Annotated in this window: 107 protein-coding genes, 3 tRNA genes, 1 rRNA gene and 1 other RNA gene (1 of these 112 cut by a window edge); 42 read left to right on the top strand and 70 right to left on the bottom strand. The window is 69.4% G+C overall.

Going from position 1 to position 113,083, the window contains the following annotated elements; genetic code table 11:
• From J4Z35_RS02605 to J4Z35_RS02720, 24 genes are all read right to left on the bottom strand, one after another.
• Positions 1–74 (bottom strand): 16S ribosomal RNA (locus J4Z35_RS02605); the annotation flags it as partial.
• A 487-nt stretch (positions 75–561) separates the two neighbouring features.
• On the bottom strand, positions 562–1,824 hold the full coding sequence (tyrS, locus tag J4Z35_RS02610; protein WP_074040696.1) for a tyrosine--tRNA ligase: 1,263 nt from the start codon (positions 1,822–1,824) through the stop codon (positions 562–564).
• Between the two features lie 117 nt (positions 1,825–1,941).
• Positions 1,942–2,580 carry a DNA-3-methyladenine glycosylase gene (locus J4Z35_RS02615; RefSeq protein ID WP_074040697.1) on the bottom strand — a complete coding sequence of 213 codons (639 nt, stop codon included), beginning with the start codon at positions 2,578–2,580 and terminating at the stop codon, positions 1,942–1,944.
• A gap of 140 nt (positions 2,581–2,720) precedes the next feature.
• On the bottom strand, positions 2,721–4,154 hold the full coding sequence (argH, locus tag J4Z35_RS02620) for an argininosuccinate lyase (protein WP_074040698.1): 1,434 nt from the start codon (positions 4,152–4,154) through the stop codon (positions 2,721–2,723).
• 80 nt (positions 4,155–4,234) lie between these two features.
• Positions 4,235–4,816 (bottom strand): arginine repressor, encoded by a 582-nt coding sequence (locus tag J4Z35_RS02625; RefSeq protein WP_006944242.1) that lies wholly within the window; start codon positions 4,814–4,816, stop codon positions 4,235–4,237.
• Positions 4,813–5,745, bottom strand: a complete 933-nt coding sequence (gene argF / locus J4Z35_RS02630; RefSeq protein ID WP_074040699.1) for an ornithine carbamoyltransferase — start codon at positions 5,743–5,745, stop codon at positions 4,813–4,815. The genes J4Z35_RS02625 and argF overlap by 4 nt, the downstream gene beginning before the upstream one ends.
• Positions 5,742–6,983 carry an acetylornithine transaminase gene (locus J4Z35_RS02635; RefSeq protein WP_074040700.1) on the bottom strand — a complete coding sequence of 414 codons (1,242 nt, stop codon included), beginning with the start codon at positions 6,981–6,983 and terminating at the stop codon, positions 5,742–5,744. The genes argF and J4Z35_RS02635 overlap by 4 nt, the downstream gene beginning before the upstream one ends.
• Positions 6,980–7,894 (bottom strand): acetylglutamate kinase, encoded by a 915-nt coding sequence (gene argB / locus J4Z35_RS02640; RefSeq protein ID WP_305887967.1) that lies wholly within the window; start codon positions 7,892–7,894, stop codon positions 6,980–6,982. Before argB ends, J4Z35_RS02635 begins: the two co-directional genes overlap by 4 nt.
• A 14-nt stretch (positions 7,895–7,908) precedes the next feature.
• Positions 7,909–9,060 carry a bifunctional glutamate N-acetyltransferase/amino-acid acetyltransferase ArgJ gene (gene argJ / locus J4Z35_RS02645; protein WP_074040702.1) on the bottom strand — a complete coding sequence of 384 codons (1,152 nt, stop codon included), beginning with the start codon at positions 9,058–9,060 and terminating at the stop codon, positions 7,909–7,911.
• The gene (locus J4Z35_RS02650) at positions 9,057–9,467 is read right to left on the bottom strand and encodes an ACT domain-containing protein (protein ID WP_006944305.1); all 411 of its coding nucleotides are present in this window, start codon (positions 9,465–9,467) and stop codon (positions 9,057–9,059) included. Before J4Z35_RS02650 ends, argJ begins: the two co-directional genes overlap by 4 nt.
• Positions 9,467–10,513: an N-acetyl-gamma-glutamyl-phosphate reductase gene (gene argC, locus J4Z35_RS02655; RefSeq protein ID WP_006944230.1), complete on the bottom strand. Its 1,047-nt coding sequence runs from the start codon at positions 10,511–10,513 to the stop codon at positions 9,467–9,469. Before argC ends, J4Z35_RS02650 begins: the two co-directional genes overlap by 1 nt.
• 107 nt (positions 10,514–10,620) lie before the next feature.
• Positions 10,621–13,152 carry a phenylalanine--tRNA ligase subunit beta gene (pheT, locus tag J4Z35_RS02660; protein ID WP_074040703.1) on the bottom strand — a complete coding sequence of 844 codons (2,532 nt, stop codon included), beginning with the start codon at positions 13,150–13,152 and terminating at the stop codon, positions 10,621–10,623.
• Positions 13,153–13,156: 4 nt separating this feature from the next.
• A complete protein-coding gene (pheS, locus tag J4Z35_RS02665; RefSeq protein WP_074040704.1) occupies positions 13,157–14,254 on the bottom strand; it encodes a phenylalanine--tRNA ligase subunit alpha in 1,098 nt (365 codons plus the stop codon).
• Between the two features lie 62 nt (positions 14,255–14,316).
• Positions 14,317–15,129, bottom strand: a complete 813-nt coding sequence (locus tag J4Z35_RS02670; protein WP_074040705.1) for an RNA methyltransferase — start codon at positions 15,127–15,129, stop codon at positions 14,317–14,319.
• A 55-nt stretch (positions 15,130–15,184) separates the two neighbouring features.
• Entirely contained in the window at positions 15,185–15,559 is a 375-nt protein-coding gene (rplT, locus tag J4Z35_RS02675) for a 50S ribosomal protein L20 (RefSeq protein WP_038568564.1), read from the bottom strand.
• Between the two features lie 69 nt (positions 15,560–15,628).
• Positions 15,629–15,823: a 50S ribosomal protein L35 gene (rpmI, locus tag J4Z35_RS02680; RefSeq protein ID WP_006944255.1), complete on the bottom strand. Its 195-nt coding sequence runs from the start codon at positions 15,821–15,823 to the stop codon at positions 15,629–15,631.
• A gap of 106 nt (positions 15,824–15,929) precedes the next feature.
• Positions 15,930–16,613, bottom strand: a complete 684-nt coding sequence (infC, locus tag J4Z35_RS02685; protein WP_338032950.1) for a translation initiation factor IF-3 — start codon at positions 16,611–16,613, stop codon at positions 15,930–15,932.
• A 281-nt stretch (positions 16,614–16,894) separates the two neighbouring features.
• On the bottom strand, positions 16,895–18,139 hold the full coding sequence (locus J4Z35_RS02690) for an MFS transporter (RefSeq protein ID WP_006944290.1): 1,245 nt from the start codon (positions 18,137–18,139) through the stop codon (positions 16,895–16,897).
• Between the two features lie 72 nt (positions 18,140–18,211).
• On the bottom strand, positions 18,212–19,624 hold the full coding sequence (locus tag J4Z35_RS02695; RefSeq protein ID WP_006944277.1) for an FGGY family carbohydrate kinase: 1,413 nt from the start codon (positions 19,622–19,624) through the stop codon (positions 18,212–18,214).
• A gap of 66 nt (positions 19,625–19,690) precedes the next feature.
• Positions 19,691–20,731 (bottom strand): NAD(P)-dependent alcohol dehydrogenase, encoded by a 1,041-nt coding sequence (locus tag J4Z35_RS02700; RefSeq protein ID WP_074040706.1) that lies wholly within the window; start codon positions 20,729–20,731, stop codon positions 19,691–19,693.
• 126 nt (positions 20,732–20,857) lie between these two features.
• Positions 20,858–22,354 carry a mannitol dehydrogenase family protein gene (locus J4Z35_RS02705; RefSeq protein WP_074040707.1) on the bottom strand — a complete coding sequence of 499 codons (1,497 nt, stop codon included), beginning with the start codon at positions 22,352–22,354 and terminating at the stop codon, positions 20,858–20,860.
• The gene (locus J4Z35_RS02710; RefSeq protein WP_006944162.1) at positions 22,354–23,241 is read right to left on the bottom strand and encodes a carbohydrate ABC transporter permease; all 888 of its coding nucleotides are present in this window, start codon (positions 23,239–23,241) and stop codon (positions 22,354–22,356) included. The genes J4Z35_RS02705 and J4Z35_RS02710 overlap by 1 nt, the downstream gene beginning before the upstream one ends.
• On the bottom strand, positions 23,241–24,119 hold the full coding sequence (locus tag J4Z35_RS02715; RefSeq protein WP_243754814.1) for a sugar ABC transporter permease: 879 nt from the start codon (positions 24,117–24,119) through the stop codon (positions 23,241–23,243). Before J4Z35_RS02715 ends, J4Z35_RS02710 begins: the two co-directional genes overlap by 1 nt.
• Positions 24,120–24,223: 104 nt before the next feature.
• Entirely contained in the window at positions 24,224–25,597 is a 1,374-nt protein-coding gene (locus tag J4Z35_RS02720; RefSeq protein WP_074040709.1) for a sugar ABC transporter substrate-binding protein, read from the bottom strand.
• Positions 25,598–25,729: 132 nt separating this feature from the next.
• Here J4Z35_RS02720 and J4Z35_RS02725 point away from each other — a divergent pair, with 132 nt between their 5' ends.
• From J4Z35_RS02725 to J4Z35_RS02745, 5 genes are all read left to right on the top strand, one after another.
• Positions 25,730–26,695, top strand: a complete 966-nt coding sequence (locus tag J4Z35_RS02725) for a sugar-binding domain-containing protein (protein ID WP_083603940.1) — start codon at positions 25,730–25,732, stop codon at positions 26,693–26,695.
• A 115-nt stretch (positions 26,696–26,810) separates the two neighbouring features.
• Positions 26,811–28,211: a dihydrolipoyl dehydrogenase gene (gene lpdA / locus J4Z35_RS02730; protein WP_074040710.1), complete on the top strand. Its 1,401-nt coding sequence runs from the start codon at positions 26,811–26,813 to the stop codon at positions 28,209–28,211.
• A 298-nt stretch (positions 28,212–28,509) separates the two neighbouring features.
• Positions 28,510–29,778, top strand: a complete 1,269-nt coding sequence (locus J4Z35_RS02735; RefSeq protein ID WP_074040711.1) for an inorganic phosphate transporter — start codon at positions 28,510–28,512, stop codon at positions 29,776–29,778.
• Positions 29,775–30,068, top strand: a complete 294-nt coding sequence (locus J4Z35_RS02740) for a hypothetical protein (RefSeq protein WP_006944293.1) — start codon at positions 29,775–29,777, stop codon at positions 30,066–30,068. The genes J4Z35_RS02735 and J4Z35_RS02740 overlap by 4 nt, the downstream gene beginning before the upstream one ends.
• A 4-nt stretch (positions 30,069–30,072) precedes the next feature.
• Positions 30,073–30,366 carry a DUF3349 domain-containing protein gene (locus tag J4Z35_RS02745; RefSeq protein ID WP_038568583.1) on the top strand — a complete coding sequence of 98 codons (294 nt, stop codon included), beginning with the start codon at positions 30,073–30,075 and terminating at the stop codon, positions 30,364–30,366.
• Positions 30,367–30,500: 134 nt separating this feature from the next.
• Here J4Z35_RS02745 and J4Z35_RS02750 read toward each other — a convergent pair whose 3' ends face one another.
• The 10 genes from J4Z35_RS02750 to J4Z35_RS02795 all read right to left on the bottom strand — a co-directional run bounded on the left by J4Z35_RS02750 (position 30,501) and on the right by J4Z35_RS02795 (position 43,211).
• Complete coding sequence (locus J4Z35_RS02750; protein ID WP_074040712.1) at positions 30,501–31,226, bottom strand: SseB family protein; 726 nt, start codon at positions 31,224–31,226, stop codon at positions 30,501–30,503.
• The gene (priA, locus tag J4Z35_RS02755; protein WP_006944303.1) at positions 31,223–31,963 is read right to left on the bottom strand and encodes a bifunctional 1-(5-phosphoribosyl)-5-((5-phosphoribosylamino)methylideneamino)imidazole-4-carboxamide isomerase/phosphoribosylanthranilate isomerase PriA; all 741 of its coding nucleotides are present in this window, start codon (positions 31,961–31,963) and stop codon (positions 31,223–31,225) included. The genes J4Z35_RS02750 and priA overlap by 4 nt, the downstream gene beginning before the upstream one ends.
• Before the next feature lie 43 nt (positions 31,964–32,006).
• Positions 32,007–32,627 carry an imidazole glycerol phosphate synthase subunit HisH gene (hisH, locus tag J4Z35_RS02760; protein ID WP_006944195.1) on the bottom strand — a complete coding sequence of 207 codons (621 nt, stop codon included), beginning with the start codon at positions 32,625–32,627 and terminating at the stop codon, positions 32,007–32,009.
• Entirely contained in the window at positions 32,624–33,277 is a 654-nt protein-coding gene (locus tag J4Z35_RS02765) for a hypothetical protein (protein WP_006944237.1), read from the bottom strand. Before J4Z35_RS02765 ends, hisH begins: the two co-directional genes overlap by 4 nt.
• Positions 33,278–33,280: 3 nt before the next feature.
• Positions 33,281–33,922 carry an imidazoleglycerol-phosphate dehydratase HisB gene (hisB, locus tag J4Z35_RS02770; RefSeq protein WP_074040713.1) on the bottom strand — a complete coding sequence of 214 codons (642 nt, stop codon included), beginning with the start codon at positions 33,920–33,922 and terminating at the stop codon, positions 33,281–33,283.
• Complete coding sequence (locus tag J4Z35_RS02775) at positions 33,919–35,049, bottom strand: histidinol-phosphate transaminase (RefSeq protein ID WP_074040714.1); 1,131 nt, start codon at positions 35,047–35,049, stop codon at positions 33,919–33,921. The genes hisB and J4Z35_RS02775 overlap by 4 nt, the downstream gene beginning before the upstream one ends.
• Positions 35,046–36,425 (bottom strand): histidinol dehydrogenase, encoded by a 1,380-nt coding sequence (gene hisD, locus J4Z35_RS02780; RefSeq protein WP_074040715.1) that lies wholly within the window; start codon positions 36,423–36,425, stop codon positions 35,046–35,048. Before hisD ends, J4Z35_RS02775 begins: the two co-directional genes overlap by 4 nt.
• 43 nt (positions 36,426–36,468) lie before the next feature.
• Positions 36,469–39,459, bottom strand: a complete 2,991-nt coding sequence (locus J4Z35_RS02785; RefSeq protein ID WP_074040716.1) for a bifunctional [glutamine synthetase] adenylyltransferase/[glutamine synthetase]-adenylyl-L-tyrosine phosphorylase — start codon at positions 39,457–39,459, stop codon at positions 36,469–36,471.
• Positions 39,456–40,790, bottom strand: coding sequence for a type I glutamate--ammonia ligase (glnA, locus tag J4Z35_RS02790; protein ID WP_074040717.1), 1,335 nt, complete (start codon positions 40,788–40,790; stop codon positions 39,456–39,458). Before glnA ends, J4Z35_RS02785 begins: the two co-directional genes overlap by 4 nt.
• A 99-nt stretch (positions 40,791–40,889) precedes the next feature.
• Positions 40,890–43,211 (bottom strand): immune inhibitor A domain-containing protein, encoded by a 2,322-nt coding sequence (locus tag J4Z35_RS02795; protein ID WP_083603941.1) that lies wholly within the window; start codon positions 43,209–43,211, stop codon positions 40,890–40,892.
• Positions 43,212–43,390: 179 nt separating this feature from the next.
• On the opposite strand from J4Z35_RS02795, the gene panB reads away from it, so the two are divergent.
• The gene (gene panB, locus J4Z35_RS02800) at positions 43,391–44,227 is read left to right on the top strand and encodes a 3-methyl-2-oxobutanoate hydroxymethyltransferase (protein ID WP_050786456.1); all 837 of its coding nucleotides are present in this window, start codon (positions 43,391–43,393) and stop codon (positions 44,225–44,227) included.
• 45 nt (positions 44,228–44,272) lie between these two features.
• On the opposite strand, the gene J4Z35_RS02805 is transcribed toward panB, so the two are convergent.
• Together J4Z35_RS02805 and J4Z35_RS02810 are read right to left on the bottom strand one after the other, a co-directional pair.
• The gene (locus J4Z35_RS02805; RefSeq protein WP_237723735.1) at positions 44,273–45,502 is read right to left on the bottom strand and encodes an MFS transporter; all 1,230 of its coding nucleotides are present in this window, start codon (positions 45,500–45,502) and stop codon (positions 44,273–44,275) included.
• A 224-nt stretch (positions 45,503–45,726) separates the two neighbouring features.
• Entirely contained in the window at positions 45,727–45,906 is a 180-nt protein-coding gene (locus tag J4Z35_RS02810) for a hypothetical protein (RefSeq protein ID WP_006944217.1), read from the bottom strand.
• An 81-nt stretch (positions 45,907–45,987) separates the two neighbouring features.
• On the opposite strand from J4Z35_RS02810, the gene map reads away from it, so the two are divergent.
• The 8 genes from map (at position 45,988) to J4Z35_RS02850 (ending at position 51,835) form a co-directional block, all read left to right on the top strand.
• Entirely contained in the window at positions 45,988–46,875 is an 888-nt protein-coding gene (map, locus tag J4Z35_RS02815; protein WP_038568602.1) for a type I methionyl aminopeptidase, read from the top strand.
• A 143-nt stretch (positions 46,876–47,018) separates the two neighbouring features.
• Positions 47,019–47,783, top strand: a complete 765-nt coding sequence (gene ppgK, locus J4Z35_RS02820; RefSeq protein WP_006944296.1) for a polyphosphate--glucose phosphotransferase — start codon at positions 47,019–47,021, stop codon at positions 47,781–47,783.
• A 467-nt stretch (positions 47,784–48,250) separates the two neighbouring features.
• Positions 48,251–48,862 carry an Lrp/AsnC family transcriptional regulator gene (locus J4Z35_RS02825; RefSeq protein WP_006944270.1) on the top strand — a complete coding sequence of 204 codons (612 nt, stop codon included), beginning with the start codon at positions 48,251–48,253 and terminating at the stop codon, positions 48,860–48,862.
• Positions 48,863–49,072: 210 nt separating this feature from the next.
• Positions 49,073–49,801 (top strand): 4a-hydroxytetrahydrobiopterin dehydratase, encoded by a 729-nt coding sequence (locus J4Z35_RS02830; protein ID WP_006944193.1) that lies wholly within the window; start codon positions 49,073–49,075, stop codon positions 49,799–49,801.
• 115 nt (positions 49,802–49,916) lie between these two features.
• A complete protein-coding gene (locus J4Z35_RS02835; protein WP_083603942.1) occupies positions 49,917–50,402 on the top strand; it encodes a class I SAM-dependent methyltransferase in 486 nt (161 codons plus the stop codon).
• Positions 50,399–50,590: a hypothetical protein gene (locus tag J4Z35_RS02840; protein WP_006944248.1), complete on the top strand. Its 192-nt coding sequence runs from the start codon at positions 50,399–50,401 to the stop codon at positions 50,588–50,590. Before J4Z35_RS02835 ends, J4Z35_RS02840 begins: the two co-directional genes overlap by 4 nt.
• Positions 50,591–50,868: 278 nt before the next feature.
• The gene (locus tag J4Z35_RS02845) at positions 50,869–51,348 is read left to right on the top strand and encodes a hypothetical protein (RefSeq protein ID WP_074040719.1); all 480 of its coding nucleotides are present in this window, start codon (positions 50,869–50,871) and stop codon (positions 51,346–51,348) included.
• 7 nt (positions 51,349–51,355) lie between these two features.
• A complete protein-coding gene (locus J4Z35_RS02850; RefSeq protein WP_038568605.1) occupies positions 51,356–51,835 on the top strand; it encodes a hypothetical protein in 480 nt (159 codons plus the stop codon).
• A 509-nt stretch (positions 51,836–52,344) separates the two neighbouring features.
• On the opposite strand, the gene J4Z35_RS02855 is transcribed toward J4Z35_RS02850, so the two are convergent.
• Positions 52,345–53,538: a peptidoglycan bridge formation glycyltransferase FemA/FemB family protein gene (locus tag J4Z35_RS02855; protein ID WP_040014395.1), complete on the bottom strand. Its 1,194-nt coding sequence runs from the start codon at positions 53,536–53,538 to the stop codon at positions 52,345–52,347.
• Positions 53,539–53,822: 284 nt separating this feature from the next.
• Entirely contained in the window at positions 53,823–54,479 is a 657-nt protein-coding gene (locus J4Z35_RS02860) for an MBL fold metallo-hydrolase (RefSeq protein ID WP_006944258.1), read from the bottom strand.
• A 187-nt stretch (positions 54,480–54,666) separates the two neighbouring features.
• Between J4Z35_RS02860 and J4Z35_RS02865 the strand changes: the two genes are divergently transcribed.
• The gene (locus J4Z35_RS02865) at positions 54,667–56,127 is read left to right on the top strand and encodes a GuaB1 family IMP dehydrogenase-related protein (protein WP_006944164.1); all 1,461 of its coding nucleotides are present in this window, start codon (positions 54,667–54,669) and stop codon (positions 56,125–56,127) included.
• A gap of 54 nt (positions 56,128–56,181) precedes the next feature.
• Here J4Z35_RS02865 and J4Z35_RS02870 read toward each other — a convergent pair whose 3' ends face one another.
• On the bottom strand, positions 56,182–57,426 hold the full coding sequence (locus J4Z35_RS02870) for an MFS transporter (RefSeq protein ID WP_006944282.1): 1,245 nt from the start codon (positions 57,424–57,426) through the stop codon (positions 56,182–56,184).
• Between the two features lie 96 nt (positions 57,427–57,522).
• On the opposite strand from J4Z35_RS02870, the gene J4Z35_RS02875 reads away from it, so the two are divergent.
• The gene (locus J4Z35_RS02875) at positions 57,523–57,660 is read left to right on the top strand and encodes a hypothetical protein (protein ID WP_006944181.1); all 138 of its coding nucleotides are present in this window, start codon (positions 57,523–57,525) and stop codon (positions 57,658–57,660) included.
• Positions 57,661–57,752: 92 nt separating this feature from the next.
• Here J4Z35_RS02875 and rnpB read toward each other — a convergent pair.
• An RNA gene (gene rnpB, locus J4Z35_RS02880) (RNase P RNA component class A) lies at positions 57,753–58,123 on the bottom strand.
• Between the two features lie 148 nt (positions 58,124–58,271).
• Complete coding sequence (locus tag J4Z35_RS02885) at positions 58,272–59,753, bottom strand: RNB domain-containing ribonuclease (RefSeq protein WP_006944174.1); 1,482 nt, start codon at positions 59,751–59,753, stop codon at positions 58,272–58,274.
• Positions 59,754–59,890: 137 nt separating this feature from the next.
• Between J4Z35_RS02885 and J4Z35_RS02890 the strand changes: the two genes are divergently transcribed.
• On the top strand, positions 59,891–60,637 hold the full coding sequence (locus J4Z35_RS02890) for a peroxide stress protein YaaA (protein WP_040014418.1): 747 nt from the start codon (positions 59,891–59,893) through the stop codon (positions 60,635–60,637).
• A gap of 36 nt (positions 60,638–60,673) precedes the next feature.
• A complete protein-coding gene (locus tag J4Z35_RS02895; protein WP_006944251.1) occupies positions 60,674–61,792 on the top strand; it encodes an SLC13 family permease in 1,119 nt (372 codons plus the stop codon).
• A 67-nt stretch (positions 61,793–61,859) separates the two neighbouring features.
• Here the strand turns inward: J4Z35_RS02895 and J4Z35_RS02900 are convergent, their stop codons facing one another.
• The 7 genes from J4Z35_RS02900 to J4Z35_RS02930 form a co-directional block, all read right to left on the bottom strand.
• Positions 61,860–63,059, bottom strand: coding sequence for an O-succinylhomoserine sulfhydrylase (locus J4Z35_RS02900; RefSeq protein WP_006944272.1), 1,200 nt, complete (start codon positions 63,057–63,059; stop codon positions 61,860–61,862).
• Between the two features lie 127 nt (positions 63,060–63,186).
• A complete protein-coding gene (locus J4Z35_RS02905) occupies positions 63,187–64,431 on the bottom strand; it encodes a bifunctional RNase H/acid phosphatase (protein ID WP_006944214.1) in 1,245 nt (414 codons plus the stop codon).
• 96 nt (positions 64,432–64,527) lie between these two features.
• A complete protein-coding gene (locus J4Z35_RS02910) occupies positions 64,528–65,265 on the bottom strand; it encodes a C4-type zinc ribbon domain-containing protein (protein ID WP_006944179.1) in 738 nt (245 codons plus the stop codon).
• Positions 65,262–66,113 carry a Nif3-like dinuclear metal center hexameric protein gene (locus J4Z35_RS02915; protein WP_006944158.1) on the bottom strand — a complete coding sequence of 284 codons (852 nt, stop codon included), beginning with the start codon at positions 66,111–66,113 and terminating at the stop codon, positions 65,262–65,264. The genes J4Z35_RS02910 and J4Z35_RS02915 overlap by 4 nt, the downstream gene beginning before the upstream one ends.
• 1 nt (position 66,114) lies before the next feature.
• Positions 66,115–66,187 (bottom strand) — tRNA-Val (locus J4Z35_RS02920).
• A gap of 103 nt (positions 66,188–66,290) precedes the next feature.
• Complete coding sequence (locus J4Z35_RS02925; protein ID WP_006944268.1) at positions 66,291–66,752, bottom strand: peroxiredoxin; 462 nt, start codon at positions 66,750–66,752, stop codon at positions 66,291–66,293.
• Between the two features lie 34 nt (positions 66,753–66,786).
• Positions 66,787–67,206, bottom strand: a complete 420-nt coding sequence (locus J4Z35_RS02930) for a DUF3052 domain-containing protein (protein ID WP_006944308.1) — start codon at positions 67,204–67,206, stop codon at positions 66,787–66,789.
• A 299-nt stretch (positions 67,207–67,505) separates the two neighbouring features.
• On the opposite strand from J4Z35_RS02930, the gene aceE reads away from it, so the two are divergent.
• The 7 genes from aceE to J4Z35_RS02965 all read left to right on the top strand — a co-directional run bounded on the left by aceE (position 67,506) and on the right by J4Z35_RS02965 (position 77,240).
• Positions 67,506–70,268: a pyruvate dehydrogenase (acetyl-transferring), homodimeric type gene (gene aceE, locus J4Z35_RS02935; protein WP_006944294.1), complete on the top strand. Its 2,763-nt coding sequence runs from the start codon at positions 67,506–67,508 to the stop codon at positions 70,266–70,268.
• Between the two features lie 307 nt (positions 70,269–70,575).
• Entirely contained in the window at positions 70,576–71,874 is a 1,299-nt protein-coding gene (locus J4Z35_RS02940; RefSeq protein WP_074040720.1) for a helix-turn-helix domain-containing protein, read from the top strand.
• A 96-nt stretch (positions 71,875–71,970) separates the two neighbouring features.
• Positions 71,971–73,137, top strand: coding sequence for an acyltransferase domain-containing protein (locus tag J4Z35_RS02945; protein WP_290439486.1), 1,167 nt, complete (start codon positions 71,971–71,973; stop codon positions 73,135–73,137).
• Complete coding sequence (locus tag J4Z35_RS02950; RefSeq protein ID WP_006944239.1) at positions 73,134–74,117, top strand: beta-ketoacyl-ACP synthase III; 984 nt, start codon at positions 73,134–73,136, stop codon at positions 74,115–74,117. Before J4Z35_RS02945 ends, J4Z35_RS02950 begins: the two co-directional genes overlap by 4 nt.
• Before the next feature lie 116 nt (positions 74,118–74,233).
• Positions 74,234–74,482, top strand: a complete 249-nt coding sequence (locus tag J4Z35_RS02955; protein WP_006944284.1) for an acyl carrier protein — start codon at positions 74,234–74,236, stop codon at positions 74,480–74,482.
• 89 nt (positions 74,483–74,571) lie between these two features.
• Complete coding sequence (gene fabF, locus J4Z35_RS02960; RefSeq protein WP_006944307.1) at positions 74,572–75,825, top strand: beta-ketoacyl-ACP synthase II; 1,254 nt, start codon at positions 74,572–74,574, stop codon at positions 75,823–75,825.
• A complete protein-coding gene (locus J4Z35_RS02965; RefSeq protein ID WP_074040721.1) occupies positions 75,822–77,240 on the top strand; it encodes a carboxyl transferase domain-containing protein in 1,419 nt (472 codons plus the stop codon). Before fabF ends, J4Z35_RS02965 begins: the two co-directional genes overlap by 4 nt.
• A gap of 74 nt (positions 77,241–77,314) precedes the next feature.
• Here J4Z35_RS02965 and J4Z35_RS02970 read toward each other — a convergent pair whose 3' ends face one another.
• From J4Z35_RS02970 to J4Z35_RS02985, 4 genes are all read right to left on the bottom strand, one after another.
• Complete coding sequence (locus tag J4Z35_RS02970; protein WP_038571106.1) at positions 77,315–77,818, bottom strand: DUF3145 domain-containing protein; 504 nt, start codon at positions 77,816–77,818, stop codon at positions 77,315–77,317.
• Between the two features lie 224 nt (positions 77,819–78,042).
• On the bottom strand, positions 78,043–78,858 hold the full coding sequence (locus tag J4Z35_RS02975) for a potassium channel family protein (protein WP_006944321.1): 816 nt from the start codon (positions 78,856–78,858) through the stop codon (positions 78,043–78,045).
• 119 nt (positions 78,859–78,977) lie between these two features.
• A tRNA-Ile gene (locus J4Z35_RS02980) sits at positions 78,978–79,051 on the bottom strand.
• Between the two features lie 58 nt (positions 79,052–79,109).
• Positions 79,110–80,030 (bottom strand): MerR family transcriptional regulator, encoded by a 921-nt coding sequence (locus J4Z35_RS02985; RefSeq protein WP_006944166.1) that lies wholly within the window; start codon positions 80,028–80,030, stop codon positions 79,110–79,112.
• Between the two features lie 141 nt (positions 80,031–80,171).
• On the opposite strand from J4Z35_RS02985, the gene J4Z35_RS02990 reads away from it, so the two are divergent.
• The 5 genes from J4Z35_RS02990 (at position 80,172) to J4Z35_RS03010 (ending at position 84,331) form a co-directional block, all read left to right on the top strand.
• Positions 80,172–80,825, top strand: coding sequence for a hypothetical protein (locus J4Z35_RS02990; RefSeq protein WP_131941168.1), 654 nt, complete (start codon positions 80,172–80,174; stop codon positions 80,823–80,825).
• A 204-nt stretch (positions 80,826–81,029) separates the two neighbouring features.
• Positions 81,030–81,818, top strand: coding sequence for an amino acid ABC transporter ATP-binding protein (locus J4Z35_RS02995; RefSeq protein WP_006944163.1), 789 nt, complete (start codon positions 81,030–81,032; stop codon positions 81,816–81,818).
• A gap of 34 nt (positions 81,819–81,852) precedes the next feature.
• Positions 81,853–82,674 (top strand): glutamate ABC transporter substrate-binding protein, encoded by an 822-nt coding sequence (locus J4Z35_RS03000; RefSeq protein WP_006944204.1) that lies wholly within the window; start codon positions 81,853–81,855, stop codon positions 82,672–82,674.
• Positions 82,675–82,739: 65 nt separating this feature from the next.
• The gene (locus tag J4Z35_RS03005) at positions 82,740–83,420 is read left to right on the top strand and encodes an amino acid ABC transporter permease (RefSeq protein WP_038568646.1); all 681 of its coding nucleotides are present in this window, start codon (positions 82,740–82,742) and stop codon (positions 83,418–83,420) included.
• Entirely contained in the window at positions 83,417–84,331 is a 915-nt protein-coding gene (locus J4Z35_RS03010; protein WP_208065337.1) for an amino acid ABC transporter permease, read from the top strand. The genes J4Z35_RS03005 and J4Z35_RS03010 overlap by 4 nt, the downstream gene beginning before the upstream one ends.
• Before the next feature lie 149 nt (positions 84,332–84,480).
• On the opposite strand, the gene J4Z35_RS03015 is transcribed toward J4Z35_RS03010, so the two are convergent.
• The 5 genes from J4Z35_RS03015 to J4Z35_RS03030 all read right to left on the bottom strand — a co-directional run bounded on the left by J4Z35_RS03015 (position 84,481) and on the right by J4Z35_RS03030 (position 88,655).
• Positions 84,481–84,553 (bottom strand) — tRNA-Asn (locus J4Z35_RS03015).
• Positions 84,554–84,661: 108 nt separating this feature from the next.
• Positions 84,662–86,647, bottom strand: coding sequence for a DNA primase (gene dnaG / locus J4Z35_RS03020; RefSeq protein WP_038568650.1), 1,986 nt, complete (start codon positions 86,645–86,647; stop codon positions 84,662–84,664).
• A 93-nt stretch (positions 86,648–86,740) separates the two neighbouring features.
• On the bottom strand, positions 86,741–87,967 hold the full coding sequence (locus tag J4Z35_RS03025; RefSeq protein ID WP_038571115.1) for a deoxyguanosinetriphosphate triphosphohydrolase: 1,227 nt from the start codon (positions 87,965–87,967) through the stop codon (positions 86,741–86,743).
• A complete protein-coding gene (locus J4Z35_RS14355) occupies positions 87,964–88,377 on the bottom strand; it encodes a DUF3806 domain-containing protein (RefSeq protein WP_006944331.1) in 414 nt (137 codons plus the stop codon). Before J4Z35_RS14355 ends, J4Z35_RS03025 begins: the two co-directional genes overlap by 4 nt.
• On the bottom strand, positions 88,377–88,655 hold the full coding sequence (locus J4Z35_RS03030) for a DUF2277 domain-containing protein (RefSeq protein WP_040014394.1): 279 nt from the start codon (positions 88,653–88,655) through the stop codon (positions 88,377–88,379). Before J4Z35_RS03030 ends, J4Z35_RS14355 begins: the two co-directional genes overlap by 1 nt.
• 80 nt (positions 88,656–88,735) lie before the next feature.
• Between J4Z35_RS03030 and J4Z35_RS03035 the strand changes: the two genes are divergently transcribed.
• Positions 88,736–89,590 carry a sulfurtransferase gene (locus J4Z35_RS03035; protein ID WP_006944323.1) on the top strand — a complete coding sequence of 285 codons (855 nt, stop codon included), beginning with the start codon at positions 88,736–88,738 and terminating at the stop codon, positions 89,588–89,590.
• A 115-nt stretch (positions 89,591–89,705) separates the two neighbouring features.
• Here J4Z35_RS03035 and mqo read toward each other — a convergent pair whose 3' ends face one another.
• Positions 89,706–91,211, bottom strand: coding sequence for a malate dehydrogenase (quinone) (gene mqo / locus J4Z35_RS03040; protein ID WP_254653964.1), 1,506 nt, complete (start codon positions 91,209–91,211; stop codon positions 89,706–89,708).
• A 145-nt stretch (positions 91,212–91,356) separates the two neighbouring features.
• On the bottom strand, positions 91,357–92,589 hold the full coding sequence (dusB, locus tag J4Z35_RS03045; protein ID WP_006944180.1) for a tRNA dihydrouridine synthase DusB: 1,233 nt from the start codon (positions 92,587–92,589) through the stop codon (positions 91,357–91,359).
• A gap of 84 nt (positions 92,590–92,673) precedes the next feature.
• Here dusB and J4Z35_RS03050 point away from each other — a divergent pair, with 84 nt between their 5' ends.
• The 5 genes from J4Z35_RS03050 (at position 92,674) to J4Z35_RS03070 (ending at position 96,377) form a co-directional block, all read left to right on the top strand.
• Positions 92,674–92,991 (top strand): DUF6703 family protein, encoded by a 318-nt coding sequence (locus tag J4Z35_RS03050; protein ID WP_006944183.1) that lies wholly within the window; start codon positions 92,674–92,676, stop codon positions 92,989–92,991.
• Between the two features lie 46 nt (positions 92,992–93,037).
• The gene (locus tag J4Z35_RS03055) at positions 93,038–93,979 is read left to right on the top strand and encodes a metal ABC transporter substrate-binding protein (RefSeq protein ID WP_243754810.1); all 942 of its coding nucleotides are present in this window, start codon (positions 93,038–93,040) and stop codon (positions 93,977–93,979) included.
• Positions 93,976–94,824, top strand: coding sequence for a metal ABC transporter ATP-binding protein (locus J4Z35_RS03060; RefSeq protein ID WP_115297172.1), 849 nt, complete (start codon positions 93,976–93,978; stop codon positions 94,822–94,824). The genes J4Z35_RS03055 and J4Z35_RS03060 overlap by 4 nt, the downstream gene beginning before the upstream one ends.
• Positions 94,825–94,898: 74 nt before the next feature.
• On the top strand, positions 94,899–95,900 hold the full coding sequence (locus J4Z35_RS03065; protein WP_144694477.1) for a metal ABC transporter permease: 1,002 nt from the start codon (positions 94,899–94,901) through the stop codon (positions 95,898–95,900).
• Between the two features lie 45 nt (positions 95,901–95,945).
• A complete protein-coding gene (locus J4Z35_RS03070; protein ID WP_006944276.1) occupies positions 95,946–96,377 on the top strand; it encodes a transcriptional repressor in 432 nt (143 codons plus the stop codon).
• Between the two features lie 286 nt (positions 96,378–96,663).
• On the opposite strand, the gene J4Z35_RS03075 is transcribed toward J4Z35_RS03070, so the two are convergent.
• Positions 96,664–97,569, bottom strand: a complete 906-nt coding sequence (locus J4Z35_RS03075; RefSeq protein WP_074039902.1) for an isoprenyl transferase — start codon at positions 97,567–97,569, stop codon at positions 96,664–96,666.
• Positions 97,570–97,649: 80 nt separating this feature from the next.
• Positions 97,650–98,459 carry a DNA repair protein RecO gene (gene recO, locus J4Z35_RS03080; RefSeq protein WP_074039899.1) on the bottom strand — a complete coding sequence of 270 codons (810 nt, stop codon included), beginning with the start codon at positions 98,457–98,459 and terminating at the stop codon, positions 97,650–97,652.
• 227 nt (positions 98,460–98,686) lie between these two features.
• Here recO and J4Z35_RS03085 point away from each other — a divergent pair, with 227 nt between their 5' ends.
• Positions 98,687–99,328, top strand: coding sequence for an alpha-ketoglutarate-dependent dioxygenase AlkB (locus J4Z35_RS03085; RefSeq protein ID WP_038568664.1), 642 nt, complete (start codon positions 98,687–98,689; stop codon positions 99,326–99,328).
• 103 nt (positions 99,329–99,431) lie between these two features.
• On the top strand, positions 99,432–99,920 hold the full coding sequence (locus tag J4Z35_RS03090; protein ID WP_144694479.1) for a DUF4186 domain-containing protein: 489 nt from the start codon (positions 99,432–99,434) through the stop codon (positions 99,918–99,920).
• Positions 99,921–100,127: 207 nt separating this feature from the next.
• Here J4Z35_RS03090 and leuA read toward each other — a convergent pair whose 3' ends face one another.
• Positions 100,128–101,879 (bottom strand): 2-isopropylmalate synthase, encoded by a 1,752-nt coding sequence (gene leuA, locus J4Z35_RS03095; RefSeq protein WP_074039893.1) that lies wholly within the window; start codon positions 101,877–101,879, stop codon positions 100,128–100,130.
• A 299-nt stretch (positions 101,880–102,178) separates the two neighbouring features.
• On the opposite strand from leuA, the gene J4Z35_RS14805 reads away from it, so the two are divergent.
• Positions 102,179–103,168 carry an ABC transporter permease gene (locus tag J4Z35_RS14805; protein ID WP_208065338.1) on the top strand — a complete coding sequence of 330 codons (990 nt, stop codon included), beginning with the start codon at positions 102,179–102,181 and terminating at the stop codon, positions 103,166–103,168.
• A 145-nt stretch (positions 103,169–103,313) separates the two neighbouring features.
• Here J4Z35_RS14805 and J4Z35_RS03105 read toward each other — a convergent pair whose 3' ends face one another.
• The 8 genes from J4Z35_RS03105 to hrcA all read right to left on the bottom strand — a co-directional run bounded on the left by J4Z35_RS03105 (position 103,314) and on the right by hrcA (position 110,943).
• Positions 103,314–104,060: a class I SAM-dependent methyltransferase gene (locus J4Z35_RS03105; RefSeq protein ID WP_231729510.1), complete on the bottom strand. Its 747-nt coding sequence runs from the start codon at positions 104,058–104,060 to the stop codon at positions 103,314–103,316.
• Between the two features lie 9 nt (positions 104,061–104,069).
• On the bottom strand, positions 104,070–105,014 hold the full coding sequence (gene era / locus J4Z35_RS03110) for a GTPase Era (RefSeq protein WP_006944283.1): 945 nt from the start codon (positions 105,012–105,014) through the stop codon (positions 104,070–104,072).
• On the bottom strand, positions 105,011–106,336 hold the full coding sequence (locus J4Z35_RS03115) for a hemolysin family protein (RefSeq protein ID WP_062257790.1): 1,326 nt from the start codon (positions 106,334–106,336) through the stop codon (positions 105,011–105,013). Before J4Z35_RS03115 ends, era begins: the two co-directional genes overlap by 4 nt.
• Before the next feature lie 28 nt (positions 106,337–106,364).
• Positions 106,365–106,871, bottom strand: a complete 507-nt coding sequence (gene ybeY, locus J4Z35_RS03120; RefSeq protein ID WP_006944324.1) for an rRNA maturation RNase YbeY — start codon at positions 106,869–106,871, stop codon at positions 106,365–106,367.
• On the bottom strand, positions 106,868–107,950 hold the full coding sequence (locus J4Z35_RS03125) for a PhoH family protein (protein ID WP_208065339.1): 1,083 nt from the start codon (positions 107,948–107,950) through the stop codon (positions 106,868–106,870). The genes ybeY and J4Z35_RS03125 overlap by 4 nt, the downstream gene beginning before the upstream one ends.
• Positions 107,951–107,981: 31 nt before the next feature.
• Positions 107,982–108,740: a 16S rRNA (uracil(1498)-N(3))-methyltransferase gene (locus J4Z35_RS03130; RefSeq protein ID WP_136788031.1), complete on the bottom strand. Its 759-nt coding sequence runs from the start codon at positions 108,738–108,740 to the stop codon at positions 107,982–107,984.
• A 3-nt stretch (positions 108,741–108,743) separates the two neighbouring features.
• On the bottom strand, positions 108,744–109,856 hold the full coding sequence (dnaJ, locus tag J4Z35_RS03135; RefSeq protein ID WP_208065340.1) for a molecular chaperone DnaJ: 1,113 nt from the start codon (positions 109,854–109,856) through the stop codon (positions 108,744–108,746).
• A gap of 64 nt (positions 109,857–109,920) precedes the next feature.
• Positions 109,921–110,943 carry a heat-inducible transcriptional repressor HrcA gene (gene hrcA, locus J4Z35_RS03140; protein WP_208065341.1) on the bottom strand — a complete coding sequence of 341 codons (1,023 nt, stop codon included), beginning with the start codon at positions 110,941–110,943 and terminating at the stop codon, positions 109,921–109,923.
• A gap of 271 nt (positions 110,944–111,214) precedes the next feature.
• Between hrcA and J4Z35_RS03145 the strand changes: the two genes are divergently transcribed.
• The 3 genes from J4Z35_RS03145 to J4Z35_RS03155 form a co-directional block, all read left to right on the top strand.
• Positions 111,215–112,096 (top strand): DUF3097 domain-containing protein, encoded by an 882-nt coding sequence (locus tag J4Z35_RS03145; RefSeq protein WP_040014389.1) that lies wholly within the window; start codon positions 111,215–111,217, stop codon positions 112,094–112,096.
• Between the two features lie 151 nt (positions 112,097–112,247).
• The gene (locus tag J4Z35_RS03150; RefSeq protein ID WP_006944228.1) at positions 112,248–112,718 is read left to right on the top strand and encodes a DUF4870 domain-containing protein; all 471 of its coding nucleotides are present in this window, start codon (positions 112,248–112,250) and stop codon (positions 112,716–112,718) included.
• Between the two features lie 244 nt (positions 112,719–112,962).
• On the top strand, positions 112,963–113,083 hold the 5' portion of the coding sequence (locus J4Z35_RS03155; protein ID WP_131941182.1) for a hypothetical protein. It continues 344 nt past the right edge of the window; only the first 121 of its 465 coding nucleotides appear in the window; the start codon lies at positions 112,963–112,965; its stop codon lies beyond the right edge, outside the window.

Genomic DNA, 113,083 nt, shown 5'->3' on the forward strand with positions numbered 1-113,083 from the left:
CTTCATCGTTCGACTTGCATGTGTTAAGCACGCCGCCAGCGTTCGTCCTGAGCCAGGATCAAACTCTCCGTAGAAAAAATTTGTTACCCTGACCGAGAAAAAAACGGTGACAAACAACAACCCCAAAAGGGTCATCGTCGTTCTGTACAATCATTAATCACTCAGCCAAAACACGCGACACTCCATAAGTGCCACTAAAATGTTTGGCGATGATCACATCGGCACGCTGTTGAGTTCTCAAAACACCATCGCACACCACACGAAGCAGGAACCCTTTTCGTTTCCCGCCCCACTCGGGGCAACTCGTCAACCTTACCACTCTCGCTCCCCGACTTCAACTCGGCGCTTGGAACCACATCGCTGTAATTCGTTGCGTCCCAGTCGAATTGGTGACCAAGAGCCGTCCGAGTGAGTGGCTGTTTCCAGCTCCTCGCTCGCGGCGACTCAGAGAACATTACACAGCGCGGCGGGTGCTGCCAAATCGACCGCCCGGGTGCGGCCACCACCCCGGGATGCGCAACGGGGACCCACCGTCATGGTGAGCCCCCGCTGTCGTCTCGGTCAGTGCGCGAGCCGCGCGGCTGCCTGGTGCTTGCGCCCACGCTTGATGATCGCGGCCACGCCGTGGAGGAAGTCGTCAGCGCTCAGTTCGTGCTCCGGGTCGTCGAACTTCGCGTTGTTCACGGAGATGGCGCCGTCCCCGATGAGACGTCGGGCCGCATTGCGAGACTCTGCGATGCCCACCGCGATGAGCGCGTCCGTCAGGGTGGTACCCGGCGAAACCTCTCCCCCAGGCAACTCCGCGACGGCGTCACGCAGCGTCCCCGCGTCGAGGGCCGTCACGTCACCCTTGCCGAACATCGCCTCACTCGCCGCGATGGCGCCGGCCGTCGCCGCCTCACCGTGCACGAGCGTCGTGACGTCGGCCGCCAGCGTCTTCTGCGCCACTCGCTTGAAGGGTTCCTCGGCCACGGCGCGTTCGAGCTCCGCGACCTCGTCCTTCGTCCGATCGGTCATGAACTTGATGAGCTTGATGACCTCGGAATCCTCGACGTTGAGGAAGTACTGGTAGAAGGCGTACGGGCTCGTCATCTGCGCGTCGAGCCAGATGGCATTGCCCTCCGACTTGCCGTACTTCTGCCCGGACGCGTCCGTGAGCAGCGGCGAGGTGAGCACGTGCACACTCTTGCCCTCCACCGAACGGATGAGATCAGAGCCGGCGATGAGGTTGCCCCACTGATCGGAGCCGCCGAGCTGCAAGGTGCAGCCGTACTCGCGGAACAGGTGCAGGTAGTCGAGGGCCTGCAGGATCTGGTAGCTGAACTCCGTGTAGCTGATGCCCTGCTCGGAATTGAGGCGCGCCGCGACGGCGTCCTTCTTGATCATCCCGTTGACGCGGAAGTGCTTGCCGTAGTCACGCAGGAAGTCGAGGGCCGAGATGCCCTGAGTCCAGTCGAGGTTGTTGACCGCGATGGCGGGGTTGTCGCCGTCGAAGTCGAGGAACGGCTGCACCTGCTCACGGATGCGCGCGACCCATTGCGCCGTCTGGTCCTTCGTCTTGAGCACGCGCTCCGCGCTGGGGCGCGGATCACCAATGAGACCCGTCGAACCTCCGACGAGGACGATGACGCGATGCCCGGCGCGCTGGAGCCGTCGCAGCTGGATCAGCTGGACCAGGTTGCCGAAGTGCAGGGACGGCGCCGTCGGGTCGAAGCCGCAATACACCGTGAGCGGTCCGTTCGCGAGCGCGTCACGCAGCTGCGTCTCGTCGGTGGTCTGCGCCACCGCTCCGCGCCACTGCAGCTCGTCGAGGATGTTGCTCACGTCGTCCCTTTCGTCAGATGCTTCGGTTGCGCGGATCACGCACCCACCCCAGAGTCTCCCACGACTGCCCGATCCGGCGCGCCTGCTGCGTGGAGGGCGCCGCTGCAACAGGCTGCGTCAGCGCTTGCGCACCCGCGTCACCGCGGCGCGGTAGGCGGATACGCTCGGCTCGCCCGGGATCCAGAAGCGCCAGGGGAAGCTCTCGCCCTCACCGCCCGGCCCGCTCACGCCGACACGCGGGCCGGTGAGGTACTCGGGCACGACGTGGCCGTCCGGTCGACGGACGACGACCTGGGCATCCGGCCCGACGACGGGAGTGCCGCCGAGGATCGGCTCGATCGCGAGCGCCTTCGCGAGGTTGCCCGGGCCACGAGCGAGATGGGCGTCCTTGGGAATCGGCGCGCCCTCGCGTGCACTCGCCATGCGCCGCTCCCGCGCGAGGTCGAGGCCGTCGATGATCTCGCCAGAACGGACGAGGCAACCGGCCGACTCTCCGTCAGCCCCGCAGACGAGGTTGAGGGCCCGGTGGATGCCGTAGTTGATGTAGACGTAGCAGGTGCCGGGCGGGCCGAACAGCGCGGAGTTGCGGTCGGTGCGGCGCTTGAAGCCGTGCGAACCCGGGTCGACGGCGCCATGGTAGGCCTCCACCTCGGTGATACGCAGCGTCACCCCCGCGTGCGAGACGGTGAGCCCCAAGAGCTTCGGCGCGACGTCGACGGGCGGATGGGCGAAGAACGATGAGTCGAGATCCGGCACGCCGACATTGTGCCGCCCACGCCCGATTCGGGCCACCTCCCTCGGCGTGAGGCCCCGCACGCGATGTTGCCCAGGTTTCGGGGGCGTCGGCCCCCGAAACCCGGGCAACATCGAGCGTCAGCGTGAGCGGACGTCGAGCGTCAGCGGATGTCGATGGGTCGGCTCGCCCAGGTACGCAGTTCGCTCGACTTCGCGTGCGCGGCCTCGAGCTGTTCGGCGACGCGGTCGGGAGCCGTCCCGCCCGTCGCGTTGCGGGAGGCGAGTGAACCGGGCACGCTCAGCACCTCGCGCACACCCGGCGTCAGGTGCTCGCTGATGGCGGCGAGGTCATCGTCGCTCAGATCCCACAGCTCGATTCCGCGCTGCTCGCACGCCTGGACGCACTCCCCTGCGACCTCGTGCGCGATACGGAACGGCACGCCCTCACGCACGAGCCACTCGGCGATGTCGGTGGCGAGCGAGAAGCCCTGCGGCGCGAGGGATTCGAGACGCTCCGGGTGGAAGGTGAGCGTCGCCGTCATGCCCGCGAAGGCCGGCAGCAGCAGCTCGAGGGTGTCGACGGCGTCGAAGACCGGCTCTTTGTCCTCCTGCAGATCTCGGTTGTAGGCGAGCGGGAGCGCCTTGAGCGTCGTCATCAGGCCTGCGAGATCCCCGACGAGACGGCCCGCCTTGCCGCGCGCCAGCTCGGCGACGTCGGGGTTCTTCTTCTGCGGCATGATGCTCGAGCCGGTCGAGAACGCGTCGTCGAGGGTGACGAAGCTGAACTCCTTCGTCGCCCACAGCACCACCTCCTCCGCGATGCGGCTGATGTCGACCGCCGACATTGCGGCGACGAACGCGAACTCGGCGACGAAGTCACGCGACGCGGTGCCGTCGATGCTGTTCTCGACGGGGCGCGAGAAGCCCAGATCGTCGGCCACCGAGGCCGGGTCGAGGCCCAGCGACGACCCCGCGAGCGCGCCCGAGCCGTACGGCGAGGCGTCGGTGCGTCGATCCCAGTCGCCGAAGCGCTCGACGTCGCGCAGCAACGCCCACGCGTGCGCGAGCAGGTGGTGGCTCAGCAGCACGGGCTGTGCGTGCTGCAGGTGCGTACGCCCCGGCATCGCGACACCGAGATGCGTCTGCGCCTGCGCGACGAGCGCATCGACGACGTCGAGCAGCAGCGCGGCGACCGAGCGCGCGTGATCACGCAGGTACATGCGGAACAGCGTCGCGACCTGGTCGTTGCGCGAACGTCCGGCCCGCAGGCGACCGCCGACGTCGGCGCCGGCGCGCTCGATGAGGCCGCGCTCGAGGGCCGTGTGGACGTCCTCGTCCTCCTGCGCCGGCGTGAACGCGCCCGACTCGACGTCGTCGAGCAACTGCTGCAGCGCCGCGAGCATGGCCGCGAGCGCCTCGTCGTCGAGCAGACCGGCGCGGTGCAGCACGCGCGCGTGCGCCCGCGAACCGGCGATGTCATAGGGCGCGAGGCGCCAGTCGAAGTGCGTCGACTTGCTCAGCGCGGCGAGCGCATCCGCCGGGCCACCGGCGAAGCGACCTCCCCAGAGGCTGAGGCGGGCGTCGGGCTGGGTCATGGGGTGAACCTCTCCTTCATCGGATGGATCGGGCGCGGGGCGCCGGGGAGATTGGAACGGTTGGAGCAGGGCTCGAGGGCTCAGACGCCGCGAATGTCGCCGCGTGAACCGGCGTCGGGATCGCCGCTTTCCTGGGCGTCGTCATCGTGGTCGGTGGAGGCGAGATCGTCCGTACGGCCGGCGAGTTCCAGGAAGCGCTTGGCGACGGGCGCCGCCCCCTGCGGGTCGCGGCAGATCACCATGATCGTGTCGTCGCCGGCGATCGTGCCGAGGACGTCGGTGAACTCCGCGTGGTCGATCGCCGAGGCGAGAAAGTTCGCCGCGCCCGGCGGGGTGCGCAGGATGACGAGGTTCGCCGACGACTCCGCTGTCACGAGCAACTCGCCCGACAGCCGGCGCAATCGTTGGACCGCCTCGGTGCGCGCGGCGCCCGCCCGAGGCGTGCGGTCACCGCCCTCGCCGGGCACGGCGTAGACGAGCGTGCGGCCCTGACGCACCTTGACCGCGCCGAGCTCGACGAGATCACGTGACAGCGTCGCCTGCGTGACGTCGACGCCGTCAGCGAGCAGCCGCTCGGCGAGATCCGTCTGCGACCGGATGGACTCGCGCCCGAGGATCTCGCGGATGCGCTGATGGCGCGCACCCTTCGTCTGCGCCATCATGCGTGCTCCGCGAGGAACGTCAGCAGCGCCTTCTGCGCGTGCAGCCGGTTCTCCGCCTCGTCCCAGACGACCGAGGCGGGGCCGTCGATGACGTCCGCGGCGATCTCGAAACCACGGTATGCCGGCAGGCAGTGCATGACGATCGCGTCAGGCGCCGCGTGCGCCATCAGCTCGCTCGTCACGCTGAAGGCGCTGAACGGATTGCTCTCGCCCTTGCGCGTGCTCGCCTCGTCCTCCATGCCCATCGACACCCACGTGTCGGTGATGACGACGTCCGCGCCCGTCACGGCTTCGATGGCGTCCTCGCCCGCATGCGCGCCGCCGCAGGTCGTCGCGGCGATCTCCTTGGCGCGCTCGAGGATCGCCGGATCCGGGCCGTACCCGTGCGGGCCGGCGACGGTGATGTCGGCGCCGGCCGTCGCGAAACCGAGCAGGTAGCTGTGGGCCATGTTGTTCGCAGCGTCACCGACGTAGGCGACCTTGCGACCGGCAGCGCTGCCCTTGTGTTCGGCGACCGTCAGCAGGTCGGCGAGGATCTGGCAGGGGTGGAAGGCGTCCGTCAGGGCGTTGACCACGGGCACGCCCGCGTGCTCGGCCATCTCTTCGAGGCGGTCCTGGCCGTAGGTGCGCCACACGATCGCGCTGACCTGGCGCCCAAGCACCTTCGCGACGTCGTGGATCGACTCACGCGTGCCGATCTGCGCGAGCTTGCCGTCGACGATCATCGGGTGCCCGCCGAGCTCGGCGACCCCCACGCTGAAGCTGAGCTGAGTGCGCAGCGTCGGCTTGTCGAAGATGATGGCGACGCCCTGGGGACCCGCGAACGGCTGCTTGGCGTGCCGGTCTCGTTTGAGCGTCGCCGCGAGCGCGAGCACCTCGGCCTGCTCGGCGGGGCTCAGGTCGTCGTCACGCAGGAAGTGGCGGGTCATGAGGCGTTCTCCTCGGTCTCGGCGGCATCGAGCAGGCCGGGCAGCGCGGCGACGAAGGTGTCGACCTGCTCGGCCGTGATGACGAGTGGCGGGGCCAGGCGGATGACGTCCGGGCCCGTCGCGTTGATGATGAAACCCGCCTCGCGGGCTCGGACGACGACACGCTGCGCGAGCGGGTCGCGCAGCACGATGCCGCGCAGCAGGCCGCGGCCGCGGACGGTAACGACGCGTTCGTCGCCGAGATTCTCGACAGCCTCGACGAGGTGCTCCCCCAGCCGCCGCGCCTGCTCTCGCAGGCGTTCGTCCTCGATCGTGCGCATGACGGCGACGCCCGCGGCGCACGCCAGCGGGTTGCCACCGAACGTCGAACCGTGCTGGCCGGCCTCGAACATCGTCGAGGCGGCACCGAAGGTGACGAGCGCACCGATCGGCACACCGCCGCCGAGGCCCTTGGCGAGCGTGATGGCGTCCGGCATGACCTCGGGTGCGATCGTCTGGAAGCCGAACCACTCGCCGGTGCGTGCAACGCCCGTCTGCACTTCGTCGATGATGAGCAACGCCCCGCGTTCGCGCGTCACCTCGCGGGCCGCGCGCAGGTATTCGGGCGAGGCCTCGATGACGCCCGCCTCACCCTGGATGGGTTCGAGGATCACCGCGCCCACCGTGTCGTCGACGGCTGCCCGTAGCGCCTCGACGTCGTGGTAGGGCACGCGCGTGACGCCCGGGACCAGCGGTTCGAACGGCTCGCGGTAGGCCTGCTTGGAGGTGAGCGACAGCGCGCCCAGCGTGCGGCCATGGAAGCCGCCGTCCGCGACGACGAGACCGGGGCGAGCGGTACGGCGCGCCAGCTTGAACGCCGCCTCGTTGGCCTCGGCGCCGGAGTTGCAGAAGAAGACGCGAGTGTCGCCGTCGCCACCCGACGCGGCGACCAAGCGTTCGGCGAGCTCGATCTGCGGGCGCGTCGTGAAGAAGTTGGACACGTGGATGAGCTTCGCCGCCTGCTCGCTCACCGCGGCGACGAGCGCGGGGTGGGCATGGCCGAGAACGTTGACCGCGATACCGGCGAGCAGATCGAGGTACTCGCGGCCCTCGACGTCGCGAACAACGGCGCCCTCGCCGCGCTCGAGGACGAGCCCGGGCGCCCCGAAGACCCCCATGAGGGAGGCGCCGTAGCGCTGCGTCAGATCCCCGTGCGTCGGCATCGTGGACGCCGGGGCGTCATGGTCGGCCGGGTTCATCGGCGTCCTCCTGAGGTGATCATCGTGCCGATCCCTTCGTCCGTGAAGATCTCGAGCAGGATGGAGTGCGGGCGTCGCCCGTTGACGACGTGGGTGTGCGGCACGCCCCCGCGCACGGCGCGGATGCAGGCCTCGAGCTTGGGAACCATGCCCGAGTCGACCGTCGCGAGCATGCGTTCGGCCTCGTCGACGGGCAGCTTCGACAGCAGCGACGACTCGTCCGGCCAGTTCGCGTAGACCCCCTCGACGTCCGTGAGCACGACGAGCTTGTGCGCGCCGAGCGCGACGGCGAGAGCACTCGCGGCGGTGTCGGCGTTGACGTTGAGCACCTGCCCCTCGCGCTCGAGGTCGGGCGCCACGGACGAGATGACGGGGATGCGCCCCGAGTGCGCGAGGTCACGCACGATCTGCGGGTCGACCATCTCGACGTCACCGACGAGGCCGACGTCGACGGCCTCACCGTCGACGATGGCGGGGCGGCGGCGGGCGCCGAACAGGCCTGCATCCTCGCCGGAGAGGCCGAACGCCATCGGGCCGTGATTGTTGATGAGGCCGACGAGTTCGCGCGAGACCTGGCCCGTCAGCACCATGCGCACGACTTCCATCGTCTCGGGCGTCGTGACGCGCAGGCCGCCGCGGAACTCGCTCTTCATCCCGAGCCGGTTGAGCATCGCGGCGATCTGCGGGCCGCCGCCGTGGACGACGACGGGGCGTAGCCCGGCGTAACGCAGGAAGGCGATGTCTTCGGCGAAGGCGCGCTTGAGGGCGTCGTCCCTCATGGCGTTGCCGCCGTACTTCACGACAACGAGCGCGTCCTGATACTTCTGCAGCCACGGCAGCGCCTCGACGAGGGTGCCCGCCTTGAGACCCGCCGAGGCGAGCGACGAGAGGTCGCGAGGCTGGGTCGTCACGTTCTCCGTCCCGCTCATGTGCTGTACGCCGAGTTCTCGTGGACGTAGTCGTGCGTGAGGTCGTTCGTCAGGACGGTGGCGTCGGCGTCACCGGCGTGGAGAAACACCTCGACCTTCACTTCACGCTGAGACATGTCGACGCCAGCGCGGTCGTCACCGACCCCGCCGCTGCGGCACACCATGACGCCGTTGATCGCGACGTCGAGCTGCGTCGGCTCGAACGCGGCCGAGGTCGTCCCGACGGCCGCGAGAACCCGCCCCCAGTTGGGATCGTTGCCGAACACGGCGCACTTGAAGAGGTTGTTGCGGGCTATCGAACGTGCAACCTCAAGTGCATCGTCAACGTTGGCGGCGCCCTGGACGTCGATCGTGATGTCGTGCGCGGCGCCCTCCGCGTCGGCGATGAGCTGTTCGGCCAGGTCGACGCAGACTTGCGTGAGGATGGCCGTGAACTCCCCCATCTGCGGGCTCACCCCGCTCGCTCCCGAGGCCATGAGCACGACGGCGTCGTTCGTCGACTGGCAACCGTCCGAGTCGATGCGATCGAACGACATCGCCGTCGCCGCGCGCAACGCCTCGTCGGCCTGCTCGGCGCTGAGGACCGCGTCGGTCGTGATGACGACGAGCATCGTCGCGAGGGACGGCGCGAGCATGCCGGCGCCCTTCGCCATGCCGCCGATCGTGTATCCGGAACCGAACCCGGTGCACTCCTTCGCGACCGTGTCCGTCGTCATGATGGCGGTCGCGGCGTCCTCCCCGCCGTCAGCGCTCAACGAACCGGCCGCCGCGGTGATACCGGATTCGATCTTGTCCATCGGCAGCAACTCACCGATGAGGCCCGTCGAGCAGACGACGACGTCACCGGCGCTCACTCCGACGGCCTCGGCGGCGAGTTCGGCGCTGCGGTGCGTGTCGAGGAAACCCTGCGCCCCGGTGCAGGCGTTGGCGCCACCGGAGTTGAGCAGAACGACGTCGGCGCGCCCGTCCGTCACCACCTGGCGCGACCAGGTCACCGGCGCCGCCTCGACGCGGTTCGAGGTGAACACGGCGGCGACGACGTGCTCGGGCCCGTCGTTGACGACGAGGGCGACGTCGGGGCGCCCGCTGGGCTTCAGCCCCGCCGTCACGCCCGCCGCGCGGAAGCCTGCGGCAGCGGTGACACTCATGGTTTCTCCTTGATGATGTGCCCGCCACGAGCCCACAGCTCACGAGCGCGCGCGGATTCGTACGTCGGCACCATGATCCAGTCGGTGTCGAACGTCGAGACGGTGAAGACGGTGACGTCGGCCTCGCCGAGCGGCGCGACGATGGCCGAGAGCAGACCCGTCAGCGCGAAGTCGAGCGGACCCTCGACCTCGAACACGTGGAACGGGCCCTGCTGACGCACGACCGCGTCCCGCGGGATCGCTGAGGTGAGGCACAGCACCGACGTCTCCGACGCCGTCGCACTGACGGAGACGAGCGGCGCGTCCGTGAGCGCCCATTCGGGCACGACCTCCTGCGCGCCGAGGCGCACGTACGACAGCTCCTCGGGGTGGGCGATGAGGGTGAACCGAGCTCCGAACGCGACCATCAGGGGCTCACCCCCGCGAGCGGCAGGCCCGTGGTCTCGCCCAGGCCGAGCGACAGGTTCATCGACTGCACGGCTGCACCGGCCGTCCCCTTCGTCAGGTTGTCGACGGCGGAGGTGACGACGACGCGCCCCGCCACCTCGTCGAGCGCGAACTGCAGGGTGACGACGTTCGACCCGAGCACCGAACCGGTCGCGGGCCACGACCCGGCAGCCAGGAGCTCGACGAAGGGTTCGTCGGCATAGGCCTCGGCGAAGGCGCGCGCGACGTCATCAGCCGTCGTGCCGGGCGCCAGCCGAGCCGTCGACGTCGCGAGGATGCCGCGCGGCATGGGGGCGAGCGTCGGCGTGAACGACAGCGTCACCTCGCGCTCACCGCCGGCGGCGAGACGCAGGTTCTGCGCGATCTCGGGCGTGTGACGGTGCCCGCCGCCGACGCCGTACGGGCTCATCGACCCCATGACCTCGGCGCCGAGCAGGTGTGGCTTGAGGCCCTTGCCGGCCCCCGAGACACCCGAGGACGCGACGACGACCACGTCGTCGAGCGCGATGAGGGACGCCGCCGCGAGCGGCGCGAGAGCGAGCGAGACGGCCGTCGGATAGCACCCGGGGACGGCGACGCGGCGCGCGCCGCGCAGCTGCTCGCGCCGCTTGACGCCCTTCGAGACGAGTTCGGGCATCCCGTAGGCCCAGGACCCCGCGTAGGGCGTGTCGTAAAAACGCTGCCAGTCGCTCTCGCGCTCGAGCCGAAAATCCGCGCCACAGTCGATGACGACGACGTCTGCGTCGAGCTGCGCGGCGAGCGCAGCGCTCTGCCCGTGCGGCAGTGCGAGGAAGACGACGTCGTGGCCGGCGAGGGCGTCAGCGTTCGTGGCAAGCACGGGTCGCTCGGCGAGGGAGAACAACGACGGGTGATGATCGCCGAGGCGCGAACCGGCGGAGGAACCCGCCGTCAGTGCGCCGATCTCGACGTCGGGATGGGCGAGCAAGAGGCGCAGGATCTCCCCGCCCGCATATCCACTCGCCCCGGCGACAGCTGCTGTGACCATGCCCCCAGCCTAGCGCAGATCGCATACCCATGCATTTTTAGGTCATACTCATGCACACAGGGTGGAGACGGCGTCACGCCGCCCCCACCCTGTCGATCATGCCGGAATCAGGCGCCGCGCAGGCTCGCTCCAACACTCTCGTCGACGGCGCGCACTGCCGCGTCGCGTGCCGCGTTCACCTCGTCGGTCGTCAGCGTCCGCTCGGGGGAACGGAAGAACAGGCGGTACGCGAGGGACTTCTTGCCCTCACCGACCTGATCGCCCGTGTAGATGTCGAACAGCGCGACCGACTCGAGGTGTTCACCGGCCCCCGAGCGCAACGCCGTCTCGACGCGAGCCGCAGGGACGGACGCGTCGACGACGAGCGCGACGTCGGAATGCGCCTGCGGGAACGTCGCGATGCTCGAAGCGACACCGGGGCGCTCGGCGTACGCCGACAGCGCGTCGAGGTCGAGTTCGCCCCCGACCGTGCGGGCCGGCAGCGAGAACGCCGCGACGACCTTGGGGTGCAGCTCGCCCGCTGCGCCGATGACGGTGCCGTCCGGCAGCGCGATGCTCGCGCAGCGTCCCGGGTGGAACGGCGCCACCTGCGCCTGCTCGATCGTCAGGTCGACGCCGAGCACGCGCCCGATCTGCAGCGCCACGGCGATCGCGTCGCTCCAGTCCGCGCCGCGCCCGGCACCCCACCAGCCCTTGCGCTCGCTGTCACCGGCGGCGACCCAGGCGACGTGGCGCGGCTGCGCCGGCACGGCCGAGCGGATCGCGTCGAGCACCTCAGGCGCCGGGTGCACGCCGACCGGTGACGTCGGCGCCTGGCCCGCCTCACCGGCGACGACGAGACCGATCTCGAACAGCGCCACGTCCTTGAACCCGCGCGCGACGTTGCGCTTGAGCGAGTCCATCATCGTGGCGAGAACACTCGTGCGGATGAGCGGCAGCTCGTCCGACAGCGGGTTGGTCAGGCGCACGCTCGTGCGCCGCGCGTCGTCGGCTGCGAAGCCGAGCTTGTCGTGTACGTCATCACTGACGAACGGCAGCGAGATGATCTCCGTCAGGCCAGCCATCGCGAGCGCATTCGCCACGTTGCGGCGGTAGCGCTGCGACGCCGTCAGCCCACGCCCGGCGAGGGGTCGCGGCAGGACGGATGGGATGGCGTCATACCCGCGCAGACGCGCCACTTCCTCGACGAGGTCGGGCCCGCTCGTCAGGTCGGGGCGCCACGTGGGCGGTGTGACGCTCCACAACGGTTCGTTGCGCTCGACCCGGCACCCGACGGCATCAAGGCTCTCGGCGACCTCGTCGTCGGAGTACGCGACACCGACGAGCCGCGTCGGCTGCTGCGGGTCGAAGTCGATCGGCTGCGGCGCGCGCGTCGTGTCGAGGTCGGTGACGCCGTCGTCGACGACGCCGCCGCCGTACTGCACGAGCAGTTCGACGGCGAGCTGCGCCGCGGCTGCCGCGATCTGCGGGTCGACGCCACGCTCGTAGCGCTTGGACGCCTCGCTGCCGAGCTTGTGGCGGCGCGCGGTGCGGGCGACGGAGACCGGGTCGAAGTGGGCGGCCTCGATGAGGACGTCGGTCGTCGAGTCGCTCACCTCGCTGTCGGAACCGCCCATGACGCCGGCCAGCGCCAGCGGGCGTGCACCGCCGTCGGTGATGAGCAGATCCTCGGCGAACAGGGTGCGCTCGACGCCGTCGAGCGTCGTCAGCTTCTCCCCCGCGCGGGCGCGTCGCACGACGATCTCCTCGCCCAGCGCCCCGAGATCGAACGCGTGCAGGGGCTGGCCGAGCGCCATCATGACGTAGTTGGTGACGTCGACCGGCAGCGAGATCGAGCGCATGCCCACCTCGGTGACGGCCGTCGCAAGCCACGCGGGCACCGGAGCGTTCGGGTCGATGCCGCGCACGACGCGTGCGACGTACCGGTCGCAGCCGACCGCGCCACGCAGCCCCTGGGGGTCGTCGACGCGCACCGGGTAACCCTTGTCGTTCGCTGCCGGCGCCTTCGTCGTCAGCGCATCGACCGGGTCGGTGAAGCTCGCGCCGGTGGCGTGGCCGTACTCGCGCGCGATGCCGCGCATCGAGAAGCAGTAACCGCGATCGGGGGTGACGTTGACCTCGACGGTCTCGCGGTCGAGCCCGAGCAGCGGCAGTGCGTCCTGGCCCGGCGTGAGCGTCGAGGCGTCGACACCGAGGCGCTGCGGTAGAAGAATGATGCCACCCGAGCCGTCGTCGGGCAGCCCCAGTTCATCTGCGGCACAGATCATCCCGGCCGACAGGTGCCCGTACGTCTTGCGGGCGCTGATGGCGAAGCCGCCCGGCAGCACGGCACCCGGCAGCACGACGACGACGGTGTCGCCGACCTCGAAGTTGTGCGCGCCGCACACGATGCCCTGAGGTTCACCGGTGCCGTTCGCGTCACCGACGTCGACGGTGCACCAGTTGATGACCTTGCCGTTCTTCTGCTCCTCGGGCGTCTTCGTCAGCACGCGGCCGACGACGAGGGGGCCGGTGATGCCGCCGCCGTGGATGGCCTCCTCCTCGAGTCCGACACGCACGAGGTCCGCGGCGACCTGCAGGCCCGTTGCCCCTTCGGGCACGTCGACGTACTCGCGCAGCCATTCGATGGGAACTCGCATTGCCTCAGACCTCCAAGCCGAACTGGGCGTCGAAGCGGACGTCGCCCTCGATCATCTCGCGCATGTCGGATGCGCCCGTGCGGAACATCAGGGCGCGTTCGACGCCCATGCCGAACGCGAAACCGCTGTACTCGGCCGGGTCGACGCCGCAGGCGCGCAGCACGTTCTCGTTGACCATGCCGCAGCCGCCCCACTCGATCCAGCCGGTGCCGCCGCAGGTGCGGCAGGCCGCGTCCTCCCCGCGGCAGACGAAGCAACGCAGATCCATCTCGGCGCTCGGCTCGGTGAACGGGAAGTAGTTGGGGCGCAGGCGCGTCGTGATGCCCTCGCCGAACAACTGCGTCGCGAGGTGGTCGAGCGTGCCCTTGAGGTGCGCCATCGTGATGCCCTTGTCGACCGCGAGGCCCTCCATCTGGTGGAAGACAGGCAGGTGCGTCGCGTCGAGTTCGTCGGTGCGGTACGCCTTGCCGGGCGCGACGATGTAGAGCGGCACCCCACGATCGAGCATCGAGCGTGCCTGCACGGGCGAGGTGTGCGTGCGCATGACGAGGCCGCCGTCGGCGGGGTCGAGGTAGAACGTGTCCTGCATCTGGCGCGCGGGGTGGTCCTCGTCGAAGTTGAGGGCGTCGAACACGAACCACTCGGCCTCGACCTCGGGCCCCTCGGCGACCTCCCACCCCATGCCGACCATGAGGTCGACCATGAGCTGCTGCATGAGTTCGACGGGGTGACGCCCGCCGACGGGGCGACGCAGCGCGGTCGCCGTCGTCACGTCGACGGCCTCTTCGGTGAGGATGCGCTCATCGCGCTCGGCCTCGAGTTCACCCTGGCGGGTCTTCAGCGCGGCACCCACACGGCCACGTGCCTGGCCGACTCGCTTGCCCGCCTCGGCCTTCGCCGACGGCGGCAACGCGCCGATCTCGCGGTTGGCCAGCGCCAACGGGGACTTGTCACCCGCGTGCGCCGTGCGCACCACCTTGAGCTCCTCGAGCGAGGACGCGGCGGCGATGGCCGCGAGAGCGGCGGTGACGTTGGACTCGACCACCTCGGGGTCGAGGGCAGCGACCTCGACGGGGTCGTAGTTCGTGTTGGGGCCAGACATGCGCCCGAGTCTATCGAGTGCGCGCAAACCGATTCCCACGCGTCCGCGCGGGCGAGGGGTGCTCAGTTCTGGGCGGCAGCCGAGGCGTAGAGGCAGACGGTGGCGGCCATCGCGAGGTTGAGCGACTCGGCGTGGCCGTAGATCGGCACGCGGACGACGTCGTCGCACTGCTCGCGCACCTCGGGCTCGAGGCCCCATGCCTCGTTGCCCATGACCCACGCGTGCGGGGTGGCGAGGTCGACGTCGGGCAGAAATGTCTCGCCGACGCCGTCGGCGGCGTGCAGTGTCAGCCCTGCGGCGCGACAAGCGGCGAAGATCTCCTCGATCGACGACCCGCGCGAGATCGGCAGGTGCCACAGCGAGCCGACGCTCGAACGCACGAGCTTCGGGTTGTAGAGGTCGACGCTCGCGTCGCTGAGGATCACGGCGTCCGCCCCCGTCGCGTCGGCACCTCGGATGACGGTGCCCGCGTTTCCGGGGTCGCGCACGTTCGTGCAGATGACGACGAACTTCGGCGAGCCCGCGAGCACGTCGGCCAGCGGCCGATCGATCGGCCTGGCGACGGCGATGATGCCCTGCGGCTGTTCGGTGTCGCACATCGCGGCGAGCACCTGCGGCGAGCAGTCGTGGACGAAGCGCCTCTCGCCTGCTGGGGCGCCGTCAGCCCATTCCCCGGCGAGTTCGCGCAGGTCGGGGTGACGCTCGGCGGCGTCCGCGTCGAGATAGACGTCGCGGATCGACATCGGCGCGAACCGGATGAGCTCGCGCACGGCCTGGCGCCCCTCGACGAGGAACAGCCCGGCCTTGTCACGTGCAGAACGCCGCCCCAGCGCCTTGACCTGCTTGACCCGATCGGAACGGACGTTCGTGATCATGGTCGAGCGAGCCCTTCGGCGTGGAGCGGCGTTCGGTGCGAAAGAGGTGCCTGGATCAGGCAGCCGGCGTCTGGGCCGGGACGTTCGCCTTGGCGATCTCGACGAGCTTGGCGAAGGCCGGGGCGTCGTTGACGGCCAGCTCGGCCAGCATGCGACGGTCGACCTCGATGCCGGCGACCTTCAGGCCCTGGATGAAGCGGTTGTACGTCATGCCGTTGAGGCGAGCCGCAGCGTTGATGCGCTGGATCCAGAGGCGACGGAAGTCGCCCTTCTTGGCGCGTCGGTCACGGTAGGCGTAACCGAGGCTGTGCGTCACCTGCTCCTTGGCCTTGCGGTAAAGGCGCGAGCGCTGGCCGCGGTAGCCGCTGGCCTGCTCGAGAACGGTACGACGCTTCTTCTGGGCGTTGACTGCCCGCTTCACGCGTGCCACGTGATCACTCCTTGAGTGGGGCGGCGGCGCCTGGCGCCTGCCGCGAAGTTAGTTGGGGGTGTGGACGGCTCAGAGGCCGAGAAGGCGCTTGATCTTCTTCTCGTCGGCCGGCGCGAGAACGACGTCGTTGACGAGACGACGCGACTGACGCTTGGCGCGCTCTTCGAACTTGTGCACGTGGCGGGCGCGCTGACGCATGATCTTGCCCTTACCGGTGACGCGGAAACGCTTCTTCGCACCGGAGTGCGTCTTCATCTTCGGCATGGCCGACTCCTTCGCTACCTCGACGCGCTCGTGTGCGCGTCGGCTGTCTGACTGCCTCGCCCGATCACCCGGGACGAGGGTTCTCCACCCGAGGGTGAAGGGGGTGTTACTTCGCAGCCTCTTCGACCGCGACCTGCTCGGCCTCGGGGGCCTCGCTCGAGACAGGCGTCTCGGCCTGCGGCTCCGGGGCGGCCTTGGCTGCCTTCTCGGCCTCACGACGACGACGGTCCTCGGCGCGCGCCTCGGCCTTCTTCTTCGTCGGGCCGAGCACCATCACCATGTTGCGTCCGTCCTGCTTCGGCGCGCTCTCGATGAACGCGAGCTCCTGCACGTCCTCAGCGAGCTTCTGCAGGAGGCGGAAGCCGAGCTCGGGGCGCGACTGCTCACGGCCGCGGAACATGATGGTGACCTTGACCTTGTCACCGGCCGAAAGGAACCGGACGACGTGACCCTTCTTGGTGTCGTAGTCGTGCTGGTCGATCTTCGGTCGGAGCTTGATCTCCTTGATGACCGTGTTGACCTGGTTCTTGCGCGACTCGCGCGCCTTCATGGCCGCTTCGTACTTGAACTTGCCGAAGTCCATGAGCTTGGCGACGGGCGGCTTGGCCTGGGGGGCCACCTCGACGAGGTCGAGGTCGGCCTCGGCGGCGAGGCGCAGCGCGTCCTCGACTCGGACGATGCCCACCTGCTCACCATTGGGGCCCACCAACCGAACTTCCGGGACTCGGATTCGGTCGTTGATGCGTGGCTCAGCGCTGATGGCCTGCTCCTTCACGAGTGTGATGTTCACGAGTTGTTGCGGTGTGCCCGGCCACCGACGGTGTTCGGGCAACAAAAAAGACTTCTTGCGAGCGCAAGAAGTCTTCGTTCAACACGCACGACGCGATGATTGTTCCGTCGCGATCGAGGCGGGTGCCTCGTCGTGCATCGTGACCAAGACCCTGCCTCCCGAAGGAGACCGAGGGTGGAGACCGAAGCCCCTCTTGCGCACCGAGCGCTTTCACTGCCTCGATGAGGCCATGCGAACGTCCGGCTGGTGCCCACCACGATAGCAGCCGGTGTGACTCAGCCCTAATCGGCGCGGCGGGTGGGTTCGACGTCGGTGCCCTGCGCCTGTGAAGACGCCGGCAGACCGGCCCGTCGTGACCGCAGCCCCCGTCGCGCCCCGACCATGACGGCGCCGAGGCCGGCGATGGCCGCCCCCGTCAGCCCGACGGACGCGAAACCGCCCGCGAAGCCGTGACGGTCGATGAACACGCCTGCGAGCGGCCCACCGAGCGCACCGCCGAGGGTGAGGAACGAACCGTGCCACCCCATCGCCTCGCCGCGCACCCGTTCGGGTACGACGCGCGTGAGTGCATCGACGGACGCAGTCATCGTCGGCGCGCAGAACAGGCCTGCGACGAAACCCCACACGCACAGCCCGAGCACGCCGTGGGCGAAGCCGATCGGCGCCGTCGTCAGGGCGAGCAGGACGAGCAGCGCGAACATGGGCGGCGGCGACGTCATCGCGCCGTAGACGAGCCCACCGAGGACGGAGCCCAGCCCCCACACGGCCAGCACGAGGCCGAGCTGGGCGGAGGCGTCGAAGTGACGGGCTGCGGCGACGAACGAGACGTCACTGCCGCTGAGGACGACGACGGCCGCGAACCCGACGAGGCACACCGCCAGGAAACGCGGCGTCACCCAGCGTTCGCGTGGCAGGTCGACGTCCGCGGCAGCCTCTTCGTCGAGCGCCTGCCGGATCGGCGGGTCGATCCACCACAGCAGCGCCGCGAGCGCCGCGGAGGCCATCTCGAGGCAGAAGATCACCCACGACGTCGGGAAGTGACCGCCGAGAGCGATCGCGATGACGGGCCCGAGCATGAAGGACAGCTCGACGATGATGCCGTCGGTCGCGAGCGCCGTGCGGCGATCCTCGTCGCTCGTCGCGGCGATGATGCCCTGACGGATGACGGTGAACGTCGGCACGGCGAACAGCCCGGCCAATGCCGCGAGCAGGAGCAGCGGTACATAGCCGACGAAGGGCGCCACGGCCCAGCACCCGGCCGTGACCAGGATCGACGGCGCGACGACCCGGCGCAGCCCGAGGGTGTCGAGCAGGCGCCCGCGCCACGGTCCCGACAGCGCGACGGCGAGGGTCGAGGCCGCCGCGACGAGACCTGCCTGCGACCAGGTGCGGTGCAGCGTCTCGACGACGTGGATCGTGAGCAGCACCGACACCCCGAACGTCGGGATGCGGATGGCGAAGCCGAGCAGCAGCAGCTGGCGGGTGCGGCGGTTGGCAAGAACGCGGCGGTAACGGGTGGCGGGCATGGTGGCGTCATGGTGTCACGGGCGTGCGGTGGTGGGCGAACCCCTTTCGTCCACCGCCTCGAGGTTGCCCGTTCAGCCGTGCAGTTGCCGCTGCAGACGTAGGTAGCGCTCGTAGACCGCGCGTCCGGCGGTGACGTCGTCGTCCGTGGCCTCGAGTTCGTGGTCATAGGCGACCTGCCAGGCCGGAGGCTCGTCACCTCCGGCCAGCGCCCACGCCGCCTGGCGCGCCGCGCCGATACCGACGTACTCCCCCGGCGCCGGGATGTGCACCGGCAACCCGAACAGGATCGGTGCGATCTCGCGCACCGCCGCCGAAGCCGCAGCGCCCCCGATGAGGACGATGCGTCGCGCGCTCAGGCCGTGCTGCTTCAGCCCCTCGACGCCCGCGACGAGGTTCGCGAGCATCCCCTCGACGCAGGCGCGCGCAAGGTTCTCCGGCGTCGCGTTCGCTCGGGTGAGGCCGCCGAGCGTGCCCGTGGCGTCGGGCAGGTCGGGCGTGCGCTCACCGTCGAGGTAGGGCAGCAACGTCAGGCCCTGCGCGCCGATGGGTGCCGCGAGCGCGAGGCGGGAGAACTCGTCGAGGTCGACGCCGAGCAGCTGGGCACCTGTCGTCAGCACGCGGGCTGCGTTGAGGGTGCACATGAGCGGCAGGTGCCGCCCGTCGGCCGAGGCGAATCCGGCGGTCTGCCCGCTCGCGTCCCGCGTCGGCGTGTCCTGGACGGCGAAGACGGTGCCCGACGTGCCGAGGCTGACGACGACGTCGCCGGGCTGCAGGCCAAGACCGAGCGCCGCGCCCATGTTGTCGCCCGTGCCCGCCCCGACGACGAGGCCCGCGTCGGTGACGCCGGCGGGCTCGGCGGGGCCGAGGACGCGCGGGACGCCGAACTCACGGCCCAGGGCGAGACGTTGGATGTCGGCGTCGTACTCGCCGGTGACGGGTGACCAGTACCCGGTGCCGCTCGCGTCGCCGCGGTCGGTCGTCCATCCTCGTAAGCCGCCGCCGGCCTGCAGGATGCGCCCCGTCAGCCAGTCGTGGGGCAGGACGACGGTGTCGAGGCGGGCGGCGTTGTCCGGTTCGGAATCACGCAGCCACCGCACCTTCGCGACGGTGAACGCCGCGACGGGCACGACGTCGAGCCGATCCACCCAGGCGCCCGCTCCCCCGAGTTCGTCGACGAGGTCACGCGCCGCGCCCGCCGAGCGAACGTCGTTCCACAGCAACGCCTCTCGGATGACGGCGCCGTCCGAATCGAGGGCGACCATGCCGTGCTGCTGACCGCCGACGGCGATCGCCTCGACGTCGTCGAGCATCCCGTCCGCCGTCGCGTCCTCATAAGCGCGCCACCACACCTCGGGGTCGACGCTCGTGCCGTCGGGGTGAGGCGCGCGCGAGGTGCGCACCACGGCGCCCGTCTCGGCATCACAGACGACGATCTTGGTCGATTGCGTGGACGAATCCACTCCGGCGACGAGTCGAGGTGACATGGTTTCCCTTCTCAGGCGTCGCCGGGGGCGACGCGCGGTTCGGACGGCGGTAACCGTAAGGTGAGATCAGACCGTCGGCAGTCCGTTCGGATAGATCATGGCCTTGACGGATGCCGGGTCGTCGAGGCCCGCGCGCAGGGCCTGCTCGCCGTCGGCGAGGTCGAAACGCCCCGTCACGAGATCGTCGACCTCGACGACGCCGCCCGCGAGCATCGCGAGCGCCTGCGGCCATGTGTTCGCGTAGCGGAACACCCCGGTGGCGCTGACCTCACGCTCCTGCAGCGCAGACAGGGGCAGTTCGACGGTGTCGCCGCCCATCCCGACGAGCACGGCGCGAGCGCCTCGCGCCAGGGCCCGCATCCCGGCGAGCGTGACTGAGGCGACCCCGGAGCACTCGAGCAGAACGTCGTACTCGCGCTCGTCGAACCTCTCGTGACGTGAGTCGACGACCCGCGCACCGAGCGCCCGGGCACGCTCGAGGCGTTCGGGGTTGAGGTCGACGACGGTGATGTCACGCGCGCCGCGCGCCCGGGCGGCCAGCAGGCACATGAGCCCGATGGGGCCGCAGCCGGTGATGAGGACGCGATCTCCGAGCGTCACATCGGCCTTGCGGCAGGCCCACAATCCGACCGACAGCGGTTCGACCATCGCAGCAGCCTCGTCGCTCACGCCGTCGGGCACCGGATGCGCGAAGGCGGCGTCGTGGACGATGCATTCGGCGAGCGAGCCGTCGTACGGCGGCGTCGCGTGGAACACCATGTCAGAGCACAGGTTGTAGGCGCCGGCGAGGCACTGCGCACACGTGCGGCACGGCACGCCCGGTTCGATGCTGACGCGCTCGCCGATGCGCGAGGCGTCGACGCCCTCACCGACCGCTTCGACGACACCGGCACCCTCATGCCCGAGCACCATCGGGTAGTCGACGGCGTAGCTGCCGATGCGCCCATGCGTGAGGTAGTGCGTGTCACTGCCGCACACGCCGACGCACGTCATGCGCACGAGCACCTGCCCGGGGCCGGGCGTCGGCACGTCACGCTGGGTCAGGGTGAGCGTCTCGGGTGCGCTCAGTTCGAGCACGCGCATGGGGTTCCTCTCGTCACACGTCATCCGGTCTCCTCTGTCGTCCTGGGGTTCCATTCACCCCCGAGGACTCCGACGCGGCCGGCGCCGCAGGCACGATGCCGGCGGCGCCGACCACGCCTCGTCAGGTCACCCCGACGTCACCGTGCCGGCTCACGCGCCGGGGCGGGCGTCCTGGGCGGCGCGGGCCTCGAGCGTGGCTCGGGCTCCGACCTCGTGCAGCGAGTCGAGTGCCGCGACGTAGGCCGTCGTGAATCGTTCGTCGTCGACGAGGTCGCCGAAGAAGTCCGGGTTGCGCAGGAACGCGAGCTTGTCGTCCTGCTGCGCCGCTGCGGCCGCCATGACGGCCTCCTTGGCGCGATCGTTGACGTCGATCGGGTCGCCCTGCTCGTCGGCGCCCTCGGCGTAGCGCGCCCACGACGCGATGACAAGGGCCGAGCGGTCGATCTCGCCGCCGTGCGCCAGGTTGTGCTTGACGACCGGCACGAGCCACTTGGGGATGCGGTCGCTGCTCTCCATGCACAGCCGGGCGAGCGTGTCGCGCACCTCGGGGTTGGCGAACCGCGCGATGAGCTCGTGACGGTAGGCGTCGAGGTCGACCCCGGGCACCTCCGGCAGCGTCGCCGAACCCTCCTTCTCCATGTAACCGAGCAGAAAGTCGACGAACAACGGGTCGCTGCACACCTCGTGCGCGTAGCGGTAACCGGCGAGGTAGCCGACGTAGCAGAGCGTCTGGTGGCCGCAGTTGAGCAGGCGCAGCTTCATCAGCTCGTACGGTTCGACGTCGTCGACGATCTGGACCCCGGCATCCTCGAACGGCGGGCGCCCGTCGGTGAACTCGTCCTGCAGCACCCACTGGGCGAACGGTTCGCACACGACCGGCCAGCCGTCCTCGACACCGAACGTGTCGGCAAGCTCGGCGATGTCCTCCGGCGCCGTGACGGGCGTGATGCGGTCGACCATGGAGTTCGGGAACGCGACGTGATCGCGCATGTACTGCGCGACCGACGGGTCCTTCAGCTCGGCGTACGCCGTCATCATGCGCCGCGCGATCTCGCCGTTGCCCGGCAGGTTGTCGCAGCTCATGACGGTGAACGGCGTGAGCCCCGCGTCGCGACGGCGTCGGATCGCCTCGACGATGAGCCCGAACGCCGTCTGCGGTGACGCCCCGTCGGCCAGGTCGTGCTGGATGCCCGGGTTGGATGCCTCGAACTCCCCCGTCACCTGGTTGACGAGGTAGCCGCCCTCGGTGATCGTCAGCGAGACGATCTTGACCTCCGGACTCGCCATGAGGTCGATGACCGCGTCGGGGTCGTCGGGCGCGAACAGCATCTTCTGGATCGAGCCGATGACGCGCGGCTCGCGGGTGCCGTCAGGGTGCTTGAGGACGAGGGTGTAGAGCCCGTCCTGCGCGTTGAGGGTGTCGACGATGCGCTTGTCGTGCGGCAGCACCCCCACGCCCGTGATGGCCGAGTCGAATGCCTCGCCGTCGTTCATGAGGCGATCGAGGTACATCGCCTCATGCGCGCGGTGGAAGCCGCCGACGCCGAAGTGGACGATGCCCGTCGTCAGCTTCGCGCGGTCGTAGGTGGGGCGCGCCACCTGTTCCGGCAGCTCGGCCAACGTGGATTGCAAAAGGCGGACGGCCATCAGCGAACAGCTCCCATCGACAGGCCCTGGACCAGCTTGTCCTGCGCGGCGAAACCGGCGGCGAGGACGGGCAGCGACACGACGATCGACGCGGCGCACACCTTGGCGAGGAATAGGCCCTGACTCGTCACGAAGCCCGTGAGGAACACGGGCGCGGTCTCCGCCACCGTACCGGTGAGCACGCGGGCGAACAGCATCTCGTTCCAGCTGAAGATGAAGCAGATGAGCGCGGCCGAGGCGATGCCGGGCATGACGACCGGCGCGATGACCTCACGCAGCGTGCGCACGAGACCGGCGCCGTCGACCTGGGCGGCCTCGAGCATCTCGCTCGGAACCTCGGCGAGGAAGCTGCGCAGCATCCAGATCGCGATCGGCAGGTTCATCGACGTGTACAGCAGGATGAGAAGCCAGATGTTGTCGAGCAGGTTGACCTTCTGCGCGAACAGGTAGATCGGCAGCAGCGCTGCGACCACGGGCATGAACTTCGTCGACAGGAAGAAGAACAACACGTCCGACCACTTCTTCACCGGACGGATCGACAGGGCGTACGCGGCCGGCAGGGCGAGCAGCAGGACGATGAGGGTCGAGACGACGCTCGCCGTCAGCGAGTTCGCCAGGGACGGCCACGGGTTCGAGTCGAAGAAGTTCTTGTAGCCCTCCGTCGAGAAGGGAGCGTCGAACTTGGGCGGGTTGGTGGCCGCGTCGTTCTCGGAGTGGAACGAGATCCACACCATCCACACGACGGGCAGGACGAACAGCAGGCCGATGATCCAGGCGAGGACGCCGAGCAGGGCGCCCGACCTCTTATTCGGGTTCGGCGTGTACGCGGGCCCGGAGGACTTCGGCGTCGCGGCGGGTGCAGCGGCCGCGGAGGCGGGAGTGCTCATCAGTTCTCCTCCTTGAAGAGGCTGAGGACGGTGCGCAGGGCGGCCGTCGCGATGATGATCGTGCCGAGGACGACGATCACACCGGCTGCGGAGGCCTGACCGTAGTCGTGGGCCTGGTAGAAGGTCTGGTAGATGAGGTACGGCAGGTTCGCAGTGCCGAGACCACCCGAGGTGATCGTGAAGACGGCGTCGAAGTTCTGCACGATGTAGATCGCGCCGAGCAGGGTGCTCAGCTCGATGTACGGGCGCAGGTGCGGCAGCGTCATGTGCTTGAAGATCTGCCAGTTCGACGCACCGTCGATGCGCGCGGCCTCGACGACGTCCATCGGGCGCGACTGCAGACCCGCGAGCAAGATGAGCATCATGAACGGCGTCCACTGCCAGATGAGCGAGACCGCCACCGCGAGCAGCGGGTTGTTCGTGATCCAGTCCGGCTGCGGAGCGTCGTCGCCGAGAACCATCTTGAGGAATCCGTTGAACAGGCCGTACTCGGGGTTGAACAGCGCGTGCTTCCACAGCAGCGCCGCGGCGACGGGCACGATGAGGAACGGCGTGATCATGAGGGTTCGGACGATGCCGCGGCCCTTGAACTTGCGATCGAGCAGCAGCGCGATGCCGAGCCCGAGCAGCAGGCTGATGATGACGACGATGAGCGTGAGCAGGATTGTCACCCAGATCGCCTTGCGGGTGTTGACGTCCGTGAACACCGTGACGAAGTTGTCGAAGCCGGCGAATCCGACGTCATCGGGGTAATACGCGTTCCAGCGCATCATCGAGATGACGATGGTCGCGACGAACGGCAGCTGCGTCGCGATGATCATGAAGATCAGCGCCGGCAGCAGCGGCGCGCGGCGCGCCCAGGCTCCCGTCCGGGCCAGGGCTGTCTTGCCGCCCGGAGCCGGTTCGAGATCGTGGTTGTCGGGGTCGCGGTGCTCGAAGTCGTCCTCGTCCCCTCGTGCGAGCGCGTTGGTGCTCACGTCACTCACTTCCCTTCACGCTTGCGATAGTCCTCGGCCACGTCGCTCGCGAGCTCCTGGCCCGTCTCGAGCGCCGCATCGACGCTCTGCTTGCCGGCGATGGCCGAGCTGACCTCCTGGCTGACCTGCGTGCCCAGGGCCGGAAACTCGGGGATGTCGACGAACTGGATGCCGCCGGCGGGTCGGGGCTGGACGCCCGGGTTGTCGGGCTGAGCCGACTCGATGGCCTTCTTCGCGGGTTCGGCGAACGCCTTCGCGGAGGCGACGTACTCGGGGATCTCGTACGTCGAGGCGCGCTTGCCGGAGGGGACCGACGACCAGCCGATCTTCTCGCCGACGAGCTTCTCGTACTTCTTGCCCGAGGCCCACGAGACGAACTTCCAGGCAGCGTCCTTCTTCTCGGACTTCTGCTCGATCGCCCACGCCCAGGCGTACAGCCAACCGGCATTCTTGGTCTTGACGACGGGAGCCGGCGCGTAGCCCATCTTCCCGGCCACCGGCGAGCCCTTGGCCTCGAGGGAACCGGCGGCCGACGTCGCGTCGTACCACATCGCCGTCTTGCCCTGCTGGGTGTTGTTGAGGCACTCGGTGAAGCCCGCCTGCGGCGCTCCGGCCTCACCGTGCTTCCTGACGAGGTCGACGTAGAAGTTCGTCGCCTGCTTGAACTCGGGCGAGTCGACCTGCGCCTGCCAGTCCTTCGTGAACCAGGTGCCCCCGAAGGTGTTGACGACGGTCGTCAGCGGCGCGAACAGCTGACCCCATCCTGGCTGACCACGCAGGCAGATGCCGCGCATGCCCGGCTGGGCGCCGTCGACCTTGGCCGCGATGTCGGCGACCTGCGGCCACGTCGGGTTCGCGGGCATCGTGATGCCCTTCGACGCCAGGATGTCCTTGCGGTACATGAGGAAGCTCGACTCGCCGTAGAACGGCTCGCCGTAGATCTTCCCGTCGACGCTGAGCGCCTTCGTCATGGGAGCGAGGATGTCGTCCTGGTCAAACTGGGTGTCGGCCTTGACGTGGCTCGTGAGATCCGCGACCCAGCCGGCCTTCGCGTAGATCGGGATCTCGAAGTTGCTCAACGTCGCGACGTCGTACTGACCGGCCTGGGCGCTGAACTCCTGACTCGTCTTGTCGCGCAGGTCGTCCTCCGGCAGCACCGTGAAGTTGACGTGGATGCCCGTCTCCTTCTCGAAATCCGGCGCGAGCTTCTGCAGGTCCATCATCTGCGGGTTGTTGACCATGAGGACGTTGATGCTGTCCTTGCCACCCGATGAGACCCCGCCACCCCAGCCCGCGCACGCGGTCGTAGACCCGCCCACCAGTGCTGTCGCGGCGAGGAGGGCGATGCCATTTCGTCGTCGTCCCACGAAACCTCCCATGTCGTCGTGCCTGGTGTGCAATGCTCGAACGAGCACCATGCTCACTTGAGCACTAGCAGGCACATATGAGTAGAGTGTGATTCGACACACAATGTCAACCCACGATTCACGCTACGAACGCCGGGAGTTCCCATGGTCGACGCGAGCGCACCGCAGCATCAGCGCCTCATGGTCCACGCAGCACGTCGCTACTACCTCGACGACGCCTCCAAGGTGGCCATCGCCGAAGAGCTCGACATCAGTCGGTTCAAGGTGGCGCGCCTGCTCGAGGAGGCCCGCGACCAGGGAATCGTCCGCATCGACGTCGTCGACCCCGGCGCCGGGTGCGAGCACCTCGAACGCCGCCTGCGCGACGCGTTCGGGCTCGCACACGCCGTCGTCGTCGACGTCGAGGAACTCGAGACGGACGCCGCGCAGGACGAGCTCGCCCGCCGCGGCGCCGACCTCATGCGGCGCCTCGCGCAGCCGACCGACGTCATCGGGCTGCCATGGAGCCGGATGGTCGCCAAGGCGGTGCGCCACTTCGACGGTCTGCCACCCGTGCCGATCGTCCAGCTCTCCGGGGCCCTCGACCTGCCGGCGTACGAATCCTCCCCCGTCGACGTCGTGCGTGACGCCGCCCGCCTCACCGGCGGAGAACCCCGCGTCTTCTACGCGCCGCTCGTTGCCGACGACGCCGCTGCGGCCGCCGTCATCCGCGCTCAGGCGAGCGTCGCAGGCACCCTCGACGACGCCAAGCACTGCTCCCTCGCACTCGTCGGCGTCGGCGGGTGGAGCAGTGGCGAGAGCACCCTGTTCGACCTCGCGAGCGACGACGAGCGCGACGATCTCGCGCGCCTGCAGGTCGTCGGCGAGATCGCCGGCTCCCTGTTCGACGTGACCGGCGCGCCGGTGCACGCGGGCCTGACGGCACGTCTGGTCAGCATGCGCCCCGACGACCTGCGGCTCATCACCCACGTCGTGGCCCTGTCGCACGGTCGGGCGCGCGCCGCGGCCGTCGCGGCCGGCATCCGCGGGGGCTACCTCACCTCGATCGTCGTCGACACGCCCTTGGCGCAGGAGCTGCTCGCGCAGCACACCGAGGCGACGGACGACTGAGCCCCACGCGCCGCGAGGCGCACGGGAACGGTCGGGACCGGGCACCGCAAACTTCTACCCGTCAGTAACTACCTGCACTCACACCCTGCGCTCCGATGGGTCTAGGCTCTGCCTCGTGGCCAATCATTTTGATGTCGTCGTCCTCGGCGCCGGCCCGGGTGGGTACGTCGCGGCTATCCGCGCCTCCCAGCTCGGCCTGAGCGCCGCCGTTATCGAGCAGAAGTACTGGGGAGGTGTCTGCCTCAATGTCGGGTGCATCCCCTCGAAAGCTCTGCTGAAGAACGCCGAACTCGCGCACGTGCTCACGCACGAGAAGGAGAAGTTCGGCATCGAGGGCGACGCCACGATGGCGTTCGGGCCCACGCACAAGCGTTCCCGTCAGGTCTCGTCGAACATCGTCAAGGGTGTTCACTACCTGATGAAGAAGAACAAGATCACGGAGATCAACGGTCACGGCACGCTCAAGGCCGACCACTCCATCGACGTGAAGGGTGAGGACGGCTCCACCCAGAGCGTCACCTACGACAACCTCATCATCGCGACGGGCGCCACCGTGCGCACGATGCCCGGGGTCGACCTCAGCAAGAACATCGTCTCCTACGAGGAGCAGATCCTCTCGGAGGAGCTGCCGGGCTCCATCATCATCGGCGGTTCGGGCGCCATCGGCGTCGAGTTCGCCTACGTCATGAAGAACTTCGGCGTCGACGTGACGATCGTCGAGTTCGCCGACCGCATGGTGCCGACCGAGGACGCGGACGTGTCCAAGGAGCTGCTCAAGCAGTACAAGAAGCTCGGCATCAAGGTCATGACCGGCACGAAGGTCGAGAAGGCCGAGGACACCGGCTCCGGCGTCAAGGTCACCGTCTCCCCCGCCAAGGGCGGCGACTCGCAGGTGCTCGAGGCCGACAAGATGCTGTCGGCGTTCGGCTTCAAGCCGCGCGTCGAGGGCTACGGCCTGGAGGATCTCGGCGTCAAGCTCACCGAGCGCGGCGCCATCGAGATCGACGCGCGCGGCCGCACCAACGTCGACAAGGTCTACGCCATCGGTGACGTGACGGCCAAGCTCATGCTCGCGCACACCGCCGAGGCCATGGGCATCGTCGCCGCCGAGACCATCGCGGGCGTCGAGACGATGGAGATCAACTACGACATGATCCCGCGCGCGACGTACTGCCAGCCGCAGGTCGCCTCGTTCGGTTACTCCGAGGCTCAGGCCAAGGAGAAGGGCTACGACGTCAAGACGGCGACGTTCCCGTTCTCCGCGAACGGCAAGGCGCAGGGCCTCGGCGAGGCCGTGGGCTTCGTCAAGGTCATCGCAGACGCTAAGCACGACGAACTGCTCGGCGCCGCGATGATCGGCCCCGACGTCACCGAGATGCTCCCGGTACTGACCCTCGCGCAGCAGTGGGATCTGACGGCCGACGAGGTCTCGCGCAACATCTTCGCCCACCCGACGCTGGGAGAGGCCGTGAAGGAAGCCGTGCACGGCATCGCCGGGCACATGATCAACCTCTGATCGCGCAGATCCACTGATCGCGCCTGTACCTCAGCGCGATCGATTCGAGACCGCCGGGTCCGGAGCTCATGCTCCGGACCCGGCGGTCTCGTTGCGTCACGTGGTCGAGCGGGCCGCCCGCGTCAACCGCGCGAGACGCCGGGGCGCCCTCGCGCGTGCCCGTCCGGCAAAGAATCGCCGCACGGGAGGTGAACTTCCGGTGAACAGATATCGGGCGCCCCCGCGAATTTCCCGCAGTGCCAACACCCGTTTGCGTACAGCGCACTCGGCGGCCACTGCGCGGTTGCACACTTGCCGTGTGGATTTCTCGTTCATTCTTCTCGTGCTCGTCATCGTCACGGCACTGGCGTTCGACTTCACCAACGGCTTCCACGACACCGGCAACGCGATGGCGACGTCCATCGCCACCGGTGCCCTCAAGCCCAAGGTGGCAGTCGCCCTCTCCGGCATCCTCAACCTGATCGGTGCCTTCCTGTCGGTCGAGGTCGCCCTCACCGTCACCAACGCAGTCATCAAGATCCAGGCCAAGGACGGCGCTCCGAAACCGGAGTTCCTCGCCGACCACGGCCAGGCCCTGCTGCTCATCGTGCTCGCCGGCCTCGTCGGTGGCATCGTGTGGAACCTGCTCACGTGGCTGCTCGGCATCCCGAGCAGTTCGAGCCACGCACTGTTCGGTGGTCTCATCGGTTCGGCCATCGCCGCGATCGGCATGGCGGGCGTCAAGTGGACGGGTGACGGTTCGAAGCTCGACGGTGTCGTCGGCAAGGTCATCATCCCCGCGTTCTTGTCGCCCTTCATCGCGGCGGTCGTCGCGGCGCTGGGCACGAAGCTCATCTACGCCATCACGAAGAAGGTCAGTCACGCCGAGTCCGAGCGTGGTTTCCGCTGGGGTCAGATCTGCAGCGCCTCGCTCGTCTCGCTCGCTCACGGCACCAACGACGCGCAGAAGACGATGGGTGTCATCACCCTCGCCCTCATCGGCTACGGCTCCTGGACCGACACGCACAGCGTTCCGCTGTGGGTGAAGTTCGCCTGTGCGCTCGCCATCGCGGCCGGCACCTACCTCGGCGGCTGGCGCATCATCCGCACGCTCGGCAAGGGCCTCGTGGAGATCGAGTCGCCGCAGGGCATGGCTGCCGAGTCGGCCAGCTCCGCCGTCATCCTCGTCTCGAGCCACCTCGGCTTCGCGCTGTCGACGACGCACGTCGCGACGGGTTCGATCCTCGGTACCGGCCTGGGCAAGAAGGGCGCGGAGGTCCGCTGGGGTGTCGCCGGACGCATGGTGCTCGCCTGGTTCATCACCCTGCCCGCCGCCGCGGTCGTCGGTGCGCTCATGTGGTACCTCGGTGACGTCATCGGTGGTGGCGCCGGCGGCATCGTCGTCTTCGCCATCCTGTGCGCGTTCGCGGCCTACATGTTCTACCACTCGCGCAAGACGCCGGTCGACCACAACAACGTCAACGAGGAGTGGGACCCGCAGGACCTCGCGGCGACGCACATCCCCGACGTCGTGGCCGAGTCCGACCGCAACACCATCCACCCCGCGACCAAGGTTGGTTCCCGATGAACACTCTCTCCCTCGCGTTCGAGAGCGCCTGGAAGGTGCTTCTCGTCGCCATCGTCCTCGGTGCAGGCGTGCCTGCCCTGTTCGCCTTCGGCGTGCGTGGCTTCGCCGCCGGTGAAGGCGCTCTCACGACCGGCGAGAGCGCCAAGTCCTGGGGCAAGCCCGTCGGCCTGCTCTGCTTCGCGCTCGTCGCCGTCGCGGTGGCGCTGGGCCTCGCCATCATCATCGCGTCGGGCTTCGGCTACAAGGTGTCGTTCGAGCACGTGTTCCCGACCTTCGCCGAGAAGAAGTGAGGCGATGAACCCAGCCCTCGAGCGCATCGTCAACTGGCTGCGCGTCAGCTACCCCACGGGGGTACCGGAGCGCGACTACCAGCCGTTGCTCGCGCTCATGCGGCGCCGGCTCTCTCCTGAGGAGATGCACGAACTGGGCAACCACCTCGTCGCCGACGGGCTCGTGCCCGCTGACCGGGTCGATGTGGGTGTCGGCATCACGAAGGTGACCCAGGAGCTGCCCAGCCCACAGGAGATGGACCGGGTGCTCGACCACCTGCACGAGTGCGGGTTCCCGCTGCACGACGAGTTCGACTGAGCACGACGTCAGACCGCACGCCAGGTGTCGACGCGCCGACGCATGACGCAGGGGCCGGACGGTGAGATCTCACCGTCCGGCCCCTGCGTCATGTGCCCCCCGGCTCATCCGGGGTTTTCAGTCCCGCCCGCGCCTCACGCCGCGACGAACTCGAAGGCGAGAGCTTCGATGCGGGCGCGAGTCTCACCGTCGGCGGCCAGCCGCTCACCGACGCGTGTGGCGAGCGCGCGGATCTCGTCCTGGCTCAGCCCCGGTGCGAGTGTGAGACGCAGCCGCAGCACGCCCTCTCCCCCGTCGACGCACTCCTGGGCGAGCACGGCCTCCTCGACGCGCACAGCCTGCCCGATGGCGGAGCGCACGTGCGTGTCACGGTAGGCGGGCACCCAGGCCTGCTGCTGCGCGAGCGCCCAGACCATGCTCGCGCGCACGACCACGCGATGCTCGCTGGCCATGTCGAGCAGCAGGACGTCGCATTCCTCTGAGATGGCCGCCTGCGCGGCGAACGCGGCCTTGACGGGTGACGGGCGGGCCGCCGGATCCCAGGCGGCGAGCGCTTCGAGGCTCGTGAAGACGGGCAGGCCCTTTGTACCGTCCGGCGCGGTCAGCGTCACGACAGCCATGTCGGTCGACTTCTCGACGGCGTGCTCCCCGCTCGTGTCGACCTCGGTGGGGGCGGCGACGATCGGCACGAGCAACCTGCTCTCGGCCAACGCTGCGACCCACGCCTCCTCGTCACCACTCGCCAGCGCCGCCATGAGAGCCGCATCGGCCTCGCCGCGGTCGTCGTCGAAACCGGTGCTCGTCACCTCGCGGCCGCTGAACGGGATGCCGGCCGTGTCGCTCGGCCCCGGGCCGCTCACTCGGGGCGCCCCGCGACGTCGAGGGCGTCGGCGAGCGTCATCGTGCCCTTGTAGAGGGCCGAGCCGATGATGGCGCCTTCGACCCCGTACGGCACGAGCTCGCGCAGCGCGCGCAGGTCGTCGAGCGTCGTCACGCCGCCGGAGGCGACGACGGGGCGGTCGGTGCGCTCGCACACCTGCTGCAGCAGCGCGGTGTTGGGGCCGGCGAGCATCCCGTCTTTCGCGACGTCGGTGACGACGTAGCGCGCGCAGCCCTCACGGTCGAGGCGGGCGAGGGTCTCCCACAGGTCGCCGCCCTCCTTCGTCCAGCCGCGGGCGGCGAGGGTGGTGCCGCGCACGTCGAGGCCGACGGCGATGCGGTCGCCGTGCTCGGCGATGGCGGCAGCGGTCCACTCGGGGTTCTCCAGGGCTGCGGTGCCGAGGTTGACGCGACGGCAGCCCGTGGCGAGCGCAGCCTCGAGTGACTCGGCGTCACGGATGCCGCCGCTCATCTCGACCTTGATGTCGAGTGTGCCGACGATCTTGGCGAGCAGGCCGCGGTTCTCGCCGCGTCCGAACGCGGCATCGAGGTCCACGAGGTGCAGCCACTCGGCGCCCGCTTCCTGCCACGCGAGTGCAGCGGCGACGGGGTCGCCGAACTGGCCGCCCGTCCCGGCGATGCCCTGGACGAGTTGGACGGCCTCACCGCCGGCGACGTCGACGGCCGGCAGCAGTTCGAGGCGGGGTTCGGTGGTCATGGTGCTCCTTCGAGCCGTCGGATCGGGGTGGCTGGGCATGGCATCAGAGGGTGTCGAGCCAGTTGGTCAGCAGCGCGGCGCCGGCGTCACCCGACTTCTCGGGGTGGAACTGGGTGGCGCTCAGCGCACCCTGCTCCATGGCCGCGGCGAAGGGGGTGCCGTGCGTCGCGAGCGTGACGCGGGCGCCCGAGTTGAGGTCGGCGACGGTCGCGGGGGCCGCGAACGAGTGGACGAAGTAGAACCGTTCGTCCTCGACACCGGCGAACAGTCGGCTGCCGGGCGCCGGCTCGAGCTGCGACCAGCCCATGTGCGGTACGACCGGGGCGTCGAGACGCTCGACTCGACCATGCCACAGCCCCAGCCCGTCGACCGGTGACGGCGACGGCTCGCTCGAGCCGTCGAACATGACCTGCATGCCGACGCAGATACCGAGCACGGGGGCCTGACGTGTCAGTCGCTCTGCGATGAGCTCACGCCCGCCCGCGGCGACGAGCCCCGCGGCGCACGCGTGGAAGTTGCCGACGCCGGGCACGAACAGCCCGTCTGCGCGCGCCACAGACGTGGGATCGGCGGTGAGTTCGACGTCGGCGCCGATGCGTTCGAGCATGCGCACGGCGGAGTGGATGTTGCCGCTGCCGTAGTCGAGCACGACGACCTTCTTCATCGCTTCTCCTCCATCAGGGCGTGCCCTTCGATCTCTCGCCGTTCTTCGCGTTCCTCGCGGGTGTGCTTGTCGAAGCGTCGTACTGCCTTCGCATCAGGTTCGACGAGATCGGCCTCGATCGCCGCGCGCGGATGCAGCGCGAGCAGATGCCCGGCGGGGATGCCGAGGGCGACCATGACGCCACGCAGCACCTCGATCGGCTCGGCGCCGCGCTGCGCGAGGACGCGTTCTAGGGTCTCCGGGTGCGAGTTCTCCCCCACCGCGAGCAGATCCGCGAGGCTCGCCTGCGGCAGCGCCGCGCGCACGACCCCGAAACCGCGGCGGACGACGAACCAACGCGGCAGGGAGCGCCACCGTCGCGGCTGGACGAGGACGACGGCGTCGTCGCCGTGCACGAAGAACCCGGCGGCCGGGCGCATCATCTGCGGAACGGGGCGGGCGACGAGCACCGTCGCGGCGTCGTCAAAGGGCGCGGCCGCATGCCCAGGGCCCGCCGCGACGACGGCGCACCACGGCCCGTCGAGGTCGACGACGTACGCGGGCACGGTGCCCTGTTCGACCCAGCGAGCCACACGCTCGGCATCGCCGCGTATGACGACGACGGCGTCGAGCGCGCCGGTGAAGTTCGACTGCCGACCTAGTCTCGGCATGACTCAGAGAGCACCCTTCGCGCTCGGAATTCCCTGCACGCGCGGCTCCTTCGCCACCGCGGCGCGCAGCGCGCGGGCGATCGCCTTGAACTGGGCCTCGACGATGTGGTGCGGGTCGCGCCCGGAGATGACGTTGACGTGCAGCGCGATGCCCGCGTTGTAGCCGAGCGATTCGATGACGTGCTGCGTCAGGGAGCCGATGTAGTTGCCCCCGATGACCGCGTAGATCTGGCCGTCCGGTTCACCGGTGTGGACGACGTACGGGCGGCCCGCGACGTCGACGACCGCCTCGACGAGCGCCTCGTCGAGCGGCACCTTCGCGTCCCCGAAACGCGAGATGCCCGACTTGTCGCCGAGCGCTTCGCGCAGGGCCTGGCCGAGCACGATCGCGGTGTCCTCGACCGTGTGGTGGGCGTCCACGTCGAGGTCGCCGCTGGCGCGGATGCGCAGGTCGATGAGGCTGTGCTTGCTCAGCGAGTCGAGCATGTGGTCGTAGAAGCGCACCCCGGTGCGGATGTCGGACGTGCCCGTACCGTCGAGGTCGAGCCACAGCCTGATCGAGGCTTCCTTCGTCGTGCGCTCGATGAGCGCTGTCCGGTGGTCGGCGGGCACGTCGGGGATGACGAAGTCGGTCGCGTCGCTCATGCTTTCTCCTCCTGGAGGGCGTGCGTGGGGGCGAGGTCGGTGAGGGCCGCGATGACGGCGTCCGTCTCGGCGGGCGTGCCGGCCGTGATGCGCAGGTGGTGCGCGATGCCGACGTCGCGCACGAGGATGCCGCGATCGAGCAGGGCCTGCCACGTGGCGTGCGCGTCGGTGAGACCACCGATGAGAACGAAGTTCGCATCGCTCGGCGTCGGCGTGAGCCCCGCCACTCGCGCGGCCTCGACGATGCGGTCGCGCTGGGCCTTGATCGCATCGACCATGGCGAGCATCTCTTCGGCGTGGTCGAGGGCCGCCAGCGCGGTCGCCTGCGTCACCGACGACAGGTGGTAGGGCAGACGCACGAGACGCATCGCGTCGCAGATCTCGCGCGAGGCGGCCATGTAACCGACGCGCGCGCCGGCGAACGCGAACGCCTTGCTCATCGTGCGGCTGACGATCAGGCGCGGGTGATCGGCGAGCAGCTCGAGGGCGCTCGGCGTGCCCGGGCGCGCGAACTCGACGTACGCCTCGTCGACGATGACGACGGCGTTCGGCGCCGCGTCGTAGATGGCGCGCACGACGTCGTTGCTCACCGCGGTGCCCGTCGGATTGTTCGGCGTGCAGACGAACACGACGTTCGGACGGTGCTCGCGCACCTGGTCGACTGCGAGGTCGACGTCGAGGTCATAGACGCCCTCACGACGATCGCGCAGGCCGTCGACCCATGTCGTTCCCGCGCCGCGCGCGATGATCGGGTGCATCGAGTAGCTCGGCGTGAAGCCGAGCGCGACGCGGCCCGGGCCCCCGAAGGCCTGCACGATGTGGCTGAGCACCTCGTTGCTGCCGTTGGCGGCCCAGATCTGCTCGACGGGCAACCGGACGCCCGTCACGCGATCGAGGTAGTCGGCGAGGGCCGCGCGCAGTTCGGTGAACTCGCGATCCGGGTAGCGGTTCAGCCCGCCCGCGGCCTTCTCGACTCGCTCGACGATGCTGCGCACGACCGTCTCCGGCACGTCGTAGGACGACTCGTTCGTGTTGAGCGCGATGGGCACGTCGAGCTGCGGCGCGCCGTACGCGCTCTGGTCTCGCAGGTCTTCGCGCAGCAGCTGCGTGATCGTGGGTTCGCTCATGCGGGCGCGTTCTCCGTCCCGGCCTCTGCCTCGTCCCGACGCTCGAAGCGCGCCGTCACGGCCTCGCCGTGCGCCGGCAGGTCCTCCGCGTTCGCGAGCGTGACGACGACGTCCGCGACCTCCGCGAGGGCCTCGCGCGAATAGTCGACGATGTGGACGCCCTTGAGGAACGACTGCACCGACAGCCCGCTCGAGTGGCAGGCGCACCCGCCGGTCGGCAGGACGTGGTTCGACCCGGCGGCGTAGTCGCCGAGGCTGACGGGCGAGTAGGTGCCGACGAAGATGGCACCCGCGTTGCGCACGCGCAGCGCGTCCTCGCGCGAGCTGGCGGTGTGGATCTCGAGGTGCTCGGCGCCGTAGGCGTCGACGACGCGCAGCCCGGCCGTGACGTCGTCGACGAGGACGATGGCCGACTGCGGACCGCCGAGGGCCGTGAGCACGCGCTCGCTGTGCTTCGTCGCGCGGGCGCGGCGCTCGAGGGCTGCCTCGACGTCGTCGGCGAGGCGCGTCGAGTCGGTGACGAGGACGGAGGCCGCGAGGTTGTCGTGCTCGGCCTGGCTGATGAGGTCTGCGGCGACGTGCTCGGCGTCCGCGGTGTCGTCGGCGAGGATGCCGATCTCCGTCGGGCCCGCCTCGGCGTCGATGCCGATGAGGCCCTTGAGCAGGCGCTTCGCGGCTGCGACGTAGATGTTGCCCGGGCCGGTGACGAGGTCGACGGGCTCGCACACGCTCGTGCCATCCTTCTCCCGTGCGCCGTACGCGAACATCGCGACGGCCTGCGCGCCGCCGACGGCGTACACCTCGTCGACGCCGAGCAGGGAGCACGCGGCGAGGATCGTCGGGTGCGGGTAACCGGCGAACTCGCCGGTGTTCTGCGCCTGCGGCGGGCTCGCGACGGCGACCGAGTCGACGCCCGCGACCTGCGCGGGCACGACGTTCATGACGACCGAGCTCGGGTACACGGCGAGGCCGCCGGGCACGTAGAGCCCGACGCGCTCGACGGGGATCCAACGTTCAGTGACGCTGCCGCCGTCGCTCACCTGCGTCGTGACGTCCTCGCGCGCCTGCGCGGCGTGGACGATCCGCACGCGGCGGATGGCTTCGACGAGGGCGTCCTTGATCGCGGGGTCGAGCTGCGCTTCGGCGGCTGCGAGCACCTCCGCGGGCACCCGCAGGTGCGTCGGACGCACCTTGTCGAATCGCTCCCCCAGCTCGCGCAGCGCGTCGGCCCCGTCATGGCGCACCTGCTCGCACAGCGGACGCACGACGTCGAGGGCCGCCTCGATGTCGAACTGTGCGCGCGGCAGCGCATCGCGCAGGCCGCGTGCATCGAGGGAGGTCAGGGCTGAACCACGAAGGTCACGACGCGAAATCACCGCTCCATTCTAGGCGGCGGCACCGAGCGCCTGCCCGCCCGTCTCAGCGTCGGAAGCTCGGTCCGGTGCTGTTGTGAGGATCCTCACCGTAGAACACGCGGTCGACGACGAGCCGGGCGCGCCGCGAGACCTTGCGGTACTCCTCGCCGAGCTGACGACCGTCACCGGCGGGCAGTCCGAGCAGCGTCGCGATGCCCTCCGCGTCGCGCAGGTCGCTCGGCAGCGACTCGACGGGGCGGCCGCGCCACAGCACCGAGGCGTTGCGCACCCGGGAGGCGAAGGTCCACGCGTCGGCGAGTACCTCGGCGTCGTGGGCGTCCATGAGCTCGAGCTCGGCGAGCAGCCGCAGCGTCGAGATCGTGCCGGTCCGACGCAACTGTGGGTGGGCGTGGGCGTGCTGCAACTGGTGCAGTTGCACGCACCACTCGACGTCGGACAACCCGCCGCGCCCCAGCTTGAAGTGGGTGCGCGGATCGGCCCCGCGGGGAATGCGCTCGGCCTCCATCCGCGCCTTGAGCGTGCGGATGCGACGCACCGCGGCGTCACGGATGCCGCCCTCGGGCCAGCGCAGCGGATCGACGAGGTCGACGAAGGCGCGGCCCAGGTCGGCGTCACCGGCGAGCGGGTAGGCGCGCAGCAACGCCTGGGCCTCCCAGCCCTCCGACCAGCGCTCGTAGTACGAGGCGTAGGAGTCGAGGGAACGCACGAGGGGGCCCTGCTTGCCCTCGGGACGCAGCGCGGCGTCGATCTCGAGCTTCGGGTCTGGCCCGGCGAGCGCGGCGAGGCGTCGCAACTCGGTGACGACGGCGAGCGCCTGGTCCTGCGCAGCACCGGCGTCGGCGCCGTCGCGCGGGCGGTGGACGTACATGACGTCGGCGTCGGAGCTGTAGCCGAGCTCACGCCCGCCGAAGCGTCCCATACCGATGATCGTGACGTCGGTGAGGCGTGCGTCCGAGTCATCGCAGACGGCGCGCCATGCGAGGTCGAGCCCGGTCTGCAGCATCGCGGCCATGACGTCGGTGAGGGCCTTCTCGACGCCCTCGAGGTCGAGTTCGCCGAGCACGTCGGCGATGGCGATGCGCGTCAGCTCGGTGCGGCGGACGGTGCGCGCCGCGAGCATCGCCTTGTCGACGTCGTCGTGGCGACCGGCGACGGACGTCATCGTCGCGCTGATCGCCTTCTCGTCACGCGGCACGCGCAGCGCAGGGTCGGCGAACAGCTTGACGCTCTCGGGCGCGCGTTCGAGCAGTTCCGAGACGTAGCGCGACTTCGACAGCACCTCGGCGAACAGTTCCGCGGTGCTGCCCTCGCGCAGTGTGTTGAGGTACCAGTGCGAGGTGCCGAGCTCGTCACTGATGCGGCGGTAGGCGAGCAGCCCGGCGTCGGGGGTCGGGCCGTCGGCGAGCCACTGCAGGATGACGGGCATGAGCGTGCGCTGGATCTGCGCACGCCGCGACAGCCCCGACGTCAGCGCCTGCAGGTGGCGCAGCGCGCCGCTCGGGTCGGCGTAACCGAGCGCGGCGAGACGATCGCGCGCGCCCTCGTCCGACAACTTCGCCTCATCGTCGTCGAGACGCGCGACGGCCGACAGCAGCGGCCGGTAGAACAGCTTCTCGTGCAGGCGGCGCACCGAGCGCGCGAGCTCCTGCCAGTGGGCGGTGACGGCCTCGTCGGGGTCGCGCATCAACCCGACGCCGCGTCCGAGGCGGCGCAGGTCTGCGCTCGACGTCGGCATGAGGTGGGTGCGACGCATCTTGCTCAGCTGGATGCGGTGCTCGAGCACGCGCAGCTGACGGTAGGAGCGGTCGAGCGCCGAGGCATCCGTGCGCCCGACGTAACCCCACGAACTGAGCGCCTCGAGGGCGTCGAGCGTCGAGCGGGCGCGCACCCGCTCGTCGGTGCGTCCGTGGACGAGCTGCAGCAGTTGCACGGAGAACTCGATGTCGCGCAGACCGCCCGGGCCGAGCTTGATCTGGCGTGCCTGCTCGCTGACGGGCACGTGCGACTCGACGCGACGGCGCATCGCCTGCGCGTCCTCCACGAAGTTCTCGCGCTTGCTGGCCTGCCACACCATCGGCCGCATCGCGGCGATGTAGGCCTCGCCGACCTCACGGTCGCCCGCGATGGGGCGCGCCTTGAGGAGCGCCTGGAACTCCCAGCCCTTCGCCCAGCGCTCGTAGTAGTTGCGGTGGCTCGCGACGGTGCGCACGAGGGGGCCCTGCTTGCCCTCCGGGCGCAGCGCGGCGTCGACCTGCCACAGCGAACCCTCCCCCGTGCTCGCCGAGCAAGCGCGCATCAGCTCGGTCGCGAGCTCCGTAGCGAAGCGCAGGGCGACGTCCTCGTCGACCCCGTCCGCGGGCTGCGCGACGAAGATGACGTCGACGTCGGAGATGTAGTTGAGCTCGCGCCCGCCCGTCTTGCCCATGCCGATGACGGCGAGTCGAGCCTGCTCGGCGCCCTCGACGCTCTGCGTCGCGATGTGCAGCCCCGCCTCGAGCGCGGCACCCGCGAGGTCGGCGAGTGACGCTGCCGTCGCGGGCAGGACATTGGCGGGGACGTCGGTGACGTCGAGCGCCGCGATCTGCACGAGCTGACGACGGTAGGCCACGCGCAGCGCGTCGTAGGCGCTGACGTCGTCGTCCCGCCCGTCGATCTCGGCGATGAGCGCCTGAGCGAACGCCGCCTGGTCGCGACGCTCCGCGGCGACCACGTCGCGCCACTGCTCGGGCTTGGCGACGAGGTGATCACCGAGGGCGCTCGAGGCGCCGAGCACGCCGAACAAGCGCGCTCGTGCGAGCGGCTGCGTCAGCGCCTCCGTCAGCGCGCGCCGGCCGGGAGCATCGAGCGCCTCGCGCAACCGAACGAACGCGAGCAGCGCCTGGTCGGGGTCGGCGACCGCGCCCGTGACGTCGAGCAGGACGTCGGTCGGGACGAGGTCGGCGACCTCCTGGGCCAGCGAGCCGGCGCGTTCGGTGTCGGTGTAGCCCGCCTTGCGCCAGGCCGCGGAACTCTTGGTCTGCTGCGTACGACTCACAACCGGCGCAGATCCTGCTTGATCTCGAACTCGGTCACCTGGTCGCGGTAGGCGGCCCACTCGTTGTGCTTGTTGCGCAGCACGAAGTCGAAGACGTGCTCGCCGAGCACCTCGGCGACGAAATCGCTCTCCTCCATCGTGCGGATCGCCTCGTCGAGCGAAGCCGGCAACGGTCGGATGCCCATGGCGCGACGCTCGCGCTCGGTGAGCGTCCACACGTCGTCCTCGGCCTCGGGCGGCAGCTCCATGCCCTGCTCGATGCCCTTGAGGCCTGCGCCCAGCATCACGGCGTACGCGAGGTAGGGGTTGCACGCTGCGTCGAGGGTGCGCACCTCGATGCGCGTGCTCTGGCCCTTGTCGGGCTTGTACATGGGGATGCGGATCATCGCGCTGCGGTTGTTGTGCCCCCAGCAGATGTGCGCCGGCGCCTCGGAACCGCCCCAGATGCGCTTGTAGCTGTTGACGAACTGGTTCGTGATCGCCGTGAACTCCGGCGCGTGGTGGAGCAGGCCGGCGACGAACTGGCGGCCCGTGCGCGAGAGCTGATACGGCGAACCCGGCTCGTGGAACGCGTTCGTGTCACCCTCGAACAGCGACAGGTGCGTGTGCATGCCGCTGCCGGGCTGGCCTGCCATCGGCTTCGGCATGAAGCTCGCGAAGATGCCCTGCTCGAGCGCGACCTCCTTGATGACGGCCTTGAACGTCTGGATGTTGTCGGCCATCGACAACGCGTCGGCGTAGCGCAGGTCGATCTCGTTCTGCCCCGGCCCGCCCTCGTGGTGACTGAACTCCACGGAGATGCCCATGTTCTCGAGCATCGTGATGGCGGCGCGCCGGAAGTCGTGGCCCGTGCCGTGCGGCACGTGGTCGAAGAACCCGGCCGAGTCGACCGGCACGGGACGGCCGTGGTCGAGGTCCTTCTCGAACAGGTAGAACTCGATCTCGGGATGGGTGTAGAAGGTGAACCCCAGGTCGGCGGCCTTCGTCAGCGAGCGGCGCAGCACGTCACGCGGGTCGGCGAGGCTCGGGGTGCCGTCGGGCAGCAGGATGTCGGCGAACATGCGCGCAGTGCCGGGGTTCTCGCCGCGCCACGGCAGCACCTGGAACGTCGAGGCGTCCGGGCGCAGCAGCATGTCGGCCTCGTAGACCCGCGCGAGACCGTCGATCGACGAACCGTCGAAGCCGATGCCCTCGGCGAACGCCCCCTCGAGTTCCGCCGGCGCCACGGCGACCGACTTGAGGGTTCCGAGCACGTCCGTGAACCACAGACGCACGAATCGGATGTCACGTTCCTCGATCGTGCGGAGCACGAACTCTTGCTGACGGTTCATGACGCCATCCTGCCTCACCGCGTCACCCGACGACGAGCGGCCCCGGGGATGATCCCCGGGGCCGCTCACATGTCGGACTCAGCCGCTCGCCGCAGCGCCTCAGCGGCGGAAAATCACGTCGAGGTGCGCCTTGTCCTTGCTCACACCACTGACGGTGACCTTGACGCCGCTGCCTGCCGTCAGCGTCGAACCCGTCGGGTTGGAGGCGTCGTAGTAGTTCGTCGCCTCCGTGTCGTCGAACGTCGACACGCCCTTGCTCTTCGGGAACGTCGTGGCGTCACCGTTGCGGTGCAGCGTCAGCGACGGCATCGAGGACGAGCCGAACACCGCGTCCCAGGGCTGCAGCTTGTTCGACACGAGCGTGCCGTCCTTCCATTTCATCGCCTGCGCGTGCGAGTCGATGGGCAGCACCTGGCCGTGGCCGGGGTGCTCGGAGACGTTGTTGTTCGCGTACTCGTTGTCGACGTACCACATGAGAACACCGGGCTGGAAGGCGAAGTGCTCGACACGCTCGGCCTGCTGCTTGAGGTAACCGAAGTTGTACGGACCCGTCTTGAGGTAACGGTCGTAGCCGTTGTACTGACGGTTCTCTGCGAGGTAGTAGTGCGTCTTCTTCTCGCTCGTCGTGCCCGATGAGAGGGTGAAGCCCTTCGCGACCCAGCCGTTCGTGCCCTTCTCGACGTCGTCCGACAGCAGTGTCGCGCCGTCGGCGACGATGCGGATGTCGTCGAGGAACGGGCCCGCCCCGTGGACGCCGCCGTCACTCGCGTAGCGGAAGCGGAAGTCGACCTTCTTGCCCGCGTAAGCGCTCAGGTCGTACGTGAGGTCGCTCCAGTTCTTCTTCTCACCGGAGACCTCCTTGCCCACCTGCGCCCAGGTGGCGCCACCGTCGGTGCTGACCTCGCCGTAGAAGAAGTCGTAGCCCTCCTCGGTGTCGTACCAGGCCGCTGTCGTCACGCTCGCGGACTTCTTGCCCGTGAGGTCGATCGAACGCGTCAACGTCGAGTTGAGGTTGTCGGCGCTGCCGCCCCACCACTCGTTGGCCCCCGACTGGGGCTTGTTGTACGTCGTGGTGATCGTCTTGTCTGGCAGGTTGATCAGGGCCGCCTGGCCGAGCGTCGCCGAGTCACGGTCGCTCGGGCCGATCTGGACCTTCTTGCTGTTGCCGTAGCTCACCTTCGTGGCGTCGAGCCAGCCGAGCTGCAGCTTCTCCCACGGACCCATGTAGCCCGGGCGCGAACCGATGTCGGTCTTGCCGTCGCCGAGCCACGAACCGGCGCTCATGAGCGACCAGTACGAGACGTCGTTCTGAGCCTTGTTCGTCGTGTCGTACAGGTCCGGCAGGCCGAGGTCGTGACCGAACTCGTGCGTGAAGACACCGAGACCACCGTTCTCCGGCTCGGTCGTGTAGTCACCGATCCACAGGCCCGTGTCGCCGAGCGGCACACCACCGAGCTTGTTCTGCGACGGGCCGGCCTTGCCCGCGAGGTTCTGGTACGCGTACCAGCGGTGGCTCCAGATGGCGTCATCTCCCTGGGCGCCACCGCCGGCCTCTTCGCCCTCACCGGCGTGGATGGCCTGGAAGTGGTCGATGTAGCCGTCGGGCTCGTCGAAGTTGCCGTCGCCGTCGAAGTCGTAACGGTCCCACTTGTCGAAGCTCTGCAGGTACGCCTTGATCTGGGCGTCGCTCTTGCCCGCTGCCTTCTGCGCGTTGACCCACGCCGTGGCGCTGTCGGCGATGAAGGACCAGGAGCCCTCGGCCTCGCTCGTGCCGTCACCCGAGACAGGGTTGTGGCCGTAGCGCGCCTCGTTGAAGGGCACCTTGACCCAGTCGCTCACGTCGCCCTCGACGTCGAAGCGGCCGTTCGACTGCTTGGAGTAGAAGTCCTTGAACGACTCCGAGCTGCCGAACATCATGTCGAAGTAGTGCTGACGGTTGAAGTCGGCCTTCCAGATCGTGCTGTTGTTGTCGGTCGCGCCGCCGTCCATCTTGCGGTCGGGCTGGGCAATCTTGTTGTGCAGCGGGCCGGGCGCGCCACCGGCGGCGGGCTTCGTCTGGTCACCGAACTCGACGAGGAAGCTCAGGATGTTCGCCTTCTGGTTGACGTCGTACTGGACGTAACGCGGCTTCGTCTTGCCCTTCTTGTCCTTGCCCTTGACCTCGATGACGCGCTTGCCGTTGACCTTCTTCGTGGCGGCCTTGCCCGTGACGAGAGCGCTGACGGCGGCGTCACGCAGGTCGGCCTTCTTCTCCGCGAGCGGGTTCGGACGGTCGTCGGACTTGCCGACGCGGGTCTGGCCCTCGCCTGCGGGCGGGGCGTTGTTGGCGGAGGCGACCGGGGCTGCGATGAGACCGAAGGCCGTCACCGTGCCGACGAGAGCCGCGGCCATGCGCGGCGTGTTCGAACGACGATGTGTCATGAGTACTCCAGGAGCAGAAGGGCGCCCACGTCCAGCACGTGAACACTGTGAAGATACCCAGCCTCCCCTCAGCGAACGGTGATGTCGCTTACAACATTTGCGTAACGAAGGGTGCTATCACGATCCGCCCCCGCCAGCGGATGGGAACGGCTCCAACGGCTGCTGATTACGCTGGAGCCATGAGTGAAGAGGCCGCCCCGTACCGCACCGCCGAACGCAAGCGCATCCGCACCGTCACGCTGCAGCAGTTGAAGGAGCGCGGTGAGCGTTTCTCGATGCTCACCTCCTACGACATGTACACGGCCGAGATCTTCGACGAGGCCGGCATCGAGACGCTCCTCGTCGGCGACTCGGCGGGCAACAACGTGCTCGGTTACGACACGACGCTGCCCGTCACCCTCGACGAACTCATCCCCCTCGTGCGTGCCGTCAGCGGCGCTGCGCAGCACGCCCTCGTCGTCGCGGATCTGCCGTTCGGCAGCTACCAGGAATCGCCGCAGCAGGCGTTCGCGAGCGCCGCGCGACTCATGAAGGAAGGGCGCGCTCACGCGGTCAAGCTCGAGGGCGGGGCGCACATGGCGCCCACCGTCGAGCATCTCGTGCGCGGCGGCATCCCCGTCATCGCGCACATCGGGTTCACGCCGCAGAGCGAGCACACGCTCGGCGGGTACCGAGTCCAGGGCCGCGGCGACGACGCCGAGCGCATGGTCGCCGAGGCGCGGGCGCTGCAGGACGCGGGGGCTTTCTGCGTGCTCATGGAGATGGTGCCGGCGCCCGTCGCGCAGCAGGTGACGGACGCGCTGCGCGTGCCGACGATCGGCATCGGCGCCGGCGCCGGATGCGACGGTCAGGTGCTCGTGTGGACCGACTTCGCCGGCCTGCGTGACGGCCGCTATCCGCGCTTCGCCAAGAAGTTCGCCGACGTGCGCAGCGTGCTGCTCGACGCGGCGCGCACCTACCGCGAAGACGTCGCCTCCGGCACGTTCCCGGCGCCCGAGCACAGCTTCGAGAGCTGACGCCCGCGCTCGTCGTTCGCGCGGGACGCGAGAGGATCGGGTATGTCAGCGCTGGTGTGAGGGTGTTGAGTCGGCGGCGTCAGGTTCGGGCCGGGCGGCACCCCATCCGGCGCGCATGAGCTTGGCGGGCCAGTAGGCGAGCATCGCGGCGGCGAGGACGCCGAAGATCGCGTTCACGACGACGGCGGCGCTCAGGCCGGCGAGCGCCGTCATGCCGGACAGGGCGAGCGGCCCGATCGTCGAACCGGTGTCACTGAGCTGGCGCCACAGGCCGAGGAACGGCGCGCGTCCGACGTCGGGCGAGAAGTCGGCGCCGAGCGTCATCACCATGCCAGAGCCGATGCCGTTGCCGAACCCGAGCGCGCAGCTCGCGGCGAGCACCGCGGCGAAGGTGTGGGCGAACGGCAGCGCGACGAGGGCTGCGGCCATGATGAGCATCGACGGTACGGCGACGGCGGCGCGCCCCCGCACGTCCATGACCTTGCCGGCCGGGTAGAACACGAGCATGTCGATGCCGCCCGCGATCCCGTAGATGGCGCTCGTCGACTGCTCGTCGAGGCCGATGTGCGTGCACCACAGCGGGATGACGACCTGCCGTGTCGCGCGCACGGCCGACACGAGCAGGACGCCGAGCCCGACCGTCAGCAGCACGCGCGCGAACGAGCGTGCGACGGTGCGGGTGGAGACCCGTTCGACGGGCCCGGTTCCGGCCCGCTCGACATCCTCCATGAGCAGCGCGCACCACGTCGCGAGCGCGAGGAAGACGATGGCGAGGACGAAGACGGAACGCCCGCCGAACACTCCGATGAGGGCGGCGCCGACGAGGGGGCCGACGAACATGCCGATGCGACCCACGCCGCCGAGCAGCGACAACGCGCGCGCCCGGTGCGTGGGCGGGACGGCCTCCGTCAGGTACTTCTGGCGCGCGAGCATGTAGACCGACGACGCCATGCCGATGATGACGACACCGAGCATGAGCGCGACGAGGCTCGGCGCGAGGCACAGCAGGCATCCCGCGGCCGTGACGACGCCCGCGAGCACGAGCGCGCGACGTTCGCCGAGGCGCTGCGTGATGAGTGAGGCGGGGATGTTCGACACGAGCGAGCCGAGCCCGATGAGCATCGCGACGAAAGCCGCGAGCGCCACCGACGCGCCGCGCGCCACGGCCGTCGAGGGGATGACGGGCAGGATGGCGCCCTCAGCGGCACCGAACAGCAGCGTCGGGCCATAGGCGGGGATCGCGAGCCGCCGCAGATCGAACCCGAGCTCGCTCACCTGTGCTCCCCTCCTTCGCACCCGTCGTTGCATTGCGATGCTATGCGTCGATGGCGTGGGGCGCGTCAGCGTCTCACGTGGGGCTCATGGGCGGCCCTACCCGGCAGGCAACGGTGACATTCCTGGCCAGATGCGCGTCGGATCAGCCGCATCACGCCGCGCCAGATCATGACGACGGGCCGCATCCCTCGTGGGATGCGGCCCGTCGCGCGTGGATGGGTGCGTCAGTCGTCGCCGTTGAAACGACGCTCTTCAGCGTCCCACTCCTCGCTGCGCTTGTGCGCGGATTCGATGGCGTCGCGCGCCGCGGCCTCGGTGGCGTAGGGGCCGAGCATGTCGCTCTTGGCGTTGGTCTCCTCCCCCTGCTCCACGGCACCGGTGTTGACGTTGTACCAGTAGGCCATGACGGCTCACCTCCTCGCGCCTGCGGGCGCGTCTTGTGCGGGCGCCGAGCCCTGTCGGACCCGGCCTCTAGACTCAACCCTATGACGACGACGCGCTCCACGACCACGTCCGGCCGCACGATCACCGCGGGCACGATCAGCCCGCGCCGCAGCGTGCCTCAGAAGATCGCCCGCCCCGAGTACGTCGGGCGCGACGAGGCGCGCGAGGGCTTCGAGTCGTACGTCAAGGACGCGGAGACGATCGAACGCCTGCGCGTCGCCGGGCGCATCGCCGCGGGCGCGATGGAGGAGGCGGGCAAGGCCGTCGCCCCCGGTGTCACGACCGACGAGCTCGACCGCATCGCTCACGAGTACATGCTCGACCACGGCGCCTACCCCTCGACGCTCGACTACCTCGGCTTCCCGAAGTCGCTGTGCACGAGCGTCAACGAGGTCATCTGCCACGGCATCCCCGACTCGACGGTGCTCGAGGACGGCGACATCGTGAAGCTCGACGTCACGGCCTACAAGGACGGCGTGCACGGCGACAACTGCGCGACGTACCTGTGCGGCGACGTCGACGACGAGTCGCGCCTGCTCGTCGAACGCACGAAGGAGGCGATGATGCGCGGCATCCGCGCCGCGAAGCCGGGGCGGCAGGTCAACGTCATCGGCCGTGTCATCGAGCAGTACGCGAAGCGGTTCGGCTACGGCGTCGTGCGTGACTACACGGGCCACGGCATCGGCACCGAGTTCCACAACGGCCTCATCATCCCGCATTACGACGCGGCGCCCCACTACGACGACGTCATCGAGGTGGGCATGGTCTTCACGGTCGAGCCCATGCTCAACCTGGGTTCGGGCGAGTCGGCCCCGACCTGGGACGACGGCTGGACGGTCGTGACGGCCGACGGCTCGCGTTCGGCGCAGTTCGAGAACACCCTCGTCATCACCGAGACGGGCCCGCAGATCCTCACCAGCGTCGACTGACGTTCCTGCAGGCCCAGCGCCTGCGCACGAGGGCTGACGGGCCGCGCGGTTAGGCTGTCGACGAGTTCGTCGCCGCACGCGAGATGTCGGTGGCCCCGTCCCGTGCAGTGCGATTCCCCTGCAGTTGATCAAGGAGCCCGAGCATGACCCGCACGTCCTATCCCCTCGGCATCGACGTCGGCGGAACCGGCATCAAGGGTGCCCCCGTCGACCTCGACAAGGGCGCGTTCGCTTCGGAGCGCATCCGTTTCGAGACGCCCGCGGGTGCCTCGCCTGACGCTGTCGCGGACGTCATCGCCCAGATCGTCGAGCACTTCGCCGACATGATCGGCGACGAACCGATCGGCGTGACGATTCCCGGCGTCGTGCAGCACGGCGTCGTGCGTACGGCCGCGAACATCGACAAGGCGTGGATCGGGACGAACGCCGAAGAGCTCATCTCGGCGCATATCGGGCGCGACGTGCTCGTGGTCAACGACGCCGACGCGGCCGGCATTGCAGAGAACTTCTACGGCGCGGCGAAGGACACGGACGGGCTCGTGCTCGTCACGACGCTCGGCACCGGCATCGGCACCGCCGTCATCAACGACGGTGTGCTCGTACCGAACTCTGAGCTCGGCCACATCGAGGTCGAGGGCCACGACGCCGAGACGCGGGCCGCTCACTCGGCGAAGGAGCGCGAGGAACTGTCGTACGGCAAGTGGGCCAAGCGACTCACGAAGTACTACACCTCGCTGGAGAACCTGCTGTGGCCCGACCTGTTCGTCGTCGGCGGTGGCGTGTCGAAGAAGGCCGAGAAGTTCCTGCCACTGCTCGACATCCGCACGCCCATCGTGCCCGCCAAGCTCGAGAACGCCGCCGGCATCGTCGGCGCAGCGCGCCTCGCGCACGATCGGCACGTGAAGTAGCGGCCACTGCTCGGCCGTCACCTGCGACCAGGCGCGCCCGAGAACTCGCCCGATGACGACGAGGCCGGCTTCCCGCAGTGTGCGGGAGCCGGCCTCGGTCGCTTCGTGGCGTGCTCACCCAGGGTGGTGGTGCGCGGCTGTTCGGGCCGTGGTGGGGCTCCGAGTCACCTGCCGGTTCGCGCACTCGGGGTGGTGAGCGCGTCGAACGCGATGCCTCAACTCTTGCAATGTCGATCATGCTGCGCAACACCCACGGCCTTGATTGGTCACTATGATCAAGGTGGCGGGGCGTCATGCGTCGTTGCTTGGCCACGACGCCCAGGTCAGCAGGCACCGGGCCCTTCCGGCGTCAGGCTCGGGTGGACGTGAACTGCTCGTGCGACCTGCGCGGGGCAGCGCACTGGACTGTGCTTCAGGCCATGGATGCGGTGCGCTGAGCACGCGTCACGACTGGAACGAGGATGATCATGGATCGACGCTCCCACGCCCGACGCGGCGCAGCTCGACAAACAGACACGGGGCCACGCACGGCGACGACGTCCGCGACCGCGACGTCATCTGGGTCGCCGCGCCCGACCTCACCGCCGCAGCTCGACGAGACGGATCGGCTGCTCCTGCTCGCTCTCGACGAGGACCCGCGTATGACGACGATGGCGCTCGCGCAGCGTTGCGGCCTGGCGCGCGGCACGGTGCACGCGCGGCTGGAGCGGTTTCGCGAGCGCGGCATCCTGCGACTCAACAGTGCGCGCGTCGACCCGGCGACGCTCGGACGGCCCATGAGCGCGATGGTGGCGGTCGAGCTGGATCAGCACGACATCTCGGGCGCGATCGACGGGTTGGCGCAAATCCCCGAGGTGCTCGAGTGCTTCGCGCCGGCCGGCGAGACGGACCTGCTCGTGCGCGTCGTCGCGCGCGACCCTGACGACCTCTATCGCGTCAGCGAGGAGATCCGCCTGTGCCCCGGCGTCACCCGAACCCGCACGAGCGTCTACCTGCGCCGCGTCATCCCCTACCGTATCGACCCGCTGTTGCGCGAAGGCATCGACGAACCGACGTCTGCGCGCGACCGGCGGGGGTGAGGCGGCGGGACGGGGCGACGACGTCGTGGGTGCGTGAGGCGCATCGCGGGGTGGAACCGAGCCACGTGCTCGAGGAGCTGCTGGCAGTTCCGGCGCTCAAGCGTGGGAGCCGACGCTGCACCTCACGCAGTCGCCCGCGGTGCTGGGCACCGCGGAACCGAGGCGACCGACACGCTCCCAGCACGGGCGCGGGTGTGGTCGACTGGAGCCATGAGCGACGACATGACGCAGCGTCCCGGTGGGCGGCCCGATCCGATGCGCACCCTGACGGCGGCGGAGGTGGCCGCGCAGACCCCGGCCGGGTGGGCGCAGATCATGGGGTCACTGCGGGCGCGCTACCGCACTGGCGACTTCGCGACGGGGTTGCGGCTCGTGAACCTCATCGGCGAGTCGGCGGAACGGTGGGATCACCATCCCGACGTCACCCTGACGTACGCGGACGTCATCGTCAGCCTCGTCAGCCATGACGTCCGCGGCATCACGAGCCGCGATCTACGGATGGCGAGGTTGAGCGCCGAGCACGCGGCGCACCTGGGCCTCGAACCGGACGTGGCCGGTCTCACCCAGATCGATCCGGGGCTCGACACTGCACACGCGGACGAGGTCGCTCCGTTCTACTCGGCGCTCTTCGCTGCGCCGCTGCGTGACGGTGAGCCCGTCGACCCGAGCGGCCAGACGCCGACGGTGTGGTGGCAGGCCCCGGATGATGCGGACTCCCCCGATGGCGATGCGGCCGACGATTCCCAGCTCCCGCCGGCGGATCACGAGCAGCGTTGGCACTTCGACGTCTGGGTGGCGGCGGAGGCCGCCGAGCAGCGGCTGGCAGCCGTTCTCGATGCCGGCGGCCGCCTCGTCAGCGACGCCCACGCCCCGTCGTTCTGGGTCGTCGAGGACGCCGACGGCAACCGTCACTGCATCTGCACGCCCGCCGGGCGATGAGGGACTGGGCCGACGTCGCGGAGGGCTACCGCCGATCGTTTGCACGGGCTTGCGCGGGCGCCACCGGGCCGCTCCTGGCCGCAACGAATGACCAGCGCGGCCACAGCGACGACGTCTGCGCCATCTCGACGTCGGGTGCGGCGACGGTCGCTTGGCCGCTGCCGCGTCAGAGAACGGTCGTGCGGTCGTCGCGTGCGACGCGGACGCGACGATGTGCGAACTCACCCGCTCTTCGGCACCCCACGTGGCCACTCTGAAAGCAGCGCTGCCTGAACTCCCTTTCTGCTCCGGCAGCTTCGACATCGTGACGGCCAATTTCGTCATCAATCACGTCGAGGCGCCGTGCGCGTCGATGCGCGAGCTGTCCCGCGTCTGCCGTCGTGACGGGATCGTGGCGGCGACGATCTGGCCCGCCGGTGGCGCAGGATTCGGCCCCTTGCTCCGCGAGGTGCTCTCCTGCCCCGATCTGACGCCGCTGCCTGACCAGTCCCTACCTGCCTATCAGGACTTCGAGCGAACCCGCCGGGGCCTCGGTTCCCTCTTCGCCGCGGCGGGCTCGACGATGTCCGATCCACCGACATCAGCTGGACGTGGACGGTGACGCCCGAGGACCTGTGGGCGGGCATCACGGCCGGCGTGGCGACGCCGGGCATGACGTACCTTGCTCAATCAGCCGAGGTGAGGGCCCGGATGCGGGAGCTCTTCTTCGAGACGGCCCGCACGATGTGTGCCGAGGGGACGCTGACCTTCGATGCTCGCGCCGTGCTGGCGACCGGGCGCATTTCGTGAACCTCCGGTGGGCCTGACCGTGCGATGACGCGTGGCGTTTCCTCGGCGCAATAGGGTCGGCGGCAGGACGGGCCACCCCGTGACCGACAGCGGACGTTGACTCAGTCATAGGCACGCTGCGCTCGGCATTGCTGGGGTCGCTGCACGGCACCATGGCTGGCGAGGGGCAGCCGATCCGCTGGGGGTTTCTCGCAAAGGTACGGACCAGCCCGGCTTCGACCGGTCAACCCGGCGTGCAACAATCTTCCGCCATTCGAACATATGTGCGATAATGCAGCATGGACAGCATCGTGCGGGAGAGCCTCGAGGCGCTCACCTGCCTGCCCGGCGACGAACTCGTCGAGACATGGCAGGCACTGACGCGCGTGGCGGCAGACCGGGCGCTCGCGAGCGGTTCCGCGCTGACGTCCGATGCGGGCGACGGCGTGACCCTCGACGACCAGTGCGCAACCCTCGCGGCGACCCGCCGCGACCTCGAGCGAGCGGTAGAGGCGGCGCGCATGGTCACCCGGATGGCGCAGACCGTCGTCGACCTCACCGCACATGCTCATCACGACACGGTGCGGGCTCAGGATCATCTTGAGTTCGAACGCTTCGCACGTGCTGACGAGTCGTACCCGCTCGGGCCAGGCGAGTTCGCCCCCGCCCACCTCGCTGCGGTGCTCGGGATGCAACCCGGTACGGTCGCGGCGATGTCCGATGACGTCGCCGCACTACGCAGCCGCACCCGCGGTCGCTCGAGCAGCTGCACACGCTGACGCGCGCATGCCTGCGGTGCGCGCCATCCTGCACGAGCTGCAGCACCTCGAGCCCGAGGTCGCGTCCGGCATCGAGGCCGACCTGACGAAGGCCGGCGCCCACCGCCTCGGAGCCGACGCGGCACATGCGCGGGCGCTCACCCTGCTCCACCGGCAGGGTCTCGCGAAACCGCGCGACCCTGATGAGACCGCCCGTGAACACGCCGTCTGGTTCACTCCGCACCTCGATTTCGACGCGTTGACGCAACTGCACGTCACCCTCGACACGGGCGACGCGGTGGCGCTCGACGCCGTCATCGAGGAACGCGCGCGGTCGTTGCGCGAGAACAGCCCGCCCGGAGCGGCTCCCCCGGCCGGATCGCTGCGCGTCAAGGCGCTTCTCGACCTCGCACTGGAGAACAGCCGCGTCAGCACGACACTCCACCTGTGGCTCACCTACCCGGGCTGTCACATCGAAAAGGCCGCGCCGCGCTTCCACGCGGCATAGTGGGCCGCGGAAATCACGCGCGCGAGGCTTCGCCGCTTCCCGCATCGTGGCGGACGGCCTCGCGAAATCAGCGGCAACGCCCGGCAGGCGATCTTGAGGCTTCTGGGCAGCCGATGGCGACGTCGCCGTTCGGCCTCGAGGTGGGTCGAGCGGAAGCGACGTGGCAGGGCACACGAGTCGACAAGTCGCTCGGTGGCAACCGCCGTCGTACGCGCCGAGGAAGTCAGTCAGCCAATGCCGGTTGCCGTGATGACGATCGCCGGCAGGCGCCGAATCAGTGAACTGAGCCGAACGAGCGCTCCTCGCCGTCCGACGCGAGGGTCAGCCAGCTGGCCCCCGCCGCGGCCAGCCCCGACGACCGGCAAGGAGCGGCGGCGTTCGGCCGCGCAGGACAAGGCATGCGCAGAACAGGCAGTCGACCGCCGCGCAAACTCCGGCTCGCCACACGTCGAATAACCGACGACCCGCCCGATGGGACATCAGGCGGGTCGTCGCGGGTCAGGTCGGCGTCAGTCGAGGCGGTGCCACGCTGCGTCAGCGCGCTTGGCGCGAACGTCAGATGCCTTGGAGCGGGCGCCCGCTGCGGCGCCGACGAGCGTCCCCTTCGGGTCGTTCTTGAGCGACACAGCCGTCTTCTTCGCCGCGGGCACGCCGCGCTTGAGCGTCGAGCGCACCACGGGCAGGGCCGTCGCGAAAACGGGGAACATCGGCGAGAGCGACTTGTCGTACGTGCCGACGAGCATGTCCTCGTGCTTGGCGAACTGGCGCTTGAAGTCGCTGATGCCGTCATTGAGGAGCCCGTTGAAGTCATAACGTTCGACGCCCTGCGCCTTGACGTGCGTCATCGCCCAGAACTTGAGGCCATAGTTGAGGCGCAGCTTCATGCCACGCGGGCTGACGCCGCCGTACAGCTCGAACGCGGTCTTGCCGGAGACCACGAGCCACACGAACGCGACGACCTCGTCGCCCTCCCACGCCGCGATGAGCTGCGAGGCGGGGCCCATGAAGTCGCGGATCTGCTCGTGGTAGAGGTCGGAGTGGACTGCGAAGTTCGCGCGCTTCGCCGTCTCCTTGTTGATCGCGAGCACCTGATCGAGATCGGCCTGCTCGGTGACGAGACCGAACCGGACGTTCTCGGCCTTGAACGACTTGCGCACGTTCTGACGGGTGGAGCTGCTCAGCTCCTTCATGATCGTGTCCTCGTCACGAGTGACGTCGACGATCAGCGTGTGCGGGATGAGCCCCGTGTTGTCACTGCGCACGTACCCCGCAGCCTCGACGTCGGCGAGCCACCCGGACGTCGGCCGCGCGACGAGGGACGCGATCTCGTCGTCGGACGCGCCCTTCTCGAGCGGCGCGAACGGCGCCTCCCAGTCGGGCTCGATCGTCAGGCCGATCGGGCCGTGCGTGTTCTTGACGTGCTGCGCGAGCGCCGCGACGACACGCGCGCGGTCTGCCTCGGCGGCCTGCGGGCCACGCGGCACGTAGGCGAGCGACTTGAACGGGGCCGGCAGGCGGCGCAGCAACACCTGCGCCGAGCCGACGACGTCGTCACCGTCACGCACGACGACGCGGTCGGCCGACCACTCGTACTGCGACTTCAGCTCGCCCCAACCCCACAACTGCAGCGGGTGGCCGCCGGAGGAGTTGACGAGGGCATCCCACTCGTCGCGGTCGTGGCACGAAGTCACCGAGAGCGTCATGCGCCCAGGTTATCGGCAGGCGCCGACACCCCACAAAGCCCGACGCCCCAACCGCGACACGTCGCGTCGGCGGCCACGCCTGTCGGGCACTCGCCGGGGACTATCCCACCGAGCGGGCGCCGTCGGCTGCACTCTTGTGCGTCGACAGCCTGATCCCCCCGCCCAGCGCTGCCGGGAGCCCAGCTAGCGGCTCCCATTCATTCAGCACGTGTCCGCACACGGCGTCATTGGCAGCACTGAAGCGGCCTGCCGCCGATCGCACCACCCGCGTCATCCCGGGCGGGTCAAGCGGACAATTCGACGCTGTCGCCGACGGGCACATCGATGACGTCGACGCCGCCGTCGCGGCCGAAGTCGGCGACATGGTTCAGGAAGATGCCGCGCGCGGCGGGGGCGATGATCTGGTCGTGGATCGGCACGACGTGCTGCGGCGCGACGGCGCGGACGAAGGCAATGGTCTCCTTGACGGCCGACCACGGCGCGGCGAGCGGCACACACAGAAGATCGATGTTCTCGGGGCGCCCCTCGAGCGAGTCACCGGGATGGAAGACGCGCGGCTCACCCGGCGCGCTCACGACGATGCCTACGTTGCCGACGCGCGGGATGTAGGGGTGGATCTCGGCGTGCGTCGAACCGACGCCCTCGAGCGTGACGCCCGCGACGTCGTACGTCTCGCCGGCCTTCGTCGCGGTGGCCTCGACGCCCTTGTCCGCGAGCAACTGTGCCGTCTGCGGCTCGGCGAACCACACCGCATCAGGGTTCTCGGCCCGCAGGCTGTCGATGGCGTCGGGGTCGAGATGGTCGGCGTGCTGGTGCGTGACGACGATCGCGTCGACGCCCTTGACGTCGTCGAACGAGCTGAACGTGCCGGGGTCGAACAGCACGCGAACGCCGCCGGCGTCGAGTTCGATACAGGAGTGACCGTGATGCGTGAGCTTCATGCCTCAACCGTAGGCCCGCCGCCGCCCCCGCGTCTGCTCGGGACGGTCGCGGCGGGCCGTGTGGCCAGCTGCCGGCCCCACACGACGCCGGGCAGGCATCCGTTCGGGCATTCGGGCGAAGGCCGCCTCGAACAAGAAAGACCCCGCAATTCCGCGGTTGTCGGCGCGTCAGCCTAGGGTGAGTGACGTGGAACTCATCACCGGAAAAACGGCCTACGACCTCACGTACAACGACGTCTTCATGGTGCCGTCGCGCTCGCGCGTCACGAGCCGTCTCGATGTCGACCTCACGACGAACGACGGGGTCGGCACGACGATCCCGCTCGTCGTCGCAAACATGACGGCGATCTCGGGTCGCCGCATGGCCGAGACGGTCGCCCGGCGCGGCGCGGTCGCCGTCCTGCCGCAGGACATTCCGATCGCAGCCGTTCAGGAGACCATCCGGCAAGTGAAGGCGAGCCACCCGACCTACGAGACGCCGGTGACGATCGCGCCGGACGCCCCCGTCAGCGACGTGCTCGCGCTGCTCGGCAAACGCGCACACCGCGTCGCCGTCGTCATCGACGACGACCGCCGCCCCCTCGGCCTCGTGAGCGAGGCGCACTGCCTCGAGGTCGACCGCTTCAGCGTCATCGCCGACGTCATGACGCGCGACATCACGACCGTGGAATCCGGAGCCGACCTGCACGACACGTTCGACCTGCTCGAGCGTACGCACCGCGACATCGCCGTCGTCGTCGAGGCGGGCGGCGCCCTCGTCGGTGTCCTGACGAAACGCGGCATCCTGCGCTCCACGATCTACTCCCCCGCGCTCGACCCCGACGGCAAGCTGTCGATCGGCGTCGCCATCGGCATCAACGGTGACGTCGAGGGCAAGGCGACGACGATGCTCGAATCGGGTGCCGACGTCCTCGTCGTCGACACCGCCCACGGGCATCAGGAGAAGATGATCGACGCGCTCGGCGTCGTGCGGGCAGCCCGTGACGCTCACGAGACGTCCTCGGGGCGCCGCATCCCCATCGCGGCGGGCAACGTCGTCACTGCCGACGGTGCCCGTGACCTCGTCGAAGCGGGCGCCGATATCGTGAAGGTCGGCGTCGGGCCGGGAGCGATGTGCACGACCCGCATGATGACGGGTGTCGGGCGCCCGCAGTTCAGCGCGGTGCTCGAATGCGCAGCCGCCGCGCGCGAACTCGGCGCTCACGTCTGGGCTGACGGCGGCGTCAAGTATCCGCGTGACGTCGCGCTCGCCCTCGCGGCCGGGGGCGCGAGCGTCATGATCGGGTCGTGGTTCGCTGGCACCTGGGAGTCGCCCGGCGACCTCAACCGCGACGCCGACGGGCGCCTCTACAAGGAGTCGTTCGGCATGGCGTCGGCTCGTGCCGTGCGTGGCCGCACGTCATCGCAGGGTGCGTTCGAGCGTGCACGTTCGGCGCTGTTCGAGGAGGGCATCTCGTCCTCGCGCATGTACCTCGACCCGCAGCGGCCGGGTGTCGAAGACCTCATGGACTCGATCATCGCCGGCGTGCGCAGCTCGTTCACCTACGCGGGCGCAAAGACGATCGACGAGTTCCACGAACGTGCCCGCGTGGGTGTGCAGAGCGCCTCGGGCTACGACGAAGGGCGCCCGCGCCACACGAGTTGGTGACGGCGGAGCCTGCGCAGGCCGGCCTCACCCGGGCCGCATCGAGCACACGATGCGTCACCGGGATGGGGCGGGCTGGTCCGTCTGCGACGGTTCGAGGGTGAACTCGCGCATGCTGCGGATGAACAAGGGCACGACACTCGCGATGAGAAGGAAGCACGCGGCGACGGCAATGACCTGGCGGGCGCCGAACGTCTGGGCAAGGGGTGCGGCGAGCACCGAACCGAGCGGTAGCGCGACGAAGGACATGAGGATGTCCCAGGAATGCACGCGGCCCTGCAGCTCGCCGGGCACAGCCTGCTGAATGGCCGTCTCCCAATGCACGTCGTAGAAGAGCAGACCCGCGTATCCGACGGCGGCGAGCACCGCGATCGGCCACACCGAGTGAAAGACCGCGAAGCTGAAGGCCCACAACGGCATGAGCAGCAGCGGCGCCCACCCGCTGAAGAGCGGACGTCGCAGGTGGATGCGCGACCCGAGAGCTGCGCCGACAAACCCACCGAGCCCCTCGGCGGCGGCGACGATGCCGACGGCGTGGGCGCCACCCGCCTCTCTGGCGACGAGCAAGGGTGCCAGCACGAGGATCGCGCCGTTGCCGATGTGGTAGAAACCGGCCGCGAGCAAGCCGAAGAGCAGCCACGAGCGCGAGCGCACCGCGCGCCACCCGGCGACGAGTTGCTCGCCGAAGCTCTCATCCACTTCGGTGCCCTCGCCCGCTTCCGTGAGCTCGCTCGCCGTCGTGTCGACCTGACCCGCCCAGACGAGCACCGCCCCCAGGGAGACGACGAACGTCGCCGCGTTGACGGCGAAGCCGACTCCCGCGCCGGCGAACCCGACGACGGCTGCCCCGAGCACCGGGCCCAACATGAGCATGAGCTGACGCAGGCTCGTGATGGTCCCGTTCGTGCGCCGACGCGCCCCCGCCGGCACCACGGCGCGCCGCCACGTCATGAACGCAGGCCCGTAGAACGCACCGGCAGCCGCGGTGACGAAGGCGCATCCGACGATGACCGGCGTCGACCATGCGCCGGCCCAGAAGCAGCAGGCGAGGACGAGCCCGCACGCTGCGCGCACCGCGTCCGAGGCGGCCATGACGATGCGTGGCTGCACCCGATCCGCCCAGACCCCACCGAACAACGTGAACACGAGGCGTGCCACCGTCGTCGCGGTGATGGCCGCGGCCATCTGCCCGGCGCTACCGCCCGCCACGACGATCGCCACGGGCAATGCCACCACCTGGAAGGCATCACCCAGCCAGCTGAGCACCTGCCCGGTGAGCACGGCCGTCATGCGTGTCGTCATCGCGCCAGTATCGTCGATGTGGGACGGGCGGTGAAGCAAACGGGGCACCCCTGGGGGTGGGAGCGCCCCGTGCGCTCACCGTGTACTTTTCAGGCCATGAACGAACGTCCTCGCGTCCAGATCCGTCCCGTCGGGGGCCTGCCCGGGTGTCTCGGCATGATCCTGTTCTCGGTCATCGCCTCGATCGTGCTCACGCTGCTGCTCAACATGTGCAGCAGCGCGGCGACGCACTGACGGCCCCACGATCGCGACAGGCAGGAAGGCGCCACTCCTGCCGGATGGCGCCTTCCGGCCTGCTGTTGCGGGCTGGCGCCCGCGATGTTCGGGGGATGAGTCGGCCTATAAGCCGGGTTGTGTTCCGCGCGCCATTGCTGGCATCGCTTCGGCGATCATCCATCTAGGCCCTGCATTGCTGCAGGGCTCGAGCGATCTACCCACATGCTCAGCGGGCCGCTTCGACGCATGCTGTCTGATCTTGCTCCGGGTGGGGTTTACCGAGCCGCCCCAGTCGCCTGGGGCGCTGGTGGTCTCTTGCACCACCGTTTCACCCTTGCCGCGCTCATGAGCGTGGCGGTCTGTTCTCTGTGGCACTTTCCCGCGGGTCGCCCCGGGTGGCTGTTAGCCATCACCCTGCCCTGTGGAGCCCGGACTTTCCTCGGCGAGAGCGAACTCTCGACGCGACCGCCCGGCCGACTCATCCGCGCGCAAGCTTACCTTTGCCTGCGGGTGCCGACGCATCCGACCGGCCCATGACGGGCGACGACCCAGCTGCGTCACATGATGCCGCCCGAGTCGGTCACGCCTGACGCACCCAGCACGATGTGACGCAGCGAGGCGTCAGTACCTCACGCGAGGGCGAACGTCAGCTTCCCCGTCGCGATGTCGGCGCCCGTCAACGTCACCTCACACGCCTCACCGAGCGCAGGGGCCGCAGCGTCACCGACCTTCACCGTCGCGACAACGGCGTGGTCGACGAGCTGGATCGTCGGCTCGCCCTTGCCGTGGCCGTGGTCTCCGTCCTCGACGACGAACGCCGCGAACGTCTCCCCGACGTCGGACGACAGCGCGGCCGCCTCGACGCGGTCGACGCACGCGCGGTCGATCTTGCGCGCCAGCGAGTCGGTGCGCTTCATGATCTCGGGCAGCTCGACGAGCGCCTCGCGCGCCCAAGCCGGTACCTCGCGTCCGTTGGAGACGGCCTCGCAGATGACGAGCCCGAAGCGGTCGACGAGCCGCCGCAGCGGCGCAGTGACGTGCGCGTACGGCGCCGCGACGGCGGCCTGCTCGGTGATCTCGGGCGTCGCGATGGCCGGGTTGTCGCGGTCGAACGGCGTGTACGCGGCACCGCGGAACAGCCCGACGGCCTCGTGGACGAGCGCGAGATGGTGCGGGTCATCACGATCGAGGGAGCGCAGGAACGCGCCGTACGTCTGGTCCTCGGCCCATGCCACGCCTAGCGCTTTCGCCTGCAGGCGGAACCGCGCGACGTCGCGCTCGTCGGCCTTCGGCATAGTGCGCAGGATGCCGATGCCGGCGTCGAGCATCATCCGCGCCGCCACCATGCCCGTCATGAGGGAAATCTGCGCGTTCCAGTCCTCGCTCGGTACGGGTGGGCGGAAGTGCACCTCGTAGTCGCCGGGGCTCGGCTCGCTCACCTCCTGCTCGGGCATCGGCAGCGACGCGCCACCACGCTCGATCTCCAGCTGCGCGCGTAACTCACCGATCTGACGCAGCAGCGCGAAGCGCTCGTCGACGGCGCCGCCCGTCGCGCCCCCGCCATCGACATTCCCCTGCACCTGCGTGTAGTCGAGCCGTTCGACGCTGCGGACCTGCGCGCGGTACAAACTCGCCGACGTCACCTCGCCGCGTGCGTCGAGATGCATGTCCCACACGAACGCCGAGCAGATCTGCCCCTCGAGCAGGCTCGCCGCACCTTCACTGAGTTCCTCGGGGTGCAACGGAATCCGCATGTCGGGCATGTAGATCGTCTGCCCACGACGGCGCGTCTCGGCGTCGAGAGCGCCGCCGGGACGCACGTACAGCGGCACATCCGCGATGGCGTAGCGCACGTGGAAACCGTCGCCGTCACGCTCCAGGTGCATGGCCTGATCGAGGTCCATCGAACCGGCCGGGTCGATCGTGAAGAACGGCACGGACGTTTCGTCGCGCTCCGGTTTCTCGACGTGCGCGAGCGCGTCGAGAGCGTCGGCCACGGCGTCGGCCGGGTAGTCGGTGGCCAGCTCGTTCTCGGCGCGCAGGGCCTCGAACGAGCGCGCGAGCTCGCCGGAGGCGTCGGTGTTCTGCAGCAGGATGCGTGTGCTCGGCATGGCCCGAGCCTACGCGGCGAGCGCCTCGGCATGGCCCGTTCCACACCGGCACGCGACGCGGCTGCCCCCACCGCGCGCGAAAGCGAGCGACTCAGCGCCGGCGGGTGACCGAGCGCCTCGCCCACTACCCTGTGCCGGTGATCATCCTTCTGCCGCCGTCGGAGACCAAGGCGACGCGTGCCCGCGGGCGCGCCATGAACCTCGACTCGCTGAGCAACCCCGAACTGAACGACGCGCGCCGCAATGTCATCAACGCCCTGACGGCGGTGAGCGCTCGCCCCGACGCTGCGTCCGCCCTCGGCGTCTCCCCCAACCTCACCGACGACATCGCCCGCAACACGCGCCTGACGACGGCACCCGCCCTGCCCGCGTCGTCGCTCTACACCGGCGTGCTCTACGACGCGCTCGATCTCGCCTCGCTCACCGGGGCGGACAAGACACGTGCCGGGCGGCGCGTCGTCATCTCCTCCGCCCTCTACGGAGCCGTGCGTCTGCGCGACGCGGTCGCTCCCTACCGGCTGTCGATGGCCGTCAACCTGCCGGGCATCGGCCCGCTCGCGAGCTTCTGGAAGCCACTGCTCGACGCGCCCTTGACCGAGGCCGCCGGGCGCGGCCTCGTCATCGACTGTCGATCATCGACGTACGCCGCGTCGTGGGCGCCATCCGGCGACCTTGCGAAACGCTGGGTGCACATCCGGGTGCCCGGGGCGACTCACATGGCGAAGCACACGCGTGGCCTCGTCACGCGCGCCCTCGTCACCGACCCGCGTGACCCGCGCACGCCGGCAGCCCTCGCCGAGCAGCTCGCCGAGACGTTCGACGTCGCCCTCACCGCGCCCAAGAGCGCGACGAAACCGTGGATCCTCGACGCCACGGCCCGATGACGACTGCCCACACCAGGTGCACGACGCGGTGTTCTCATGCATGAAGCGCTCGACTTGCTCGCCCGGGTGCCGGGCGTTCTCGCGTTTCTTCTGGCGCTGACGATCGTCGCCGAATGCTGCTCCGCCGCAGGCGTCTTCGACGACCTGGCCCGGCGTCTCGTCACTGTGGGGCGCGGTCACGTGCCCGCGACGTGGCTGCTGTTCCTGCTCACCACCGGCGTCGTCACCGCCCTGCTCGGCCTCGACACGACTGCCGTGCTCATGACGAGCGCGGCCGTCGTCGTCGCGCGTCGACTGCGGGCGCCGGTCGCGATGTTCGCCTTCCCGACGCTGTGGCTCGCGAACATGGCCTCGCTGTGGCTGCCCGTCTCCAATCTCACCAACCTGCTGGCGCGCGGGCACCTGGACACCACGAGCAGCCTCGGCTTCCTCGCGCTGGCGTGGCCCGTCGCACTGACGACGACGCTCGTGCCGCTCCTGTGCGCCGCCGTCATCTGGCGCCCCGCATTCCGGCCATTCGACGGGCACGATCGCCCTGGGCGGCGGTCACCGTGCACCACGGCGCCCGATGACACATCGGCGTCAGCACCACTGCCGCAGCAAAGATCCGCGCGTCGAAGCGTCGCCGTCATCACCCTGCTCATGTGCGCGGCGATCCTCGTCGTCGAACCGTGGATGACGGCCGGCGTCGCGGCGCTGTGCTGCGTCCTCGCTCTCGCACTGCTCACCCCTGAGCGTCTCCGCGAGATCACCCTGCCGTGGCGCAGCCTGCTCATCACGACGGCCCTGTTCGTCGCCGTCGCGGTGCTGCATGGGTCCGGCGCGCTCGACCCGCTCGTCCGGACGCTCGACGACGCGCCCGCCTGGGCCCTCACGCTCAGTGGCGCGGGCCTCGCCAACGCGACGAACAACCTGCCCGCCTACCTCGCCCTCGAACCCGCCGCCCACGACGCGACGCGTGTGCTCGCCCTGCTCATCGGCGCCAACGTCGCAAGTGGGCTGACGTGGTGGGGGTCGGTGGCGACGCTGCTGTGGCGCGAGCGCCTGCGCCGCGAGGGCGTCACCGTGTCCTGGCGCCGTCACCTGCTGCTCACCGGATCGACGACGTTCATCACGACCGCCGCGGCTCTTGCCGTCCTCGCCCTGACGCGATGAGCTACTGGCCCGTAGCTGCTTGACCTGCTGGCCCCAAAAGCATGACGCATGGCGCCGGCGACCCCCGTCAGCCGAGAGCGACCTGCAGCGCCTGACGGACGTCGTCGACCAGATCACCCGCATCCTCGAGCCCGACCGACAGGCGCAGTGTGCCGTCCGTGATGCCGATCGCGGCCCGCGCGTCGGCACCCATCCGACGATGCGTCGTCGTCGCGGGGTGGGTGATCATCGACTTGGAATCGCCGAGATTGTTGGAGATGTCGACGATGCGCAGCGCGTTCATCAGGGCGAACGCCTCCGCCTTGTCACCGTCGATCTGGAACGTCACGACCGAGCCGCCACCGCTCATCTGACGTTTCGCGAGCTCGTGCTGCGGGTGCGAGACGAGGAACGGATGCACGACACGTGACACCTTCGGATGTGCCTCGAGCACCTCGGCCAGCGTCAGCGCTGTCGCCGCCTGCGCCTCGACGCGTAGCCGCAGCGTCTCCAGGCCCTTGAGCAGCACCCACGCGTTGAACGCCGACATCGTCGGGCCGGTGTGGCGCACGAGGTTCTGCACCGGCCCGTCGATGAACTCGCGCCTGCCGAGGATGGCGCCACCGAGCACGCGTCCCTGCCCGTCGATGTGCTTGGTCGCGGAGTAGACGACGACGTCGGCGCCGTGGTCGAGCGGCCGGCTGAACACAGGCGTGCCGAAGACGTTGTCGACGACGACCTGCGCCCCGGCCGCATGGGCGAGGTCGCTGACGGCGCGCATGTCGACGAGTTCCTGCATCGGGTTGCTCGGCGACTCGAAGAACACCGCCGTCGTCGGCTGCGACAGCGCCTGGCGCCACTGTTCGAGGTCAGGCCCGTCGACGAAGACCGTCTCGACGCCCCAGCGCGGCAGGATCTCGTCGAGGATGACGAAGCACGAGCCGAACAACCCGCGTGAGGCGACGACGCGGTCGCCCGCCCCCAGCAGCGCGGCCAGGGCCGTGAACACCGCCGACATGCCGGACGCCGTCGCCGTGCACGCCTCGGCTCCCTCGAGAGCGGCGAGCCGCTCCTGCAGCATCGCCGTTGTCGGGTTGCCGTATCGGCTGTAGACGAACCGGTCGCTCTCACCCGAGAACGCGGCCTCGGCGGCCTCGGCGGAGTCGTAGACGAACCCCGACGTCAGGTACAGCGCCTCCGCCGTCTCCTCGAAACCGCTGCGCGCGAGGCCGCTGCGCACCGCGAGGGTGTCGGGTCGCCAGTCTTCTTGCCCGCGCTGAATATCCATAACTGCAACTTATGGATCTTCGGCGCCGCTCGCCACACAGGATGGATGATCGTCCGCGCACCGGACGACCCGCCTTGGACGCCGGCGCACGCCCCTTGACGCCTGCATCGGAGGCTCTGAGGCTCTGTCAGCCCCGCAGGTGATGCGTGTCGTTCGTGAACGCGACCTGCGCGTTGCCGTCGCGCCACACCTCGATGCCGGTCAGCGACGCCGGGGCCGCCGCAACGCGCCACGCGCCGTCCATGCTCAGATCGAGCACCTTGGCGAGCACCGACATGATGACGATGCGGTGCGTCACGATGATGACGACACCGCCGCGTTCCACCGCCCGACCGAGGGCTGCAGCGACGCGCTCGTCGAGCTCGTCGCGCGTCTCGCCGCCCGGCGCGCGGTGAGTCGGTTCGTGACGCAGCTTCGACAGTCCCGCCGCGTCCTTGGCGCGGATCTCCTTGAACGACAACCCGTCCCACTCGCCGAAGGCCTGCTCGTCCCAGTCGGCGTCGACCCGCGGCGTCACCCCGAGACGTTCGGCGATCAGCGTGCCTGTCTCGACCCCACGGGCGAGCGACGACGTCACGACGTGCACGTCGCTGTCACCGACGAGCCCGTCGAGCGCGCCCGCGACGCGGCGTGCCTGATCGCGACCCTCGGTGCTGAGCGACGGGTCCGCGCCACCGCGACCGTCGAGCAGCCCCCTCGTCGTGAAGTCGGTGACGCCGTGGCGCACGAGGACGATGCGCGTCGGCCGTCCGAGATCCGCCGGCCCCCTCGGCTTCTCGTCGGGCTCAACGACGACCTCGCCGCCCACTTCGCCCCCACCGTTCGGGTCGCCCGCACCCGCGCCCGCGCTACTGGCGCCGTCCACGTCAGCACCAGCACCGTCAGTGCGCTCGCCACCACCACCCTGCGACGCGCGCTCGACGTCGTCACCCCATGTGTCGCGTCGCACGGTGACGCCGTCCATGCCGTCGTTGGACAGCTTGTCGGCGTCCTTGTTCTTGGCACGCGGGATCCACTCGTACGTGACGGCGCCGCCCGCGCTCGAGATCTCCGCCGCGAGCGCCTGGGCCTCGGCGGCGAGGCGTTTCATGTCCTCATGCTTGATCTTCCAGCGGCCCGACATCTGCTCGACGACGAGCTTCGAGTCCATCCGCACCGTCACGGCAGCGCCCGGGGCATGATCGACGACGGCCCGCAGCCCCTCGATGAGGCCGGTGTACTCGGCGACGTTGTTCGACTCCTTGCCGAGCGGCGCGGCGCGTTCGGCGAGCAGCGCACCGGTGTCCGCGTCGCGCACGAGGCTGCCGTACCCGGCGACGCCGGGGTTGCCGCGCGAACCGCCGTCAGCTTCGACGATGAGACGTCGCGTCATGATGAATCTCCTTCGCCCACAGGCATTTCGGACGACGAACAGCGCCCGGCGCCGTCACCGCGAGGCGACGCGCCGAGCGCTGTACTCTCTGCCCGGTCAGAGGTCGGATTCGGCCGTGCGCACGAGGATGCGTCCGCACTCGTCGCAGTAGACGACCTGGTCGGCGGCGCTCGAGCGAATGCGCTGCAGATCCGAGTGGTTGAGTTCGAGGCCGCAACCGAGGCAGCGACGACCGTGCAGCGCCGCCGCGGCGACACCGCTGCGGGCCCGGATGCCGTCGTATTCCGCGAGCAGGTCGGCGGCGAACGACGGGGCCATGTCGTCGCGCTTGCGCTGCACCTCGGCGCGCTCGGTCTCGAGCTCCTTGGCTGCCTCGCCCATCTCCGCCTTGAGCTGCTTGACCTTGGCCTCGGCCTCGTCGGCGACCGTCGTGAACGCCGTCAGCCGCTCGCGCAGGCCCTCGGCGCGCTCCATGATCTCGAGCTCGGCGTCCTCGAGGACGACTTGACGGCGAGCGAGCGTGTCCGTCTCGTGCTGCAGCGCCTGCAGATCCTTCGCGCTGCCCTCACCCGAGGCGAGGCGCTTCTCGTTGCGGGCCATGCGGTCGCGCACCTGCTGCACGTCGGCCTCGCTGCGCGCGATCTCACGCTCGACGTCCATGACGGCCGTCTGCGCGAGAATCATCTCCTCCGTCGCGGTGTCCGCCTTCTTCGTCAGCTCCGCGAGCTCCTTCGCCTGCGGCAGGTTCGCGAGACGGTGATCGATCTGGTCGAGGCGGGTGTCGAGCTTCTGCAGGTCGAGCAGCCTCCACTGCTGCTGAAGTTCTGCCTTCACTGCATCTCTCCTTCATTCGTGGGCACGAGGAAATTCCAGGGGTCGGTGCACGTCGTCGAGACGTGCACCTCGATGTCGCCGCCGCTCTCGCGCACGGCCTTCACGAGACGCTCGCAGGCGTGCTGCAGCCACAACCATTCGGTAGCCCAGTGTCCGGCGTCGACGAGGAACATCGGCGCCGCCGGGTCGTCCTCCTCGCGCGCCTCGATGGCGGGATGATGACGCAGGTCGGCGGTGACGTAGACGTCCGCCCCCGCGCGTCGTGCCGCGCCGAACTCGCCGTCACCGGCGCCGCCGAGCACCGCGACGCGCTGGACGCTCGCCTCGGCCTCTCCGCTGACGCGCAGGCCGACGGGGGCGGGTGGTAGCGCCGCGGCGAGGCGTTCGCAGAAGGCGCGCAGCGTCATGCTCTGAGGCAGGTCACCGACGCGGCCCAGCGGCTGCCCCTCGCTCTCGACCAGGGGTTCGACGTCCTGCAGGCCGCATGCGGCCGCGAGCGCGTCGTTGACGCCGGGTGTGGCCACGTCGGCGTTCGTGTGCGCCGCGTACAGGGCGATGTCGCCGACGACGAGCGCTGTCACCGCGCGCCCCTTGCCTGACGTCGTCGCGACCGACTTGACCCCGCGCATGAGCAGCGGGTGATGCGTGACGAGCAGGTCGTAACCGCCGGTGACGGCTTCGTCGATGACGCTCATCGCCGGGTCGACGGCGAACAGGACACGTTCGATCGGCTGCTCCGGGTCGCCGGTGACGAGGCCGACGGCATCCCACGACTGAGCCGTCGACGGCGGGTAGAAGCCGTCGAGGATTCGCGTGACGTCCGCGAGGGTCGTGGTGGAGTTGTTCATGTGGGCCCCGCCGGGATCGAACCGACGACCGACGCGGTGTAAACGCGTTGCTCTACCAGCTGAGCTAGAGGCCCTGAGCGCGCGCCGAGACGGCGCGGATGCAGCTGAATCCTACCCGCCGCGTGGCCACGTCGAGTTCGGCGTCATCGAGGGGCGGCGCCACGACGCCGCGCCGCGTCACAGGTTCTCGGCCACCTCGAGGGCGGGCGAGAAGTCGCGCGCCTCGCCGGGGCCGTTGATGAGCGACCAGAGCACCGTCATCGACGCGTCGACGAGGAAGGTGCCGCGCACGGCGAACCCGCGCTCGTCGTCGAAGACGCCGTAGGCGCGCGCGATCGCGCCGTGCGGCCAGAAGTCGCTGAGCAGTGGGAAGTCGAAGCCCTCGGCGTCCGCCCACGCGCGCTGCGTGAACATCGCATCGCAGCTGATGCCGACGACCTGCATCGCGTCACCGTCGTAGCGGGGCAGGTTGTCGCGGATGTGGCACAGCTCCCCCGTGCAGATGCCGGAGAACGCGAAGGGGTAGAAGACGAGCAGCGTCGGGCGCTCGGCGACGAGGCCGGACAATGTCACGTCCTCACCGAACTGGTTCCTGAGCGTGAAATCGGGCGCCGCAGCACCCACCTCGAGACCGCTCATGTCACTCCCTCTTCGTCTCGTGCGGCGGCCGCGCTCAGCGCTGCTTCGCTGCGCCACCCTGGACGAGCTTCGTGCCGATCCAGTCGTCGCCGACCTTGAAGGTCGAGCTGGCCTTGAGACCGGCGGTCGTCGCAGCTTCCTGCACGTCCGCGGCGTCGATCGCAAGATCCGAGCCGGCCTTCGGCGTCATGAGGAGGACGAACCCCTTGTCCTCCAGCGTGGCGAGCGCGTCGACGACGTCGTCGGTGAGGTCGCCGTCGCCGTCACGGAACCACACGAGGACGGAGTCGACGACGCCGTCGTACGTCTCGTCCTCGATCTCGGAGCCGACGATCTCCTCGATGGCTTCGCGCCACGACTCGTCGACGTCGTCGTCCCAACCGATCTCCATGACGATGTCGTCCGCGGAGAAGCCGATCTTGGCCGCCGGATGTGCCCCTGCGGTCTGGTTCACGTGCTGTGCTCACTTTCTGTTCTGGACGCTGCGACCACGCCGGGTGGATGCAGCCTTGTTGGAAGGGTAGTCCACAAGGTTGTCTCGCGCATTGCAAGAAGGCGCCCTCATGACGACCGTCTCGTGGGCCCGATCGCCCTGGCCTGATGAGCCTCGAAACCCCTCGTCCCGCCCGCCAAACGGAGTACCCACGAGTAACCCCGTCCCGGTTTCGCGCAGGGTGCTCACGGGGGGCAGGATGGGAGCATGTGGCGCGTGCCAGGTAGCGCCGACGCAGTGGACGAGAGGACGTGACCTAAGTGTCGCTTGAGGAAGCCGGCCCGATCCTGAATGGCATTCCCAGTCAGTTGCCGGACATCGATCCCGACGAGACGCAGGAGTGGCTCGACTCGCTCGACGGCCTCGTCGACGAAGCCGGACGCAACCGTGCCCGGTACGTCATGCTCAAGCTGCTGGAGCGCGCCCGCGAGCAGCAGATCGGCGTGCCGTCGCTAACTGCGACCGACTACATCAACACGATCGGCCCCGAGGCCGAGCCGTGGTTCCCCGGCGATGAGGAGATGGAGCGCAAGTACCGCGCCTGGATCCGCTGGAACGCCGCCGTCATGGTGCACCGCGCGCAGCGCCCCGACATCGGCGTGGGCGGCCACATCTCGACGTACGCCTCCGCCGCGACGCTCTACGAGGTCGGCTTCAACCACTTCTTCCGCGGCAAGGACCACCCGGGCGGCGGTGACCAGGTCTTCATCCAGGGCCACGCCTCCCCCGGCATCTACTCGCGCGCCTACCTCGAGGGCCGCCTGAGCGAGGAGCAGCTCGACGGCTTCCGTCAGGAGAAGAGCCACTTCATCGACGGTGAGTCCGCCGGCCTGCCGAGCTACCCGCACCCGCGCAACATGCCGGAGTTCTGGGAGTTCCCGACCGTCTCCATGGGCATCGGCCCGATGAACGCCATCTACCAGGCGATGGTCAACCGCTACCTCAACGACCGCGGCCTCAAGGACACCTCCGACCAGCACGTCTGGGCCTTCCTCGGTGACGGCGAGATGGACGAGGTCGAGTCGCGTGGCGCCCTGCAGTGGGCCGCCAACGAGGGCCTCGACAACCTCACGTTCGTCGTCAACTGCAACCTGCAGCGTCTCGACGGCCCCGTGCGCGGCAACGGCAAGATCGTGCAGGAGCTCGAGGCGTTCTTCCGCGGCGCCGGCTGGAACGTCATCAAGGTGCTGTGGGGCCGCGGCTGGGATCCGCTGCTCGCCCAGGATCGTGACGGTGCGCTCGTCAACATCATGAACAAGACGCGTGACGGCGACTACCAGACGATCCGCGCCAATGACGGTGCCTACGTCCGCGAGTACTTCTTCGGCCAGGACCCGCGCACGGCGAAGATGGTCGAGAACTGGTCCGACGACGACCTATGGTGGAAGCTCAAGCGAGGTGGCCACGACTACCGCAAGGTGTACGCCGCCTACAAGGCTGCGATGGAGCACACGGGCCAGCCGACGGTCATCCTCGCGCACACCATCAAGGGCTACAGCCTCGGCACGCACTTCGCGGGCCGCAACGCGACGCACCAGATGAAGAAGATGACGCTCGGGGACCTCAAGCAGTTCCGCGACTCGCTCGACATCCCGATCAGCGACGAGCAGCTCGAGAAGGACCCGTACCGTCCGCCGTACTACCACCCCGGCAACGACGACCCGGCGATCAAGTACCTGCTCGAGCGTCGCGCGAAGCTCGGCGGTGGGCTGCCGTCGCGCAAGGGCCGCAGCTCGCAGCTGCCGTTGCCCGGTGACGAGGCGTACAAGATCGCGAAGAGGGGCTCCGGCAAGCAGGAGGTCGCGACGACGATGGCGTTCGTCCGCATCCTCAAGGAGCTGATGCGCGACAAGGAGTTCGGCAAGCACATCGTGCCGATCATCCCCGACGAGGCGCGCACGTTCGGCATGGACGCGTTCTTCCCGACGGCGAAGATCTACAACCCGCACGGGCAGCACTACCGCTCCGTCGATGCCGAGCTCATGCTCGCGTACAAGGAGAGCCCGCAGGGCCAGCTGTTGCACCTCGGCATCAACGAGGCCGGCTCCGTCGCGGCGTTCACCGCCGTCGGCGCCGCGTACGAGACGAACGACATCCCGATGGTGCCGGTCTACGTCTTCTACTCGATGTTCGGCTTCCAGCGCACTGGTGACTCGATCTGGGCGGCCGCCGACCAGATGGCCAAGGGTTTCCTCATCGGCGCCACCGCGGGCCGTACGACGCTGACGGGTGAGGGTCTGCAGCACGCCGACGGTCACAGCCACGTGCTCGCCGCGACGAACCCCGCCATCCGCTCCTACGACCCGGCCTACGGCTACGAGATCGCGCACATCGTGCAGGACGGCCTGGAGAAGATGTACGGCGAGAACGCCGAGAACGTCATCTACTACCTGACCGTCTACAACGAGCCGATCGTGCAGCCGGCCGAGCCCGAGAACGTCGACGTCGAAGGTATCAAGCGCGGCATCTACAAGCTCAAGGACGGCTCGTTCGACGGCCTCGGCGACGACGCGCGCCGCGTGCAGCTGCTCGCCTCCGGCGTCGGAGTCGCCTGGGCCCTCGAGGCACAGGAACTACTCAAGGAGGACTGGGGCGTCGTCGCCGACGTCTGGTCCGTGACGTCGTGGAACGAATTGCGCCGTGACGGCCTCGAGGCCGACGAGCACAACTTCCTCCACCCCGAGGACGAGCGCCGCGAGCCGTTCATCACGTCGCGCCTCAAGGACGCACCCGGTCCCGTCATCGCGACGAGCGACTCGATGCGCCAGGTGCACGACCAGATCCGCCAGTACGTGCCCGGCGAATTCCACTCGCTGGGCGCCGACGGATTCGGCTTCTCCGACACGCGAGCTGCAGCACGACGCTTCCTCCACATCGACGGCCCGTCGATGGCGGTGCGCGCCCTGCAGTCGCTCGCCGACCGCGGCGAACTCGACCCGTCGATCCCGCGTCAGGCAGCCGAGAAGTACGAGCTGCTCAACGTCAAGGCCGGCACCTCCGGCAACGCCGGCGGAGAAGCCTGACGGGCAATGCGAACAGCGACGGGCAGAACTGGGCGACGGTTCTGCCCGTCGGGCTTCTGCGCCAAATGGTGCGCGGAGAAGCCTGACGATTCCCTCGCGGCGTCTTCCATCGGTCCGGAGTCGCAAGCTCTCCCGGCCCGAGGTGCGACACCGCCACGGGGGCGCGTCCACGTCCCCTGCATCGCACGTTGGCCGTGCGCACTCACCGTCCGTGAGTGCGCACGGCTTCGTGCTTTCCGGGGTCGGTCGGCCGACCGGTGTCGTTGCTACTCGTGGGTTCCCACAAGGCTCGGTTACGGTGACGGGCATGGCGGAACCCAGGGTGCCCTCGCGTGAATCTCTGACGGCGATGCGCCGCGGCGTCGGGGCGATGGCGACGTCGGCCGCGGCGCGCGTCGAAGCCGACCACGCCTGGTTCGCCGCGCTCAGCGCCGAGGATCGCAGCTGGATCGGCGTCATCGCGCACGGCGGCATCACGTCGTTCCTGTCGTGGCTCGAGAACCCGCACGTCGAAGGCGCCGGCGCCATCGACGTGTTCGCCGACGCACCAAGCGAACTGACGCGCAGCATCAGCCTCGAACAGACCCTCGACCTGCTGCGCACCGTCATCGAGATCGTCGAGGACGAAGCACCCGCCCTCGCGCGGGCCGACGAACGCGCGGCCGTGCGCGAAGCTGTCCTGCGCTACTCCCGTGAGGTCGCGTTCGGCGCCGCCCACGTCTACGCGCGCGCCGCGGAATCGCGCGGCGCGTGGGATGCACGCCTCGAGTCGCTCGTCGTCGACGCCGTCGTGCGCGGCGAACCCGACGAGACGCTCGGCTCCCGCGTCAATGCCCTCGGCTGGGCCGAGGTGCGCGGCGTCACCGTCGTCGTCGGCGCGAGCCCTCTCGGCAGCCAGACGAGCGTCGTCGACCCACTACGACGCGCCGCGCGTCATGCCGGGCTCGAGATCCTCGTCTCCGTCGAAGGACGGCGGATGATCGCCGTCGTCGGCGGGCTCGACGCGGCCACCCTCGCGACGCCACGCAGCGGCACATCGTCAGGCAATGCAGCAAGCACGTCGTCTCAGGCCGCCCCGCACGCCGACCCGCTCGCCGCGGCGCGACTGCTCGCCGACCACTTCGGCGACGGCCCCCTCGTGTGCGGGCCCCGCGTGCCGCACCTCTATGCGGCGGGCCGCTCTGCACGGGACGCGCTGCGCGGCTACGACGCCGCGCCGGCGGCCACCTCCTGCCGCCGCCCGGTGCACAGCGACGACCTGCTCGCCGCACGCGCCGTCTCCGGTGACGACAAGGCACGCCGCGCGCTCGCCGCACGGGTGACGGCCGCGCTCCAGCCCGATTCGGTCATGCGCGAGACGGCGCGCGCCTACATCCGTCTCGGCTCGCTGGAGGCCACGGCGCGCGAGTTGTTCGTCCATGCGAACACCGTGCGCTACCGCCTGGGGCGCACCCACGACCTCACCGGTTACGACCTCACCTGCCCCGAGGACGCCTTCGCCATCCGACTGGGCCTCATGTACGCCGACCTCGACGCAGCTCGGTCCCGCCCGCGCACCCGGCCGGACGCCTCCCGCGCCGCACGGGAGCAACCCAGCCAGGTGTGATTGGAGGTTTCCTACAAATCACACCGGCGAAGTTCGTCGGCCCGCTCGTCGCCTCGCCCACCACCTCCAGGGCAAGGTTGAGGGGTGCTAGCGATCGTGTGCCCCGGACAGGGCTCTCAGACCCCCGGTTTCCTCCGCCCTTGGCTCGAGCTGCCAGAGTTTCACTCCCGCATGGCGTGGCTGTCGGCCTGCGCCGGGATGGATCTCGTCCACCTCGGCACCGAGGGTGACGCGGAGACCATCAAGGACACCGCCGTCGCACAGCCCCTCATCGTCGGGAGCGGCCTCGTCTCGATGCTCGCGCTGTTCGCCCACCCCGTCGACGGATTCCGTTCCGTCGGTGTCGGCGCCGGCCACAGCGTCGGTGAGATCACTGCCGCGGCGTCGGCCGGCGTCCTGAGCGCCGAGCAGGCCATGGTCTTCGTCCGCGAGCGCGGTGCGGGCATGGCGCAGGCGTCGGCCGTCACGCCGACCGGCATGGCCGCCGTCGTCGGCGGCGAGGCGAAGGACGTCGTCAGCCACCTCGAAGCCCTCGGCCTCACGCCGGCCAACATGAACGGTTCCGGTCAGATCGTCGCGGCCGGCACCCTCGAGCAGATCGAGCGGCTCAAGGCCGAGCCGCCGTCGAAGGCACGCGTCATCCCGCTCCAGGTCGCGGGTGCCTTCCACACCGAGCACATGGCGCCGGCCGTGGAGCGGCTCAGTGTCTTCGCGCGGGCCATCTCGACGCACGACCCTCGCATCCCCCTCGTGTCGAACAAGGACGGGCTCGTCGTCCACGACGGCACGCGGGTGCTGCGCCGCCTCGTCAGCCAGGTGAGCAACCCGGTGCGCTGGGATCTGACGATGGAGACGTTCAAGGCGATGGGCGTGACGGGCCTCGTCGAGGTGCCGCCGGCCGGCACCCTGACGGGCCTCGCCAAGCGTGCCCTGCCTGGTGTCGAGACCCTGGCGCTCAAGACCCCCGACGACCTCGACGCGGCGCACCGCATGGTGCGCGAGCACGGCCAGGTCGACACCGATCTCGAACCCGCGTGGCGACTCGTCATCGCGCCGGCCAAGGGGACGATCGAGCGCGCGCCCCTCGACGAGGGCGACACCATCACCCCCGGCGAGACGATCGGACAGGTCGTCACGGCGCGCGACGCGTACAACGTCGTCGCGCCGCACGGCGGGCGCATCATCGAGTGGCTCGTCAGTGAGGGCGACCCTGTCTCTCCCGGCCAGCCCCTCGTGCGTCTTCACCCGAAGGAGGCGCAGTGAAGGCCCTCGCGCAGCGCACCGGCGCGCAGTACACCCGCATCCTCGGTTTCGGCGGTTACCGCCCGCAGCGGCTCGTGCCGAACAGCGAGATCGTCGAGGCCATCGACTCCTCCGACGAGTGGATCCAGGAGCGCTCCGGTGTCCGCACGCGTCATTTCGCGCGCGACGACGAGACGATGCTCGACATGGCCGAGTCGGCGGCGCGCGACGCGATCGCACGCTCCGGTGTCGACCCGGCGACGATCGACGGCGTCATCCTCGGCTCGGTCACGCACGACATGTTCACGCCCGCCGCCGCGCCGATGCTCGCGGATCGACTGGGGCTGGACTCCCCCGTCGCGTTCGACCTGTCCGCCGCCTGCGCCGGGTACTGTCACGGCATCGGTGTCGCCTCCGACCTCGTGCGGGCCGGTAGCGCGAGCACTGTCCTCGTCCTCGGCGCCGAGCGCCTGACGTCCGTGCTCGATCCGAGCGACCGCGGCACCGCCTTCATCTTCGGTGACGGCGCGGGCGCGGCGATCGTCGGCGCGAGCGACCACGTCGGCATCGGCCCGACGATCTGGGGCAGTGACGGAGCGGCGTGGGAGGCCATCCGCCCCAACGTGCTCGAGGACGGCTCGCCCGGCCCGACGATCACGATGCAAGGTCAGAGCGTCTTCCGCTGGGCGGTGTGGAGCATGGCTCCCGTCGCGCTGCGCGCCATCGACGCCGCGGGCCTGAGCGTCGACGACATCGACGTGTTCATCCCGCATCAGGCGAACGTCCGCATCATCGACGCCATGGCCAAGCAGATGAAGCTACCCGAACGCGTCGTCATCGCGCGCGACATCGTCGACACGGCCAACACGTCCGCCGCGTCGGTGCCGCTCGCCGCCGAACGACTCGTGCGCGAGGGGCAGGCCAAGAGCGGCGATCTCGCGCTGCAGATCGGTTTCGGCGCGGGCCTCGCCTACGCGGCGCAGGTCGTCGAGATCCCCTGAGCCGCACCGCGACTCAGCATTCAGCTCCCGCGCCTCGGCGGGCCATCCGGGGCAAGGAAAGAACCGCAGACGGAGTCGATCGACGAACGGTCGACGTCACGACAAGGAGAAACACCATGGCTGCTTCCGAGCAGGAGATCCTCGCCGGCCTCGCCGAGATCGTCAACGAGGAGACCGGCATCGACGCCGCCTCCGTGCAGAGCGACAAGTCGTTCACCGACGACCTCGACATCGACTCGCTGTCGATGATGACGATCGTCGTCAACGCCGAGGAGAAGTTCGGCGTCCGCATCCCCGACGAAGAGGTCAAGAACCTCGTCACCGTCGGCGACGCCGTCAGCTACATCAAGAACGCCCAGGCCTGAACGGCCCCCGTCGACGCGCCGCCCCGGCACCTCGCCCGCCCGGGCGGCGCGTCGCACCCCATTCTTTCGTGCCCCACCAAGGAGCCAGCATGACCCCGAACCGCGACGCCCGCATCGTCGTCACCGGCATCGGTGCGACGACCCCGCTCGGCGGCACCGCACCCGAGACGTGGGACGCCCTGCTCGCCGGTCGTTCCGGTGCTCGCGCGCTGCCCGCCGAATGGCTGGAGCAGTTCGAGCTGCCCGTGACGTTCGCCGCGTCCATCGCCCAGGACCCGGCCGAGGTGCTGACGAAGGTCGAGACGCGCCGCATGGACCGCAGCGCCCAGTACGCGCTCATCGCAGGGCGCGAGGCGTGGGCAGACGCGGGCAGCCCCGAGGTGGAGCCGGAGCGACTCGCAGTCGCGTTCGGCACCGGCATCGGCGGGGTGACGACGCTGCTCGACCAGTGGGATGTCATGCGCGAGAAGGGCCCGCGTCGCGTGTACCCGCTGACGGTGCCGATGCTCATGCCCAACACCTCTGCGGGCAACCTGTCGCTCGAGTTCGGTGCGCGCGCAGGCGCCCACACGACCGTCTCCGCGTGCGCCTCCGGCGCCGAGGCGATGGGTCTCGCGATCGACATCATCCGCTCGGGCCGCGCCGACGTCGTCATCGCCGGCGGCACCGAGGCGCCGATGCACCCGCTGCCGTTCGCCGGGTTCGCGGCGATGAAGGCCCTCTCGACGCGCAACGACGACCCGCAGGCCGCCTCCCGCCCGTACGACACTGGCCGTGACGGCTTCGTCATGGGCGAGGGTGCTGCGGTCGTCGTGCTCGAGTCCGAGGAGCACGCGAAGGCGCGCGGCACGCGGATCTACGCCGAGCTCGCGAGCATCGGCATGTCCGCCGACGCCCACCACATCACCGCGCCCGAACCCGAGGGTGCCGGTGCCAAGCGGGCGATGCGTCAGGCCGTCGATGCCGCCGGTCTGACGCCCGCCGACATCTGCCACATCAACGCCCACGCAACCTCGACGCCCGTCGGTGACGTCGCCGAGGCGAACGCGATCCGCGCCGCGTTCGGCGCCGACGCCGACCACATGGCGGTGGCCGCGACGAAGTCGATGACGGGTCACCTGCTCGGCGCTGCGGGCGCGCTGGAGGCCGTCATCACGGTGCTGTCGGTGCACCACCGCCTCGTTCCGGCGGCCATCAACATCGACGACCTCGACCCCGCCATCGACCTCGACGTCGTGCGCAGCGAGGCCCGCACGCTGCCCGAGGGCGACATCGCGGCCCTCAACAACTCGTTCGGCTTCGGCGGCCACAACGTCGCCCTCACGATTCGGAGCGCCTCATGAACGCCCTCACCGCCACCGCGCCGGCCGAGGCCGACGTCGACCCGCGCGACCCGTATCGCCGCCTCGAGAACTTCCTCGACGCCGGCAGCGTCGACGTCATCGCCGAGGTCGAGCGCTCCGGCTTCGTCTCCGCTCGCGGCACCGCCGACGGCACGCCCGTCGTCGTGTTCTGCTCCGACGCGCGGGTGCAGGGCGGCGCGATGGGTGTCGAGGGGTGCAAGGCGATCGTCGAGGCCTACGAGATCGCCCTCGCCGAGAACCTGCCCGTCATCGGGCTGTGGCACTCCGGCGGCGCGCGACTGGCCGAGGGCGTCGTCAGCCTGCATGCCGTCGGCGAGGTGTTCGCCATCATGACGCGGGCGTCGGGCAAGATCCCGCAGATCTCCGTGGTCATCGGCGCCGCCGCCGGTGGTGCCGCCTACGGGCCGGCGCTGACGGACGTGGTCATCATGGCCGATCAGGGCCGCATCTTCGTGACGGGCCCCGACGTCGTGCGCTCGGTGACGGGCGAGAACGTCGACGCCGCACGCCTCGGCGGGCCCGAACCGCACGGTCGACGCTCGGGCGTGGTCCACGTCGTCACGGCGACAGAGGATGAGGCCTTCGAGCGAGGCCGTCTGCTCGCCTCGCTCATGGCGAACCAGGGCGAGTTCGAGCTCGGATCGCTCGAAGAGCGCGACCTCGGCGCCACGTTGCCCGAGAACCCGAAGCGTGCCTACGACGTGCACCCCCTCGTCGACGACCTGTTCGACGATGTGGGTGAGCAGATCGAGCTGCACGCGAAGTGGGCGCCCAACATCGTCACCTCGCTCGGGCGCCTCGGCGGGCGCACCGTCGGCGTCATCGCGAACAATCCGATGCGTCTCGGCGGGTGCCTCGACTCCCCCGCCGCGGAGAAGACGTCCCGTTTCGTGCGCATGTGCGACGCGTTCGGCATCCCCCTCGTCGTGCTCGTCGACGTCCCCGGCTACCTGCCTGGCGTCGGTCAGGAGTGGGACGGCGTGGTGCGCCGCGGCGCGAAGCTGCTGCACGCGTTCGCCGAGGCGGTCGTGCCGCGCGTGACGCTCGTGACGCGCAAGACGTACGGCGGCGCGTACATCGCGATGAACAGCCGCTCCCTCGGCGCGACGCGCGTGTTCGCGTGGCCGAGCGCGGAGGTCGCCGTCATGGGTCACGTCGCTGCCGTGCGCATCCTGCACCGTCGCCGGCTCGCGGAGGTCGACGAGGCCGCGCGTCCCCGGGTCGAGGAGGAACTAGCCGCCGAGCATGCCGTGCTCGCGGGTGGACTGGAACGCGCCCAGGAGATCGGTGTCGTCGACGAGGTCGTCGAGCCGGCCGAGACGCGCGGAGCGCTCGCTTCGGCACTGGCCGCCGCACCCGCGCGTCGCGGGCAGCACGGCAACATCCCACTGTGATCTGACGCCCACCCGGCATGACGAAGGCCGCTTGCTCCCCCAGAGAGCAAGCGGCCTTCGACGTGTGTGGTGCGTCAGCCGACGCGGTGCAGCCAGCGCACGGGAGCGCCGTCGCCGGCGTAGCGGAAGGGCTCGAGCTCCTGGTCCCAGGCGGTGCCGAGCAGCTCGGCCATCTCGGCCCGGAACTCCTCAGGGTCGCCCTGGCTCGCGACGAGGGCGCTGCGCAGGCGGTCCTCGCTGACGACGGCGTCGCCGCTCGCCGACGTCCACGTGTGGTGGATGCCGAGGTTCGGGGTGTGCGACCAGCGTGAGCCGTCGTTGCCGGGTGAGGGTTCTTCGGTGACTTCGTAGCGCACGTGATCCCAGCCGCGCAGCGCGCTCGCGAGCTTTGCGCCGCTGCCTGGTTCGCCGCTCCAGCTGAACTCGCTGCGCACGAGGCCCGGCGCGACGGGCTGCTGCGTCCACTCGAGGTTGACGTCGGCGCCGAGGACGCTCTCGAGCGCCCACTCGATGTGAGGGCACAGCGCAGCGGGGGTGGAGTGCACGAAAACCACCCCGCGCGTCATGACGCGAGTCATCGACATCCGAACCTCCTGGTGTTCGCGAGGGACGTCTTCCCCAACGACCTCAGCCACACCCAGGAATCCGATGATGTGTGCCGCCATTCTGCACGATGGCGACGCTGCAGGCCAGCACCCGTGCGGCGTGGCGAAGAATCAACCTGTCACTCTGGCGCATGCGGTGCTCACCCCGTGGGAGCGACACGCCCGCGTGTCCTGGCGAGCTGTCTCGCAGTGCCCGCTCAGAGGATGTCGTCGCTCTCGGGCGCTGCGGCCCGGTGCGACGCCGTCCGGCCCCGTAGTTCCGCGACGTCGGCGCGCAGGGCTCGGATCTCATGGGTGAGTGCTTCGACCTCGTCGCGCATGCGGTCGTCGGCGGCGACCTCGCCGTCCTCCTCGCGGACGCGATCGAGGATCCATGACGCCACCGAACCCGTGACGACACTGAACAGCCCGATGCCGCTGAACATGAGGCAGGCGGCGACGACACGTCCGCTCGGTGTCACGGGGTGGTGCTCGCCGTAGCCGACCGTCGTGATCGTCGTCGTCGCCCACCACAGGGCGTCGCCGAAGGTGTGGATGTTGGCGCCCGGCGCCTTGCGTTCGGCGTCGAGGACGGCGAGTGCGCCGAGCAACAGCACCGTCAGCGTCGCGAACCCGAGGTAGGCGACGATGCGGCCGCGCAGGGTGCGTCCGAGGCGCTTGTCGAGCAGCCGCAGCAGGGCGATGAGCTGCATCGTGCGCAGCGGTTGCAGCGCGGGCAGGACGAGGACGAGCACGTCAAGCCCGGAGTGGCGCAGGAAGCCGCGACGGTCGCGGGAGAGGTGGAGGCGCGCGAAGTAGTCACCGACGAACGCGAGGTAGGTGATGACGTTGAGTGCATGGAACGTCAGGATGACATCGGTCGGCAGGCTCGGCCGGAGAATGGGTGCGGCATACGAGGCGATGAAGACGAGCGCCAGGATGCCGAGAGGGACGCGCGTCGCCTCCTGCCACTTCTCCCGCGCGCCTTCACCGGATGATGCCGGGCCGGTGCTCACCCACGGCGCGTTGCTCATGCGCCCATCGTAGGGAGGCGCACCCTCGCGCACCGACGGCCGCCGACATACGCCCTGCGACAAGGCGGCTCGTCTCGAGATGACGACGTCCTCGGCGTGACGGCGTGACGACGTCCGAGTAGGGCGGGCGGGGCTTGAACCCGCGACCCAGGGATTATGAGTCCCCTGCTCTGACCAGCTGAGCTACCGCCCCTCGCCCGCTCGTCGCGGGCCGCAAGAGAGTTTAACCCCCGTGACGTGGGGTTGTGGCGTCAGCCGACCAACTGTGCGGCGGCGTCCGAGTCGGATCGCCCGGTGCGCCCCGATTCGTCGATGAGTGCGGAAGCTGCGGCGACGACGTCCTGCGACATCGCCTCGACGCCGAGGTCGGCGCATATGGTGTCGGTGGCGCCGCGCCCGCCGATGAGGAGGCGGTAGGAGCGCGCGAGGTCACGCAGCTCGTCGAGCGAGCGACGGAACGTCGTGTCACGCGTCGCAGCCATGACGACGAGATCGGGCTGCAGGATGGAGCACGCCTGCGCAAGATCAGCGACAGGCGTCTCCTGGCCGATGTAGCGAATGCGCCACCCCGAGCGCGCGAGAAGCACCCCGAGCACGAGCAGTGGAATGTCGTGCTGCTCCCCCGGCGGGCAGGCGAGGACGACGAGGGGCCCGTCACCGTCGGCCCACATGAGGCTGTAGCTGTCGAGGCGACGGCGGATGAGTTGCGTCGCGAAGTGCTCGTGCGCGACGGACACCTCACCCCGTTCCCAACGCCCGCCCAACTGCACGAGGAACGGCATGAGGCCGTCACGCAAGGCTTCCTCGAGCCGATGCGACGACAGCAGCCGATCCAGCGCGGCACTCAGGGCGAACTCGTCGAACCGGTCGACAGCGCGGTGCATCTCGTAGACGATGGCTGCGGCGTCGATACGTCGGCCGGCCGGGATCTGGGCGACGACGTTCGCGTTGACGCGGCGCGCGGCCTCCGCGATGGACACACCTTGCTCGCGTAGGCCCAGCACCGCAGAGACGCGACGGACGTCGAGTTCGCTGTAGACGCGGTAGCCGCCCGTCGTGCGCGACGGTTTGAGGATGCCGTAACGGCGCTCCCACGCGCGAAGGGTGTGAGTCGACACCCCGACGCGTTCGGCAAGTTCGCCGATCTGCAGCCCCTCGACATGCGTTGACATACGCAGAGATTAGCGACCTTGAGAACGTCGACAAAGGTTTGTCGACGCCTGTCACCCCGCCTTACGTTCAAAGGAACGCCGCACACAGCGAGTTCCCATTCGTCGGCGCCCGCCGCAGCTGCCGACCAGAAGGGGGCGACCATGAGCACGGCACTCGAGACCGACACATCTTTCAGTGACCTTGGTCTGAGCCTGCCCGCACTGGCCCGCCTGCGGCTGCACCAGACCTGGACGGCGCCGCTGCCCGTCAGCTCTACCCAGGCAGCTGAACTGTGGCTCGCCGACCTCGCCCTGCCCGTACGCCTCTCCCGGTGGGCGCATGGCTTCCGCTCGTACGACCTCGGCGCGTTCACCGCGGATGAGTTCGCCGCGCGTAAGCGTGACGTTCTCGCCGCCTGTGGCCGCACGGACGGCCGCGTCCTCATGCTCGCGCAGCCGGCCCGCGACGCCGTCGCGCCCCGTATCTACTGGGTCCTCGAGGAGGACGACACCCCCGTCGCGCACATCGCCGAGATCGTCCATGACGGCGAGCGCCTCGGCATGTTCGTCACCGGCGCCGAGGGCAGGCACGTCCAGGGGCGGCTCGTCATCGACGGCATCCCGACCGAGACGGTCGGGCAGCTGCGCGCCCACCTCGACGTTGACGGTGTGCGCGTCGGCCTCCAGCTCACGAGCGTCGACGGTTCCCCGGTGCTGACGATGTCGCTCACCGGCACGCTCACGTCGGGTTCGTCGCGCGCCCTGATCCAGTCGGCGCAGCGCGCGGCAGCGTCACAACGCGTCCTCGCCGCCTGAGACACTCACAGATTCGCTCGCGACCCCGGCCACCAGGTGGAGCCGGGGTCGTGAGTCGTCAACAGCGTGAGACGAGCGCGGGTGCTGCGGGATCTGACGGGTCAGTAGATATCGACAACCTATCCACGCTCATGTGTAGCAATTAGGTCACGAATGAGCGCGGCGGCGCCGTAGCGGCCTGTGGGCGTGACTACGATCACTGCCATGACCGGAGCCACCACTGCCCCAGCGCACAGTGACATCACCGCCCAGCGAGGCGAACCCCTCGTCGTGCTCGACGGAGTGAACAAGCACTTCGGCGACCTGCACGTCCTCAAGGACATCGACCTGAGCGTCAATCGCGGCGAGGTCGTCGTCGTGCTCGGCCCCTCGGGATCCGGCAAGTCGACGCTGTGCCGCACGATCAACCGGCTCGAGACGATCGAGTCCGGAACGATCACGATCGACGGCAAGGCGCTGCCCGAGGAGGGCGCGGCGCTGGCGAAGCTGCGCGCCGACGTCGGCATGGTGTTCCAGTCGTTCAACCTGTTCGCCCACAAGACGATTCTCGACAATGTCACCCTCGGCCCCATCAAGGTCCGCAAGCAGAGCAAGGCCGACGCGGAGGCGAAGGCGATGGAGCTGCTCGAACGCGTCGGTGTCGCCCACCAGGCGAAGAAGTTCCCGGCCCAGCTCTCCGGCGGCCAGCAGCAACGCGTCGCCATCGCCCGCTCCCTCGCGATGGAACCGAAGGTGATGCTCTTCGACGAGCCGACGTCAGCGCTCGACCCCGAGATGATCAACGAGGTCCTCGACGTCATGGCGCAGCTCGCCGCCGACGGCATGACGATGATCTGCGTCACCCACGAGATGGGCTTCGCCCGCCGCGCCGCCGACCGCGTGATCTTCATGGCGGACGGCGCCATCCTCGAGCAGGCGGCCCCCGAACAGTTCTTCAGCAACCCGACGACCGATCGTGCCCGGGACTTCCTCGGCAAGATTCTCACCCACTGACGCAGGCCGTCAGCAAACCCAGGAGGAAACAGACATGAAGCGTGCCATCGCCACCGCAGGTGTCGCCGCCCTCGCCCTCGGCCTGACGGCCTGTGGCGGCAGCGACGACAAGAGCTCGTCCGGCTCGGGCGACAAGATCAAGATCGGCATCAAGTACGACCAGCCCGGCCTCGGACTCAAGGCCGGCTCGGACTACAAGGGCCTCGACGTCGACGTCGCCAAGTACGTCGCGAAGGAGATGGGCTACGGCGAGGACAAGATCGACTTCGTCGAGTCGCCCTCCAAGCAGCGCGAGAAGATGCTCGAGGCGGGCACCGTCAAGATGATCTTCGCCACGTACTCGATCACCGACAAGCGCAAGCAGCAGGTCTCCTTCGGCGGCCCCTACTTCGTCGCCGGCCAGTCGGTCCTGACGAAGGCGGACAGCGACATCAAGAGCGTCAAGGACCTCGCGGGCAAGAAGGTCTGCTCCGTCACCGGCTCGACGTCGGTCGACAACCTGAAGAAGCAGCAGCCGAACCTCGTCCCCCAGCAGTACGACAAGTACTCCGAGTGCGCGGACGCGCTCGCCTCCGGCGCCATCGACGCGATGACGACGGACAACACGATCCTCGCCGGCTACGCCAACCAGGATGCCTACAAGGGCAAGTTCAAGCTCGTCGGCGATGCCTTCACCGAGGAGAAGTACGGCGTCGGCCTCAAGAAGGGCGACAAGGACACCTGCGAGAAGGTCAACAAGGCCATCACGAAGATGGTCGACTCCGGTGAGTGGAAGAAGGCCGTCGAGTCGAACCTCGGCGCCGACTTCCGCTACGACACGAAGCTCAACCCGCCGAAGCCGGCAGCCTGCTCCTGATCCACGCGCGGTGTCGGGCGCGGCACCCGCCGCGCCCGTCACCGTCACCCATTGAAAGGCCTTGCATGTCAACGCTTTTCAGCGATTATCATCTGCTCGACGCGTTGTGGATGACGATCAAGCTGACCCTCGTGGCTGCCGTGGGCTCCCTCGTCCTCGGCACGCTCGTCGCCGTCCTGCGCATGTCGCCGGTGCCGATGCTGCGCTTCCTCGGCACGTCCTACATCAACATCTTCCGCAACACTCCCCTGACGCTCATCATCCTGTCGTGCAACCTCGTGCTGTGGGCCAAGCTCGGCGTCGAGCTCGCGGACAGCAAGAGCCCCGACTTCTTCACGACGAACAACTTCCGCCTGGCGGTGCTCGGCCTGACGGTGTACCACGCCGCCTACGTCTGCGAGGCGCTGCGTTCCGGCGTCAACACGATCCCGCTCGGGCAGGCCGAGGCCGCGCGTTCGATCGGGCTCACGTTCAGCCAGTCACTGCGTGAGGTCATCCTGCCGCAGGCGTTCCGCGGCGCGATCGTCCCCCTCGGCAACGCGCTCATCGCGCTGACGAAGAACACCACGGTCGCCGTCGTCATCGGCGTCATGGAGATGGCCGCGATGCTGGCGAAGGTGACCGAGGACGACCCGGGCCTGCTCAACCAGGCGTTCTCCGCCTCGGCCCTCGCCTTCGTGGCACTGACCCTGCCGACGGGTCTGCTCGTCGGCTACCTCGGCAAGAAACTGGCGGTGAAGCGATGAGTAGCGGAGTTCTCTTCGACGCCCCGGGCCCGAAGGCCCGCCGGCGACACGCCGTCCTGACGGTGCTCGGCGCCCTCGTCCTTCTCGGCCTGCTGTGGCTCGTCTACCGCCGTCTCGACGACAAGGGCCAGCTCACCTCGGCCATGTGGAAGCCGTTCCTCGAGGCCTCGACGTGGCAGGACTACATCCTGCCGGGCCTGCTCGGCACGTTGAAGGCCGCCGGCACCGCCATGATCGGCGCCGCCGTCTTCGGCATCGTCTTCGCGATGGCCCGCATGTCGCATGTGCGGCCCCTGCGGCGGGTCGCCGGCGTCATCGTCGAGCTGGGCCGCGCCGTGCCCGTGTTGCTCATGATGCTGTTCGTCTACGGCTGGCTCTCGACCCGCGGTGACAACGACAACAACCCGTTCATCGCGACGGTCGTCGCCCTCGTCATCTACAACGGTGCGGTCGTCGCCGAGGTCATCCGCTCCGGCGTCGACCAGCTGCCGAACGGGCAGCGTGAGGGGGGTCTGTCCGTCGGTCTGACACAGACGCAGACCCTGCGCTCGATCCTGCTGCCGCAGGCGATCACCGCGATGATGCCGACGCTCATCAGCCAGCTCGTCGTCGTGCTCAAGGACACCGCGCTGGGGTACAACGTGCTCTACGGCGAGATGCTCTACAAGGCCAAGAACGCCGCGGTCTCGTCGGCGAACATCGTGCCGATGATCTTCGTCGTGGCGCTCATCTACATCGCGCTCAACTACACGATCTCGAAGATCGCCGTCCTCGTCGAGAAGCGCCTGCAGAACCGCGGGCAGGCAGCCGGCGCGGGCGAACACGGCGACGGGCCGGGCGCGGGCGTGACCGCCGGGGTCGCCGTCACCGGCGCCCCGGGCGTCAACTTCGGCGAGCAACACACGACCTGACGTTCGCGCACACTACGCGGGGGCCTCGACCATGATCGGTCGAGGCCCCCGCGTCGTGTTGCGTCAGGACGCGCTCAGCGGCGCACGAGCCGCCACAGCATGCGAGAACCGCCCCGTATCATGGTGATACGAGGCGGTTCTCGGTGATGCTCCCCCACTTGGACTCGAACCAAGAACCCTCCGATTAACAGTCGAATGCTCTGCCAATTGAGCTATAGGGGAATGCTCGACCCAGCGGTTCAGGCTCTCACCCGAACGTTTGGCGCGCCGTAACTATAGCAAAGGTTCGACGCGCGTTCACAATCGCAGCCTTGCGCTCGCCCGGGGCACCTATCTCAGACCGGCCTCGCGCAGCGCGTTGAGCTGCGTCTGCAACTGGAACAGGCGCGCACTCGCTGCACGGGAGGCGTCTGCGTAACCCGGCGCGTTCGGGTCGAGCCGGCGAAGCTGCCCCATGGCATCGGCGATCGCCGAGCTGAGCGCGCCCTCCTGCACGTTCTGGATGAGCGCCGCGACATAACGCTCATCCGGGCGGCCCGTCGCCTCGTCGAGTTTCGTCGGCAGGTCACGGACGACGAGCTCGTTGAGCACGTCATGCAGCTGCGGGTCGGTGCCGCGCCGCACGGCCTCGTTCCACGCCCCGATCGACGCCACGGAACCCGGTCCGCCGGCCCCGATCGCCGCCGCCAGGATGAGCTGGTGCGCCGGCGCGCTGAAGTCCCCCGGTACGAGCTGATCGAACACGGTGCCCTTCAACGACTCCGGGTACTGCAGCATCACCTGCAACAGCTGCCGCTCCCCCGCGATCGACGGATCACGCGGGTTCGGCTTCGGGATGCTCGGACGCTGCGGCTCAGCGGCCTCCGACACGCTCTGGCCCTCGCGCTGCCCACCGCCGGGGCCCGACGATGGCTGCTGAGAACCCTGCCGCGATGCGGCCGGCGACTCCTCCCGCCGCGGCGGGCGTCGCTCGCTCAGCTTGCCGCGCGGCGCGGTGCGCACGGCTGCGCTGAGCTGCTCGATCTCGACTCCGATCCACCCGGCGACCGTGCGCACGTACTCGGGCCGCAGCGTCTGGTCACGGATGCCGGCGATGATGGGGGCCACCGCGCGCATGGCGGCGACGCGCCCCTCCGCGTGGTCGAGGTCGAACCCCGCGATCGTCGTGCGCACGGCGAACTCGAACATCGGCACCGCGTCTTCGATGAGACCGCGCACCGCCTCATCGCCCTGGCGCAGGCGCAGGTCGCACGGGTCCATCCCGTCCTTCGCGACGGCGACGAACGACTGGCTCGCCCAGCGCTGATCCTCGTCGAACGCCTTCATCGCCGCCTTCTGGCCGGCGGCGTCACCGTCGAACGTGAAGATGACGCGCGCGGGGGTGCCCCCGGCCTCGTCACGCATGATGCGACGCAACGACTTGATGTGATCCACGCCGAACGCCGTGCCACACGTCGCGACGGCATTGTCGACGCCCGCGAGGTGCGCGGCCATGACGTCGGTGTAGCCCTCGACGACGACAGCGCGTCGCTCGCGCGCGATCGTCTTCTTCGCGAGGTCCAACCCGTACAGGACGTGGGTCTTCTTGTAGACCGGCGTCTCGCTCGTGTTGAGGTACTTCGCCTCGATGCGGTCGTCTTCGAAGATGCGGCGCGCGCCGAAGCCGACGGTGTCGCCCGTGATGTCGCGGATCGGCCAGACGACGCGGCCACGGAACCGGTCGTAGAGGCCCCGCGACGACTGACCGACGAGCCCGGCAGTCGTCATCTCCTCGGGGCTGAAACCCTTGGCGCGCAGGTGCGCCGTCAGCGCGTCGCCGGTGCGTGGCGCGAAGCCGACGCCGAAGTGCTGCGCGGCCTTGCCGTCGAAACCCTTGGCGCGCAGGAAATCCCGCCCGGCGCGGGCAGACGGGTCGCGAAGCAGCGCCTCGGTGTAGAACTCCTCCGCCACGCGGTGCGCCTCGACGAGCCGCATGCGCCGCCCCGGCGGCTCACGGTCGGGCCGCTCGCCCTCCTCGTAACGCAGCACCATCCCGGCCTTCGCGGCGAGGCGCTCGACGGACTCGGTGAACGACAGGTGCTCGGTCTCCATGACGAACGAGATGACGTCACCCGACTGACCGCACCCGAAACAGTGATAGACACCGACGGCGGGACGCACGGTGAAGCTCGGCGTCTTCTCGTCGTGGAACGGGCACAACCCCTTGAGCGAACCGGCGCCCGCGCGCCGCAGCGTCACGTGCTCGGAGACGACGTCCTCGATGTTGACGCGATCCTTCACGGCAGCGATGTCCTCTGCCTTGATCAGCCCCGCCACGTCACTCCTTCCCACCTCACGCGATGCCCGGCCACGGCCGGCTCGGCACGCACCGTAAGTGTAGGCGCGGCCACCGACAACCCCATCCGATCGTCACGACGGGGCGTGCGCCGCCTCCGCGAGCGCTCGCCCGTCCGTCAACGACGCGACCTGGTCGATGACGACGCGGAGCACGCCGGCATCGTCGGCCGCGGCGCGCGCGTCGTCGAGAAAAGGTACGTCCATGCGCTCGGGATCAGCGACGAGACGGGCGACGAGTGACTCGACGACCTCGCGCTGCACCCGGTGCTGCGCCTCGCGTGCCTGCGTGAACATGACGAAGTGCGCCGACATTCCCTTGAGGACCGCGACCTGTGCACGCACGTCGTCGGGCACGACGAGCACAGCGTCGTACCGCGCGAGCGGCTGGTGGCCGTACGCGGCGCGCGTGGCGTCCTCGGGTGCCGCTGCGAAACGGCCGATGAGCTTGCTCGTCATGTCCTTCAACGCCGCCAGATCGCGGCGCGAACCGACGAACGATGCCGGCAGGTCGTCGTGCAGCAGGGCGTCGAAGGCCTCCGCGAGCGCGTCATCACTCAGATCGGGCGCGTACCGGGCGCGCGCCGCGGCGATGACGCCGGCACGCTCAGCCGGCGAGCGCAACGCCCGCAACTCCAGCGCACCGGCCGCGACGGCGTCCTCGATGTCATGGACGCTGTAGGCGACGTCGTCGGCCCAGTCCATGACCTGCGCCTCGAGGCACGTGCGTGCCGGCGCCTCGGTGCGCACGAACGCGAAGACGTCCGCGTCGTCTTCGTAGACACCGAACTTCGTGGTGCCCGCCGGGCCCTCGCCACGGCGCCACGGGTACTTCGTCGCCGCATCCAGCGTCGCGCGCGTGAGATTGAGCCCGACGGAGCGCCCTCCCGAGGTGTGCCGCTTCGCCTCGAGGCGCGTCAGCAGCCGGAAGGTCTGCGCGTTGCCCTCGAACCCGCCGATGTCGGCCGCGAGCGCGTCGAGCACGCTCTCGCCGAAGTGCCCGAACGGCGGGTGGCCGATGTCGTGCGCGAGACATGCGGCGTCGACGACGTCCGAGTTGCAACCGAGCGCGTCCGCGAGTTCGCGCCCGATCTGCGCGACCTCGAGCGAGTGCGTCAACCGGTTGCGCACGAAGTCGTCCGTCCCGGCCTGCCACACCTGCGTCTTCGTCGACAGCCTCCGCAGCGAGGCGCTGTGCACGATGCGCGCTCGATCGCGCGCGAAGTCGTCACGATCACTGCGCTTGCGGGTGCGATCCTCCGCGACGAAGCGCTCCCGATCGCGCGCCGCGTACGTGCTCAGCGAAGCACCTCGAGCTGCGTGCGTAGGTCGCGTGCCCAGTCGGCGAGCCAGTCGCGCTGCATCTCGTTCCAGGCATCGGCGACGAAGTCGCTCGGGAACATGATGCTCGACTCGTCCGGCAGCGACAGCCCGATGTCGCGGCCCTCGGCGTCCGTGATGACCCGCCACTCGAGCACCGTCTCCAGGGTCAACCACTGCCCCAGCGCGAAGCCGATCATCGCGACGAACGGCGTCGGATCCTCGCGCTCGGTCTCGTCCTGCGCGATGACCCGGTCGACGTAACTCTCGTACGCCGCGTCGATCGTCGCGACGTCGGTGACGTCTATGTTCCAGCGCGCCGCGTCATCGAGCCAGCCGTCGAGAACGGTCTGCTCGGCCTCGCCGACGGGTTCGACGATGATGTCGGCCATCAGCTCGCCACCGCCGCGTAGCGCTGCGCCGCGCGGGCGCGCGCCTTGCTCGCCTCGACCTCGCGGTCCTTGGGCGGCGCGCTCGTCACGAGAGAGTCGATCAGCTCGCGCGAGGCCTGCGCGATGACGTCGACGGCGCGCTCGTAGGCGGCTTCGTTGGCGCTCGACGGCTTGGCCGAGCCGCCGATCTTGCGCACGTACTGCAGGGCTGCGGCACGCACCTCCTCGTCAGTCGCGGGGGGCGCGAAGTTGTTGAGCGGGCGGATGTTGCGGCACATGCCTAAAGCGTGCCACACGACGCCGACAACAGCCGTCGCATCGGGCGCCACGCCGGGCCCCGGCTCGCTACGCTGACAGCATGACGCACCTGCCGCACCCGCTCGTGTCAGCTCACCGACTCGCCGCACGCCTAGAAGCCGGCGAACGCTTCCACCTGCTCGACGTGCGGTGGGCGCTCGGGCAGCCCTCGATGCACGAGGCGTACCTGCACGCACACCTGCCCGGCGCCTGCTGGGTTGAGTTCGAGGACGCCCTCAGCGACGCGGTCAGCGACGACGGCGCGGGCGGGCGTCATCCGATGCCGTCGCTCGATCGGTTCCAGGACGCGATGCGCGCCGCCGGCGTCCGCAACGATGTGCCCGTCGTTGTCTACGACGCCGCGAACGGCCTCGCCGCGGCCCGCTGCTGGTGGTTGCTGCGCTATTTCGGCAAGCTCGACGTGCAGGTGCTCGACGGCGGTCTCGCCGCGTGGAAGCAGGCCGGCGGGGCGCTCGAGGGGGGCGATCCGACGCCAACGCAACGCGGTGACTTCATCGCGACGCCCCGCCACCTCACTCTCGTCGATGCCGACGGCGCGGAGGAGCTCGCCGCGCGTCACCTGCTCGTCGACGCCCGCCCCGCCGACCGCTTCGCCGGCCAGAACGAGACGATCGACCCGGTCGCCGGGCACATCCCCGGCGCCGTCAACATCCCGGCGCTGAGCAACATCGGCGCCGACGGCTGCTTTCTCACGAGCGACGACCTCGCCACGCGCTTCACCGCGCGTGGCATCCCACGTCATGAACGCGTCGGGGTCTACTGCGGCTCCGGCGTGCAGGCCGCGCATCTCGCGCTCGCGCTCGAGGTGAGCGGCGTGTTCGACGACCCGGCGGTCTACATCGGGTCGTGGTCGGACTGGATCAGCGACCCCGAACGACCCGTCGAACGCGACTGAACCGAGCCGTCGCGCCCCTCGGCGATCTCGCACCCTTCGCTGCCCCACCCGTGACAGACGCGAACGGCCGGCCCCCGCTCGTGCAGGGGCCGGCCGTTCGTCGTGTCAGCGTGGGTCAGCCGCGCTTGGGCAGACCCAGCTTCGTGTCAGACTCGGCCTCGAGTTCGAGCGCGCGGTGGGGGTCGCTCGCAACGTCGGTGCCGAGCATCGGGATGACGCTGCGCAGCTCGTTCTCCCAACGCTCCCATTCGTCCTTGAACGACGAACGCAGGATGTCGAGCGCGATCGGGACGGCGGTCGACGCACCCGGCGACGCGCCTAGCACACCCGCGATCGTGCCGTTCGCGGAGGTGATCACCTCGGTGCCGAACTGCAGCGTGCCCTTCGTGCCCGAGATGGGCTTGATGATCTGCGCGCGCTGGCCGGCGGTGAACAGCTTCCAGTCGTCCGAGACGGCCGTCGGCGCGAAGTCGTGCAGCGCCTCGATGCGCTTGGCCTGGTTCGCGAGCAGATCCTGCGCGAGCACTTTCGTCAGGCCGAGGTTCTCAAGGCCGGCGGTCGCGATCGGCAGCACGTTGTCGGTGCGCAGCGACTGGAAGAGGTCGAGAACCGAGCCCTCCTTGAGGAACTTCGGCACGAGACCGGCGAACGGGCCGAACAGCGCGGTGCGCTGGCCGTCGATGATGCGTGCATCGAGGTGCGGCATCGACATGGGCGGCGCGCCCTCGGCGGCCTTGCCGTACACCTTCGTCTGGTGCTTGGCGGTGACGGCCGGGTTCTCGGTCGACAGGAACGTGCCGGAGACGGGGAACAAACCGTAGCCCTTCACCTCGGGCACCCCGGCCTTGCGCAGCAGCTTGAGCGTGTAACCGCCCGCGCCGAGCATGAGCACCTTCGTGCGCACGACGCGCGTCGCGCCGTCCCGCAGGTTCTTGACGGTGACGTTCCACGAGCCGTCGGCATTGCGCTCGATGTCGGTGACCTCGTGCTTGAGCTCGAGTGCGCCGCCGCGGGCGACGAAGTCCTCGAACAGCTGACGGGTGACGGCGCCGAAGTCGACGTCGGTGCCGCTCGGGGCGTAGGTCGCGGCGATCTTCTCACCGGCCGGGCGGCCCTCGATGAGCAGCGGCGACCACTGCTCGATCTGGCCGTAGTCCTCCGAGTGCTCCATGTCGTGGAAGAACGGGTGCTCGCTCATGAGGCGGAAGCGCTCGCGCAGGAACTTCTGGTTCGCATCGCCGCGCACGAACGCCATGTGCGGCGTGTTGTTGATGAACGTCGACGGCTCACGCATCGCGCCCTCGGTGACGAGGGAACCCCAGAACGTCTTCGTCGTGAGGAACTGGCCGTTGATCGCAATGGCCTTCGAGATGTTGACGCTGCCGTCGGCCGCCTCGGGCGTGTAGTTGAGCTCGCACAGCGCGGCGTGGCCGGTGCCCGCGTTGTTCCAGCCGTTCGAGCTCTCGAGGGCGACCTCGTCGAGACGTTCGAAGACGGTGAGCGACCACTCGGGGTGCACCCGCTGGATCATGGCACCGAGCGTCGCGCTGACGATGCCGCCGCCGACGAGCAGGACGTCGACGGAATCGGATGCGCTCTTCGCGCCCTCCACGTTGTTCACCACATGCCCCTTACGCGCTGATGTGTCGTGTTGCTGGCGCGCCGCATCGCGACGCTTTGTTCTCCACGGTAGTCCTCCTGGATGCCGAGCGTGCAACGGGGCGATGAACTACCGGGGTGATGTGATCCGTGACACGCCTGGCGTGTCAGCCCCCGGAGTTCTCCGCCTCCGCCTCGGCCACCCAGGCGGCCTGTTCGGCGGTGAGCTCCTGCGTGTCGAGCCACCCGTCGGGCAGGACGACGCGTCGCTCGCTGCCCGCGCGACCGCGCGGCCCGTCCGCCGCAGCGCCGGGCCACGGGGCGTCGAGGTCGAGCCCGGCGACGAGGTCGTCGAGCGCGGCGAGGGAGTCGACGAGCGCGAGCTGATGACGCAGCTGCGAGCCGACCGGAAAGCCCTTGAAGTACCAGGCGATGTGCTTGCGGATGTCGCGGCAGCCCTTGAGCTCGTCGTCGTAGAACTCGACGAGGTACTCCGCGTGGCGGCGCAACGTCGCGCAGACCTCACCGAGCGTCGGGTCGACGCGGGCGTCGGAACCGGCGAAGGCCGCGGCGAGGTCGGTGAACAGCCAGGGCCGTCCGAGGCAGCCGCGCCCGACGACGACGCCGTCGCAGCCTGTCTCGGCGACCATGCGCATGGCGTCCTCGGCCGACCAGATGTCACCGTTTCCGAGCACCGGGATGCTCGTCACGGTCTCCTTGAGGGTGCGGATCGCCGACCAGTCCGCGTGGCCCGAGTACGCCTGTGCGGCCGTGCGGGCGTGCAGCGCGACGGCCGCGACGCCCTCACCCTCGGCGATGCGCGCCGCCTCGAGGTAGGTGAGGTGATCGGTGTCGATGCCCTTGCGCATCTTGACGGTGACGGGGATGTCGTACGGGCTCGCCTCGCGCACGACGGCGCTGACGATGCCGCGGAACAGCTCGGTCTTCCATGGCAGCGCGGAACCGCCGCCCTTGCGCGTCACCTTGGGCACCGGGCAGCCGAAGTTGAGGTCGATGTGGTCCGCACGGCCCTCCGAGGCGAGGATGCGCGCCGCCTTGCCGGCGTTGAGCGGGTCGGTGCAGTAGAGCTGGATGGAGCGCGGGTTCTCGTCGGGGTCGGTCTCGATGAGCTTCATCGTGAGCGGAACGCGCTCGACGAGAGCGCGCGAGGTGATCATCTCGCTGACGTAGAGCGACGTCGCGCCGCTCGCACCCGCGGCGACGGAGCCGTCATCGCCGTACTGACGACACAGGCGCCGGAACGCACGGTTGGTGATGCCCGCCATCGGCGCGAGTACGACGGGCGAGGTGATGGTGTGCCGTCCGATCTGCAGCGGCGGCAGCGCCGACGGGTCGCGCACGAGCGCACCGGGTGCGGGAGGGGCTTCGAGAACAGTCATCGCCTTCCAGTGTCCCACTCGCGCGCAAGGCGGGCGACATGACGACTGGAGCAGCACCCGGCCCGCGCCCACTACCCTGGTGCCGTGTCACGCAACGAACCACGACCCGAAGTCTCCGTCAGCACGAGCCGCGCGAAGGCCATGCACGCCTCCGACCCGGCGATCGGGGCGCTGGCGCGCCTGCCGCAGTGGGTCATCCTCGCTGTCCTCGCCGTCCTCATGATCGTCGGCATCGCGGTGCGCGGCGTCGTCGGAGCCGTCGCGTTCGGCCTCGTCACCGCCTTCCTCGCCTGGCTGCTGTACCTGTCGTGGCAGCAGCTGCGCCCGCTCGACCGCCTCGCGCGCGCCGCCGTCATCGTGCTGACGCTGGGCGTGACGATCGTGCTGGCGTTCCCGAGGTAACCCCATGTTTTGACAATGATTCTCACTTTGAGTGAGAATCATTGTCATGTTCATGCATCGCTCGTTCACCGTTGCTCTCACCGCCGCCCTGGGGCTCGGCGTCACCGCCTGCGGCTCCGAGAACGGGCGCACCGACGACGGCCGCGTCCAGACACTGGCGAGCTTCTATCCGATGCAGTACGCGCTCGAACGCATCGGCGGACCAGACGTCACCGTCAAGAACCTGACGAAGGCCGGCCAGGAGCCGCACGACGTCGAGCTCACGCCCCGCCAGGTCGCCTCCGTCGCGGACGCCGGCCTCATCGTCTACGCGAAGGGCTTCCAGGCCAGCGTCGACGACGCCGTCGCCTCGAGCGCCAAGGCCGGGCGCGCACTCGACGTCTCGCCGCAGGCCGACCTCGACCTCACAGCCGAAGAGGAGGGCCACCATGACGAGAGCGAGCACGAGCACGCTTCCCATGCCGGCGGTTCCGACCCGCACTTCTGGCTCGACCCGGTGCGCTACAAGGCCGTCGTCCAGGCGATCGGTGACCGGCTCGCCAAGGACGACCCCGAGCACGCCGACGGATACCACACGCGCACCGCGTCACTCGTCAAGGATCTCGATGCCCTCGATGCCGAGTACCGTGGCGGCCTCGCTCACTGCACGAACCGGACGATCGTGACCGGCCACGAGGCGTTCGCCTACCTCGCGGCACGATATGGGCTGACGCAGCGCGGCGCGTCGGGTGTCTCCCCCGAGGCCGAGCCGACGCCGGCGCAGCTGTCGTCGATCAGCGATTACGTGAAGAAGAACAAGGTGACGACGATCTACGCTGAGACCCTCGTCTCGCCGAAGGTGGCTCAGACCATCGCCTCCCAGACCGGCGCCCGCGTCGACGTCCTCGACCCGATCGAAGGGTTGACGGATGCGAGCAAGGGCAGCGACTACCTCGCCGTGATGAGATCCAACCTCGCCACATTGAAGAAGGGCCAGGGCTGCTCGTGAGCGTCTCCCCCATCCTGCGACTGCGCGACGCCGCGTTCGGCTACGACGGCCGCGCGGTCGTCAGCGGTGTCTCGCTCGAGGTGAACCCCGGCGAGATCATCGCGGTTCTCGGGCCGAACGGCTCCGGCAAGTCGACGCTGATGCGCGGCATCCTCGGCCTCAACGACCACGTCAGCGGGCAGGTCGAGCTGTTCGGCACGCCCGCATCTTCGTTCAAGGCGCGCACGCGCATCGGCTACGTGCCGCAGCGGCACACGCTGTCGGCGTCGGTGCGCGCGACGGTGGAAGAGGTCGTCGAGGTGGGTCGCCTGCCGCACCGGCCCTGGTACCGACGCGCGGACGCCGAGGATCGCCGGCTCGTCACCGCGGCCCTCGCCGAGGTCGGGCTCGCCGATCGCTCCCGCGACGACGTCGCCACCCTCTCCGGGGGTCAGCACCGACGCGTCCTCATCGCCCGCGCGCTGGCCGCGCAGCCCGACATCCTCGTCATGGACGAGCCGACGGCCGGCGTCGACACCGCCAGTCAGGAGGTACTCGCCGAGGTGCTCGAGCGCCTCGCCGCGAGTGGCGTGACGATGATCATCGTCACGCACGAGATCGAGGCGCTGCACGGCATCGTCACGCGCATCGTCGAGGTCGCGCACGGCGCCGTGACGTTCGACGGACCGCCCGCGCGCTACGGCGAGCGCGTCAGCGCGTCGCTCGGTGGGGCGTCGCTCGGCGGCCACGACCACCACGCCGAGGACCTGCCGCACCACGCGCCGGGCTACGCGCGCGGACCCTTCGACGACGCCAGGTTCGCGCCCGATCACGGGCGATTCAGGGAGGGGGATCGTCGTGGCTGAGTCGCTCGCTACGTGTTCTGATGGGGCGCCCGTGCGTCCCGTCGCTCCCTTCCACGCTCTGATCGGAGGCCACCGTGGGTGACCTGTTCGTCCTCGAGGCGATGCGATACGCGTTCGTCGCCGCGCTGCTCGTCGGGGCGGCCGCGCCGTCCGTCGGGGTGTTCCTCGTGCAACGACGGCTGTCGCTCATCGGTGACGGCATCGGCCACGTCGCGCTCGCCGGCGTCGCGATCGGGGTGCTCCTGCACGCCTCGCCGATCCTGACGGCGCTCATCGCGGCCGTCGTCGCGGCGTGCATCATCGAGTTCATCCGCCTGCGCGGGACGACGAACGCCGACGTCGCCCTCGCCGTCATGTTCTACGGCGGTATCGCGGCGGGCGTCGTACTGCTCTCACGCGCCGACAACGCGGGGCAGACGTCGATCAGTCAGTACCTGTTCGGCTCGATCCTCACGACGACGAGCGACCAGCTGTGGCAGTTCGGCGCGCTCGCCCTCGTCGCCGTCGGCGCGACGACGGTGCTGCGCAAGCGCCTGTTCGCCGTCGCCAACGACGAGGAGTACGCGCGGGCCGTGGGGCTGCCCGTCGTGCCGCTCAATCTGCTGCTGTCGATTCTGACGTCGGTGACGGTCGTGTTGTCGATGCGCGTCATCGGCCTGTTGCTCATCTCGGCGCTCATGATCCTGCCCAACGCGACGGGCCAGCTGATCGGTCGTAGCTTCCGTCAGACGACGGCCGCAGCCGTCGTCGTGGGCTGCCTCAGCGGTGCGCTGGGCGTCACCAGCGCGTACTACCTCGACACCCCGCCCGGCGGTACCGTCGTGCTCGCGGCGATCGCGCTGTTCCTGCTCGCGTCGTTCGTGGCGATGACCGTGCACGCCGTGCGCGCTCGTCAGGCGCGACGGGTGTCGCACCACGCGCACGAGCACCGGCAGGGCTGCGGGCACCCGTCCGTCCCGCACGGCGACCACGTCGACTACCTTCACGACGGTGAGTTCCACGCGCCGCACGGCGACCACTGGGACGCCCACCGACCCGCCGTCGAGACCTCGAAAGGCACGCATGATGCGGTGTGACAGCGCAGGACGCTTCGAGCTTCGACGAGTCTGGACGGATGTCCGATGAGTGCGCGCAAACCGACACGCCAGCAGCGCGCCGTCGCCGAGAGGCTCGACGGCTGCGGCGAGTTCTGCTCCGCGCAGGATCTGCACGCGAAGCTGCGCGCCGACGGTGAGACGATCGGCCTCGCAACGGTGTACCGCACCCTGCAGGCGCTCGCCGGGGACGGCACCGTCGACGTGCTGCGCACCGACGACGGTGAAGCCGTCTACCGCAGCTGCTCCCCCACGCACCACCACCACCTCGTGTGCCGACGGTGCGGACGCACCGTCGAGGTCGAGGGCCCGACGGTCGAACGCTGGGCCTCCGGCATCGCCGCCGAGCACGGCTTCACCGCCGTCAGCCACCAGCTCGAGATCTTCGGGCTGTGTCGCGCGTGCAGTCAGGACGCCGCCGCTGCCTCTGCTTCCGCCCCCTCTGACGCGGGGCCTTGAGTCGCCCGAAGCGTTGCGGCGGGTTCTCCCGTCAGGACCGCACCGAATGTCTCGACGGCACTGACCCTGCCGCATGGCGACGGCGCAAACACCTCACGAAGGCGCCGTCTCCACCGTGTCACGGCGGCTCTAACGCGTCACGGCGGCACTGAATACCATGACGGCACTGCCCCGGACTCCGGTCTCGAGGGGTGAATCAGGCGACGCGGCCGGCATCTGACACCACTGCGAACTGCGTCCCTCTGTGCGCTTTTCGTCGACCTTCGTAAATCGCAGGGGGGCCGGGTCAGTCGATGAGGCCGTCGTCCTCGTAGATGCCGCCGCCGTCAGCGTCGGGGTCCCCCATGAGCACCGGGTCGTAGGACGGCTTGGGCTTCGACGGCGCCCGAGCTGCCGCCGCAGCGTCGTCCGCAGCCTGCTGAGCGGCGACGGCGTCGACGGCTCCGCCATAGCGACGGTCGCGCCGGGCGTAGATGTCGACGGCCTCCCACAGCTTGCGACGGTCGAAGTCGGGCCACAGCGTATCGAGGAAGACCATCTCGGCGTAGGCGCTCTGCCATAGCTGGAAGTTGCTCGTCCGCTGCTCGCCGGAGCTGCGCACGAACAGGTCGACGTCCGGCAGGCCCGGCGCGTAGAGGTAGCTCTGGATCGTCTTCTCGGTGATCTTCTTCGGGTTCAACCGGCCGGCCGCGACGTCGTCAGCGAGCGAGCGTGTGGCATCGACGAGCTCTGCGCGCCCGCCGTAGTTGACGCACATCTGCAGGGTGCAGACGGTGTTGTTCTTCGTGCGCTCCTGGGCGACTTCGAGCTCGCGCACGACAGAACGCCACAGCCGCGGCTTGCGCCCCGACCAGATGACGCGCACGCCCCACGAGTCGAGCAGGTCGACGCGACGACGGATCGTGTCGCGGTTGAAGCCCATGAGGAAGCGCACCTCCTCCGGCGAACGGCGCCAGTTCTCCGTCGAGAACGCGTAGGCGCTGATGTTCTTGACGCCGAGTTGGATGCAGCCGGCGACGACGTCGATCAGCATCGCCTCACCCGCCTCGTGGCCCTTCGTGCGCGGCAGACCGCGCTCGTTGGCCCAACGCCCGTTGCCGTCCATGACCATCGCGATGTGCTGCGGCACCAGCTCAGCAGGAATCGCGGGCGGCGTGGCGCCGCTGGGGTGCGGGTCGGGTGAGATCGGCACGGGCGTCGTCCTTCGGGTCGTGATTCTTGTCGTCGTGCTGCGTGACGTAGGTGTCCCGACGTCTCGGTGAGGACAGTCTCTCAGGACGCCGGGGGCACGTCGTGCGGCGCGGGCTCGGCGGGTGTCGCGGGTGGGGTCGAGCGAGCGACGACGGTGTAGTCGCCGCGATCGACGTGCCTGAGCGAGCGCACGCCGTGTTCGAGGTGCCATTCGACGTATGCGGCGATGAGGTTGCTCGACTGTCGACGCGCGTCGTCGCTCGTCGCGGCGACGGCGATCCAGTCGCCGCGCAGCAGGGCGTCCATGAGGACGAACGTCTCGGGCATCGGCGCGGTCGATCCGGGCGGGCGGCACTGCGGGCAGACGGCGCCACCGACGGCGAGGTTGAACGCACGCTGCGGGCCGGGGTCGCCGCAGCCGGCGCAGTCGATGAAGCTCGGCGTCCACCCGGCCGTCGCGACGGAACGCACGAGGTAGGCGTCGAGCACGAGATGTGCGGGGATCTGACGCTGCGCGAGCGCTGCGAGCGCCCCGGCGAGAAGGTTGAAGTGGGCCACGACGCGGTCGGAATCCTCGCAGAGCCGGTCTGCCGTCTCGAGCATCGCGGCACACGCGGTGTAGGAGGGATAGTCCTGCGCGATGGCGTCGCCGTAGGAGGCGAGGAGGTCGACCTGAGTGACGACGTCGAGGTTGCGCCCCTCGTGCAGCTGGATGTCGACGACCATGCCCGGCTCGAGACGCGCCCCGAACTTCGACTTCGTCTTGCGCACGCCCTTCGCGACGGCGCGCTTCTTGCCGTGATTGCGCGTCAGCATCGTGATGATGCGATCGGCCTCCCCCAGCTTGTGGGTGCGCAGCACGATGGCGGCGTCACGGTAGAGGGGAGGCATGTCTCCATTGTCTCGCGGTTGCCTGCGTCAGCGATAGCGGGCCCGCGTCTCGTCCGCTGACGGCGCAACTCGCCGGGCGGATGCGTCCCCAGGCATGCCTCAGCCGCCGACATGCGTTCTGCTCCCCCACCCCCGCCGTTTCCCCCTGCGTCCAACTGCACCCGGGTGCATCTGGGCGCAAAGGGCGGGGCTGGACGAGTCAGGACAAGAGGCGCATAATCGAACACATGTTCGCAGGTCTACAGGGGTCGCTGCTCGACCAGGTCGAGGAGGTCGGCGTGCGTCCGCTCGTAGGCGCCGTCCGTCGCACCGAGCTGACGCGCGGGGCCTGGGTCGACCTGCGCCCCGGCTTCATCACCGGCGCTGACGAGTTGTTCAGCCGCCTCATGCTCGGTGGCAGCGCGGGCGTCGACTGGCAGGGCGAGCGTCGCGTCATGTGGGACAAGGAGGTCACCACGCCCCGCTTGCTGCGCTTCTACCGCGGCGACGAACGCTGGCCCGACCCCGTGATGCGCGACGCCCAACGCGCGCTGAGCGACCATTACGCCCCCGAACTCGGCGAGCCGTTCACCACCGCCGGCATGTGCCTCTACCGTGACGGCCGTGATTCCGTCGCGTGGCACGGCGACAAGGAGGGCCGCTCGAGCACGAAGGACACGATGATCGCCATCGTCTCGATTGGCTCGCCGCGCACACTGGCGCTTCGCCCCGTCGGTGGCGGGCAGAGCCTGCGCTTCCAGATCGGCCACGGCGACCTGCTCGTCATGGGTGGCTCTTGTCAACGGACCTGGGAGCATGCCGTTCCGAAGACGACGAAGTCCGTCGGGCCTCGCATCAGCATCCAGTTCCGGCCCTACGACGTGAGATGAGATTCAACCCCGTGACGCATGCCGTCAGCCTGCAGCCGAGGGGCGTGGGACCACAGGACGCGCCCACGGCGCCCGCGCCTCGACGACCTGGGGAGCAGTAGCCATGCCCGACCCACGGCCCCGTTCTTCGACGCCCACTCTTGCGACCCGCAGTGTCGAAACCCTTGACGGCGCGATCGACCGGATCGGGCGATCATCGTTCAGGGCGAAGTTCCATCTCAGCCCGGCCGATGCGCGGTACGCGCGCGATCGGGGGCGTCGCGAGATCGAAACCCATGCCGCGCGCTTCATCGGCGAGCGCCTCGCCGCTGCCAATCCCGACAACGACGGCCGGCAGACCCCGATGCGCGGCCATCCGGTCTTCCTGGCTCAACACGCGACGGCGACCTGTTGCCGCGGATGCCTCGCGAAGCACCACGGCATCGTCAAGCACCACCCGCTGACAGACGAGCATCAGGTCTACGTCGTCGCCGTCATCATGCGCTGGATCGAGCGAGAGTTGCGACGCCTCCCCCACGATTCCTGTCGCGCTCCGCTGCCCCCGTCCAAGCATCGGCGACCGGGCATGTCATCGGATGCGGCGCTCTTGTGAGCGCTCCCCGCGGTATGTCGCACAACGCCCGTCACCCTGACACGACGAAGCGGGTGGAGCCCAGCACCTTCCCCGGTCGCTGGGTTCCACCCGCTCGTCCCATTATGCCGTGTCGCACCGAGGGCCTCATGCGTCGCGGAACACCGAAATAGTTGTGGAAGTTCGCGCTACCCAGAGCGCGAACCTCCACAACCCTTGGCCCAGCCGTCAGGCCGCAGCCGCCTCCGCGTCACGCTCGGCACGGTTGACGGCCGACAGGATCGCCATGAGCGACGCACGCACCGTCGATTCGTGGATGCCGACGCCCCACAGCACGCGGTCGCCGATGGCGCACTCGACGTACGCCGCAGCCTTCGAATCCTCGCCGGACGAGAGCGTGTGCTCCGTGTAGTCGAGGAGGCGCACGTCGACGTCAATGGTGCTCAGCGCGTCGAAGAAGGCGTCGATGGGTCCGTTACCCTCACCCGAGATCGTCACGGGCTCGCCGCGATCGAGCAGACGGACGGTGATCTTGTCGCGGCCGTCGTCCGTCGAGTCGAGCTGGCTGCCGACCGGCTTGAAACGACCCCAGGCGCGCTCGCCCTCACCGGTGCCGGGCAGGTACTCGTCGGAGAAGGTCGACCACAGCCACTGCGGCGTCACCTCGCCGCCGGCTGTGTCCGTCCACTGCTGCACGACGCCAGCGAACTCGATCTGCAGGCGGCGCGGCAGGTCGAGGTTGTACTCGCTCTTCAGCAGGTACGACACGCCACCCTTGCCGCTCTGGCTGTTGACGCGCACGACGGCCTCGTACGAGCGCCCGACGTCGTGCGGGTCGACGGGCAGATACGGCACACCCCAGACGAGCTCGTCGATCGACTTGCCCGTCTCCTTCGACTGACGCTCCATGTCGTCGAAGCCCTTCTTGATGGCGTCCTGGTGCGAACCGGAGAACGCCGTGAAGACGAGGTCGCCGCCGTACGGGTGACGTTCGCCGACGGGCAGCTGGTTGCAGTACTCGACCGTCGAACGGATCGTCTGGATGTCGGAGAAGTCGATCATCGGGTCGATGCCCTGACCGAACAGGTTCATGCCCAGGGTGACGAGGCAGACGTTGCCGGTGCGCTCACCGTTGCCGAACAGGCAGCCCTCGATGCGGTCGGCGCCCGCCATGTAGCCCAGCTCCGCAGCCGCGACACCCTCGCCGCGGTCGTTGTGCGGGTGCAGCGACAGCACGACGGACTCGCGACTGTCGAGGTGACGCGACATCCACTCGACCGAGTCGGCGTACACGTTCGGCGTCGCCATCTCGACGGTCGCCGGCAGGTTGATGATCATCTTGTGATCGGGCGTCGGCTCGATGACGCCGATGACCTCGTTGCAGATGCGCGCCGCGAATTCGAGCTCGGTGCCCGTGTACGACTCGGGCGAGTACTCGAAGTACACCTTCGTCTCGGGGATCGTCTCGGCGAGCTTCTTGCACAACCGCGCCCCCTGCAGGGCGATGTCGACGATGCCGTCCTCGTCGAGGTTGAACACCACACGACGCTGCAGCACCGACGTCGAGTTGTAGAAGTGGACGATCGCGCTCGGCGCACCCTTGATGGCGTCGAACGTCTTCTCGATGAGGTGGTCGCGGCACTGCGTCAGCACCTGGATCGTCACGTCGTCGGGGATGTGGCCGCCGTCGATCAGTTCGCGGACGAAGTTGAAGTCCGTGTCGGACGCCGACGGGAAACCGACCTCGATGTCCTTGTAGCCCATCTGCACGAGCAGCTTGAACATGCGCATCTTGCGCTCGGAATCCATCGGGTCGATGAGCGCCTGGTTGCCGTCACGCAGATCGACGGCGCACCAACGCGGCGCCTTCTCGATGATCTTGTCGGGCCACGTGCGGTCGGGCAGGTCGACCTTGATCTGCTCGTGGAAGGGAACGTACTTGCCGATCGGCATCGTCGTCGGCTGCTGAGATCCGTGCATGGGTGGTGTTCGCCTCACTGCGTTCGTTGCGGGTGCCGGCCGAGCACCATTCAACCCCGCGGTGAGGATGGCCGACTAGTTGGCCCCACCGCGGCAACGAAGAAGGAGACTCACTCCCCGAACCGTGCGCATGCCACCAAACCTAGGGGTGACGCGCCCCACACCACCACCCGCACGTCGCCGTCGTCCAGCAGGCGGACGGCGGCGGGCTGCCGCAAGCTTCCTCGCCGGCGGTGCGTCGCTACCGCGCGCTCATCCCACCACAGGATGACGACGGCGCGGCGTGAATAGCTGGGCGGGTGAACGACATCTGGAGCCGCGGGCCACGTGCGCGACGCTGGATCATGGCGGCCGAGGGGCTCCTTGCACTTGCCCTGACAGGGCTGTCGCTCAGCGTCATGTCGGGCCGCAACGGCTCCGGGTGGGGCGTGGCGGCGAACGTCGCGATCTTCATTGCGTTCCTCGTCCGCCGTCACACCCTGCGCCTGATGTTCGTCCTGGCGGCAGCAGGCGGCGCCATGCAGCTCGTCGACCCGCACGCCTTCATCATCTTCGGTGACTTTCTCTACGCCCCGATCTGCGCCGAGCTCGGCGTGCACCGCGACGCGCGCGTGCGCCGTCTCGGTCTCATCACGGGCGCGCCCTTCGTCCTGCCGCGCCTGGTCGCCATCTTCGGACGCCCGCTCGGAGCCGGCCCCGACGCGCGCATCGCACGCCGCAACGCCGTCGCCGACCCGATGCGCACGACGCGCGCCACGCTCGGCCTCGTCATCGACGTCGGCCTCGTCACGACGTTCGCCTCCGGCAGCGCCGCGCTGTCGGAATCGATCACGACGTGGGATCTGAGCGCCGCTGAGAGGGCACAAGCGCTCGACGTCATGCACATGGTCTCGATCCTCATGATGGCGCTCGTCGTCATCGCCTCGATCATCGCGGGCGTCGGCTTCGTCAGCACGATGTCGCTCGTCGTCATCCAGCGCCGCCGCGAGATCGGCATGCTGCGCGCCATGGGCTTCACGGCGCGTCAGATCCGCGGCATGGTGACGCGCGAGTCGCTCGCGCTCGGGTTGACGGCCGTGCTCGTCGGCATCGCCCTCGGCGTGCTGCTCGGTTCGCTCGGCGCGCAGTCGCTCATCGGGGCCGGCAACGACGGCTTCGTCTGGGGTCTACCGTTCGAGGTGCTCGCCGTCATCGTCGTCGCAGCTCTCGCGCTGGTCCTCGTCGCGGCCCTGCCGCCCGCGCGTCGCGCCACGACGGTGACGCCCGTCGAGGCCCTGCGCGTCGTGTGACCTCCCACGCTGTGCGAACCCGGCCCAGACGAGTTGAGGTCCGACACTCTGCACTGCAGGGTTTCGGACCTCAACTCATCTCGTGAGGACTGCAATCACGAATTGCGGACTTTCAGACCTCAGGCAAGCGGTCTGCGACGAGCGCTCAGCGTCGGATGTCGGGCGCGCGGCGGATGACGAGGTACTTCTCGCTCAGTTCCTCGATGGCGAACTTGCCGATCGGGATCTCGGAGACGACGAGTTCCTCGTCGAGCGAGAACGGCGCGATCTTCGTCGTCACCTCACGCACGACCTCGCCGCCGCGGATCGTCTTGTACGTGTTGGTGATCTCGACGCGCCCGTCCTTGACCGGAACCGTCTGACGCCACCGCTCGTAGGTGTTGCGCCCCATCGTCGAACTCGCCGTGCGCACGAGCTCCTCACCCGTGTCGACGACGCCGTACGCGCGGCTCATGAGGACCGGTGCGCCCTCGGGCAGCACCTGCGCCATGCGATCCCAGAACGCGAGGCGCGCGCGTCCGCCGAGGAAGTAGATGACGTTGAACAGCAGCGCGCCACCGATCTGCTCGGGCATCCACGCGTCGAGGATCGAGTTCGGCACGACGGTGGCGCGTGCACGCAGCGAGTCGCGCTCGGCGATGCGCATCATGAGCATCGAGCGCATCCACGGGTCGGGTTCGACGGCGATGATCTCGGCGTCGGGGAACTGCTCGGCGAGCGCGACCGTCGTCAGGCCCGAGCCGGGGCCGATGTCGACGAGCGGCAACTCAGGCTTGAACCCGGCTCCCTCCCAGGGAATCCCGCCGACATAATCGGTCTCGGGGTTGATCGGCAACCGCAGCACGTCACCGAACTCGGCCCACGCCTCGTGGTCCTTCATGTGCTCACTCATACGAAAACCTCAGAAGTTGAATCCCAGCTTGCCCAGCTGCTTCGGGTCGCGCTGCCAGTCCTTCGCCACCTTGACGTGCAGGTCGAGGTAGACCCGCTGCCCGAGCAGCTTCTCGATGCCCTCGCGCGCCGTGGTGCCGACCTCGCGCAGCCGCGAACCGCCGCGGCCGATGATGATGGCCTTCTGGCTGGGACGCTCGACGAAGATGTTGACGCGCACGTCCATGAGCGGCTTGTCGGCCGGGCGATCCTCACGCGGCACCATCTCCTCGACGACGACGGCCAACGAGTGCGGCAACTCGTCACGCACGCCCTCGAGCGCGGCCTCGCGGATGAGCTCGGCGATCATGACGGTGTCCGACTCGTCGGTCAGCACGTCGTCGGGGTACAGCTGAGGCGACTCGGGCAGGTAACCCAGCAGCACGTTCGCCACATCATCGACCTGCTTGCCCGAAACTGCCGAACACGGAACGATCGCGGCCCACTCCCCGAGACGGTCGACCTCGATGAGGTGCTCGGCGAGTCGCTCCCGATCGACGGTGTCGGTCTTCGTCACGAGCGCGACGACGGGGCGCTTGCGCACGCGCTGCAGCTCGGCGAGGTCCTTCGCGATGAACTGATCGCCCGGGCCGATCTTCTGGTCGGCGGGCAGGCAGAACCCGATGACGTCGACGTCGAGCAGCGTCTCGCGCACGACGTCGTTGAGGCGCTCACCGAGCAGCGTGCGCGGCTTGTGCAGGCCGGGGGTGTCGACGAGGACGATCTGGCCGTCGGGGCGCGTCACGATCCCACGGATCGTGTGACGCGTCGTCTGCGGCTTGCTCGAGGTGATCGCCACCTTGTCGCCGACGAGCGCGTTCGTCAGCGTCGACTTGCCCGCGTTGGGCCGCCCGACGAGGCAGGCGAAACCGGCGCGGTAGATCTCGCCGTCGTGGGTCGTGTCGTGCTCGGTCATCGATCCGTCTCCTCGCCGCGCGTCTCGGCGCTGCGCTCGTCCCCACGCCCGTCCGGGTCGGTGGGATCTTCGGGTTCCACACGCTCGACGATCAACGTCGCGAGCTGGTGGCGTCGTCCTGCCATCTTCTCAGCCGTGAGGCGCAGCCCGTCGATCTCGCCGCTCGCGCCGACGAGCGGCACGCGCCCGACGAGCTTGGCGAGCAGACCACCGACGGTGTCGATGTCGTCCTCGTCGATGCTGACGCCGTACATCTCGCTCAGGTCGTCGATCGACATGCGAGCCGGAACGCGCGTGCGGCCGTCCCCCAGTTCCTCGACGCCGGGCGTCACGCGGTCGTACTCGTCGTCGATCTCGCCGACGATCTCCTCGACGATGTCCTCCATCGTCACGATGCCGGCGGTGCCGCCGTACTCGTCGATGACGACGGCGAAGTGGACGCGGTCGCGCTGCATCTCCTTGAGCAACGCGTCGACGGGCTTCGACTCGGGCACGAACGCGAGGTCGCGCATCACCTCGGAGATGGCGATGGCGTCCGCGTCGCCGGTGAGCGTGCGCCGCACGACGTCCTTGAAGTACAGCAGGCCGACGAGGTCGTCGGAGTTCTCGCCGATGACGGGCACGCGCGAGTAGCCGGAGCGCACGAACAGGTTCATCGCCTGGTGCAGGCTCTTGTAGCCGTCGATCGTGATCATGTCGGTGCGCGGCACCATGACTTCGCGCACGATCGTGTCGCCAAGCTCGAACACGCTGTGGATCATGCGCCGCTCGTCGGCCTCGATGAGGTCGGAATCCTCGGCGAGGTCGACGAACTCGCGCAACTCCGCCTCGGAGTCGAATGGGCCGTCCTTGTAGCCCTCACCCGGGGTGACGGCGTTGCCCAGCGTCACGAGCAGCCGCGCGAGCGGTGAGAGCACCGTGAGCGCGACGAGGACGGGCCGCGCCGTCGCGAGCGCCACCTTGTCGGCGTGCTGGTGGCCCAGCGTGCGCGGCGAGACGCCGACGAGCACGAACGAGGCGATCGCCATGACGGCGACGGCCGTCGCGAGGCTCGGCCAGAACGCGCCGTCGAACGCGCGTGTCGCGGCGACGGTGACGAGGACGGCGGCCGTCATCTCGGCGCCGACGCGCAGGAACGTCAGCACCATGAGCGCCGTCGCGTGGTTGTCGACGATGCGTCCGAGCGCCGAGGCGCCGGCGTGGCCCTCCTCGGCGAGCGCGACGACGCGGTGGCGCGTCACGCGCCCGAGCGCCGATTCGACGAGGGCGAAGACGAAGCCCATGACCACGCTGACGAGCGCGGCGATCAGCACGATGGTCACGTGCGGTTCACTCCCAAGGTCTGCGGGGTCACTCGCGCCCGGACGGCGGCGCGATGCGGATGGTGCCCGCCTCCGTGCTGCGCCCGCGGCTCGCGAGGTAGGTGAGCAGGATCGTGCGCTGCAGTTCGAACATCTCGACGCGTTCGTCCGGTTCGGCGTGGTCGTAGCCGAGCAGGTGCAGCACGCCGTGGACGGTGAGCAGCAGCAGCTCCTCCATCGTGTCGTGCCCGGCTGCGGCCGCCTGCGCGGCGGCGACGCTCGGGCACAGGACGATGTCGCCGAGCATGCCCTCCTGGGACGGCTCGCGCTCGCTGCCGGGCGTCAGCTCGTCCATCGGGAAGCTCATGACGTCCGTCGGGCCCGGCAGATCCATCCACTGCACGTGCAGCGTCTCCATCGCTGCCTCGTCGATGATGCGGATGCTCAGCTCGACGTTGGGGTGGACGAACATCGCGTCCATCGCGTAGCGCGCGCAGTCGTGGATCTCGTCGAGCTCGACGTCGACGTCGGTCTCGTTGGCGATGTCGATCGTCATGCCGGCTGCCCCTCGCCGCCGGCGCGCGCCTCGCGGCGCTTCTTCGCCTCGGCGCGGCGACGTTCGGCGGCCGCGTCGTAGCGGCCGTAGGCGTCGACGATGTCGGAGACGAGGCGGTGACGTACGACGTCGCTCGAGTCGAGGTGGGCGAAGTGGACGTCGTCGATTCCGGTGAGCACGTCCTCGATGACCCGCAGGCCCGACGTCGTGCCACCCGGCAGGTCAACCTGCGTGACGTCACCCGTCACGACGATCTTCGAACCGAAGCCGAGGCGCGTGAGGAACATGCGCATCTGCTCGCTGCTCGTGTTCTGCGCCTCGTCGAGGATGATGAACGAGTCGTTGAGCGTGCGCCCGCGCATGTACGCGAGCGGCGCGACCTCGATCGTGCCTGCGGCCATGAGCTTCGGGATCGAGTCGGGGTCGATCATGTCGTGCAGCGCGTCGTAGAGCGGACGCAGATACGGGTCGATCTTGTCGTTGAGCGTGCCGGGCAGGAAGCCGAGGCGCTCACCGGCCTCGACGGCAGGGCGCGTCAGGATGATGCGGTTGACCTGTTTGGCCTGCAGCGCCGCGACGGCCTTCGCCATCGCCAGATACGTCTTGCCCGTACCGGCCGGGCCGATGCCGAAGACGATCGTGTTGCGGTCGATCGCGTCGACGTACTCCTTCTGCCCCAGTGTCTTCGGGCGGATCGTGCGCCCGCGGCTGGAGATGATGTTCGTCGTCAGCACGTCGGCGGGGCGCTGCGCGTTCTTGCCGCGCAGCATGCCGATAGAGCGCTCGACGGCGTCACGGTTGATCTGGTGGCCCGCATCGATCATCGTGAGCAGCTCACCGACGAGGGTCTCGACGATCGCCGCGTCCTCGCGCGGGCCGTCGATCGTCAGCTCATTGCCGCGCGCAAAGACGAACAGGCGCGGGAAGGCGCGCTCGATCGTGCGCATCAGCTGATCCTGCGGCCCGAGCAACTGCACCATCGCGACGTCGGGCGGGATGACGACGCGCGTCTGCTGCGAGGCAGCCTGGCCGTCAGGGTCGTGAGGGGTGCGCTCGGAGGGCGCGGAAGCGTCAGTCATCGTGTCTCCAGTCTAGTGGTCGCTCGGGCGCTCAGACCCAGCGCGAGCGCGCGAGCAGGGCGGCGAGCGCCGCCGGGCCGGCCGACGACGAACGCAGCACGGTGGCGCCCATCCGCACCGGCGTGGCACCGGCCGCGACGAACGCGTCGAGCTCGGCGGGCGTGATGCCGCCCTCGGGGCCGACGACGAGCATCACGTCACCGGCCGACGGCAGCTCGACCTGCGCGAGACTCGCCTCGGCGTCCTCGTGCAGGACGAGCGCGAGGCCGCCCTCCGCGACGGTGGCCGAGATCGCCTGCGCCGCAGCGTTCTTCGTCACGAGGTCACTGATGCGCGGGGGCGTCGCCCGTCGTGATTGTTTCGTGGCCGCCTCGGCCTGCGCCACCCATTTACGGCGGGCCTTCTCGGCGCGCTCACCCCTCCACTGCACGATGGAACGCTCCGCCTGCCACGGCACGACGGCGTCGACGCCGAGCTCCGTCGCCGCCTCCACCGCCTGCAGGTCGCGATCACCCTTAGCGAGCGCCTGGACGAGCGTGAACGTCACCGCCGGCGGTGTCTCGCGCGTCACCTCGCTCACGTGCGCCGTCAGCTCGCCCTTCGTGGTCTCTGCGACCACGGCGTGCGCGACGAGGCCCTCGCCGTCGGCGAGCAGGATCTGCTCACCGACACCCATCCGCTTGACGGTGACGGCGTGGCGTCCCTCGTCACCCGCGAGCACGACGGGTGCACCCGTCGCCATGTCGTCGGACAGAGCGCCGGGTGCGACGAAGTAGAGGTGCGCGGTCACGCCTCAGCCCTTCCAGGCCTGACGCAGCTTGCCGAGCAGGCCCTGGTTGACGGGCTGGAACTTCGGCGCCGGCGAGTCCTCTCCGCGCGACTCGGCGAACTGACGCAGCAGGTCGGCCTGCTCGGCCGTCAGCTTGCTCGGGGTGCGCACGTTGGCATGCACGAGCAGGTCGCCGCGATTGTCGGTGCGCAGCCGCGTGACGCCGAGGCCCTTGAGGGTGATGACGTCGCCGGGCTGCGTGCCGGCCTTGATGTCGATGTCGCGCGAGCCGTCGAGCGTCTCGAACGGCACCGTGGCGCCGAGCGCCGCGGCCGACATCGGCAGCTCGAGCGAGCAGTGCAGATCGTCGCCCTGACGCTGGAACATCGGGTGCTTCTCGACGCGTACCTCGACGTACAGGTCACCGGCGGGGCCGCCGCCGGGGCCGACCTCGCCTTCACCGCGCAGCTGGATGCGCGTGCCGGTGTCGACGCCGGCGGGCACCTTGATCGTGATGGTGCGCGTGTCGCGCTTGCGGCCGTTGCCGTCGCACTCGAAACACGGGCTGTCGATGATGTCGCCGTACCCCTGGCACGCGGTGCACGGACGCGACGTCAACACCTGGCCGAGGAAGCTGCGCTGCACCTGCTGCGTCTGCCCCGCACCGCCGCACACGTCACACGTGTGCTTGCCCGTGCCGGGACGCGAACCGTCGCCATGACAGGTCGAGCAGACGACGGCCGTGTCGAACGTCAGCTCCTGCTCGCCGCCGAAGACGGCCGTGGCGAGTTGGATGTCGAGCGGCAGCAACGCGTCCTGGCCGTGCTGGACGCGGCTGCGCGGGCCGCCGCCTCCCCCTGCGGCAGCCCCCGTGAAGAACGCGTCCATGATGTCGCTGAAGCTGAACCCGGCGCCACCGCCGGGCGCGTAGGGGTCGACGCCCTGGTCGTAGGCCGCCTTCTTCTGCGGATCGCCGAGCACGTCGTAGGCCTGCCCGACGCGCTTGAACTCCTCGGCCGCCTCCGGGGAGGGGTTGACGTCGGGGTGCAGCTTGCGGGCCTTCTTGCGGTAGGCGCGCTTGATCTCCTCGACGGAGGCCTCACGCGTGACACCGAGTTCGGCGTAGTAGTCGTTCACGAGCATCCTTGCTTTCGACGGGTGAAGATTTCATCACTCATGTGGTCGTGGTGCGCCCGAGCCATCACTGCTCGAGAAGTTCGGAGACGTAGCGGGCGACCGCGCGCACGTTCGCCATCGTCTGCGGGTAGTCCATGCGGGTCGGGCCGAGCACGCCGAGCGCCGCGACGGCGTCGCTGCCGTAGGCCGTCGTCACGAGCGAGGTCGACTCGAGGCCTGCGAAGTCGTTCTCGGCGCCGATGCGGACGGTCACCTCGTGCGTCGGATCGTCGTCGCGTGTGCTGATGAGGCGCATGAGGACGACGTGCTCCTCCAGCGCCTCGAGAACACGGCTGACGCTGAGGCCCGCGTCGTCGCGCAGCCCGGCACGCGCGAGGTTCGCCGTCCCCGCGAGCACGACGCGCTCCTCCCGGTCCTCGGCTAACACCGCGGCGATCGTCGCGACGATCGTGTCGACGTCAGCACGCTGCCCCGGCTCGAACTCCGCGCCCAGCTCGGTCATGGCCGCGGCGGCCTCGGTGAGCAACCGCGCGCCGGAGACCTCGTTGACGCGCGCTCGCAGCGTCTGGACGAGGCGCTCGTCGTCGGCGGAGGCGACGGAGACGAGACGCTGCTCGATGCGACCTGAGTCGAGGATGACGACGAGCGACAGGCGCCCCTCGGCGGCCGGCACGAGCTCGATGTGCCGCACCCGTGAGCGCCGCAGCGACGGGTACTGCATGACGGCCGCCTGGTTCGTCAGCGTGGCGAGCAGCCGGGCGGTGCGCTCGACGATGTCGTCGAGGTCGACGCTCTGACGCAAGAACGTCTCGATCGCTCGACGCTGTGTCGCGCTCAGCGGCCGCACCTGGCTGAGGCGGTCGACGAAGATTCGGTAGCCGGCATCGGTGGGCACGCGACCGGCCGAGGTGTGCGGCGTGGAGATGAGACCGGCGTCCTCGAGGGCCGCCATGTCATTGCGGATCGTCGCGGCGGAGACGCCGAGCTGATGACGTTCGAGCAACGCCTTCGAACCCACCGGTTCGGACGTCGCGACATAGTCCTGCACGATGGCGCGCAGCACCTCGAGCCGACGTTCGTCGCTCATGCGCTCACCTCCCGCGCCTCGATACCGTCCTTCGATCTGCAGTCCGTCCAAGATTGGCACTCACGCCGAGCGAGTGCCAAATCATGCGGGGTGTGTTCGCCCACAGCGTCGCGGGCGATTCCCTCGCGCCGTCGTCCATCGTCCGTCGGTCGGCAGGCGCGCGCTCCCCGGCCCTCGGCGACGCCGCGACGGGCGCCTGGCTGCGCCCGCGGCCATCGTTCTCGGCGCGCCGCGACGGCGGTTGTCGGTGGGCGGTTCTACCCTGATCGCCATGACCGACCGTTACGGCTCCGACGTCCTCTCCGGCGATTGGCGCGCGCCTCGACGTGGGCGTTCGCGCGAGGTGCCCGCTGAGCTCGACGTCGTCGTCGAGGACGCCCAGAGCGGTTACGTCGGCGCCGTCGTGCGCGTCGAGAAGTCGGGCGGGCAGCACGTCGTCTTCCTCGAGGACCGCTTCGGCAAGGCCCGCGGATTTCCGCTCGGCGCCGGCTTCCTCGTCGACGGCGAACCCGTGACACTCGTTGCGCCCCGACCCGCCACCGCCGCGCGCCTCGCCGAGCAGCAGACGCAGGCCGGGCGGACGGCGTCCGGTTCGCTCGCCGTCCCCGGGGCGAAGGCGCGCGTCGCGCTGGGTTCGCGAATTTTCGTCGAGGGACGGCACGACGCCGAACTCGTCGAGAAGGTGTGGGGTGACGACCTGCGCATCGAGGGCGTCGTCGTCGAATACCTCGAGGGCGTCGACGATCTCGCGGCCGTCATCCGCGACTTCCGACCCGAGAAGGGACGCCGCCTCGGCATCCTCGTCGACCACCTCGTGCCCGGCACGAAGGAGGCACGAATCGTCGAGAAGGCACGCGCCCTGCCGCAGGCACGCGACCACGTGCTCATCGTCGGCCACCCCTACGTCGACGTGTGGCAGTCCGTACGACCCGAGCGGCTCGGCTGGTCGAAGTGGCCCGTCATCCCCAAGGGGCAGTCGTGGAAGCACGGCATCCTCGCCGAGCTCGGCTGGCCGCACGCGACGCAGGCGGACGTCGCGCGCGGATGGAAGCAGATCCTCGGCACCGTGCGCACGTACGCCGACCTGCAACCCGAACTGCTCGGACGCGTCGAGGAGCTCATCGACTTCGTCACCGACCCCGCGCAGCAGTGAGACGCCGGGATGGCGCGGCGTGCGCCGACATCATCCCCGGGATGGACGCCGGGGCCCGCGAATATCGATCCCGCGGGGGATGCGCTCGGGACGCAGACACGGAATCATGGTCAGTGAACGAGAGATTCACCCTTCGACACCAGGAGACGTCGTGAGCAACTCCCAGCCGTACCCCTACCCCGACGAGCGCACGCAGGGCCAGGGAGCCGGACGGCTGGCCGGCGCTCCGTACGGCGCCGAGCCGCCCGTCACCGGCCAGGGTCACCTCAGCGATGACGAGCGCGCCGCCTCGATCGTCGCGCACCTGTCGGCGCCGGCCGCCGCGATCCTGTCTGCGGGATGGGTGAGCTTCCTCGGCCCGCTCATCGTGTGGTTCATCTACAGAAACCGCTCCGCCGCGGTGCGCCGCGCAGCGGCCGGGGCGTTCAACTTCAACGTTGCGTTCTCGATTCTCTACATCGTCGGTTGGGTTCTGGTCTTAACCCTCGTCGGCATTCCCGTCGCGCTCGTGCTCTGGGCCGTCATCTTCCTCGTCGCCGCGTGGTGCCACGTCAAGGGAGCGCTGCGCTCGGCGCGTGGCGAGAGCTACGACTACCCGTTCCAGATCCGCATCCTCAACTGATGCGGCCCACGTCGCGACGCCCCGCCCCAACAGCGCACCTCGTGTGAGCGCTGGGCTCGCCCCCACCCCTGACAACGTTCCCTCGGCACCCCGTGCCGCGGCGCTTCGTGCTACCCGATTTAAGAAAAGAATCATCATCCCTGCCCTGACCCCGGCCCCCCGTTAGCGCGAGGGCGTCGCCGCCGTCGACAAGCGTTCGGCGCTCAAGAACGTCCTCGGTGCCCTCGGCCTCCTGCTGCTCGCCATGTTCGCCGGCAGTCTCGTCGCCGCCGTCGGTGATCTGTTCGGCGACAGCGAGAACGGCCTCGTGACGCCGATCGGCGTCGTGACGATGGCGCTGCAGCTCGCGATCGCGGCCTTCGTCT

The organism is Dermacoccus sp. NHGro5 (assembly GCF_017565385.1).
GTDB classification, from domain to species: Bacteria; Actinomycetota; Actinomycetes; order Actinomycetales; family Dermatophilaceae; genus Dermacoccus; species Dermacoccus nishinomiyaensis.

Excerpts from the sequence above, each read along its gene's own strand:
- argH (WP_074040698.1), bottom strand. The coding sequence starts at position 4,154 with ATGACCCAGCCCGACGCCCGCCTCAGCCTCTGGGGAGGTCGCTTCGCC.
- J4Z35_RS02625 (WP_006944242.1), bottom strand. The coding sequence starts at position 4,816 with ATGATGGCGCAGACGAAGGGTGCGCGCCATCAGCGCATCCGCGAGATC.
- argF (WP_074040699.1), bottom strand. The coding sequence starts at position 5,745 with ATGACCCGCCACTTCCTGCGTGACGACGACCTGAGCCCCGCCGAGCAG.
- J4Z35_RS02635 (WP_074040700.1), bottom strand. The coding sequence starts at position 6,983 with ATGAACCCGGCCGACCATGACGCCCCGGCGTCCACGATGCCGACGCAC.
- argJ (WP_074040702.1), bottom strand. The coding sequence starts at position 9,060 with ATGAGTGTCACCGCTGCCGCAGGCTTCCGCGCGGCGGGCGTGACGGCG.
- J4Z35_RS02650 (WP_006944305.1), bottom strand. The coding sequence starts at position 9,467 with ATGGTCGCGTTCGGAGCTCGGTTCACCCTCATCGCCCACCCCGAGGAG.
- argC (WP_006944230.1), bottom strand. The coding sequence starts at position 10,513 with ATGGTCACAGCAGCTGTCGCCGGGGCGAGTGGATATGCGGGCGGGGAG.
- pheT (WP_074040703.1), bottom strand. The coding sequence starts at position 13,152 with ATGCGAGTTCCCATCGAATGGCTGCGCGAGTACGTCGACGTGCCCGAA.
- pheS (WP_074040704.1), bottom strand. The coding sequence starts at position 14,254 with ATGTCTGGCCCCAACACGAACTACGACCCCGTCGAGGTCGCTGCCCTC.
- J4Z35_RS02670 (WP_074040705.1), bottom strand. The coding sequence starts at position 15,129 with ATGATCACGAACGTCCGTTCCGATCGGGTCAAGCAGGTCAAGGCGCTG.
- rpmI (WP_006944255.1), bottom strand. The coding sequence starts at position 15,823 with ATGCCGAAGATGAAGACGCACTCCGGTGCGAAGAAGCGTTTCCGCGTC.
- J4Z35_RS02690 (WP_006944290.1), bottom strand. The coding sequence starts at position 18,139 with ATGCCCGCCACCCGTTACCGCCGCGTTCTTGCCAACCGCCGCACCCGC.
- J4Z35_RS02695 (WP_006944277.1), bottom strand. The coding sequence starts at position 19,624 with ATGTCACCTCGACTCGTCGCCGGAGTGGATTCGTCCACGCAATCGACC.
- J4Z35_RS02700 (WP_074040706.1), bottom strand. The coding sequence starts at position 20,731 with ATGACGTGTGACGAGAGGAACCCCATGCGCGTGCTCGAACTGAGCGCA.
- J4Z35_RS02705 (WP_074040707.1), bottom strand. The coding sequence starts at position 22,354 with ATGGCCGTCCGCCTTTTGCAATCCACGTTGGCCGAGCTGCCGGAACAG.
- J4Z35_RS02710 (WP_006944162.1), bottom strand. The coding sequence starts at position 23,241 with ATGAGCACTCCCGCCTCCGCGGCCGCTGCACCCGCCGCGACGCCGAAG.
- J4Z35_RS02720 (WP_074040709.1), bottom strand. The coding sequence starts at position 25,597 with ATGGGAGGTTTCGTGGGACGACGACGAAATGGCATCGCCCTCCTCGCC.
- J4Z35_RS02725 (WP_083603940.1), top strand. The coding sequence starts at position 25,730 with ATGGTCGACGCGAGCGCACCGCAGCATCAGCGCCTCATGGTCCACGCA.
- J4Z35_RS02740 (WP_006944293.1), top strand. The coding sequence starts at position 29,775 with ATGAACACTCTCTCCCTCGCGTTCGAGAGCGCCTGGAAGGTGCTTCTC.
- J4Z35_RS02745 (WP_038568583.1), top strand. The coding sequence starts at position 30,073 with ATGAACCCAGCCCTCGAGCGCATCGTCAACTGGCTGCGCGTCAGCTAC.
- priA (WP_006944303.1), bottom strand. The coding sequence starts at position 31,963 with ATGACCACCGAACCCCGCCTCGAACTGCTGCCGGCCGTCGACGTCGCC.
- hisH (WP_006944195.1), bottom strand. The coding sequence starts at position 32,627 with ATGAAGAAGGTCGTCGTGCTCGACTACGGCAGCGGCAACATCCACTCC.
- J4Z35_RS02765 (WP_006944237.1), bottom strand. The coding sequence starts at position 33,277 with ATGCCGAGACTAGGTCGGCAGTCGAACTTCACCGGCGCGCTCGACGCC.
- hisB (WP_074040713.1), bottom strand. The coding sequence starts at position 33,922 with ATGAGCGACGCGACCGACTTCGTCATCCCCGACGTGCCCGCCGACCAC.
- J4Z35_RS02775 (WP_074040714.1), bottom strand. The coding sequence starts at position 35,049 with ATGAGCGAACCCACGATCACGCAGCTGCTGCGCGAAGACCTGCGAGAC.
- glnA (WP_074040717.1), bottom strand. The coding sequence starts at position 40,790 with ATGAACCGTCAGCAAGAGTTCGTGCTCCGCACGATCGAGGAACGTGAC.
- J4Z35_RS02795 (WP_083603941.1), bottom strand. The coding sequence starts at position 43,211 with ATGACACATCGTCGTTCGAACACGCCGCGCATGGCCGCGGCTCTCGTC.
- panB (WP_050786456.1), top strand. The coding sequence starts at position 43,391 with ATGAGTGAAGAGGCCGCCCCGTACCGCACCGCCGAACGCAAGCGCATC.
- J4Z35_RS02810 (WP_006944217.1), bottom strand. The coding sequence starts at position 45,906 with ATGGCCTACTGGTACAACGTCAACACCGGTGCCGTGGAGCAGGGGGAG.
- map (WP_038568602.1), top strand. The coding sequence starts at position 45,988 with ATGACGACGACGCGCTCCACGACCACGTCCGGCCGCACGATCACCGCG.
- ppgK (WP_006944296.1), top strand. The coding sequence starts at position 47,019 with ATGACCCGCACGTCCTATCCCCTCGGCATCGACGTCGGCGGAACCGGC.
- J4Z35_RS02825 (WP_006944270.1), top strand. The coding sequence starts at position 48,251 with ATGGATCGACGCTCCCACGCCCGACGCGGCGCAGCTCGACAAACAGAC.
- J4Z35_RS02830 (WP_006944193.1), top strand. The coding sequence starts at position 49,073 with ATGAGCGACGACATGACGCAGCGTCCCGGTGGGCGGCCCGATCCGATG.
- J4Z35_RS02845 (WP_074040719.1), top strand. The coding sequence starts at position 50,869 with ATGGACAGCATCGTGCGGGAGAGCCTCGAGGCGCTCACCTGCCTGCCC.
- J4Z35_RS02850 (WP_038568605.1), top strand. The coding sequence starts at position 51,356 with ATGCCTGCGGTGCGCGCCATCCTGCACGAGCTGCAGCACCTCGAGCCC.
- J4Z35_RS02855 (WP_040014395.1), bottom strand. The coding sequence starts at position 53,538 with ATGACGCTCTCGGTGACTTCGTGCCACGACCGCGACGAGTGGGATGCC.
- J4Z35_RS02860 (WP_006944258.1), bottom strand. The coding sequence starts at position 54,479 with ATGAAGCTCACGCATCACGGTCACTCCTGTATCGAACTCGACGCCGGC.
- J4Z35_RS02870 (WP_006944282.1), bottom strand. The coding sequence starts at position 57,426 with ATGACGACACGCATGACGGCCGTGCTCACCGGGCAGGTGCTCAGCTGG.
- J4Z35_RS02875 (WP_006944181.1), top strand. The coding sequence starts at position 57,523 with ATGAACGAACGTCCTCGCGTCCAGATCCGTCCCGTCGGGGGCCTGCCC.
- J4Z35_RS02885 (WP_006944174.1), bottom strand. The coding sequence starts at position 59,753 with ATGCCGAGCACACGCATCCTGCTGCAGAACACCGACGCCTCCGGCGAG.
- J4Z35_RS02895 (WP_006944251.1), top strand. The coding sequence starts at position 60,674 with ATGCATGAAGCGCTCGACTTGCTCGCCCGGGTGCCGGGCGTTCTCGCG.
- J4Z35_RS02900 (WP_006944272.1), bottom strand. The coding sequence starts at position 63,059 with ATGGATATTCAGCGCGGGCAAGAAGACTGGCGACCCGACACCCTCGCG.
- J4Z35_RS02905 (WP_006944214.1), bottom strand. The coding sequence starts at position 64,431 with ATGACGCGACGTCTCATCGTCGAAGCTGACGGCGGTTCGCGCGGCAAC.
- J4Z35_RS02915 (WP_006944158.1), bottom strand. The coding sequence starts at position 66,113 with ATGAACAACTCCACCACGACCCTCGCGGACGTCACGCGAATCCTCGAC.
- J4Z35_RS02925 (WP_006944268.1), bottom strand. The coding sequence starts at position 66,752 with ATGAGCGGTCTCGAGGTGGGTGCTGCGGCGCCCGATTTCACGCTCAGG.
- J4Z35_RS02940 (WP_074040720.1), top strand. The coding sequence starts at position 70,576 with ATGGCGGAACCCAGGGTGCCCTCGCGTGAATCTCTGACGGCGATGCGC.
- J4Z35_RS02955 (WP_006944284.1), top strand. The coding sequence starts at position 74,234 with ATGGCTGCTTCCGAGCAGGAGATCCTCGCCGGCCTCGCCGAGATCGTC.
- fabF (WP_006944307.1), top strand. The coding sequence starts at position 74,572 with ATGACCCCGAACCGCGACGCCCGCATCGTCGTCACCGGCATCGGTGCG.
- J4Z35_RS02965 (WP_074040721.1), top strand. The coding sequence starts at position 75,822 with ATGAACGCCCTCACCGCCACCGCGCCGGCCGAGGCCGACGTCGACCCG.
- J4Z35_RS02970 (WP_038571106.1), bottom strand. The coding sequence starts at position 77,818 with ATGACTCGCGTCATGACGCGCGGGGTGGTTTTCGTGCACTCCACCCCC.
- J4Z35_RS02975 (WP_006944321.1), bottom strand. The coding sequence starts at position 78,858 with ATGAGCAACGCGCCGTGGGTGAGCACCGGCCCGGCATCATCCGGTGAA.
- J4Z35_RS02985 (WP_006944166.1), bottom strand. The coding sequence starts at position 80,030 with ATGTCAACGCATGTCGAGGGGCTGCAGATCGGCGAACTTGCCGAACGC.
- J4Z35_RS02990 (WP_131941168.1), top strand. The coding sequence starts at position 80,172 with ATGAGCACGGCACTCGAGACCGACACATCTTTCAGTGACCTTGGTCTG.
- J4Z35_RS02995 (WP_006944163.1), top strand. The coding sequence starts at position 81,030 with ATGACCGGAGCCACCACTGCCCCAGCGCACAGTGACATCACCGCCCAG.
- J4Z35_RS03000 (WP_006944204.1), top strand. The coding sequence starts at position 81,853 with ATGAAGCGTGCCATCGCCACCGCAGGTGTCGCCGCCCTCGCCCTCGGC.
- J4Z35_RS03005 (WP_038568646.1), top strand. The coding sequence starts at position 82,740 with ATGTCAACGCTTTTCAGCGATTATCATCTGCTCGACGCGTTGTGGATG.
- J4Z35_RS03010 (WP_208065337.1), top strand. The coding sequence starts at position 83,417 with ATGAGTAGCGGAGTTCTCTTCGACGCCCCGGGCCCGAAGGCCCGCCGG.
- J4Z35_RS14355 (WP_006944331.1), bottom strand. The coding sequence starts at position 88,377 with ATGGCCGACATCATCGTCGAACCCGTCGGCGAGGCCGAGCAGACCGTT.
- J4Z35_RS03030 (WP_040014394.1), bottom strand. The coding sequence starts at position 88,655 with ATGTGCCGCAACATCCGCCCGCTCAACAACTTCGCGCCCCCCGCGACT.
- J4Z35_RS03035 (WP_006944323.1), top strand. The coding sequence starts at position 88,736 with ATGACGCACCTGCCGCACCCGCTCGTGTCAGCTCACCGACTCGCCGCA.
- dusB (WP_006944180.1), bottom strand. The coding sequence starts at position 92,589 with ATGACTGTTCTCGAAGCCCCTCCCGCACCCGGTGCGCTCGTGCGCGAC.
- J4Z35_RS03055 (WP_243754810.1), top strand. The coding sequence starts at position 93,038 with ATGTTCATGCATCGCTCGTTCACCGTTGCTCTCACCGCCGCCCTGGGG.
- J4Z35_RS03070 (WP_006944276.1), top strand. The coding sequence starts at position 95,946 with ATGAGTGCGCGCAAACCGACACGCCAGCAGCGCGCCGTCGCCGAGAGG.
- recO (WP_074039899.1), bottom strand. The coding sequence starts at position 98,459 with ATGCCTCCCCTCTACCGTGACGCCGCCATCGTGCTGCGCACCCACAAG.
- J4Z35_RS03085 (WP_038568664.1), top strand. The coding sequence starts at position 98,687 with ATGTTCGCAGGTCTACAGGGGTCGCTGCTCGACCAGGTCGAGGAGGTC.
- J4Z35_RS03090 (WP_144694479.1), top strand. The coding sequence starts at position 99,432 with ATGCCCGACCCACGGCCCCGTTCTTCGACGCCCACTCTTGCGACCCGC.
- leuA (WP_074039893.1), bottom strand. The coding sequence starts at position 101,879 with ATGCACGGATCTCAGCAGCCGACGACGATGCCGATCGGCAAGTACGTT.
- J4Z35_RS03105 (WP_231729510.1), bottom strand. The coding sequence starts at position 104,060 with ATGAGTGAGCACATGAAGGACCACGAGGCGTGGGCCGAGTTCGGTGAC.
- era (WP_006944283.1), bottom strand. The coding sequence starts at position 105,014 with ATGACCGAGCACGACACGACCCACGACGGCGAGATCTACCGCGCCGGT.
- ybeY (WP_006944324.1), bottom strand. The coding sequence starts at position 106,871 with ATGACGATCGACATCGCCAACGAGACCGACGTCGACGTCGAGCTCGAC.
- J4Z35_RS03125 (WP_208065339.1), bottom strand. The coding sequence starts at position 107,950 with ATGACTGACGCTTCCGCGCCCTCCGAGCGCACCCCTCACGACCCTGAC.
- hrcA (WP_208065341.1), bottom strand. The coding sequence starts at position 110,943 with ATGAGCGACGAACGTCGGCTCGAGGTGCTGCGCGCCATCGTGCAGGAC.
- J4Z35_RS03145 (WP_040014389.1), top strand. The coding sequence starts at position 111,215 with ATGACCGACCGTTACGGCTCCGACGTCCTCTCCGGCGATTGGCGCGCG.